97 protein-coding genes, 3 pseudogenes and 1 riboswitch (2 of these 101 running past the window's edge) are annotated in these 114172 nt (G+C 73.6%); of the genes and pseudogenes, 54 read left to right on the forward strand and 46 right to left on the reverse strand.

Annotation, left to right across the window (positions count from 1 at the left end; all coding sequences use genetic code 11):
* Nucleotides 1-314, forward strand: partial view of an endonuclease/exonuclease/phosphatase family protein gene (locus IG74_RS0109745; RefSeq protein WP_030672921.1) — the 3' end only. It extends 592 nt beyond the left edge of the window; only the last 314 of its 906 coding nucleotides appear in the window; its start codon lies off the left edge, out of view; it ends in the stop codon at nt 312-314.
* Nucleotides 315-375: 61 nt separating this feature from the next.
* Here IG74_RS0109745 and IG74_RS0109750 read toward each other — a convergent pair whose 3' ends face one another.
* The 4 genes from IG74_RS0109750 to IG74_RS0109765 form a co-directional block, all read right to left on the reverse strand.
* Nucleotides 376-1338: an electron transfer flavoprotein subunit alpha/FixB family protein gene (locus IG74_RS0109750; protein WP_030672924.1), complete on the reverse strand. Its 963-nt coding sequence runs from the start codon at nt 1336-1338 to the stop codon at nt 376-378.
* A 56-nt stretch (nt 1339-1394) separates the two neighbouring features.
* Entirely contained in the window at nt 1395-2183 is a 789-nt protein-coding gene (locus tag IG74_RS0109755) for an electron transfer flavoprotein subunit beta/FixA family protein (RefSeq protein ID WP_030672927.1), read from the reverse strand.
* 231 nt (nt 2184-2414) lie between these two features.
* The gene (locus tag IG74_RS0109760; protein ID WP_030672930.1) at nt 2415-2921 is read right to left on the reverse strand and encodes a flavin reductase family protein; all 507 of its coding nucleotides are present in this window, start codon (nt 2919-2921) and stop codon (nt 2415-2417) included.
* A gap of 228 nt (nt 2922-3149) precedes the next feature.
* The gene (locus IG74_RS0109765; RefSeq protein ID WP_030672933.1) at nt 3150-3485 is read right to left on the reverse strand and encodes a thioredoxin family protein; all 336 of its coding nucleotides are present in this window, start codon (nt 3483-3485) and stop codon (nt 3150-3152) included.
* Between the two features lie 259 nt (nt 3486-3744).
* On the opposite strand from IG74_RS0109765, the gene IG74_RS0109770 reads away from it, so the two are divergent.
* Nucleotides 3745-4473, forward strand: coding sequence for a lysophospholipid acyltransferase family protein (locus IG74_RS0109770; protein ID WP_030672936.1), 729 nt, complete (start codon nt 3745-3747; stop codon nt 4471-4473).
* A gap of 51 nt (nt 4474-4524) precedes the next feature.
* Here IG74_RS0109770 and IG74_RS0109775 read toward each other — a convergent pair whose 3' ends face one another.
* Nucleotides 4525-7815, reverse strand: coding sequence for a BTAD domain-containing putative transcriptional regulator (locus IG74_RS0109775; RefSeq protein ID WP_030672939.1), 3291 nt, complete (start codon nt 7813-7815; stop codon nt 4525-4527).
* Between the two features lie 155 nt (nt 7816-7970).
* Between IG74_RS0109775 and IG74_RS0109780 the strand changes: the two genes are divergently transcribed.
* Nucleotides 7971-9590 (forward strand): MFS transporter, encoded by a 1620-nt coding sequence (locus tag IG74_RS0109780; protein ID WP_078868687.1) that lies wholly within the window; start codon nt 7971-7973, stop codon nt 9588-9590.
* Between the two features lie 20 nt (nt 9591-9610).
* Here IG74_RS0109780 and IG74_RS0109785 read toward each other — a convergent pair whose 3' ends face one another.
* The 6 genes from IG74_RS0109785 to IG74_RS0109810 all read right to left on the reverse strand — a co-directional run bounded on the left by IG74_RS0109785 (nt 9611) and on the right by IG74_RS0109810 (nt 16831).
* Complete coding sequence (locus IG74_RS0109785; protein ID WP_030672944.1) at nt 9611-10300, reverse strand: B3/4 domain-containing protein; 690 nt, start codon at nt 10298-10300, stop codon at nt 9611-9613.
* A gap of 143 nt (nt 10301-10443) precedes the next feature.
* Nucleotides 10444-12687, reverse strand: coding sequence for a glycosyl hydrolase family 95 catalytic domain-containing protein (locus IG74_RS0109790; protein ID WP_030672946.1), 2244 nt, complete (start codon nt 12685-12687; stop codon nt 10444-10446).
* 180 nt (nt 12688-12867) lie between these two features.
* On the reverse strand, nt 12868-13476 hold the full coding sequence (locus IG74_RS0109795; protein WP_030672949.1) for a transglutaminase domain-containing protein: 609 nt from the start codon (nt 13474-13476) through the stop codon (nt 12868-12870).
* A gap of 117 nt (nt 13477-13593) precedes the next feature.
* The gene (locus tag IG74_RS0109800; RefSeq protein WP_030672952.1) at nt 13594-14664 is read right to left on the reverse strand and encodes a threonine aldolase family protein; all 1071 of its coding nucleotides are present in this window, start codon (nt 14662-14664) and stop codon (nt 13594-13596) included.
* Nucleotides 14661-15401 carry an SDR family NAD(P)-dependent oxidoreductase gene (locus tag IG74_RS0109805; RefSeq protein WP_030672955.1) on the reverse strand — a complete coding sequence of 247 codons (741 nt, stop codon included), beginning with the start codon at nt 15399-15401 and terminating at the stop codon, nt 14661-14663. The genes IG74_RS0109800 and IG74_RS0109805 overlap by 4 nt, the downstream gene beginning before the upstream one ends.
* Before the next feature lie 26 nt (nt 15402-15427).
* Nucleotides 15428-16831, reverse strand: coding sequence for a DUF6421 family protein (locus tag IG74_RS0109810; RefSeq protein ID WP_030672958.1), 1404 nt, complete (start codon nt 16829-16831; stop codon nt 15428-15430).
* A 635-nt stretch (nt 16832-17466) separates the two neighbouring features.
* Here IG74_RS0109810 and IG74_RS0109815 point away from each other — a divergent pair.
* Together IG74_RS0109815 and IG74_RS0109820 are read left to right on the forward strand one after the other, a co-directional pair.
* Nucleotides 17467-18213 carry a lysophospholipid acyltransferase family protein gene (locus IG74_RS0109815; RefSeq protein ID WP_030672963.1) on the forward strand — a complete coding sequence of 249 codons (747 nt, stop codon included), beginning with the start codon at nt 17467-17469 and terminating at the stop codon, nt 18211-18213.
* A gap of 278 nt (nt 18214-18491) precedes the next feature.
* Nucleotides 18492-19175: a glycerophosphodiester phosphodiesterase gene (locus IG74_RS0109820; protein WP_030672966.1), complete on the forward strand. Its 684-nt coding sequence runs from the start codon at nt 18492-18494 to the stop codon at nt 19173-19175.
* Nucleotides 19176-19255: 80 nt separating this feature from the next.
* Here IG74_RS0109820 and IG74_RS0109825 read toward each other — a convergent pair whose 3' ends face one another.
* On the reverse strand, nt 19256-19810 hold the full coding sequence (locus IG74_RS0109825; RefSeq protein WP_030672969.1) for a GNAT family N-acetyltransferase: 555 nt from the start codon (nt 19808-19810) through the stop codon (nt 19256-19258).
* 104 nt (nt 19811-19914) lie between these two features.
* Here IG74_RS0109825 and IG74_RS0109830 point away from each other — a divergent pair, with 104 nt between their 5' ends.
* Nucleotides 19915-20301, forward strand: coding sequence for a VOC family protein (locus IG74_RS0109830; RefSeq protein WP_030672972.1), 387 nt, complete (start codon nt 19915-19917; stop codon nt 20299-20301).
* A gap of 17 nt (nt 20302-20318) precedes the next feature.
* Here the strand turns inward: IG74_RS0109830 and IG74_RS0109835 are convergent, their stop codons facing one another.
* Together IG74_RS0109835 and IG74_RS0109840 are read right to left on the reverse strand one after the other, a co-directional pair.
* On the reverse strand, nt 20319-20849 hold the full coding sequence (locus IG74_RS0109835; protein WP_030672975.1) for a MarR family winged helix-turn-helix transcriptional regulator: 531 nt from the start codon (nt 20847-20849) through the stop codon (nt 20319-20321).
* A gap of 36 nt (nt 20850-20885) precedes the next feature.
* A complete protein-coding gene (locus tag IG74_RS0109840) occupies nt 20886-22583 on the reverse strand; it encodes an FUSC family protein (RefSeq protein ID WP_078868688.1) in 1698 nt (565 codons plus the stop codon).
* Nucleotides 22584-22853: 270 nt separating this feature from the next.
* Between IG74_RS0109840 and IG74_RS0109845 the strand changes: the two genes are divergently transcribed.
* The 4 genes from IG74_RS0109845 to IG74_RS0109860 all read left to right on the forward strand — a co-directional run bounded on the left by IG74_RS0109845 (nt 22854) and on the right by IG74_RS0109860 (nt 25969).
* On the forward strand, nt 22854-23399 hold the full coding sequence (locus IG74_RS0109845) for a DUF5134 domain-containing protein (protein ID WP_030672981.1): 546 nt from the start codon (nt 22854-22856) through the stop codon (nt 23397-23399).
* 115 nt (nt 23400-23514) lie between these two features.
* The gene (locus tag IG74_RS0109850; RefSeq protein WP_030672984.1) at nt 23515-24447 is read left to right on the forward strand and encodes a M56 family metallopeptidase; all 933 of its coding nucleotides are present in this window, start codon (nt 23515-23517) and stop codon (nt 24445-24447) included.
* A 33-nt stretch (nt 24448-24480) separates the two neighbouring features.
* On the forward strand, nt 24481-25185 hold the full coding sequence (locus IG74_RS0109855) for a phosphatase PAP2 family protein (RefSeq protein WP_051854736.1): 705 nt from the start codon (nt 24481-24483) through the stop codon (nt 25183-25185).
* A gap of 58 nt (nt 25186-25243) precedes the next feature.
* On the forward strand, nt 25244-25969 hold the full coding sequence (locus tag IG74_RS0109860; RefSeq protein ID WP_030672990.1) for an HAD family hydrolase: 726 nt from the start codon (nt 25244-25246) through the stop codon (nt 25967-25969).
* A gap of 17 nt (nt 25970-25986) precedes the next feature.
* Here IG74_RS0109860 and IG74_RS0109865 read toward each other — a convergent pair whose 3' ends face one another.
* Nucleotides 25987-26232, reverse strand: coding sequence for a DUF2630 family protein (locus IG74_RS0109865; protein WP_030672994.1), 246 nt, complete (start codon nt 26230-26232; stop codon nt 25987-25989).
* A 302-nt stretch (nt 26233-26534) separates the two neighbouring features.
* On the opposite strand from IG74_RS0109865, the gene IG74_RS0109870 reads away from it, so the two are divergent.
* On the forward strand, nt 26535-27152 hold the full coding sequence (locus IG74_RS0109870; protein WP_030672998.1) for a TetR/AcrR family transcriptional regulator: 618 nt from the start codon (nt 26535-26537) through the stop codon (nt 27150-27152).
* A 20-nt stretch (nt 27153-27172) separates the two neighbouring features.
* On the opposite strand, the gene IG74_RS0109875 is transcribed toward IG74_RS0109870, so the two are convergent.
* A complete protein-coding gene (locus tag IG74_RS0109875) occupies nt 27173-28681 on the reverse strand; it encodes an LVIVD repeat-containing protein (RefSeq protein WP_030673001.1) in 1509 nt (502 codons plus the stop codon).
* Nucleotides 28682-28856: 175 nt separating this feature from the next.
* On the opposite strand from IG74_RS0109875, the gene IG74_RS0109880 reads away from it, so the two are divergent.
* Nucleotides 28857-29552: a DUF305 domain-containing protein gene (locus tag IG74_RS0109880; RefSeq protein ID WP_030673004.1), complete on the forward strand. Its 696-nt coding sequence runs from the start codon at nt 28857-28859 to the stop codon at nt 29550-29552.
* A 95-nt stretch (nt 29553-29647) separates the two neighbouring features.
* On the opposite strand, the gene IG74_RS0109885 is transcribed toward IG74_RS0109880, so the two are convergent.
* Nucleotides 29648-30286 carry a DUF6214 family protein gene (locus tag IG74_RS0109885; protein WP_324607495.1) on the reverse strand — a complete coding sequence of 213 codons (639 nt, stop codon included), beginning with the start codon at nt 30284-30286 and terminating at the stop codon, nt 29648-29650.
* Between the two features lie 241 nt (nt 30287-30527).
* On the opposite strand from IG74_RS0109885, the gene IG74_RS0109890 reads away from it, so the two are divergent.
* The gene (locus IG74_RS0109890) at nt 30528-31970 is read left to right on the forward strand and encodes an FAD-dependent oxidoreductase (protein ID WP_051854737.1); all 1443 of its coding nucleotides are present in this window, start codon (nt 30528-30530) and stop codon (nt 31968-31970) included.
* A gap of 45 nt (nt 31971-32015) precedes the next feature.
* Here the strand turns inward: IG74_RS0109890 and IG74_RS0109895 are convergent, their stop codons facing one another.
* Nucleotides 32016-32372: an ArsR/SmtB family transcription factor gene (locus tag IG74_RS0109895; protein WP_030673013.1), complete on the reverse strand. Its 357-nt coding sequence runs from the start codon at nt 32370-32372 to the stop codon at nt 32016-32018.
* Nucleotides 32373-32578: 206 nt separating this feature from the next.
* On the opposite strand from IG74_RS0109895, the gene IG74_RS0109900 reads away from it, so the two are divergent.
* Nucleotides 32579-33664, forward strand: a complete 1086-nt coding sequence (locus IG74_RS0109900) for an NADH:flavin oxidoreductase/NADH oxidase (protein ID WP_030673016.1) — start codon at nt 32579-32581, stop codon at nt 33662-33664.
* An 81-nt stretch (nt 33665-33745) separates the two neighbouring features.
* On the opposite strand, the gene IG74_RS0109905 is transcribed toward IG74_RS0109900, so the two are convergent.
* Both IG74_RS0109905 and IG74_RS0109910 read right to left on the reverse strand, forming a co-directional pair.
* Nucleotides 33746-34441: a L,D-transpeptidase family protein gene (locus IG74_RS0109905; RefSeq protein ID WP_030673019.1), complete on the reverse strand. Its 696-nt coding sequence runs from the start codon at nt 34439-34441 to the stop codon at nt 33746-33748.
* Nucleotides 34442-34470: 29 nt separating this feature from the next.
* On the reverse strand, nt 34471-37686 hold the full coding sequence (locus tag IG74_RS0109910; protein ID WP_078868690.1) for an amidohydrolase family protein: 3216 nt from the start codon (nt 37684-37686) through the stop codon (nt 34471-34473).
* Nucleotides 37687-37867: 181 nt separating this feature from the next.
* Between IG74_RS0109910 and IG74_RS0109915 the strand changes: the two genes are divergently transcribed.
* The 4 genes from IG74_RS0109915 (at nt 37868) to IG74_RS0109930 (ending at nt 43077) form a co-directional block, all read left to right on the forward strand.
* Nucleotides 37868-38722, forward strand: coding sequence for an aminoglycoside phosphotransferase family protein (locus IG74_RS0109915; protein WP_030673025.1), 855 nt, complete (start codon nt 37868-37870; stop codon nt 38720-38722).
* A 230-nt stretch (nt 38723-38952) separates the two neighbouring features.
* Nucleotides 38953-39150 (forward strand): hypothetical protein, encoded by a 198-nt coding sequence (locus IG74_RS0109920; protein ID WP_030673028.1) that lies wholly within the window; start codon nt 38953-38955, stop codon nt 39148-39150.
* 161 nt (nt 39151-39311) lie between these two features.
* On the forward strand, nt 39312-42146 hold the full coding sequence (locus IG74_RS0109925) for a helix-turn-helix transcriptional regulator (RefSeq protein WP_051854738.1): 2835 nt from the start codon (nt 39312-39314) through the stop codon (nt 42144-42146).
* A gap of 136 nt (nt 42147-42282) precedes the next feature.
* Nucleotides 42283-43077: an AfsR/SARP family transcriptional regulator gene (locus IG74_RS0109930; protein ID WP_051854739.1), complete on the forward strand. Its 795-nt coding sequence runs from the start codon at nt 42283-42285 to the stop codon at nt 43075-43077.
* A 295-nt stretch (nt 43078-43372) separates the two neighbouring features.
* Here the strand turns inward: IG74_RS0109930 and IG74_RS0109935 are convergent, their stop codons facing one another.
* From IG74_RS0109935 to IG74_RS0109965, 7 genes are all read right to left on the reverse strand, one after another.
* A complete protein-coding gene (locus IG74_RS0109935) occupies nt 43373-44725 on the reverse strand; it encodes a hypothetical protein (RefSeq protein ID WP_158857561.1) in 1353 nt (450 codons plus the stop codon).
* Nucleotides 44712-45806, reverse strand: a complete 1095-nt coding sequence (locus IG74_RS0109940) for a caspase family protein (protein WP_030673039.1) — start codon at nt 45804-45806, stop codon at nt 44712-44714. The genes IG74_RS0109935 and IG74_RS0109940 overlap by 14 nt, the downstream gene beginning before the upstream one ends.
* Before the next feature lie 45 nt (nt 45807-45851).
* Nucleotides 45852-47354 (reverse strand): hypothetical protein, encoded by a 1503-nt coding sequence (locus IG74_RS0109945; RefSeq protein ID WP_030673042.1) that lies wholly within the window; start codon nt 47352-47354, stop codon nt 45852-45854.
* Nucleotides 47355-47509: 155 nt separating this feature from the next.
* Entirely contained in the window at nt 47510-48538 is a 1029-nt protein-coding gene (locus IG74_RS0109950; RefSeq protein ID WP_158857563.1) for a hypothetical protein, read from the reverse strand.
* A gap of 75 nt (nt 48539-48613) precedes the next feature.
* Nucleotides 48614-49441 (reverse strand): transporter substrate-binding domain-containing protein, encoded by an 828-nt coding sequence (locus tag IG74_RS0109955; protein ID WP_030673049.1) that lies wholly within the window; start codon nt 49439-49441, stop codon nt 48614-48616.
* A gap of 62 nt (nt 49442-49503) precedes the next feature.
* Nucleotides 49504-51108, reverse strand: coding sequence for a M81 family metallopeptidase (locus IG74_RS0109960; RefSeq protein ID WP_030673053.1), 1605 nt, complete (start codon nt 51106-51108; stop codon nt 49504-49506).
* A gap of 2 nt (nt 51109-51110) precedes the next feature.
* Nucleotides 51111-52322 (reverse strand): ROK family transcriptional regulator, encoded by a 1212-nt coding sequence (locus tag IG74_RS0109965; protein WP_030673056.1) that lies wholly within the window; start codon nt 52320-52322, stop codon nt 51111-51113.
* A 226-nt stretch (nt 52323-52548) separates the two neighbouring features.
* Here IG74_RS0109965 and IG74_RS0109970 point away from each other — a divergent pair, with 226 nt between their 5' ends.
* The 10 genes and pseudogenes from IG74_RS0109970 to IG74_RS0110015 all read left to right on the forward strand — a co-directional run bounded on the left by IG74_RS0109970 (nt 52549) and on the right by IG74_RS0110015 (nt 63774).
* Complete coding sequence (locus IG74_RS0109970; RefSeq protein ID WP_037824965.1) at nt 52549-54402, forward strand: peptide ABC transporter substrate-binding protein; 1854 nt, start codon at nt 52549-52551, stop codon at nt 54400-54402.
* Complete coding sequence (locus IG74_RS0109975; RefSeq protein ID WP_030673061.1) at nt 54399-55349, forward strand: ABC transporter permease; 951 nt, start codon at nt 54399-54401, stop codon at nt 55347-55349. The genes IG74_RS0109970 and IG74_RS0109975 overlap by 4 nt, the downstream gene beginning before the upstream one ends.
* Nucleotides 55346-56263: an ABC transporter permease gene (locus IG74_RS0109980; RefSeq protein WP_030673064.1), complete on the forward strand. Its 918-nt coding sequence runs from the start codon at nt 55346-55348 to the stop codon at nt 56261-56263. The genes IG74_RS0109975 and IG74_RS0109980 overlap by 4 nt, the downstream gene beginning before the upstream one ends.
* A gap of 12 nt (nt 56264-56275) precedes the next feature.
* The gene (locus IG74_RS0109985) at nt 56276-58360 is read left to right on the forward strand and encodes an ABC transporter ATP-binding protein (protein ID WP_030673067.1); all 2085 of its coding nucleotides are present in this window, start codon (nt 56276-56278) and stop codon (nt 58358-58360) included.
* On the forward strand, nt 58357-59322 hold the full coding sequence (mmuM, locus tag IG74_RS0109990) for a homocysteine S-methyltransferase (protein WP_030673070.1): 966 nt from the start codon (nt 58357-58359) through the stop codon (nt 59320-59322). The genes IG74_RS0109985 and mmuM overlap by 4 nt, the downstream gene beginning before the upstream one ends.
* 137 nt (nt 59323-59459) lie before the next feature.
* Entirely contained in the window at nt 59460-60545 is a 1086-nt protein-coding gene (locus IG74_RS0109995) for a WD40/YVTN/BNR-like repeat-containing protein (protein ID WP_030673073.1), read from the forward strand.
* Nucleotides 60546-60587: 42 nt separating this feature from the next.
* Nucleotides 60588-61079: a methyltransferase family protein gene (locus tag IG74_RS0110000; protein WP_030673076.1), complete on the forward strand. Its 492-nt coding sequence runs from the start codon at nt 60588-60590 to the stop codon at nt 61077-61079.
* 95 nt (nt 61080-61174) lie between these two features.
* Nucleotides 61175-61365: pseudogene (locus IG74_RS53345) on the forward strand (uracil-DNA glycosylase); the annotation flags it as partial.
* Entirely contained in the window at nt 61316-61744 is a 429-nt protein-coding gene (locus tag IG74_RS52725; RefSeq protein WP_051854740.1) for a hypothetical protein, read from the forward strand. The pseudogene IG74_RS53345 and the gene IG74_RS52725, both read left to right, overlap by 50 nt.
* Before the next feature lie 1091 nt (nt 61745-62835).
* Nucleotides 62836-63774: an AfsR/SARP family transcriptional regulator gene (locus IG74_RS0110015; protein WP_051854741.1), complete on the forward strand. Its 939-nt coding sequence runs from the start codon at nt 62836-62838 to the stop codon at nt 63772-63774.
* Between the two features lie 24 nt (nt 63775-63798).
* Here IG74_RS0110015 and IG74_RS0110020 read toward each other — a convergent pair whose 3' ends face one another.
* A complete protein-coding gene (locus IG74_RS0110020; RefSeq protein WP_030673081.1) occupies nt 63799-64680 on the reverse strand; it encodes an NmrA/HSCARG family protein in 882 nt (293 codons plus the stop codon).
* Nucleotides 64681-64706: 26 nt separating this feature from the next.
* Nucleotides 64707-65303: a PadR family transcriptional regulator gene (locus IG74_RS0110025; RefSeq protein WP_051854742.1), complete on the reverse strand. Its 597-nt coding sequence runs from the start codon at nt 65301-65303 to the stop codon at nt 64707-64709.
* A gap of 177 nt (nt 65304-65480) precedes the next feature.
* On the opposite strand from IG74_RS0110025, the gene IG74_RS0110030 reads away from it, so the two are divergent.
* Together IG74_RS0110030 and IG74_RS0110035 are read left to right on the forward strand one after the other, a co-directional pair.
* Nucleotides 65481-65807, forward strand: a complete 327-nt coding sequence (locus IG74_RS0110030; protein ID WP_078868691.1) for a TcmI family type II polyketide cyclase — start codon at nt 65481-65483, stop codon at nt 65805-65807.
* Between the two features lies 1 nt (nt 65808).
* On the forward strand, nt 65809-66228 hold the full coding sequence (locus IG74_RS0110035; protein WP_051854743.1) for a VOC family protein: 420 nt from the start codon (nt 65809-65811) through the stop codon (nt 66226-66228).
* A gap of 107 nt (nt 66229-66335) precedes the next feature.
* Here the strand turns inward: IG74_RS0110035 and IG74_RS0110040 are convergent, their stop codons facing one another.
* Nucleotides 66336-68096: an MFS transporter gene (locus tag IG74_RS0110040; RefSeq protein WP_051854744.1), complete on the reverse strand. Its 1761-nt coding sequence runs from the start codon at nt 68094-68096 to the stop codon at nt 66336-66338.
* 180 nt (nt 68097-68276) lie between these two features.
* On the opposite strand from IG74_RS0110040, the gene IG74_RS0110045 reads away from it, so the two are divergent.
* From IG74_RS0110045 to IG74_RS53360, 7 genes and pseudogenes are all read left to right on the forward strand, one after another.
* Complete coding sequence (locus IG74_RS0110045; protein WP_030673093.1) at nt 68277-68735, forward strand: anthrone oxygenase family protein; 459 nt, start codon at nt 68277-68279, stop codon at nt 68733-68735.
* Nucleotides 68736-68947: 212 nt separating this feature from the next.
* Nucleotides 68948-69397: a cupin domain-containing protein gene (locus IG74_RS0110050; protein ID WP_051854745.1), complete on the forward strand. Its 450-nt coding sequence runs from the start codon at nt 68948-68950 to the stop codon at nt 69395-69397.
* A complete protein-coding gene (locus IG74_RS0110055; RefSeq protein WP_030673097.1) occupies nt 69394-70671 on the forward strand; it encodes a beta-ketoacyl-[acyl-carrier-protein] synthase family protein in 1278 nt (425 codons plus the stop codon). Before IG74_RS0110050 ends, IG74_RS0110055 begins: the two co-directional genes overlap by 4 nt.
* On the forward strand, nt 70668-72011 hold the full coding sequence (locus IG74_RS0110060) for a ketosynthase chain-length factor (RefSeq protein ID WP_063761226.1): 1344 nt from the start codon (nt 70668-70670) through the stop codon (nt 72009-72011). The genes IG74_RS0110055 and IG74_RS0110060 overlap by 4 nt, the downstream gene beginning before the upstream one ends.
* Nucleotides 72008-72274 carry an acyl carrier protein gene (locus IG74_RS0110065; RefSeq protein ID WP_030673101.1) on the forward strand — a complete coding sequence of 89 codons (267 nt, stop codon included), beginning with the start codon at nt 72008-72010 and terminating at the stop codon, nt 72272-72274. Before IG74_RS0110060 ends, IG74_RS0110065 begins: the two co-directional genes overlap by 4 nt.
* 3 nt (nt 72275-72277) lie before the next feature.
* Nucleotides 72278-72736, forward strand: a pseudogene (locus tag IG74_RS53355) (SRPBCC family protein); the annotation flags it as partial.
* Between the two features lie 102 nt (nt 72737-72838).
* Nucleotides 72839-73819: pseudogene (locus IG74_RS53360) on the forward strand (methyltransferase); the annotation flags it as partial.
* Nucleotides 73820-73977: 158 nt separating this feature from the next.
* On the opposite strand, the gene IG74_RS0110080 reads toward IG74_RS53360, so the two are convergent.
* Nucleotides 73978-75051, reverse strand: coding sequence for a methyltransferase (locus tag IG74_RS0110080; RefSeq protein ID WP_051854746.1), 1074 nt, complete (start codon nt 75049-75051; stop codon nt 73978-73980).
* Between the two features lie 51 nt (nt 75052-75102).
* Nucleotides 75103-76788 carry an FAD-dependent monooxygenase gene (locus tag IG74_RS0110085; RefSeq protein ID WP_051854747.1) on the reverse strand — a complete coding sequence of 562 codons (1686 nt, stop codon included), beginning with the start codon at nt 76786-76788 and terminating at the stop codon, nt 75103-75105.
* 400 nt (nt 76789-77188) lie between these two features.
* Here IG74_RS0110085 and IG74_RS0110090 point away from each other — a divergent pair, with 400 nt between their 5' ends.
* The 9 genes from IG74_RS0110090 (at nt 77189) to IG74_RS0110135 (ending at nt 86949) form a co-directional block, all read left to right on the forward strand.
* Nucleotides 77189-78208, forward strand: a complete 1020-nt coding sequence (locus IG74_RS0110090) for a methyltransferase (protein WP_030673110.1) — start codon at nt 77189-77191, stop codon at nt 78206-78208.
* Nucleotides 78209-78211: 3 nt separating this feature from the next.
* The gene (locus IG74_RS0110095; RefSeq protein WP_051854748.1) at nt 78212-79249 is read left to right on the forward strand and encodes a hypothetical protein; all 1038 of its coding nucleotides are present in this window, start codon (nt 78212-78214) and stop codon (nt 79247-79249) included.
* The gene (locus IG74_RS0110100; protein WP_051854749.1) at nt 79246-81114 is read left to right on the forward strand and encodes an HAD-IIIC family phosphatase; all 1869 of its coding nucleotides are present in this window, start codon (nt 79246-79248) and stop codon (nt 81112-81114) included. Before IG74_RS0110095 ends, IG74_RS0110100 begins: the two co-directional genes overlap by 4 nt.
* Nucleotides 81104-81385, forward strand: a complete 282-nt coding sequence (locus IG74_RS0110105) for a hypothetical protein (protein ID WP_030673119.1) — start codon at nt 81104-81106, stop codon at nt 81383-81385. Before IG74_RS0110100 ends, IG74_RS0110105 begins: the two co-directional genes overlap by 11 nt.
* Nucleotides 81382-83028 (forward strand): SDR family NAD(P)-dependent oxidoreductase, encoded by a 1647-nt coding sequence (locus tag IG74_RS47845; protein ID WP_030673122.1) that lies wholly within the window; start codon nt 81382-81384, stop codon nt 83026-83028. The genes IG74_RS0110105 and IG74_RS47845 overlap by 4 nt, the downstream gene beginning before the upstream one ends.
* 247 nt (nt 83029-83275) lie before the next feature.
* Nucleotides 83276-83737, forward strand: a complete 462-nt coding sequence (locus IG74_RS0110115; protein ID WP_051854750.1) for a hypothetical protein — start codon at nt 83276-83278, stop codon at nt 83735-83737.
* Nucleotides 83738-84133: 396 nt separating this feature from the next.
* Entirely contained in the window at nt 84134-84811 is a 678-nt protein-coding gene (locus tag IG74_RS0110125) for a uracil-DNA glycosylase (protein WP_030673131.1), read from the forward strand.
* Nucleotides 84808-85782, forward strand: a complete 975-nt coding sequence (locus IG74_RS0110130) for an N-acetylglucosamine kinase (protein WP_234334287.1) — start codon at nt 84808-84810, stop codon at nt 85780-85782. Before IG74_RS0110125 ends, IG74_RS0110130 begins: the two co-directional genes overlap by 4 nt.
* Nucleotides 85783-86019: 237 nt before the next feature.
* Nucleotides 86020-86949 (forward strand): sirohydrochlorin chelatase, encoded by a 930-nt coding sequence (locus IG74_RS0110135; RefSeq protein WP_078868694.1) that lies wholly within the window; start codon nt 86020-86022, stop codon nt 86947-86949.
* Between the two features lie 99 nt (nt 86950-87048).
* On the opposite strand, the gene IG74_RS0110140 is transcribed toward IG74_RS0110135, so the two are convergent.
* Nucleotides 87049-88128: a lactonase family protein gene (locus IG74_RS0110140; protein ID WP_030673140.1), complete on the reverse strand. Its 1080-nt coding sequence runs from the start codon at nt 88126-88128 to the stop codon at nt 87049-87051.
* A gap of 300 nt (nt 88129-88428) precedes the next feature.
* Here IG74_RS0110140 and IG74_RS0110145 point away from each other — a divergent pair, with 300 nt between their 5' ends.
* Both IG74_RS0110145 and IG74_RS0110150 read left to right on the forward strand, forming a co-directional pair.
* The gene (locus IG74_RS0110145) at nt 88429-89112 is read left to right on the forward strand and encodes an HAD family acid phosphatase (RefSeq protein WP_030673143.1); all 684 of its coding nucleotides are present in this window, start codon (nt 88429-88431) and stop codon (nt 89110-89112) included.
* A gap of 70 nt (nt 89113-89182) precedes the next feature.
* Nucleotides 89183-90490: a phytase gene (locus IG74_RS0110150; protein ID WP_107058915.1), complete on the forward strand. Its 1308-nt coding sequence runs from the start codon at nt 89183-89185 to the stop codon at nt 90488-90490.
* Between the two features lie 43 nt (nt 90491-90533).
* Here the strand turns inward: IG74_RS0110150 and IG74_RS0110155 are convergent, their stop codons facing one another.
* On the reverse strand, nt 90534-92042 hold the full coding sequence (locus IG74_RS0110155; RefSeq protein ID WP_030673150.1) for an FUSC family protein: 1509 nt from the start codon (nt 92040-92042) through the stop codon (nt 90534-90536).
* Between the two features lie 212 nt (nt 92043-92254).
* Nucleotides 92255-94210 carry an APC family permease gene (locus IG74_RS0110160; RefSeq protein ID WP_051854751.1) on the reverse strand — a complete coding sequence of 652 codons (1956 nt, stop codon included), beginning with the start codon at nt 94208-94210 and terminating at the stop codon, nt 92255-92257.
* Nucleotides 94211-94388: 178 nt separating this feature from the next.
* Between IG74_RS0110160 and IG74_RS0110165 the strand changes: the two genes are divergently transcribed.
* Both IG74_RS0110165 and IG74_RS0110170 read left to right on the forward strand, forming a co-directional pair.
* The gene (locus IG74_RS0110165; protein WP_030673159.1) at nt 94389-94880 is read left to right on the forward strand and encodes an Lrp/AsnC family transcriptional regulator; all 492 of its coding nucleotides are present in this window, start codon (nt 94389-94391) and stop codon (nt 94878-94880) included.
* A gap of 45 nt (nt 94881-94925) precedes the next feature.
* Entirely contained in the window at nt 94926-95609 is a 684-nt protein-coding gene (locus IG74_RS0110170) for an HAD family hydrolase (RefSeq protein ID WP_030673163.1), read from the forward strand.
* A gap of 76 nt (nt 95610-95685) precedes the next feature.
* Here IG74_RS0110170 and IG74_RS0110175 read toward each other — a convergent pair whose 3' ends face one another.
* The 11 genes from IG74_RS0110175 to IG74_RS0110225 form a co-directional block, all read right to left on the reverse strand.
* The gene (locus tag IG74_RS0110175; protein ID WP_078868695.1) at nt 95686-96534 is read right to left on the reverse strand and encodes an enoyl-CoA hydratase; all 849 of its coding nucleotides are present in this window, start codon (nt 96532-96534) and stop codon (nt 95686-95688) included.
* Nucleotides 96527-97453, reverse strand: coding sequence for a 3-hydroxyisobutyrate dehydrogenase (mmsB, locus tag IG74_RS0110180; protein WP_030673169.1), 927 nt, complete (start codon nt 97451-97453; stop codon nt 96527-96529). The genes IG74_RS0110175 and mmsB overlap by 8 nt, the downstream gene beginning before the upstream one ends.
* Nucleotides 97450-98517 carry an enoyl-CoA hydratase/isomerase family protein gene (locus IG74_RS0110185; RefSeq protein ID WP_030673173.1) on the reverse strand — a complete coding sequence of 356 codons (1068 nt, stop codon included), beginning with the start codon at nt 98515-98517 and terminating at the stop codon, nt 97450-97452. The genes mmsB and IG74_RS0110185 overlap by 4 nt, the downstream gene beginning before the upstream one ends.
* The gene (locus IG74_RS0110190) at nt 98514-99689 is read right to left on the reverse strand and encodes an acyl-CoA dehydrogenase family protein (RefSeq protein WP_030673176.1); all 1176 of its coding nucleotides are present in this window, start codon (nt 99687-99689) and stop codon (nt 98514-98516) included. Before IG74_RS0110190 ends, IG74_RS0110185 begins: the two co-directional genes overlap by 4 nt.
* 8 nt (nt 99690-99697) lie before the next feature.
* Entirely contained in the window at nt 99698-101197 is a 1500-nt protein-coding gene (locus IG74_RS0110195; RefSeq protein ID WP_030673179.1) for a CoA-acylating methylmalonate-semialdehyde dehydrogenase, read from the reverse strand.
* Between the two features lie 171 nt (nt 101198-101368).
* A riboswitch (cobalamin riboswitch) is annotated at nt 101369-101557 on the reverse strand.
* 125 nt (nt 101558-101682) lie between these two features.
* The gene (gene alaS, locus IG74_RS0110200; protein WP_030673182.1) at nt 101683-104343 is read right to left on the reverse strand and encodes an alanine--tRNA ligase; all 2661 of its coding nucleotides are present in this window, start codon (nt 104341-104343) and stop codon (nt 101683-101685) included.
* Nucleotides 104344-104363: 20 nt separating this feature from the next.
* Nucleotides 104364-104948, reverse strand: coding sequence for a GNAT family N-acetyltransferase (locus IG74_RS0110205; RefSeq protein ID WP_030673185.1), 585 nt, complete (start codon nt 104946-104948; stop codon nt 104364-104366).
* Nucleotides 104948-106012 carry a tRNA (adenosine(37)-N6)-threonylcarbamoyltransferase complex transferase subunit TsaD gene (gene tsaD / locus IG74_RS0110210; protein ID WP_030673188.1) on the reverse strand — a complete coding sequence of 355 codons (1065 nt, stop codon included), beginning with the start codon at nt 106010-106012 and terminating at the stop codon, nt 104948-104950. Before tsaD ends, IG74_RS0110205 begins: the two co-directional genes overlap by 1 nt.
* 137 nt (nt 106013-106149) lie before the next feature.
* Nucleotides 106150-106719 (reverse strand): TetR/AcrR family transcriptional regulator, encoded by a 570-nt coding sequence (locus IG74_RS0110215; RefSeq protein WP_030673190.1) that lies wholly within the window; start codon nt 106717-106719, stop codon nt 106150-106152.
* Between the two features lie 30 nt (nt 106720-106749).
* Complete coding sequence (locus IG74_RS0110220; protein WP_051854752.1) at nt 106750-108138, reverse strand: amidase; 1389 nt, start codon at nt 108136-108138, stop codon at nt 106750-106752.
* Nucleotides 108125-108325, reverse strand: a complete 201-nt coding sequence (locus IG74_RS0110225) for a hypothetical protein (protein ID WP_030673196.1) — start codon at nt 108323-108325, stop codon at nt 108125-108127. The genes IG74_RS0110220 and IG74_RS0110225 overlap by 14 nt, the downstream gene beginning before the upstream one ends.
* 211 nt (nt 108326-108536) lie before the next feature.
* Here IG74_RS0110225 and IG74_RS0110230 point away from each other — a divergent pair, with 211 nt between their 5' ends.
* The 4 genes from IG74_RS0110230 to IG74_RS0110245 form a co-directional block, all read left to right on the forward strand.
* Nucleotides 108537-109433 carry an MBL fold metallo-hydrolase gene (locus IG74_RS0110230; RefSeq protein ID WP_030673200.1) on the forward strand — a complete coding sequence of 299 codons (897 nt, stop codon included), beginning with the start codon at nt 108537-108539 and terminating at the stop codon, nt 109431-109433.
* Between the two features lie 111 nt (nt 109434-109544).
* The gene (locus IG74_RS0110235; protein ID WP_030673205.1) at nt 109545-110606 is read left to right on the forward strand and encodes a chitinase; all 1062 of its coding nucleotides are present in this window, start codon (nt 109545-109547) and stop codon (nt 110604-110606) included.
* A 135-nt stretch (nt 110607-110741) separates the two neighbouring features.
* The gene (locus IG74_RS0110240; RefSeq protein WP_030673210.1) at nt 110742-113264 is read left to right on the forward strand and encodes a polysaccharide lyase family 8 super-sandwich domain-containing protein; all 2523 of its coding nucleotides are present in this window, start codon (nt 110742-110744) and stop codon (nt 113262-113264) included.
* Nucleotides 113265-113361: 97 nt separating this feature from the next.
* Nucleotides 113362-114172: the 5' portion of an MFS transporter gene (locus IG74_RS0110245; RefSeq protein WP_234334288.1), read on the forward strand. Its footprint extends 398 nt past the window's final position; only the first 811 of its 1209 coding nucleotides appear in the window; it begins with the start codon at nt 113362-113364; the stop codon falls past the right edge of the window.

Consider the following 114172-nt stretch of genomic DNA (forward strand, 5'->3'; position numbering starts at 1 on the left):
ACCGCCTGTCCGCCCTGGACCGCACCCTGCCGAAGGTCGTCACCGGCGACTTCAACGTCGCGGCCCACAAGAACCCGGTCTACGACACGCTGCTCAAGGCGGGGCTCGTCGACACCTGGGACGCGGCCGCCGAGCGCGGCAAGCAGTACGCGACGTTCCACGGCTACAAGCCGCTCGTGCCGGACGGCGACCGCATCGACTGGATCCTGGCGACGCCGGCCGCGCGCGTGCACGCGGCGGCCGTCAACACCTTCTCCCTGGCCGGGCAGTTCCCGAGCGACCACCTGCCGGTGCAGGCGAGCCTGACGCTGTGACGCGCGAGGCCCCCGGCCCCGCGCACGGCGGGAACCGGGGGCCTCGTGCCCGGCGATGAGCTCAGCCCTTGCGGGACTTGACCTCGTCGGTGAGCTGCGGGACGACCTCGAAGAGGTCGCCGACCACGCCGTAGTCGACGAGGTCGAAGATCGGGGCCTCGGCGTCCTTGTTGATGGCCACGATGGTCTTCGACGTCTGCATGCCCGCGCGGTGCTGGATCGCGCCGGAGATGCCGGAGGCGATGTACAGCTGCGGCGACACGGACTTGCCGGTCTGGCCGACCTGGTTGGAGTGCGGGTACCAGCCGGCGTCGACGGCGGCGCGGGAGGCGCCGACGGCGGCACCGAGCGAGTCGGCGAGCGCCTCGATGATCCCGAAGTTCTCGGCGCCGTTGACGCCGCGGCCACCGGAGACCACGATCGCGGCCTCGGTCAGCTCGGGGCGGCCCGTGGACTCGCGCGGGGTGCGCGCGGTGACCTTGGTGCCGGTGGCCTGGGCGGAGAACGACACGGACAGGGCCTCGACGGCGCCCGCGGCCGGGGCGGCCTCGACCGGAGCCGAGTTCGGCTTGACGGTGATGACCGGGGTGCCCTTGGAGATGCGGGACTTGGTGGTGAACGCGGCCGCGAACACGGACTGCGTGGCCACCGGGCCCTCGTCGCCGGACTCCAGGTCGATGGCGTCGGTGATGATGCCGGACTCGATGCGGACCGCGAGGCGGGCCGCGATCTCCTTGCCCTCGGCGGACGACGGCACGAGCACGGCGGCCGGGGACACGGCGTCGTACGCGGCCTGCAGCGCGTCCACCTTCGGCACGACGAGGTAGTCGGCGAACTCGGGGGCGTCGGCGGTGAGGACCTTGACCGCGCCGTGCTCGGCGAGCGTGGCCGCGGTGGCCTCGGCGCCCGGGCCGAGCGCGACGGCGACAGGCACGCCGACGCGGCGGGCGAGGGTCAGCAGCTCCAGGGTGGGCTTGCGGACGGCACCGTCGACGTGGTCGACGTAAACGAGAACTTCAGCCATGGGACTTCTATCTCCTGCGATGACGAAGAAGGTGGGGTGTGAGGGGTGACTGAAGCTCAGATGAACTTCTGGCCGGCGAGGAACTCGGCGAGCTGCTTGCCGCCCTCGCCCTCGTCCTTGACGATCGTGCCCGCGGTGCGCGCGGGACGCTCGGCGGCGGAGTCGACCTTGGTCCAGGCGCCCTCGAGACCGACCTCATCGGCGTCGATGTCCAGGTCGTCCAGGTCCAGGGACTCCACCGGCTTCTTCTTGGCCGCCATGATGCCCTTGAACGAGGGGTAACGGGCCTCGCCCGACTGGTCCGTCACGGACACGACGGCCGGCAGGGACGCCTCCAGCTGCTCGGACGCGGTGTCGCCGTCACGGCGGCCCTTCACCACGCCGTCCGCGACGGAGACCTCGGAGAGCAGCGTGACCTGCGGGACGCCCAGGCGCTCGGAGAGGATCGCGGGCAGCACGCCCATGGTGCCGTCCGTCGAGGCCATACCGGCGATGACCAGGTCGTAGCCCGTCTTCTCGATGGCCTTGGCGAGGACCAGCGAGGTGCCCATCACGTCCGTGCCGTGCAGGTCGTCGTCCTCGACGTGGACGGCCTTGTCGGCGCCCATCGACAGGGCCTTGCGGAGCGCGTCCTTGGCGTCCTCGGGACCGACGGTGAGGACCGTGATCTCCGCCTCGTCGTCCGCCGCCTCCTTGATCTGCAAGGCCTGCTCGACCGCGTACTCGTCGAGTTCCGAGAGGAGGCCGTCCACGTCGTCACGGTCGACGGTCAGGTCCTCGGCGAAGTGCCGATCGCCGGTGGCGTCGGGCACGTACTTCACACAGACAACGATCCTCAAGCTCACGCCGGCTCTCCTACTGCATCGTTATTACTGGGCTGCTGCCTTGGCTGCGGCTACTGCCTTCTTGCAGGCAGCATAGGCGCCTGAAGCGGCGGATCCCGATCGGGGCGGCCCCCGCTCCAACCGGAATATTACTCATGAGTACACCCAGTGCTTTCCCGCTAAGCAAGCGCTTTGAACTGTGACCTTCGCAACGCTCCGTAATCGCGCGCACCACGCGACATCCGGGAACTCTCAGTCGCGCAGCGCGTTGAAGCGCCCCTGGTGGTACAGGAGCGGGCGGCCCGCCCCCGCGGGGTCGCCGACGACCGCCTCCGCGAGGACCACCCGGTGGTCGCCCGCGGGCACCCGCGCCACGACGCGGCACACCAGCCACGCGAGCACGCCGTCGAGCACGGGCACGCCGTGCGGCCCCTCGAACCAGCGCGTGGCCGGGCCGAACCGGTCGGCGCCGCTGCGCGCGAACGTCGCGGCCAGCTCTTCCTGGTGCTCGCCGAGGATGTGGACGCCGACGTGCTCGGCCCGGGATATCGCGGGCCAGCTGGAGGCGCCGGTGCCGATGCCGAACGAGATCATGGGCGGCTCGGCGGAGACCGAGGTGAGGGAGGTGGCGGTGAAGCCGACGGGACCCGAGCCCCGCGCGGTGATCACGGCGACCGCGGCCGCGTGCCGCCGGAAGACGGAGCGCAGCAGGTCGGGAGTGGCGAGCTGAGGGGTGTCGAGGTCGGGCGAAGCCGTCATGGAGTTGTCCTTCTGCAGGAGGTACGAGCGGGTCCGTGGCTGCTCAGCAGGACCAACAGCGCGCACTGGCATGACGGGCGAGGTCCACGTGGACGCGCTCGTAGAGAAGGAGCTCCGGTGGCATGGCAGCAGGCTGTCGATAGGTGGCCGGTGCAGTCAAGCCCCTGCGGGCGCGGTAAAGATCACTCACGAGCACGTGCCGTCCTTCCGGGGCCGTGGCCTGCCGCCTCATACGGCCGTCCCGAGGGCGGCGATGACGTCGGCCTTGCGCGGCTGTCCCACCGCGCGCCGCACCACGCGCCCGGCGCGGTCGAGGACGAGCACCGTGGGCGTCTTGTGCACCCGCAGTTCCCGGACGAGGTCCAGGGCTCCCTCGGCGTCGATCTCCACGTGCGCGACGCCGGGAACCATGGCGGCGACGTCGGCGAGGACCCTGCGGGTCGCCCGGCAGGGCTGGCAGAAGGCGCTGGAGAACTGCACGAGCGTGGCCCGCTCGCCGAGCGGTCCGCCCAGGTCCCCCGCACCGAGCGTCCGTTCGTCCCCGCGTCCGCGCGCCGCTGTCACCCGCGTCTCCCACCCTTCTCCGTCGCCCGCCCGGGCGCTGTCGGGCCCCCGGCCGGGGGCGCACATACCTCATTCCCCTCAGCACGCGCGCGTGCCCAAAGATTCCGACGTGACGAGAATCTCCCGCACTACGGGCACTAGCGCTGGCCGTCCGCTCGTTCTTGGGGCACGATCTGCGGAGCCGTATACCTACGGATCCGTAACTTGGTTACCTGCCAAAGGCCCTCTCCTCTGGCAGAGATGAAGGGCCTCCCCACCCATGGCAGAACTCGTGTACCGACCGATCGTCGGCGTCGCACAGACCTTCTTCAAGGCACTTGACCTGAAGATCGACTGCAAGGGTTCCGAGAACATTCCGCGCTCGGGTGGCGCGGTCCTCGTCAGCAACCACATCAGCTATCTCGACTTCATCTTCAACGGCCTGGCGGCACTGCCGCAGAAGCGCCTGGTGCGTTTCATGGCGAAGGAGTCGGTGTTCCGCCACAAGATCTCGGGTCCGCTGATGCGCGGCATGAAGCACATTCCCGTGGATCGCAAGCAGGGCGACCAGGCATACGCCCACGCCCTGGAATCGCTGCGCTCCGGTGAAATCATCGGCGTCTTCCCGGAGGCGACGATCTCGCAGTCGTTCACTCTGAAGTCCTTCAAGACGGGCGCCGCGCGCCTGGCCCAGGAGGCGGGCGTCCCGCTGGTGCCGATGGCGGTGTGGGGCACGCAGCGGATCTGGACGAAGGGCCACCCGCGCAACTTCAAGCGCCAGCACCTCCCGGTGACGATCCGGGTCGGCGAGCGCGTGGAGGCGCCGAAGGACCAGTACGCGGGCGCGATCACGCGGCGCCTGCGCGAGCGCTGCCACGAGCTCCTCGAAGCCGCGCAGCGCGCCTACCCCGGCCGTCCCAAGGGCCCGGACGACACCTGGTGGCTCCCCGCCCACCTGGGCGGCACGGCCCCGACCCCGGCGGAGGTCCGCGCGGCCGAGGCGCACTGACGCCGCGCGCCCGACCCGGGCCGTCCGGCGCCGGTTCGGGGGCGCCGGGCGTCAGCTCGCGCCGCCCGCCACCAGTTCGAGGTCGTCCGGCGCGAGGGCGAGCCCGCGTCCGTACGCGGTGCGGAACGAGCGCTGGTCAAGGCGGGCCCTGACCACGGCGGTGATCCGGTCGACGTCGCCGCGTTCGCCCGGCGGCAGCGGCATGCCCACCGACTCCCGGGCGGCGTGGGCCGCGCCGAGGAGCAGGGCCGCGCGGTCCTGCTCCCCCGCCGCGGCGTGCGCGCCCGCGAGTCCCTCCAGGGCCAGCGCGAGCGCGCGGACGTCCCCGGTGTGCCGCGCGGCCGCCCGGCCCTCCCGGTGCAGCCGCAGCGCCTGCGCCGCGTCGCCCCGCTGCTCCGCGATGAAGCCGAGCTCGGCGAGGACCAGGGCGCGCCCCGGTTCGAAGGCCATCCTGGTGAGCCACTGGAGGACGGGGCGCAGCCCGGCTTCGGCGGCGTCGAGCTGTCCCGCGCGGCGGCTGCTCAGGCCGAGGCCCGTCGCGGAGCGGATCTCGCCCGGCTTGTAGCCGTGCGCGGCGGAGAGCCGCCCGGCCCGTCGGAAGTACTCCTGGGCGGCGGTGTGATCGCCCGCGAGCATCGCCGTGTTGCCGAGGCCGTGCAGGGCGGCCACGGCCTCCGGGCACAGGCCGAGGTCCTCCGCCATGCGCAGGCCCTCCCGATAGCGCCGGGCCGCCTCCTCGTGGTCCCCGGCCATCTCCGCCAGGGCGGCCAGCGGTTCCACGGTCTGCAGTTGCCCCCAGCGGTCGCCCAGGCGCGTGAACAGGGCGGCGCTCTCCCGCCCTTCGCGTTCGAGCGTCGCGAGGTCGCCGCGGACCTGCGCCTGGTTGGCCCGTACGCTCAGCGCGGCGGCGGTGCCCCACAGGTCGCCCCGCGCCCGGAACTCCGCCAGGGAGCGGTCGATGAGCTCCTCGCTCGCGCTCTGGTCACCGATCCAGAACAGCGCGAACCCGAGGAGCCAGCAGGCGCGGGCGGCGCCGTCCCCGCGCTCCGCGATCGCGCCGGCCGACGGGCGCCGCTCCGCCGTGTCGACGTCCTCGCCGAGGAGCACCGCGAAGGCCGCCCGCCACGTCGTCGCCTCGGCGTACGCGGCCGACGCCGTGGCACCGGCGTCCTCGGCGGCCGCCGTGAGGGCGGCGTCGAGGGACCGGCGGGCCTCGCGGAGCCGGCCCCGCAGGAACCAGTACCAGGACAGCGCGTTGACCAGCCGCAGCGCGTGCGGGGCCGCGCCGTGGCGGACCGCGTCGTCGAGCGCGCGGCGGAGGTTCGCGGTCTCGGCGTCCAGGACGCCGAGACCGCGTCGCTGGTCACCGCCGCGCAACCGGTCCGCGGCGGACTCGGCGAGAGCGGTGTAGTAGGCGCGGTGGCCCGCGCGGACGCGTGCGGTCTCGTCGGCCTCGCGCAGCCGTCCGACGCTGTAGTCCGCCACCGACTCCAGCAGGCGGTAGCGCGGCCCGGCGGCGCCGTCGGCCCGGACGACGAGCGAGCGGTCCACCAGGCGTGCCAGCAGGTCGAGTACGTCGTCCCTGTCCACGCCGTCCCCGCCGCAGACGGCCTCGGCGGCCGCCAAGGTGCAGCCGTCGGCGTGCACGGCGAGCCTGCGCAGCACGGTCCGCTCGGGCCCGGTGAGCAGGTCCCAGCTCCAGTCGATCATGGCGCGCAGCGTCTGCTGCCGGGGCGGCGCTCCCCGGTATCCGGTGGTGAGCAGCCGGAACCGGTCGTCGAGGCGGTCCACGAGGTCGCGTACGCCGAGGGCCCGCAGCCGGGTGGCCGCGAGTTCGAGCGCCAGCGGAATCCCGTCGAGGCGGCGGCAGATGACCGCGACGTCCCCGGCGTTGCCGTCGTCGAGGGCGAAGCCGGGCGCCGCGGCGGCGGCGCGGGCGACGAACAGCCGGGCCGCGCTGGCCCGCGCCACGGCCTCGGTCCGCACCTCTTCCGTCGGCTCCGGTACGTCCAGGGGCGGGACGGCGAAGACGCTCTCGCCCGCGTTGCCGAGGGCCTCCTGGCTGGTGGCGAGGACGCGCAGACCCGGGGAGCGCTTGAGGAGCAGCGTGACGAGCTCGGCGACCGGTTCGACGACGTGCTCGCAGTTGTCGAGGACCAGCAACAGCCGCTTGTCCGCGAGTGCTTCGGCGAGCCGGTCCGCCGAGGCGCCCGGGGCCGCGGCGCCCGGCACGCGCTCGTCGCCGAGCGGGCCTTCCTGCCGGATGCCGAGGACCGTCATGACGGCTTCGGCGGCGGTGGACACGTCGTCCGGCGCGGCGGCGCGGCCCGCAGGCGCGGGCACCACCGACGCACGGTTCAAGGCAGCGAGTTCCACCAGCCAGGTGCCGTCGGGGAAGTCGGTCACGAGGCGGGCCGCCGCCGCGAGCGCGAGCCGGGTCTTGCCCACGCCGCCCGCGCCCGTCAGGGTCACGTGCCGGGCCGTGCCGAACAGGGCCGTGACGTCGGCCACCGCCCCGTCGCGGCCGACCAGTTCGGTCACGGAGGCGGGCAGGTTCGTGACGGTGCGGGCCGTGGTGCCCGGCGGACCCGCGAGGGCGGGGTCGCGGCGCAGGACGGCCTCCTGGAGGGCGGCGAGTTCGGGGCCGGGGTCGAGGCCGAGCTCCTCGGCCAGGTGCGCCCGCAGGCGGCGGTAGGAGTCCAGGGCGTCGCCGGTCCTGCCCGTGGCGTACAGGGCGCGCATCTGGACCGCGCGCAGCCGTTCGCGCAGCGGGTGCTGCTCGACGAGCTGGCTCACCTCGCCCAGGACCTCTTCGTGCTCGCCCAGTTCGAGCCGGGCCTCGGCCCTGGCCTCCAGGGCGGCGAGGCGGGCCTCCTCCAGGCGCGTGCCGAGGGGCCGGGCGCCGTCCGTGTCCGCGAAGCCGTCGAAGGCCCGACCCCGCCACAGCGCGAGGGCGTCGGTCAGCAGGGCGGCCCGGGCGCGCGGGTCGGGGGTGCTGCGGGCACGGGCGGTGAGCGCGTCGAACCGGTCGGCGTCGAGGCTCTCGGCGTCCACGCGCAGCACATAGCCGCTCGCGCCCAGGGTCAGCCGGTCCCGGCCGCCCGGCTCGGCGGCTGCCAGGGCCCGGCGCACCTGCCAGACCTTGGTCTGCAGCGCGGCCGCGGGGTTCCCCGGCAGTTCGGCGGCGCCCCACAGGGCGTCGATCAGCCGGTCGGCGGAGACGGGGCGGCCGCCGTGCGCGAGCAACTCCGCCAGCAGGGCGCGGGACTTCGCTCCGGGGACGGCGACCGGGACGCCCTCCGCCGTCCACACGGCCAGTGGCCCCAGCACCCCGAATCGCATGGCGTCACGGTAACCCAGCGCCGGGAGCGGCCCGTGAGTGAGTGGTGAGCGGACCGGGAGTGCCCTGCCGCAGGGTGAGTCCGTCCCCCCGCCCGGCGGCGCGCCCCCTCGGCGCGGTCCGGGCGCGATCGCCCTCGGCACCCACGGAGAGTTCCATGACGACGCACGCCCAGGCCGAACACGCGCGGGCCGGTGCGGCCCGCAGAGCCGGTCCACGTGAGTGGCTCGGGCTTGTCGTGCTCACCCTGCCCACCGTCCTGCTGGCCCTCGACGCGACGGTCCTGAACCTTGCGGTGCCCCACCTCGGGGCGGACCTCGAACCCAGCAGCACCCAGATGCTGTGGATCGTCGACATCTACGGCTTCATGATCGCCGGGTTCCTGGTGACCATGGGGACGCTGGGCGACCGGATCGGCCGCCGCAGGCTCCTGGTCGCGGGCGCCGTCGGCTTCGGGGCGGCTTCGGTCTTCGCCGCCCTGGCCACCAGCCCCGAGGCGCTGATCGCCGCCCGCGCCCTGCTCGGCGTGACGGGGGCGACGCTGATGCCCTCGACGCTCGCCCTGATCACCAACATGTTCCAGGACCCGCGGCAGCGCGGGCTCGCCATCAGCGCCTGGGTGACCTGCTTCTCCGCCGGCATCGCGGTGGGCCCCGTGCTCGGTGGCGTACTCCTGGAGTGGTTCTGGTGGGGCTCGGTGTTCCTGCTCGCCGTGCCCGTGATGGTGCTGCTCGTGGTGGCCGCGCCGCTGCTGCTCCCGGAGTTCCGGGACGAGGACGCGGGCCGCGTCGACCTGGCGAGCGTGGCGCTGTCCCTGGCGACGGCCCTGCCGGTGATCTACGGCGTCAAGCGTCTCGCCGAGCATGGCCTCGACGGCGTCTCCGCCGGTGCCGTGGTGGTCGGCGCGGCCTTCGGGGTGGCGTTCACGCTGCGCCAGCGCAAGCTGGCCGATCCGCTGCTGGATCTGCGGCTGTTCCGGAACCGGGCGTTCAGTGCCGCGCTGCTGGTGCTGCTGCTCGGCCTGGGGGTCATGGGCGGCCTCTATCTGTTCATCACCCAGTACCTCCAGCTGGTGGAGGGCCTTTCGCCGATCGAGGCGGGGCTGTGGCTGCTGCCCGCCGCGGTGGCGCTGATCGCGGCGTCGTCGGTGACTCCGGCGCTCACCCGCCGGGTGCGTCCCGGCTACGTCGTGGGGGGCGCGCTGCTCCTGTCGGTGGTCGGCTACGCGCTGATCACCCAGGCGGACAGCAGCGGCGGGCTGCCGCTGCTGCTGACGGGCTTCGTCCTCGTCTACACCGGTGTCAGCCCGATGATGGTCCTCGGCACGGACCTGGTCGTCGGCTCGGCACCGCCGGAGAAGGCCGGGTCGGCCGCCGCGCTGTCCGAGACGGGCATGGAGTTCGGCATCGCCCTCGGCATCGCGGGCCTGGGCAGCGTCGTGACCGCCGTCTACCAGGACGAGGTCGCCGGTGCGCTGCCGTCCGGCCTCTCCGCGTCGGCGGCCCGCACCGCGGGCGACAGCCTGGCGGGCGCGGAGGCCGTCTCCCAGGACCTGTCGGGCCCTCTGGCCGCGCGGCTCGTCGAACCGGCCCGGGAGGCGTTCACCCACGGCCTGAACCTCGCCGCCGGGATCGCGGGCGTCATCGTGGCCGTCCTCGCCGTCACCGCCATGGTGTTGCTGCGGCACGTCCCGACGGCCGCGGCGGAGCCCACCGGGCCCGAAGCGGAACCCCCCGCCCCAGACGGCCCGGTGGCGGACGCCGCCCAAGGCGCCTGACCGGCGGCCGTCGGAGCTGCCTAGCCCACCGGCTCGTGGACGTCGATCCGCGAGCCGGGGCTGAACTTCTCCAGGAGCTCGACGAGTTCCGCGGCCGCCGCGCCAAGGCCCGCGTTCGGGCCCATGCCTTCGAGCAGGAAGACCGCGTTGACGGTCTGCTCGGTGAGGCGGGTGCGCGGGCCCTGCCGCCAGTTCCAGCGGCGGCAGGTCACGCCCTCGTCGTCGCACCAGACGACTTCGCCCGCGTCGGGGCGCTCGACGGCCGGCTCGCCCCCGGCCATGGTGACGAAGTCCTCGTCCCCGGTGGCGCGGACGAGCCGCATGCCGCCCTTGATGTGGTCCAGGTCCTCGCCGCCGACGGGGATCAGATGGGCCACGCTGATCGCGTTGTAGACGTCGACCAGCGCGTTGATCCGGGGCAGCCCCGCGTCGGTCAGGGCCCGCTTGGCCAGGGCCTCGGCGGAGTTGCGGGTGCGCGAGGGCTTGGCGCCGAAGGCCGTGTAGGCGGCGCGCCAGTCCACCATGTGCGGGTCCTCGTGCGGGGCGCGGCCGTCGAGGCGCGCGGCGAGGCGCCGTGCGGCGTCGTCCAGGAGGGCCGACGTGCCGTCGGAGCTGGGGCCGTTCACGAGGTCGTACGCCTCGATGGCGATGTGGGTGAAGCCGGGCGCGAGCGTGCGCACCTCGTCGGACACGGTGAGCGTGAGCGTCATGATCTGCCTTGGGTCGCGAACATCATCAGCGGAAGTACAGCATAAAGCACTGACCAGTACATCGCACTGAACTTTGATGCGCGACAATTCTCCAGCAGGTCTACGACTGCCCTCCTCTACGGCAGGTCGACGGCAGCCCCCGCCTACGGCAGCCCCCAGGCCGGTTCGGTCGCGTTGCCCGGCACGTCACGCGGCACGGGGTCCGGGCGGGCGCCCTTCGGGGTGACCAGTGCCGTCTGCCCGCGCCGCAGCGGGACGCTGATCACGTCGCTCCCCCGGTACGGCAGGGCCCGTCCCCGCTCGTCGCGTACGTCGATGTCCCCTGCGATGCCGTGCCGCAGCCGCAGCGGCTCCCCGGCCTCGCTGCGCACCCTGATCCACTCCGTACGTCCGGCGCGCCGCGAGGCGTCGACGAGGAACGCGCCCTGCGTACGGACCTGTTGGAGGCTCGCGTCCCGCCAGGTGCCGGACACCGCGGGGAAAACCTTCACGACGCCGCCGTGGCTCTGCGTCAGCATGTCGAGCAGGGACCGGCCCGCCGCGACGGGGCTCTCCAGGGCGAAGTTGGAGCCCTCGCGGTACATGGTGTTGGGCGTGAGGGCGCAGTTGTCGGTGACGTTGCCGTCGACGAAGAACCGCAGGTGCCGCAGGGCCCGTTCCGACTCGCCGAACAGCGTCTCCATGGAGGCGGCCGCCGCGTAGCTGTAGCCGTGCCAGCGGTCCTGCCGACTGGCCCAGTGATCGAAGCTGCGCCGGTCGAGGCCTTCCTGGAGGGGGTGGAGCCACAGCAGGTGGGAGAAGTGGCGGTGCGATTCGGCGAGCGGGACCCCGGCGCCGATCATGACGCCGTTCCGGTCCCGGTGGTACGGGACGAGGCGGTCACGGATGTCCCGCCACCGCTGCTCGTCCGGGTCCCGCAGGCGCAGCCGCCGCACGGAGTCGAGCAGGGTGGTGACACCCCACCGCAGCAGTGACAGGTCGTAGGTGCAGTCGGCCGCGTTGGCGTACTCGGGCGAGCGGGTCTCGGGCAGGTGCAGTTTGCCGTCGGAGCCCTCGGTGAGGTGGCGCGCGTAGTAGCGGACCGCCTTGGCCAGGACCGGGCGGATGACGTGCCGCAGGACGTCGTCGTCCATGTGGTGGCGGTAGCTGACCCACACGTTGTGCAGGGCCCAGACGAGGTTGCCCGTGTGGTCGTTGGGGCTCACGCCGGGCACGCCGACGTAGCGCGGCCCTGAGCGCAGCCGCCAGTCGCCGGGGTGGCACAGCGCGTAGGTCTCGCCGTCGCGCAGCTCCGGACGGACGTTGGTCTCCAGGTTCGCGTGGTCGCGGGCGAACGTCGGCGTGACGGCGTCGAGTTCGCGGTGGTTGGACGCGTCGGCGAGCGGATACGTCACCTGGACGTTGGTGTTCCACCAGATGCTCGTCCAGTTGTTGCCCGTCTCCGGGAACCACGGGCCGAAGACCGGTGTGACGGGCCCGTCGGCGCGGGTGGCGCACGCCAGCTTGTACAGCTGGATCCAGTAGAAGCGCTGCAGCTTCTTGTCGGGCACGGACACGAAGCTGCGCCGGTGGAAGGCGTGCCACCAGCGGCGGTGGCGGGCCACGGCCGCGTCGGCGGAGCCGTCGAGCGCCTTCTCGACCGTACGGAGCGCCCGCTCCCGGCCGGTGGAGTCGGGGTGCCCGTACGCGATGGTGGCCGCGAGGAGGCGCCGGGTGCCGGAGCGCCGCTCGCGCCAGGCCGTGGTGTAGCCGCCGCCCGCGTGCAGCGGCTGCTCGACGTGGCCGGGGCCGGTGGCGGGGTCGGGGTTGGCGGTGTAGTCGGGCGGGACCCGGACGGTGCGGGTGGTGCGCGAGGGCAGTGCGGTGAAGCCCCACGCCGCGGCCTCCTCGCCCGCGCTCGGCTCCGTCGAGACCAGCAGGACGTCCTCGTGGCTGAGGATCAGGGCGGAGAAGGCGACGCTGCCGCGGGTGGTGGTGACGGTGCCGGCGAGCTCGGCGTCGTCCAGGTCGAGGCGCCAGTCGACGCCGGTGACCGTCCCGGCGAAGGTGAGCGTCAGGAAGCCGACGCCGAGCCGGGAGTAGCCGATCGCGGCCTCCCACTGGCCGCGCTGGTCCTGGACGTGCGAGTGGTTGACCATGAAGCGCAGGACGTTGCCCTCGCCGGGCGCGGCGTACACGTGCGCGGCGAGGAGGCCGTTGCCGAGGAACGGCCCCTCCTGCCAGCCGCGCGGGAGCCTCTTCCACACCATGGCGGCGTCCCGCAGGAGCGCGCCGTGCGCGTCCGCGCGGGACGCCGCCGCGGGTGCGGCCCAGGCGACGGGCGAGCCCGCCGCGACGAGTGCTCCGGAGGCGCCTGCGACGAAGGCGCGCCGTGAGATGGGGGTCATGGCGTGGGCCTCTCCAACAGCGGTGCGGACGAGGTGGGTTGGCGTACGCAGCATCGGGGCCGCACTCTGCCGCGTCAAGCGATCCGACAGGAATAGATCGGATGACTCACTGTCCGTCGCGCTGGAAAGGCTCCCTCAAGAGGTGCCAGTGTCATGCATCGGGCCACCACATCCGATGTTTCACTCCTGGGTACGAGGGAGTTCCTCCGGCAGCTTCGCCCAGAGGTAGGTGCGGTCCGGGGCCGCCCGCATGATCTCCAGCGTCACCGGGTTCGGCTCGGCGTACAGCGTCGGGTAGTCGACCTCTCCGGCGGCCGCGTCCACCGGGAAGGCGAGCCGCTCGCCGTCGAGGGAGAACTGCGCGTCCACACCGGGCTTGTTGCCGCGCGGGTCCTGGCGGTGCCAGGCCCCGTCGAGACGTACGGCGACGAGGCCGTGGAGCGCGAAGGCGCTGCCGTCGTCGTGAAGGAGCCGCTGGTAGCACAGGGCCGTGGGGATGTCCTCGGCGCGCAGCAGCGCGGCGAGCGCGTGCGCCTTGGCGTGGCAGATGCCGGTGCGCCGCTCCAGGACGTCGGAGGCGCGCCACGTCACGCGCAGGTCGTCGGCGTCGGCGGAGTGCGGGATGGCGTCGCGGACGAATTCGTAGGCCTTGCGAGCGTATACGTATGAGTCGGCACTCGCCTCGGCCAGGCGTGCGGCGGTCTGCCGGACCAGCGGGTGCGTGTGGTCGATGGCTTCGTCCGCCGCGAGGTAGGCGGAAAGATCTGGGTTCTCCTGGATCAGCTCCATGAGCCGCGAGCATAGGAAAGCGGCCGATCTTGAGTCAATGACTTTTCGATCGGCCGCATACCTATGCAACTTCAGGGATGGCTGTGCCGGGCGCTGACGCTCCGGGGACGGGCGCGGCTAGCGCGCCATCTCCTCCTTCAACGCCGCCACGAAGGAGTCGACGTCGTCCTCCGTGGTGTCGAAGGAGCACATCCAGCGGACGTCGCCCGCGGCCTCGTCCCAGAAGTAGAAGCGGAACCGCTTCTGGAGGCGCTCGCTGACGTCGTGCGGCAGCCGCGCGAAGACGGCGTTGGCCTGCACGGGGTAGAGGATCTCCACGCCGTGCACCGCGCGGACGCCCTCGGCGAGGCGCTGGGCCATCTCGTTGGCGTGCCGGGCGTTGCGCAGCCACAGGTCCTTGGCGAGCAGCGCCTCGAACTGCACCGAGACGAAGCGCATCTTGGAGGCGAGCTGCATGGACAGCTTGCGCAGGTGCTTCATGTTGCGCACCGCGTCGCGGTTGAGGACGACGACGGCCTCGCCGAACAGCGCGCCGTTCTTCGTGCCGCCCAGCGAGAGGATGTCGACGCCGACGGCGTTCGTGAACGTCCGCATCGGCACGTCGAGCGCGGCGGCCGCGTTGGCCAGGCGGGCGCCGTCGAGGTGCACCAGCATGCCGAGGCCGTGGGCGTGGTCGACGATCGCGCGTATCTCGTCCACCGTGTACAGGGTGCCCAGCTCGGTGTTCTGCGCGAGCGAGACCACCTGCGGCATCGCGCGGTGCTCGTCGTCCCAGCCGAACGCCTGCCGGTCGATCAGCTCGGGGGTGAGCTTGCCGTCCGGCGTCGGCACGGTGAGCAGCTTCAGACCGCCCATGCGCTCGGGGGCGCCGCCCTCGTCCACGTTGATGTGCGCGCTCTCCGCGCAGATCACCGCGCCCCAGCGGTCGGTGACCGCCTGCAGGGCGACGACGTTGGCACCGGTGCCGTTGAAGACCGGGAACGCCTCGGCGCCCGCGCCGAAGTGGCCGCGGATGACCTGCTGGAGGTGGTCGGTGTACTCGTCCTCGCCGTAGGCGACCTGGTGGCCGCCGTTGGCGAGGGCCAGCGCGGCCATGACCTCCGGGTGCGCACCCGCGTAGTTGTCGCTCGCGAAGCCGCGGACGCCGGGGTCGTGATGCCGCCTGGCGTCGGTCTTCGGAGGGTTCACGGCTTCTCGGTCAGCCACAGACGTTTCCCGTTCACATCCGATGCGGGTCGCTCCCAGACGCCGGCGATGGCCTCGGCCAGCTCCTTGACGTCGGTGAAGCCCGCGAACTTCGCGTTGGGGCGCTCCGCGCGCATCGCGTCGTGCACCAGCGCCTTCACGATCAGGATGGCAGCCGCGGCGTGCGGGCCGTCCTCGCCCCCCTCCTTGCGGAAGGCGTCGGCGAGCGCGAGCGTCCAGGCCTCGGCGGCGGACTTCGCGGCCGCGTACGCCGCGTTGCCCGCGGTCGGCTTGCCCGCGCCCGCGGCGCTGATCAGCAGGTAGCGGCCGTTGCCGCCGCGCTGGAGGCCGCCCTGGAAGGCGAGCGACGTGTGCTGCACCGTGCGGATCAGGAGGTCTTCGAGGACGTCCCAGTCGCCGAGGTCGGTCTCGGCGAACGAGGAGCTGCCGCGCCAGCCGCCGACGAGGTGCACCAGGCCGTCGATCCGGCCGTACTCCTTCTCCGTGCGGTCGGCCCAGGCCCGTGCGGCGCCCAGGTCGAGCAGGTCCACCGTGTCACCGGTGACCGTGGCGCCGCCGTGCGCGTAGCGCGCCGCGTCCACGGCCTCCGCGAGGCGCGAGGCGTCGGCGTCGGACGCGACCACGGTCGCCCCGGCCTCCGCGAGGCGCAGCAGGGTGGCCCGCCCTGCGGGGCCTGCGGCCCCCGCCACCGCGATCACGGCTCCGTCGAGTGCGGACATGGCCCTCGCCTCCTTGTTGCGGCCGCTCACGCGGCCACCGTCTCGGCGCCGGACTCAGCGGTGATCCCCTTGGTGGAGGCGATCACGTGCTTGAGCTTCTTGGAGAGCGCCTCATAGAACATGCTGAGCGGAAATTCGTCGGGAAGCACGTCGTCGACCAGTTTGCGCGGCGGGAGCGACGTGTCCAGGGCCTCCGGGCCCTTGGCCCAGCGCGAGCCGGGGTGCGGGGCCAGATAGGCGGAAACCAGCTGGTAGCCGGCCAGCCAGTGCACGAGCTTGGGCCGGTCGATGCCGTCGCGGTAGAGCTTCTCGATCTCCGCGCAGAGCTGGTTGGTGATCTCCGGGGCGCGCTGCCAGTCGATCTTCAGCTTGTTGTCGGTCCAGCGGATGACGTCGTGCTTGTGCAGGTACGCGAAGAGCAGCTGGCCGCCGACGCCGTCGTAGTTGCGCACGCGGTCACCGGTGACCGGGAAGCGGAACATCCGGTCGAAGAGCACCGCGTACTGCACGTCGCGGGCCTGGGGCACGCCCTCGGCCTCCAGCTTCACGGCCTCCTTGAAGGCGGTGAGGTCACACCGCAGTTCCTCGAGGCCGTACATCCAGAAGGGCTGGCGCTGCTTGATCATGAAGGGGTCGAAGGGCAGGTCGCCGTGGCTGTGGGTGCGGTCGTGGACCATGTCCCACAGGACGAACGCCTCCTGGCAGCGGGCCTGGTCGGCGACCATGGCCCGGATGTCGTCCGGCAGCTCGATGCCCAGGATGTCCACGGCGGCCTCGGTGACCCGGCGGAAGCGGGCGGCCTCGCGGTCGCAGAAGATGCCGCCCCAGGTGAAGCGCTCGGGGGCCTCGCGCACGGCGATCGTCTCGGGGAAGAGCACCGCCGAGTTCGTGTCGTACCCGGCCGTGAAGTCCTCGAAGGTGATGCCGCAGAACAGCGGGTTGTCGTAGCGCGTGCGCTCCAACTCGGCGAGCCACTCGGGCCACACCATGCGCAGCACGACCGCTTCGAAGTTGCGGTCCGGGTTGCCGTTCTGCGTGTACATGGGGAAGACCACGAGGTGCTGCAGGCCGTCCTCGCGACGGGCCGCCGGGTGGAAGGCGAGCAGCGAGTCGAGGAAGTCCGGCACCCGGAAGCCGTCGTGGACCCACTTCCGCAGGTCGGCCACCAGCGCCGTGAGGTACCCGGCGTCGTGCGGAAGCAGCGGGGCGAGGTCCTCGACCGCGGCTATGAGGGCGTCGACCGCCTGCCCGGCGTCGGCCTGCGACGGCGCGCCCTCGCGCTCGAAGTCGATCGAGCCGTCCTTGGACTGCCAGGGCCTGATCCGCTCGACGACACCCTTGAGCACCGGCCAGGCCGGGTGGTCCACCACACGCCCGTCACGGGAAGCCCCGGGGCTGTCCGCCACCGTCTGCACAAGAATTTCCGTCATGTCCCATCCTCCACGGGAGAACCTCGCGTATGAGCAGCGTATGTGTGCGAGCTTCTCCGTTTCAAGAGGGGATCCGGGAAATTATCCTGCCAGCCCTCCGCTGCACCGCTGTTTTTCCTGTCGATCGACGCCGGGGTGGGCGCCTCCTCCACTGTTTCCCGCTCCGGGCGGTCGGACACCTCCCGCCCCGGGCGGCCCGCGCGTCACGCGGAGGGACGGCCGGCCCGCGCAAGACCGCGGCATTGCCCCGAAGGCAAAATCCACGAGTACGGCCACACGCCAAAGCCGCACACGCCGGAAAACGCGCCGGGGGCGGGAGCGGAAAAGCGGAGAAAGGGAGGGAAGAGCACCGAGAAACACCCTTCCCCAGGGGAATGAATGAACACCGCCCGCATCCTGCCGAGGACCACCCCCACCGACATCACCCCAGATCAGCGGGCCGACGGCACCCTCGTATACAGGCGCTACGCATCCCAACCTTTCACCCCTCCAATTGTTCAGCGCACCATGACTCGCACGCTTTTCAGCCGCATGACCGGCCTCTCTCCCGCTGGCTCGATTCGCCTTCTCCCTCCCGTCACGAAAGGCCGCTAGCGTGCCCGGGCGCGGGGGCAGTCGAGGAGGGGATCAGCAGAATGTTCTATGCCTTGTTCAGGTGCGTCGTCCTGATACCGCTGCTGCGGTGGCTGTTCCGGCCGCGCATCGAGGGGCTCGGCAACGTCCCGGCCCACGGCGCCGCGATCGTGGCGGGGAACCACCAGTCGTTCTGCGACCAGTTCCTGCTGGGCGTGACGCTGCGGCGGCGCATCAACTTCCTTGCCAAGAAGGAGTACTTCACGGGCAAGGGCCTGCGGGGCCGCGTCGCCGCCGCGTTCTTCCGGGGCATCGGCGCGATCCCCGTGGACCGGTCCGGCAACGGCGCCGGGCAGGCCGCCGTCGAGGCCGGGCTCGGCGTGCTCGACCGGGGCGGCCTCCTCGGCATCTTCCCCGAGGGCACGCGCTCGCACGACGGGCGCCTGTACAAGGGCAAGGTGGGCGTGGCCGCGATGGCGCTCCGCTCCGGCGCGCCCGTGATCCCGTGCGCCATGATCGGCACGTTCGAGGCCCAGCCCGCGGGCCGCCGGGTGCCGAGCATCGTGCCGATCACCCTGCGCTTCGGCAGGCCGATCGACTTCTCCAAGTACGCGGGCATGGAGGACCAGCGCGCCGCGCTGCGGGCCGCCACGGACGAGATCATGTACGCGATCCTGGAGCTCTCGGGCCAGGAGTACGTCGACACGTACGCCATGGAGGCCAAGGCGGCGGCCCAGGCCCAGGAGCTGGCCCGGCGCACCCGCAGGCGGGCGGGTCAACCCCCGGCCGACGCGCCCACCCACGGGTGAGACCGCTCGCGGTCCCGGTGCCCGCGGCGGTAGGACGGGCCGGGTCAGCCGTCCCCGCCGCAGGGAGCGCCGAACCGTTGAGCACCCGCGCCGTTCTTGTCGCCGCCGTCATCACCGGACTCATCCTGGGCATCGTGGGCACCAGACCGGATGATTCCGCTCCGCCCCGCAGGGACGATCCCGTCGTGGAAGCGGGCGATTAGGCTGCGGCCGAGCCGCGCGGTCCCCTGCCTCCGCACCGCGCGGAGCCGAGCCGCCGTCGACGGAAGCGAGTGACCTTGAACTTCCTCACCATCGGACATCGCGGTGTCATGGGCGTCGAGCCCGAGAACACCTTGCGGTCGTTCGTCGCCGCGCAAGCCGCTGGCCTGGACGTCATCGAACTGGACCTGCACCTCAGCAAGGACGGCGCCCTCGTCGTCATGCACGACGCCGACGTGCGCCGCACCACCGACGGCTCCGGGCCCATCGCCGAGAAGACCCTCGCCGAGCTGCGCGAGCTCGACGCGGGCCTGGGCGAGCGCGTCCCCGTCTTCGAGGAGGTCCTCGACGCCGTCCGGGCGCCGCTACAGGCCGAGATCAAGGACGTGGCGGCCGCGCGCGCCCTCGCCGACGTCATGCACGCGCGGGACCTGGTCGGGCGGGTGGAGGTGCTGTCCTTCCACGACGAGGCGATCGCCGAGATCGCCCGGCTCGTCCCCGGCGTGCGCACCGCGCTCGTCGCCAGCCGCTACGGCGTGGACGTGGTCCAGCGCGCCACCGCGGTCGGCGCCACCACGCTGGTCCTGAACATCCGCCGGCTGACCCTGGAGATCGTCGAGCGCGCGCGCAAGGCCGACCTCAGGATCATCGGCTGGGTCGTGAACACCCAGGACGATCTGCGCCTGGTGCGCGCGCTCCAGCTCGACGGCGCGACGACGGACTACCCGGACATCAAACGGACGGGGCGCTTCACCGCCTGAAGCGCCCCGCGGGGACCCGTTCCGGCCGGTCCGTGTCGCCCGTGTGCGCCGCAGCCGTGCCCGCCGCAGCGGTCTCCAGCTCAGCCGATCTGCTTCACCAGGAGCTCGAACTGCAGGTCGTCGCGCTGCGGAATGCCGAAGCGCTCGTCGCCGTATGGGAAGGGGCTCATCTTTCCCGTACGGCGGTAGCCACGCCGCTCGTACCAGGCGATGAGCTCGTCCCGTACGGAGATCACGGTCATGTGCATCTCGCGGGCGCCCCACGCGGTCCGCGCGGTCCGCTCCGCCTCCGCCATGATGACCTTGCCGAGGCCCGCGCCCTGGAGTGCCGGGCTGACGGCGAACATCCCGAAGTAGACGTGGTCCCCCCGGTGTTCGAGCTGGCAGCAGGCGACGATGCGGCCCTCGCGCTCCACGGCGAGCAGCTTGCTGTCGGGCGAGGTGATGACCTCGGCGACGCCCTCGGGATCCGTGCGCCGGCCGTCGAGGATGTCCGCCTCCGTGGTCCACCCGGCACGGCTGTCGTCGCCGCGGTACGCCGACTCGATCAGCCCGACCAGCGCTTCCACGTCGGCTTCGGTGGCGTCGCGGAAGGTGAGGTCGTCGTGCGTGCTCGGGTGCGGGGCGGTGGCCATGTGAGCGTGTCTCCGATCTGCTGGTGCTGCGGTGCCGTCGCGTGCGGAACTCCTGCGCCCTCGCACGCACCGCCGAGCGTAACCCGGGACTAAGGTGCGGCCGCATGGTGCACGTACTCAGCAGCAGAATCCTCCTGCGCCCCACCGACCCGGAGCGCTCACGGACCTTCTACGGCACGGACCTGGGGCTCGCGGTCCACCGCGAGTTCGGCACGGGGCCCGAACGCGGCACGGTGTACTTCCTCGGCGGCGGCTTCCTCGAGGTTTCCGGCCGCTCCGCGCAACCGCCGTCGCCCACGCTGCAACTGTGGCTCCAGGTCGCGGACGCGGAAGCCGCGCACGAGGACCTCGCCGCGCGCGGCGTGGAGATCCTCCGGCCCCCGGTCAAAGAGCCCTGGGGCCTGGTCGAGATGTGGATCGCCGACCCCGACGGGGTGCGCATCGCGGTGGTGGAGGTGCCGGAGGACCATCCCCTGCGCTACCGCCCTTGAGGCGTGTCCCGGAGCCGTCAGCCGCGCGGGACGCCGAGCCGCCCCTCCAGCTGGCTGAGCAGCTCGCCCAGGAGCGTCCCGAGGCGCTCCTGGCCGTCGCCCGCGAGGCCCGCGAGCACCGTCGTCTCGTACGCCAGCTGGTCGGGCAGTACGGCGTCGACGAGGTCGCGGCCCGCGTCGGTGAGGCGGACGTGCGCGACGCGGCGGTCCCGCGTGTCGGGGCGGCGGTCGATCAGGGCGCGCTCCTGGAGCTGCTTGAGGCGCTTGGTGACCGCCGCGCCCGACGAGAAGGTCTCGCGGGCCAGCTCGCCGGGGGTCAGCTCGTGGCCGGTGCGGCGCAGGGCGCCGAGCAGGTCGAACTCCGGGCGGGTCAGGCCCGCCCGGCGCAGCGGGGCGTCCTCCGCCTGCTGGAGGAGGGCCGCGCAGCGGTTGATGCGGCCGATGATCTCCATCGGCGCGGTGTCGACGCCCGGATGCACCTGCCGCCACTGGCGGACCACCGTGGCCATCGTGTCGCCCGCACCCGCCCGGCCGTACCCACTCGTCATCCCCGTGCCCCACTCCTCGTGCTCATGCCGCCGGTGTCACGGCCGCGCGCCCTCGGCGGCCCGCGGCCCACCACGTACCGTAGCCGCGAGCGTACGGTGCCCGGCCCGCTCGGCGTCGGCCACCCGGCGGGCGGGGAGCTCGCGCTGCCACCACTCGCCCACGGCCGTGTCGTGGGCGGCGCGCAGGGCGACGAGGCTCGCGGTCAGCCGGCGCCGGGCCCGGGGCAGCTCGGGGGCGGGTCCCGTCAGGGCGCGTTCGGCGTGGTCGCGGGCGCGGTCCGCGGCGGCGATGGCGTGCTCGATGTGGTCGGCGGCCCGCCGGTTGGTGACGGCCACGGCGGCGACCAGGCCGAGCACCGCGCCGAGCAGGGTGTCCACGACGCGGTCGGCGATCAGCCCACCGGGGTCCTGGAAGCGCCCGAACTCGGTGACGAGCAGCGCCATCGGCGTCACGCACACACAGCCGAGCCAGTAGTTGCGGGAGATCAGCGCCTCCGCGCCGAAGGCGCACAGCAGCCCGCACACGATCAGCGCGGCGTGGCCGTGGTGCGCGAGCGGCACGAGCGCGGCGAAGGCGGCCACGCCCACGACGTTGCCGACGACGCGCTGCACGCCGCGGCTCCAGGTCAGGGTGACGTTGGCCTGGTACAGGGACGCGGCGGTGACCAGCGCCCAGTAGGGGCGGCCCACGCCGAGCGCGAGCGCCGCGTACCCGGCGAGGGCGCAGCCGACGGCGGTGCGCAGCGCGACCGGCAGGAGCGGCGATCCGGGCGCGAGCCGCCGCCACAGCGGCACCGCGGCCCCGGCCGCGTCGGCCCGCTCCAGCGGAGGGTGCGCGGGCGCGGCGCCGACGCCCGGGACGGTCCCGGTGCCGCGCAGCGCCCCGGCCAGGGCCCGCAGCCGCACGGGGTCACCGGGGGCGGGCGCGGCGAGGGCCTCCTCCGCGGTCGCCGCGAGCCGGTGCAGCGCGGTCCGGGTCGGGTCGGTGCGGGTGGCGTGCAGGGACTGCCAGGCGGCGTGGACGGCTTCAGCAGCGGCGGCACGGGCCCGCACGGCCGCGGGTCCGGACGCGTCGGCCGCCACGGCGTCGGCGTGGGCGGCGGCCGCGCGCAGTGCCCGGGCGGTGGCGCGCCGCTCGGGGCCGTGCGGGCGCAGCACCGCGGGCGCCATGCCGACGAGCCAGGCCACGGCCCCGGCGCCGAGCGTCAGGGCGAGATGGCCGGGCACCTGGCCGATGCGCTGCGGCGCGAACAGGCACGCGGAGCTGACGAAGGTGAAGATCAGGTGGCCGGGCGGGCCGATGCGGGTGGCGTCGCAGAGCGCCTTCTGGGCGGCGGCGAGCAGCGCGCCCACCCCCACGAGCACCACCGCGCCGGGCGCGAGCGCGGCCGTGGTCAGGGCCGCCGCCACGCTCGCGGCCATCCCCGCGACGACCCAGGCGAGGGCGCGGGCCCGTGCGGCGTACGGCAGTTGGTGGGCGTACAGGGCGCAGAGCGACCCGGCCATCGTGTACATCACGAGGTCCAGGCGGCCGAGGGCGAGCAGCGTCAGATGGGGGATCGCCATGGCGACGAGGACGCTCGTCGCGGGCTTGAACCAGATGTCCGACGGCTTGCCGAGGCGCAGCACACCGGCGAGCGGCAGCCGGCGGACGTGCGCGCGCAGCGAGGGACGGGCCGGAGGCGGGGCGGGGGACGAGGTGCGGGCCGGGGCCGGAGGCGGGGTGCTGCTCATGACGAGAAGGTTAGCAAGTGTTTTACCTGAAAAATAAATGGCCCGGATTCGAGCCCGCAGCCACCCTTGAGACCGAACCCGGCGACCGAACCCGCGGCCGACCCGGCGGCCGACCCTCCGATCGGCCCTCCGACGGGCCCTCCAACCAACCCCGAGCCCCTTCCGCTCCCCCGTCGCGCTCCCGCCGTACACCCGTGCGCTCCCGTACGCCGCCCTCGCGCCGGGCATCGACTCGTCATCGGCGTCGTCCGTCGATCGAGGAGGTGCCCGGTGCACGGACCCGGTTCGGCGAGCTGGCTGCTCGTGGCGCTCTGCGCGGCGAGCGGTGCCTACTGCCTGCTGCGGATGCGCAGCCGTGTCGAGGAGCAGCGCCGCGCGGCCGGCGGCGAGGCGCTGATGGGCTTCGGCATGGCGCTGATGGCCGTCCCCGCGGCCGCACTGTCCCCACCCCGGGGCGCGTGGCTCGCGTACGCGACGGTGTTCACCGCCATCGGCCTGCGCGCGGCGTGGACGACGCGGCGCTCCGGCCATCACGTCCACCACCTGGTGGGCGCCGCCGCGATGGTCTACATGTCGGCGGCGATGCTCTCGGCCCCCGGCGGCGGCCACGGCGACACGGGCGTCCCGGTGCTGACCGGCGCCCTGCTGCTGTACTTCACCACGCACGTGCTCGCCTCGGGCGCGCGGCTCGCGCCGGTGGGGGCGGTGGTCACCCCGGAGGCCGGTGTCATCCGCTGGGCGGACCGGCCGGAGCTGGCCCTGGTGTGCCGCCTGGCGATGAGCATGGGCATGATCGCCATGCTCCTCACTCTGTGAGCGCGACCCTCACCCCATGAGCGCGGCCCCGAACCCGCGGCCCCCGTCGTGGCGTACGTCACTTCACGGCGAAGGTCCATACCCTCATGAGGCGTGCCCCTCATAGGGTTGACCCATGATGGTCCCCGTCGCGCTGTTGCTCCTTGCCGCGCTGACCGCCGTCGTCGCTCCCCGGATGCTCGCGCGAGCGGACTGGCCGGAGCGCGAACCGGTGGTCGCGCTGTGGGCCTGGCAGTGCGTGGTGGCGGGCGTGCTGCTCTGCTGCGCCCTGTCGATGACGTTCAGCGCGGCCGCCGCCTGGCAGGCCGTGCGCGGTCAGCTGTTCGCGCCCGCGCCGCACGGCGTGGTCGAGGCGTACGCACTCGGGCCGACGCCCTGGGCCACGGTGACGGCGGTGGCGCTCGCCTGCGGGGGCGTCTGGACGGCCGTGATGCTCACGCGCGAGATCGCCCGCGCCCGGACCCGGCGGGCCAAGCGGCGCGCCGAACTGGTCGTGCGCGCACCGCTGTTGCCCGGCGAGGAGCCCGGCGCCGACCGGCTCGTCGTCCTGGAGGGCGAGCGCCCGGACGCCTGGTGGCTGCCCGGCACCGCGCCCCAACTGGTCATCACCACGGCCGCGTTGCGCCGCCTGAAGGGCCGTCAGCTCGACGCGGTGCTCGCCCACGAGCAGGGCCACGCCGAGGCCCGGCACGACTGGCTGCTGCACTGCTCCGGCGCGCTCGCCGCGGGCTTCCCGCAGGTGCCGGTGTTCGCCGCGTTCCGCGACGAGATGCACCGGCTCGTGGAACTGGCCGCCGACGACGTGGCCTCGCGCCGCTTCGGGCGCCTGACCATCGCCCTCGCCCTCGTCGAACTCAACGAGGACCGGGGCGTGTTCGGGCCCTGCCCGACCCCGCAGGCCCATGTGCCTGCCCGGGTGCACCGACTGCTCGCCGCCCGTCCCCGGCTCACCGCGGGGCGCCGTCTGCGGCTGACCGCGGCGGCCGCGCTCGTGCCGGTCGTACCGCTCCTGGTGGCGTTCGTCCCGGCACTGCGCGCGCTCGGTTAGGTGTCGCCGCCGGGCATCGGTCAGGATCGACCCATGGATTCCGCGCCTCCCCCGACGCCTCCCACGCCGTCCCGCGCCGCCCGTGCGGCGGTGCTGCTCGCGCTCCCCTCGCTGCTGCTGCTCGTCCTGGTGTCCGCCGAATGGCAGCCGCTGCTCAGCCTGGACGACGACATCGCGCGGACCACGCACCGCTGGGCGGTGGCCCACCGGGACCTCACCCAGGCCGCCCGCGTCCTCACGGACTGGGTGTGGGACCCGTGGACGATGCGCGCCCTGTGCACGGCCGTCGTGCTGTGGCTCGTCGCGCAGCGGGCGTGGTGGCTCGCGCTGTGGCTCGCGGCGACCTGCCTGGTGGGCACGCTGCTGCAGCAGGGCATAAAGGCGGCGGTCGGCCGGGAGCGCCCGGTCTGGCCCGACCCGGTGGACTCCGCGCGCTACGCGGCCTTCCCGTCCGGACACGCGCTGACCGCGGCCGTGGTGTGCGGGCTTCTCCTGTGGCTGCTCCGCCGGTACGGCGTGCGGGCTGCCGTGTGGCGCACCGCCCTGGCCGTGGCCGTGGTGTCCGTCGTCGGCGTCGGCCTCACCCGGGTGTGGCTGGGCGTCCACTGGGCCTCGGACGTGGTGGCGGGCTGGCTGTTCGGCGCCTTGATCGTCACCGCGGCGATCGCGCTGTACGACCGCTACGCGCCCGCCGCACGACCGCCGGTGCCGGACGGGCGGGCCCACAGCGCTCCGTGACCGCGGGGGCGGCGGGTGATGCTTGACCCCGCGCCGGGCGGTCCCGGAGGATCGCGGCATGGCGGTCAAGGGCGTGCTGTTCGACTTCTCCGGGACGCTGTTCCGCGTCGAGTCCACGGCGTCCTGGCTACGGGCCGCGCTCGTCGCGCGCGGGATCGCCCTGCCGCCGGACGAGGAGGCGCGGCTCGCGCTGGCCCTCGACCGCGCGGGCGCGCTGCCGGGCGGCTCGCCGACCCCGGACGCGCCCGGGCACCTCGCCGGCCTGGTCGCGCGCCGCGACGAGAGCGCGGAGCTGCACCGCGCCGCGTACACCGGCCTCGCCAGGACCGTGCCGCTGCCCGATCCGGGCCTGTACGACGCGCTCTACGACCGGCACATGACCCCGGAGGCCTGGCGGCCCTACCCCGACGCGCTCGACGTCCTGCGCGAGCTGCGGGAGCGCGGGGTGCGCGTCGGCGTCGTGAGCAACATCGGCTGGGACCCGCGGCCCGTCTTCCGCACGCACGGCCTCGACCCGTACGTGGACGCGTACGTGCTGTCGTACGAGCACGGCGTCCAGAAGCCCGACGCCCGCCTCTTCGCGCACGGCTGCGACGCGCTCGGCGTGGACCCCGCGGACACCCTGATGGTCGGCGACGACCGGCGCGCGGACGGCGGCGCGGCCGCCCTCGGCTGCGCCGTGCACTTCGTGCCCCATCTGCCGGTGTCCCGGCGCCCCGACGCGCTGCGCCCGGTCCTGGCCCTGGCTCTGACGGGCGAGGGAGGCACCCCGGGCCCGGCGTGAGCGGGCGGCGCGGGCGCTCAGGACTCGTACTGCTCGACCTGCGCGGCGGGGCGCACCCGGACCGCGTCCGGGTCGCCGCCGAACTCCTCCTTGGCCCGCCGTCTGCGCAGCAGGTCCCAGCACTGGTCGAGCTCCCGCTCCAGGTCGCCCAGGCGGGCCCGCTCCGTGGCCTCGTCGATCGCCCCGGACGCGAGCGATTCCCGGAGGGTCTTCTCGGCGTCGACCATCTCCGTGATCCGCGCCAGAATCTGCTGTTGGTCCATGTTCAAGCGCCTCCTCGACCCCCCGGCCCCACTGTAAGGAGACAGAGCCGGATCGGCGAGGAGAGAAAGGAAGAACAGGGCGTACGGGGTGAATGGGGACAGCAAGGGGGATGAGGGAGAAATGCGGAGGAAGAAGACGGCCGCGCCGACCGGGCCCGCGATGACCGGACTCCGGGCACGCCTAAGGGCAGGCAACACTCCCCCGCGGTGTTGCCTGCCCCAGGCAGCCCCGGCCCATGTCGGCCCGGGCCGGGACGCCCTGAGTATATTGGCTGTGAGCCAGTCAACGCAGGAGTTACAGGATGTCCCCGCGTAGCCCATCGGTCAATGAAGAGTTGCGACGGCGTTCCCGCGAGCGGCTTCTGCAGGCCACGGTGGACCTGGTGGGCGAGCACGGCTACGAGGCGACGACGCTCGCGGACATCGCCGATCGCGCCGGCTCCGCGCGCGGCCTCGTGTCGTACTACTTCCCGGGAAAGCGCCAGCTCCTGCAGTCGGCCGTGCACCGGCTGATGCACCTGACGCTCCAGGAGGGCCTGGAGCGGGAGCCGCGCACCGAGGACGGGGACGAGCTCCTGGCCCGTGCCATCGACGCGATCCTCGGCCTGGCCCGGGACCGCCCGGTCCTGATGCGCACGCACATGGCGGGCATCCTCCAGGCCGACGGGTTCGTGCAGTGCCCCGAGCAGCAGCGCCTCGCGTTCCTGCTGCGCGACGCCATGGTCCGGCACGGCTCGCCGGACGTGGAGACGGACTACCCGATGCTGCGCGCCCTGCTCATGGGCGCGGTGTTCGCGCTGCTCATCCCGGGGGCGCCGATGCCCTTCGAGCGGCTGCGCGCGGAGCTCTTCCAGCGCTACGGACTCGACTGGAAGCTCGGCGTCCCGCCGGGCGACGAACCGCCCGACGGGACGTTCTAGACCTCACCGGAGCGGACGGGTCAGTGCCCGCGGAAGTACTCCGGCTGCGTCTGCACGTTGAGCTCGCGCAGCCGCACGCGCTTGGCCGGGTCCGTGCGCTTGTCGTTGAGCTTCAGCACGTCGAAGCCCTTGACCATGTCGTTCGAGTAGATGTGGCCGTTGTAATAGTACGCCGACCACGAGCCGCCGCCGACGAGCTGGTCCGCGGAGAGCGGGCCGCGCTCGAAGTAGGCGATCTCCTTGGGCTTGGCCGAATTCGTGAAGTCCCATACGGAGACGCCGCCCTGGTACCAGGCCTGGACCATGAGGTCCTTGCCCTTGACCGGGATCAGCGAGCCGTTGTGGGCCACGCAGTTCTCGGTGTCCGCCTGGTGGCGCGGGATCTTGAAGTAGCTCTTGAAGACCAGCTTGCGCTTGTCGCCCCAGCCCTTGATCTCGTAGATGCCGTCGGCGCCGCGGTTCGGGCCGATCTCGGCGTTGCAGGTGGCGCCGCCGCCACCGCCGAGCTCGTCGGTGAACACGACCTTGTCGGCGTCCTGGTTGAAGGTCGCCGAGTGCCAGAACGCGAAGTTCACGTTGTCCTGGACGCGGTCGATGACCTTGGGGCGTTCGGGGTCCTTGATGGAGAACAGGATCCCGTCACCCATGCAGGCGCCCGCGGCGAGGTCCTCCGAGGGCAGCACGGTGATGTCGTGGCAGCCGGTGGTCTTGGAGACGCCCGGGTTGGTGGGCGAGCCCGGGTTGCCGCCGCCGTCCGGGCCCTCGCCGGGGAACAGGACGGGGAAGCCGACGACCGCCGCCTTCTGCGGTGCCTTGCGCGGCACCTTGATCACGGAGATGCCGTCGTGCGGCGGCTGGCAGTCGGGGAACGCCGCGCTCGGCGAGTACGAGGAGACGTAGACGTAGACGTTGCGGCGCTCGGGCACCAGCGTGTGGGTGTGCGAGCCGCAGGCGGTCTCGACGGCGGCGACGTAGCGCGGGTTGCGCTTGTCGCTGATGTCGAAGACCTTCATGCCCTCCCAGGAGGACTTCTCCGTGGCGGGCTGCGTGGTGCTGGCGCAGGAGCTGTCGCTGCGCGAGGAGTCGGTCGACAGGAAGAGCAGGTCGCCGGAGACCGAGACGTCGTTCTGCGATCCCGGGCAGAGCACCTGCGCGACGGTCTCGGGCTTCTTCGGGTTGCTGATGTCGAAGATGCGGAAGCCGTCGTAGTTCCCGGCGAAGGCGTACTTGCCCTGGAAGGCGAGGTCCGAGTTGGTGCCGGGCAGCGCGTCCTTGGGTATGTTGCCGAGGTGCTCGATGTTGTCGGAGTGGACTATCTCGTCGGGCGCGGGGATCTTTCCGTCCCGGATGGCCCGCCGGGTGTCGGCGGCATCGGACTTCGACACCTTCTTCGGCGCCTTGGGGGTGTCACCGGGGTCCGGAGTCGCCGCCGCGGGGACCGCGGTGAGCAGCGCGGCGAGGAGTCCTGCGGCCGCCGTGGCGACTCCCAGGCGTCTACGCCGGGTTCGGGGTTCGTTCAGCAGAGTCACTGCTTCCTCCCTTGTGGCCGTTCGGGGGTGAACGGTGCACGGACACCCGCAGTATCGTGCTCCTCATGTACAAATCAACAGATGGAAACACGGTCGTAATGAACGCTTCCGATCACTGATGCTCATCGGCGTGCTAGGACGGACCCAACTGCCCCGTGCGTCCCAGGAGGTTGCCGTGCCCCACCGCCGTACGCCCGCCGCCCGTACGACCGTTGCCCGCGCCTCCGCCGTGACCGCGCTCGTCGCGGCCGCCGCCCTCGTCCTGAGCGCCTGCGACTCCGGCTCCGACGCGGACGCGAAGGCCAAGTCCGGTTCCTCACCCGGGCCTTCGGTGATCGCTCCGGGCAAGCCCGGGGAGACGGCCGCCACGCTCTCGGCCGAGGAGGCGGCGAAGCAGAGAACCGACGACGACAGCCCGAACTCGGCGGACTTCGACTACGTCGAGAAGATGATCCCGCACCACGCCCAGGCCCTGGAGATGACCCGTCTGGTGCCGAAGCGGGCGAAGTCGACGAAGGTGAAGCGGCTCGCCGACCGCATCACGGCCGCCCAGAAGCCGGAGATCGGCGCCATGGAGCGGTGGTTGAAGAGCCAGGGCAAGAAGGCGGCGAAGCGCGGGCACAACGCGCACCACGACCACGCGGGGATGCCGGGGATGGCCACGCCCGCACAGCTCAAGCAGTTGCGCGCGGCCGAGGGCGAGGCGTTCGACGAGCTGTTCCTGAAGCTGATGATCACGCATCACTCGGGGGCCGTCACCATGGCCACGGACGCGCTGTCGGAGGGCAACAACCTCCTGGTCGAGGAGATGGCCAACGACGTCGTGGCGCAGCAGACGGCCGAGATCAACCGGATGCGCGGGATGGGCTGAGGCCCGCCCGGCCCACTCGGCGCGCCCAGCCCTCTGCGCGCCCGGCCCACTCGGCGCGCCCGGGTCACTCGGCCCGCGCGGCCCGGCCGCCCTGCCTAGCGGCGGCGGTGACGCGGTGACAGATGGCCCGCGTCCCGCGCGCCCGCGATCAGGCGCAGGGACTTGCGGCGGCTGTGCCCCGTCGCGCACATCACCGCGAGCACCGGGTCCCGGCCCTCGTCGCGCGCCGTGCGGTACGCCTCGACGGCGGCCTGGCGCACGGTATCGCCCCGCTGCTCGGCGGGCCCGGCGCGGCGCGCGGCAGCCGCCGCCTCGTCCGCGAGCGCGCCGCGGCAGGAGGCTTCGGCCGGGCCGTACTGCTGGGCGACGCCCCGGCAGACGTCCGCCAGCGGGCCCTCGATGCGACCGGCGAGAGCGACCAGATCGGGCAGCGGCAGCGGCGGCTCCGCCCGCAGGTCCTCGATCGCGACGCGGCCCTCGCAGACGGCGGCGAGCACGTCGACGTGGGCGCCGTCGAGGTCGAGGCGGACGTGGAGCAGGGACGAGGGCTCACCGCCCGGCCTGCGGGCGTCGAGGCGGCCGTCGGTGCTGGTGATCAGCTGGAGCGTGTCGGCCGAAGGGTCCGCCGCCCACCGCGGCGCCTCGTCGTACGCCAGGGGGTCCAGGGGCTCCTGCGGGGCCGGAGGCCACTCCTCCAGCGGGTCCGCGCCGGGCCACCCGGGCCTCTCGGCCACCCGTGGGTAATGATCACTCTCGTCGAAAAATGAGCTTTCCAGCACAGCCGCACGGTAGCCCTACAGTCACACTCCGCCAGGGCGGCACGCACGCGGCGAACGGCAGGGCACCCTGTCAGCGGCACACGCGGACGCGTCCGGCGGCCGCCCGGCGGCGGCCGGGGGCGGCCTCCCGGCGGCGCGACCTCCCCCCTCAGCCTCCCCCTCGCCCTCCCCCTCCCCCTTTGCCCGCACCAGTGCGATGCTGAAGTCAGCCAGGCACCAGGGCGCCCCGGAGACACCTCGCGGAAGGAGTTCCGCCGTGCACGTCGCCGTCGTGGGATCGGGTCCGAGTGGGGTCTACACCGCGCAGAGCCTGGTCCAGCAGGACCGCGTGCCCGGTGTGCGGGTCGACGTGCTCGACCGGCTGCCGTGCCCGTACGGCCTGGTGCGCTACGGCGTGGCACCCGACCACGAGAAGATCAAGTCCCTGCAGAGGACCCTGCGCACGGTCCTGGAGCACGAGCGCGTGCGGTTCGTCGGCGGCGTGGAGATCGGCCCCGGCGCGGTGCCCCCGGCCCGGCTGCTCGACTGCTACCACGCGGTGGTGTACTGCGTGGGCGCCGCCACCGACCGCAGGCTCGGGGTGCCCGGCGAGGACCTGCCGGGAAGCCACTCGGCGACGGAGTTCGTGTCCTGGTACAGCGCCCACCCGGACGTGGCGGTGAACGGCTCGGGACCGCAGGACCGCTTCGTGCGGGACGTGTCGTCGGCCGTCGTCATCGGCGTCGGGAACGTCGCGGTGGACGTGGCACGGATGCTGGCGCGCGGCGCCGCGGAGCTGCTGCCCACCGACATGCCGCACGAGGCGCTCGACGTCCTCGCCGGGAGCCGGGTGCGCGAGGTCCACATGGTGGGCCGGCGCGGGCCGTCGCAGGCGCGCTTCACCACCAAGGAGCTGCGGGAGCTCGGCTCCCTTCCGGACACCGAAGTGCTCGTGGACCCCGACGAGTTGGCCCTCGATCCCGCCTACACCGACCCCGCGGGCCTGCCCGCGGCGAGCCGTCGCAACGTGGAGGTCCTGCGCGGCTGGGCCGAGCGGCCCGCGCGCGGTCTGCCGCGCCGGATCCGGCTGCGGTTCTTCCTGCGGCCGGTGGAGCTGACCGAGGCGGCGGGCCGGGTGGGCGGCGTGCGGTTCGAGCGGACGCTGCCGGACGGGCGCGGCGGTGTGACCGGCTCCGGCGCGTACGAGGAGATCGGGGCGCAGCTCGTCCTGCGGTCGGTCGGCTACCGCGGGGTGCCGATCGAGGGGCTGCCGTTCGACGCGTCCAGCGGCACGGTGCCGCACACGGCGGGGCGGGTGCTGCGCGACGGTGCCGTGGCGCGCGGCGAGTACGTCGCGGGCTGGATCAAGCGCGGGCCGACGGGAGTGATCGGCACGAACCGGCCGTGCGCCAAGGAGACGGCGCTCTCCCTGCTCGACGACGCGCCCGCCCTCGCGCGCCGGGCGGTCGCGGACGAGCCGCTCGCCGCGCTGCGGGCGGCGGGTACCGAGCCCGTGGAGTGGTCCGGATGGCTCGCGATCGAGCGGGCCGAGGCCGAGCAGGGGCGGCTGCTCGGGCGCGGCGGGCCGGTGAAGATCCCGGACTGGACCGGTCTGCGATCCGCTGCGAGCGGCGGGGCGGGCAGGGAGCCGCGGCCCTGATCGGCCTGCGGCCTCGTCCTCAAACGCCGGACGGGCTTCATCGCCTCAGCTCTCGTCCGCCAAGCGGTCCGCCTGGAGTGCCGCCGCGGCCAGGACGCTGTCGAGCAGGCCGGGGAACAGGGCGTCCAGGTCGGCGCGGCGCAGGGCGTTGAGCTTGGCGGTGCCGCGGTAGTTCTGCTGGATCACGCCCGCCTCGCGCAGCACGCGGAAGTGGTGCGTGGTGGTGGACTTGGTGACCGGCAGCTCGAAGTGCGAGCACGTGAGCCCGGCGTCGTCCCGGGCCAGTTCGCGGACGACGAGCAGGCGCAGCGGGTCGGAGAGGGCGTGCAGCACGCCTTCGAGGCGGATCTCGTCACGCGCCGGGTGCGCGAGCACACGCGAGCTCGGGGCTGCGATCGTCATGGCGGCTCCACTGGGGCGGGGCGTACGCGGCTGCGCGGCGCCGATGTGTGTACACGGTGCGTACGGGGCGTTTCCATTGTACGAGGGGCATCGTAGTTTGACATTCACCGTACTACGGTGCCTATCGTACGAACGGCAGGGGCGTCCGGAGCGGCCTGTGGCGCCCCCTGTCCCGTTCCACTCGCCGCCCCCGAAGGGAGCACGCCGTGAGCGCGCTGTTCGAGCCCTACACCCTGCGGAACCTGACCATCCCCAACCGCGTCTGGATGGCGCCGATGTGCCAGTACTCCGCCGAGGCCAGCGGCCCGAACGCGGGGGTCGCCACGGACTGGCACCTGGCCCACTACGCGGCGCGCGCCACCGGCGGCACCGGTCTGCTCCTCACCGAGGCCACCGCCGTCAGCGCCGAGGGCCGCATCAGCCCCTGGGACCTCGGCATCTGGAACGACACGCAGGTCGCGGCACTGCGCCGGATCACCGACTTCGTCAAGGGCCAGCACGCGGTGCCCGGCATCCAGCTCGCGCACGCGGGCCGCAAGGCGTCGACGGACGCCACTTGGCGCGGCGGCGCGCCCCTCGCCCCGGACGCGGGCGGCTGGCAGCCGGTCGCCCCGAGCGCGGTGGCCTTCGACGAGCGCCACCCCGTCCCGACCGAGCTGACGGAGGCCGACATCCGGAAGATCGTCGGCGAGTTCGCGGACGCGGCGCGGCGCGCCCTGGACGCGGGCTTCGACGTCGCCGAGATCCACGGCGCCCACGGCTATCTGATCGGCGAGTTCCTGTCCCCGCACAGCAACCGGCGCACCGACTCCTACGGCGGCGACTTCGCGGGCCGCACCCGCTTCGCCCTGGAGGTCGTCGACGCCGTGCGCGCGGTGTGGCCCGACGACAAGCCGCTGTTCTTCCGCGTCTCGGCCACGGACTGGCTGGAGGACGGCGCGCCGGGCTGGACCGCCGACGACACCGTCCGGCTCGCGCCGCTGCTCAAGGAGCACGGCGTGGACCTCCTCGACGTCTCCACCGGCGGCAACGCCGCGGGCGTGCGCATCCCCAGCGGGCCCAACTACCAGGTCCCCTTCGCCGCCCGGGTGAAGACGGAGACGGAGCTGCCCGTCGCGGCCGTGGGTCTGATCACCGAGGCCGCGCAGGCCGAGAAGATCCTCGCCAACGGCGAGGCCGACGCGATCCTGCTCGGCAGGGAGCTGCTGCGCAACCCGTCGTTCGCCCGGCAGGCCGCCCGTGAGCTGGGCGCCGACGTACACGTTCCGAACCAGTACCTGCGCTCCGTCTGAGCCCCTACCGCGGCGGGGCCACACGCGCGAGCGCCGCCGGGAGGATGCCCTCCCGGCGGCGCTCGGCGGCTCCCGGACCGATCAGGTGCCCGGCTTGCGGCCGTAGACGAACACGTCGTCGCCCTTGCGCAGCATGTTCCAGTACTTCACGGCGTCCTTCTTCGTCATGTTGACGCAGCCGTGCGAGCCCGGCGGGGACCAGACGCTGATGCCCACCGAGTGGAAGGCCTGGCCGCCGTCGAAGAACTGGCTGTACGGCATGGGCACGTGGTACAGGCTCGACACGTGGTCGATGTCCCGCCAGTAGACCTTCTTCAGGCCGGTGCGGGTCTCGTGGCCGTTGCGGCCGGTGCGCACGGGGACCGGCCCGTACTTGAGCTGCTTGCCGTCCTGGATCCAGCTGAGCTGGAGCGTCAGGTCGACGCAGGCGATGCGGCCCTTGTTGGTCGGGCACTTGCCCGCCTTGTTCGGGTTGTTGCCCACCGCCTTCTGCTTGTTCATCAGGTCCATCACGCCCCAGGTGACGGCGCCCGCGTACCCCGCGTTCGGGGTGATCTTGTGCTTGGTCTGGAAGGCCTTGATGGCCTTGCAGTCGGCGGCCGACTGCTTGCCGTCCACCGGACGGCCGAGGAACTTCTCGACCTGCTTCTGGTACGGCCCGGTCTGCGTCGAGCACGACGCGGCCTGTGCGGTGCCGGTCCCCATCGCGATCGCGAGCGGGGCCACCATTCCGGCGATCCCCAGTGCGACGGCCCCTCGTCTGCCTATCTCCCCCACAGCTGCGCGCTCCTTTTTCGTACTAATGGCTAATTCCCCCTGGTAGACAGCGCGCGGCCCAGGTTCGTTGTAGGGGGAATTGACACAGGTCTGTAACAGCGGCGGGCCGCCGACGCGAAGGCCCCCACCAGCTCCTGGGTCTCGTACGGCGTGCCGCCGCGCAGCACCCCGACCGTGCGCACCAGCGTGGCGAAGTCGGTGAACGGATCGCCGTCGACGATCGTCAGATCGGCGATCCGGCCCCGCTCGACGGTGCCGAGGTCCTTGTCGACGCCGAAGAGCCGGGCGGGCAGGACCGTCGCGGTGCGCAGCGCCTCGACCGGGGAGAGCCCGCCCCGGTGCAGGGCGCGCAGGCCCATGTGCAGGGCCAGGCCGACGGGCACGAGGGGCTGGTCCGTGCCGAGCGCCACGAGTCCGCCCGCGGCGAGGATCCGCCGGTAGACGTCGGTCTCCGTGCGCAGCGTGGCGAGCTGGGCGGCGGTCGGCGGCGTCGCGGCCGACTTGCGGACGCTCTCCACGTCCCACGGCGGCATCACGGCCGTGACCCGGGGGTCGTCGGCGAGCGAGGGATCGGCGCCGATCAGGGGCACGGACGTGAACGGCGTCGCGATGAGCGCGAAGCCCGCGCCGCGCGCGGTGTAGATCTCGGTGACGTCGTCGTAGGCGCGGCCCGACGCGGTGGTGGCGTGCCCGAACTCGGCCCGCTGGGTGGCCTGCAGATGGCTCGTCAGGTCCTGCCCGGTCTGGATGCCCGGCGACAGGAAGTGGCTGCCGCTGCGCACGCCGAGCCGCTCGTGGGCGAAGCGCGCCGCCTCCTCCATGATCCAGCCCGGCGCCCGTACGTACGTCTTGACGAAGTCCCAGTCGAGTTGCTCGGCCCGCTCCAGGGAGCGTCTGAGCCCCGCCCGGGTGCGGTGGGCGCGGCCCATGCTGTAGGCGACGCGGCTGCCGTCGAGGAGCTCTCCCGTGGTCAGCAGGCGCGGTCCGGCGAGCTGCCCGGTGGCCACCGCCTCGCGGATGCGGGCCTGTTCGTGGGCGAAGCCGCCCAGCGACACGGCGGTGGTGATGCCGTAGGTGAGCTGACCCACCGTCTGCCGTCCGCCGTACGTGCTCTGCCAGGGGTGGGTGTGCGTGTCCCACAGGCCCGGGAGCACGGTGCGGTCGGAGGCGTCGATCCTGCGCCCTGCCGTGCGGGCGGCCCGGTGCGGCGCGACCTCGGCGACGCGGCCCCGGCGCACGACGACGTCGACGTCCTCGCGCACGGTGGTCCCGGTGCCGTCCCACAGCCGTCCGGCGTGCACCACGGTGTCGGCGGGGGCAGGGCGGCGCTGGTCGAGCGGGACCCGGACGGTGCGGGCGCGGCCGCCGTCGACGCCGATCAGGCGCAGGCGGGTGCCCGACAGGTAGAGCAGGGTCGCGGAGTCGCCCGACCAGGTGGGGTGGTCGGCGGGTTCGGTGGTGAGGGTGCGGAGCCCGCCGCGCGGGGTGCCGTCGGCCGTCACGGGCAGCAGGCACAGGGCGGACTCGACGATCACGGCGAGCCAGCGCCCGTCCGGCGACCAGACGGGCCCGGAGTCGTAGCGGTCGGCGATGGAGGTGTGCGGCGCGACGGTGTGGAGCCGGGCGGTGCCGCTGGTGGTGTCGACGACGCGGACGAGGTTGTAGCCCTCGCGGAAGCGCAGGCTGAGGCGGTTGCGGTCGCAGAACGCGAGGTGGCGGCCGTCGGGCGACCAGCTGGGGCGGCCGGGAAGGCCGCCGCCGCCCAGCGGCTCCGCGAGCGCCCGCTCGGTGCCGGTGTCCAGGTCGCGGACGACGAGCCGCCCGGTCAGGTCGAGGCAGGCGAGCCGCTTGCCGTCGGGCGAGAGCGCCGGGTGCACCCGGCCGCCGGTGGCCAGGGTGGTCTCGGCGCCGCTGGCCAGGTCGTGCCGGTACACGCCGAGCAGTCCGTCGCGGTCGTCGGCGTACACCAGGGAGCGGCCGTCGCGGGCCCACGACGGGCCGAGCAGATAGCGGGTGGGCTCCGCCTTGCGCAGGCGGCGCGGCGCCTTGCCGCCCGAGGTGCCCGCGAGCCACAGCGAGTTCAGGGCCGCGAACGCGACGTGCCGGCCGTCCGGCGAGAGGGCGGGCAGGTGGATGCCCCGCACCGGGCGCACCCGGCCCTCGCCGAGGTCGTACTCCTTGACCCGGTAGCGGGGCCGGTCCACGGGCAGGACGCCCTCGAAGGGGATCGGCCGCGGTGTGCCGGGGGCGTCGGGGCGGACGAGGACGAAACGGCCGTCGACGGTGAGGAGCAGCTCGCCGTCCTTCGTCCAGCGGGGCGGCACGGGCGAGATGTCGCCGGGGACGCCGACGGGTTCGCCGTCGACGACGAGCGCGCAGGAGGCGTTCGGGGCCGGCGTGGTCCGCAGATAGGCGAGGCGGCGGCCGTCCGGGGCCGGGGCCGGGGTCATCACCTGGGCGTTCGCGGTCTCGGTGTGTTCGACGACGACGGGGCCCGTGCCCCGGGCGGGTACGGCGGCGACCGTGCGCGCTTCGAGGGTGACGCCCGTGGGGCCGGTGACGCCCTTGGCCCGGACGAAGAGGATGCGTGCGCCGTCCGGGGTCCACGCGGGGTCGAAGTCCTCCCAGCGGCCGTCCTGCAAGGGGCCTTCCTGCCCCGGGACGCCCGTGACCCGGTGCACCTCGCCGGTGCGCAGGTCGAGGACGTGGACGCGGTAGGCGCTGCCCGCCACCGGGTCGCCGCCCCGCTCGGAGGCGAAGGCGATCCTGGTGCCGTCGGGCGACCAGGCCGGGCCCCGGTCGTCCCACGGCCCTTCGGTCCGCCGGCGCAGGTCGGTGCCGTCGGCGCGCACGGTCCAGAGGTGGAAGCCACCGTCTCGGTAGGCGCAGAACGCGATGTGCTCGCCGTCCGGCGCGTACACCGGCCGGTTGGGTTCGAGGCCGGGCGGGGTGAGCGGCACGGCCTCGCCGCCGGTGCGCGGGGCGGACCACAGGACGTGCTGCACCTCGGCGATCAGCCGGTCACCCGCGGGTGAGAGCGTCGCCGAGCCGTTGGTGGCGCGGGTGAAGGAAAGGGACACGCCGGTGTCGGGGCGGGCCACGGCGGGCGCGGGGGCCGCGACACCCGCCGCACTCGTGGCCGCGACGCCCGCCGCGCCCGCGGCGACGAGCAGTTGACGGCGTGTCAGGGAGACCGGAAGGAGAGGGGAGGAAGACAACGAGTCAGTGTGACTGTCACGGTCCATGACACAGCACACTCGCGCACCGCGGGGACGCGGGCAACACCGCCTTCACGCGCCGTCACCCTCGTATCGGGGCACAGGAGTCACCCGGAGGGCGCACGCCTCGGGGTCCGGACTCCACGGTCGGCAAGCGCGCGGCGGTATTCGGTTCGCGCGGCGCGCCGCCCCTGCCATGATCGGCGGCATGCACCCCGGCGCCACCCCTCGTCAGCCCACCGCCGCCGACGTCCGCGGCCTCGTGCGCGAGGCGCTGCCGCACGCGCACGACCTGCCCGTCGCGCCCGTGGACGAAGGGGGCGAGCACTCCACCTGGTGGGTCGGCGACCGGTACGTGCTGCGGATCGCCCCGGACGAGGACGCGTCGGTCCGACAGCGGCGCGAGCTGGCCCTGCGGGACGCGCTGCGCCCCCTGTTGTCCGTGGACGTGCCCGCGAGCGCCGCGTCCGGCTCGTGGGCGCCGGGGCGCGCGTACACCGTCGACGTACGGCTGCCCGGCGTATCGGCGGAGCGCCGCGCGGTCGGCCCGGAGGGCGAGCGGGACCTGGCGCGGCTGCTCGGGGTGCTGCGCGCGGCCGCCGCTCCCCCGCTGCCCGCGTCGGCGCCGCGGGCCCTCGGCGCGCTCGGGGCGGCGGCCGGACGCGCCCTGGCCCGGCTCGCCGCCGACGGCGAGGTCCCCCGCGGCCTCGCGGTCGACGCCACGGCCGGCCCCGCGCCCGCCGCCTCCGTGGTCCTGCACAACGACCTCAAGGGCGAGCACCTGCTGGTGAGCTCAGCCGGCCGAGTGAGCGGCGTGCTCGACTGGGCGGACGCCGTCGTGGGCGACCCCGCCGAGGACATCGCCGGACTCGCCCTGTCGGTGGGGGCCGCGGCGGCCGCGCGGGTGGCGGCCGGGGCAGGACACGCGGCCGCCGTGGCCGAGCGCGGACTGCTCCTGGCCCGCTGCGACACCGCGATCCGGCTCGCCGACCGCCTGTACGGGGACGACGACAGCCCGGTGCCCCTGCTGCGGGCCCAGCTGGCGCGCGCCTGGGAGCGGTGAGCCCGGCCCGGCGCCCCCCCCGCCGCACACCACGCCCGCACGGCACGCCCGTACCGGACGCAACTCCCCTGCCGGCCTAGGGACTTCCCTAGGTGCCGCACCGAAGCGGGCGCCGCGCGGGGGCTCCTATCCTGGTCGCCCTTGCCATGCGTCACGGCTGTGCGCGCGTCACGTCCTTCCCCGTCGTCACGCGTCACGGCTCGCGCCCCGCAGCGGCCCCGGGAGGCGTTGTGCGCTACGTCATCGAGGTGTACCGGTCGCACGACGGGGTGTGCGGGAACGTCGTGTGCGAGAACCCCGAGAACTCCGAGCACACCGAGAGCCCGCCGCGGCCGTTCCACGGCTGGCTGGAACTGCTCTCGCTGCTCGAACCGCCGCTGCCCGAGGCCTTCGCCCTGGGGGACGTGACGCCCGACGACACGCCGTAGCCCACCGCCACGCCTGGCACACCGCATGGCCGCGGATCCGGGCATTTGGCTTGTGCACAAGGTGTGTTGGACACCATCGTGGGGTCCATGGCCATGCGTTCGGCACGGGTCGCCCACTCCCACAGGCCCCCCGTGGCCGCTGCCGGTGCCCGGGGGCGGCGATGACACCAGGGGACGCCGCGCACGAGCTCCGCCACCCCGCCGTACCCGACGACGCCTTCTGCGGGCGCGCGCCCGAACTGGCCGCACTGCGCGCCGACTTCGCGGCGGTCGTCGCGGGCACACCGCGCCTCGTGCTGCTCGAAGGCCCCGGCGGCATCGGCAAGACGGCTCTCGTGCGCCGGTTCCTCGACACGGTGGACGACGGCACGTGCGTGCTGCACGCGAGCGGCGAGGAGAACGAGAGCGCGCTGCCGTGCGGCGTCCTCGCCCAGCTCGTCGGGCAGAGCCCGCTGCCGGTGCCGGACACCCTGGCGGAACTCCTGGTGCGCACCCCGCAGTCGCTGCACGCCAACCTGCCGCCGCTGTCCGCCGGGTTCGGGCTCATCGACCTGCTCAGCGAGGTGCAGAGCAAGGGGCCCGTCGTCCTCGTCGTCGACGACGCGCACTGGGCCGACCCCGAATCGCTGAACGCGCTGACGTTCGCGCTGCGCCGGCTGCGGCACGACCGGGTCCTGGCCGTCGTCGCGCTGCGCGACCCGCACGTGCCCGAACTGCCCGAGGGGCTGCGCAGACTGCTCACCGACGCGCGCACGCGACGGCTCGCCCTCGACGGGCTCAGCCCGGACGAACTGGCCGCGCTCAGCGACCGGTTGGGCGTGGCCCGGCTTCCGCACTCGGCGTCCCTGCGGCTGCACACCCACACCCACGGCAACCCGCTGCACGCCCGCGCGCTCCTCGACCAGGTGCCGTCCGCCGTGCTGCTCGACGTCACGACACCGCTGCCCGCGCCGCGTTCGTACGCCATGCTGGTGCTCGCCAACCTCGCCGGGTGCGGGGCACAGGCCCAGCGGCTCGTGCAGGCGGTCAGCGTGCTCGGGCTCTCCTGCCGATTACAGGTCGCCGCGCGCCTCGCCAAGGTCGCGCAGCCACTGCCCGCCCTGGAGCGGGCCGTCCGGGCGGGGCTCCTGCGCGAGTCGCACGGCGGGGCCTCCGCGCCGGAGATCTCCTTCCCGCACCCGCTGGTGCACGCGGCCGTCTACCAGGACATCGGGCCCGCCCAGCGCGCGGCCCTGCACACCCGGGCCGCCGCCCTGGTCGCCGACGAGTACTCGAAGCTGCGCCACCGCGTGCTCGCCGCCACCGGGCCCGACGAGCAGCTCGCCGCCGCGCTCGCCGCCTGTGCGCGCCGCGAGGCGGCCACCGGCCAGTGGGCCGTCGCGGGCACCCATCTGCGGCACGCGTCGCGGGTGGCGACCGGCCCCCGGGAGCGGGACCGGCTCGCCGTCGAGGCCGTCGAGGCGCTGCTGCTCGACGGCCGCGTACAGGAGGCCGCCGAGCTGGCCGCGGGCCTGCCCGAGTCGTCGGAACCGGCGCTGCGCGGCTACGTCCGCGGCTATGTGGCCCGCGTCCAAGGGCGCACCCAGGCGGCGTGGACGCTGCTCGTCGACGCCTGGGAGCAGTGCGACCAGGAGCGCGAGCCCGCGCTCGCGGCGCGCGCCGCCGAGCAGTTGAGCTACGCCGCCGTGATGTGCGGGCAGGCCGCGGAGGCGGCGCAGTGGGCCGAGCGCGCCCAGCGGCTCTCCACCGCGCAGGGGCCGAGCCGGATGCTGCGCTTCAACCACCTCATCGCGCTCGGCCTCAGCGGCCGCGCCAAGGAGGGCATCGCGCTCGCCGCGGACCTGCCGGACCCGATGATCGTGCCGCTCAAGAGCATCGACCTGCTGCTGGCGCGGGGCGAGCTGCGGCTGTGGTCGGACGATCTGCACGGGGCCCGGCAGGACCTGCGCGGCGCCGTCGCCAACTGCCGGGCGACGACGGTCCCGTTGCGGCTGCTCTCCACCTCGGCGCTCGCCCAGACCCTGCACCGGCTCGGCGAGTGGGACGAGGCGCTGATCCACGCCGAGTCCGCGGCCTCCATCGCCGACGACGCCGACCAGTGGTGGCTGAAGCCGGTCACGCACGGCGTGGCCGCGCAGATCCTCGCCGCCCGCGGCGCCTTCGACCGGGCGGCGGAGCACCTGCGCACGGCGGGCGAGGGCCCCGGCGGCGCGGAGACCCCGGTGGCGTACGCGTACGGGGTGTGCGCCCAGGGGCACTGCGCGGACGCGCGCGGCGAACCCGAGGCCGTCGTGGCGGCGCTGCGCCCGCTGCTCGGCTTCGCCGAGCAGGACGGGGTCAACGAACCCGGCGTCGTGGACTGGCAGCCGCTGCTCGTCGACGCCCTCCTCCAGCTCGGGGAGCTCGACGAGGCGGAGGCGGTGCTCGGCCCCTACGAGGAGCTCGCGCGAGCGCGCGGACGGCACTCGGCGCTCGCCGCGGCCGCGCGGATCCGCGGCAATCTGCTGGCCGCCCGCCGCGAACCCCAGCGCGCCCAGGCCGCGTACGCCCGGGCGCAGGACCACGCCGCGCAGGCCCCGCTGCCCTTCGTGCGGGCCCGGGTGGCGCTCGACCACGGCGCGTTCCTGCGCCGCATCGGCCGCCGATCCCTGGCCATCGCCCAGCTGCAGGCGGCGCACACGGCCATGACCGGGCTCGGTGCGCTGCCCTACCAGGCCCGGTGTGTACGCGAACTCAGCGCCTGCGGCCGGGCGGCCCCGCCGCTGCCGGCCGACGAGCGGGCCCGCGACGGCGTCGGCGACGGCCTCGACGGGGCGCTCACCCCGCAGGAGCTCGCGGTGGCGCGGCTCGCCGCACAGGGCCTCACCAACCGTCAGATCGCCACGGCCCTCGCCCTGAGCGTCAAGACCATCGAGTACCACCTGGGGCACACCTACGCCAAGCTCGGCATCACCTCGCGCATCGGCCTGGTCCAGCGCCTCGGCACGGCGGGCTGACGGGCGCGGGGCGCTCCGGCCCGGGCGAGGGCACACCGGGGTAAACCCCGGCACGCTCCCGGAGGCGCGCGGCCGCCCGGGCCCGTACGTTCGTGCCGGACGGCAGGGCGTCGGCGGGACCCCTGGAGGTGGCTCGATGGCTTCGTTCACGTGCGCGGCGGCCGGTGCCGAACGGCCCGCGCTGCGACTGCGCCTGCTCGGCGGATTCCTCCTCACCCGTGAGGGCACGGCGAGCGGTGAGAACCGCGGGAACGAAGGGGACCGCGCGTGCTGTTGCGGCTGGGGCGGCGAGCCGGTGGAGGTGCCCGCCAGCGGGCAGCAGGTCCTCGCCCGGCTCGCGCTGTGCGGCACGGCCACGCGCTCGACGCTCGCGGGCACGCTGTGGCCGGACGCCACCGAGGCGCGGGCCCGCGCCAGTCTGCGGACCGCCATGTGGCGCCTGAACGGGGCGGGTTCGGCCCTGTCGGACGCGCGCGGCGGCGCCCTCGCGCTCAGCCGCAAGGTGCGCGTCGACATCCAGGACTTCACGGCGGCCGCGCGCCAGGTCCTCGCGGGGGCACCGGTGCGGCTGCGCTCGGCGTACGAAGTGCTGCTGTGCGGCGGCGAGTTGCTGCCCGGCTGGCAACAGGACTGGGTGTCCTTCGAGCGGGAGCGGCTGCACCAGCTGCGGCTGCACGCCCTGGAGGCGCTGTCGGCGCGGCTCGTGGCGACGCGCGCCTACGGTCCCGCCCTGGAGGCGGCCCTGGAGAGCACCCGCATCGACCCGCTGCGGGAGAGCGCCCATCGCGCGGTGGTCTCCGTGCACCTCGCGGAGCACAACCTGACCGAGGCGGTGCGGCAGTACGAGACGTTCCGCGGGCTGCTGCGCGGGGAACTCGGCGTCGAGCCGTCCGGGATGTTCGCGGAGATGCTGCGGCACGCGACGGTGTGAACCGGTGGTGTGACGCGGCGGTGACGCCCGCACGTCACGATGGACCTGCCTCGTCCAGGATGCGGGGAGAAGGGGGAACTCCCCTGGTTGAGCGAAGTGCCGGCCGACCGGCCACCACCATGGTGCGCTCACGCCCTGGACGGGGCTTTCCCGCGCCCGGGACCCGCCGGGGGCCTTCCCACGCCCGGGAGACCCGCCGGGGCCGGGCGCGCCGGACCCGTGGAGGGGCTGAACCACCCCCCGCGTGGCTCAGCCCCCGCTCCCCCGGAACCCGCCGCGCCGGCGGGCACGTCCCTCACCCGGCCCCGGTCCCGCGCAGCCCCTCGATCGCCCGCTCCACCGGCCGGTGCGGCAGACCCGTCCTGCGGCACAGCTCGTCCCGCGACACGTCGTGCAGGACGTCCGCCACGGCCCGGCCCTCCAGGTCCGCGATCTCCTGGACGTAGGCCTGGACGCGGCTGACCGCGTCGGACGCCAGCGGGCGGGCGCCGCCCACGCCGCGCGGCGCGAGTCCGCCGCGGGCCGTCAGGCCGCCCGGCCAGCGCTCCTGCTCCAGCCAGGTCGTCCACACGCCGCGCCCCACCAGGCGCTCGGCGACGCCCTCCGCCGCGGAGCCGTCCTCGATCACCCCGGGGTCGGTCGCGTCCGCCTCGATCAGCAGTCGGCAGGAGGCCGCCAGCATGGGCGGCGACGCGACCCGCGCGGGCGGCCCGTCGATCAGGGTGCGCAGCGCGGCGACGTCCGGGTGGCCGGGCAGGTGCGGGGTGAGCCGTCGCACGACCTCGTCGAGGCGCCGCAGGTCGGGCCGGTGGTCGAGCAGCATCGCGTGCGCGCCGATGACACCGAGGAACGGATCCACGCTCCGCGAGTCCAGCATCGGGAACAGCTGCTGGTCCGAGATGAGGTCGAGGCCCTGGCGAAGGCCGGAGAGCGCCGCCTCGCGGGCGAGGCTCAGCTCCTCGTCGGCGGGGCTCCAGCCGGTGCCGAGCCGCGCCATCTCCACGGAGGCGTGCTGGGGCTGGGCGCCGCGCGGGCCGTTGCTGACGAACACGAGGGTGGTCCAGCCCTCCGACACCCACAGCGCCTGGGCGAGGGGCAGGCCCTCGCCCGACGGCTTGCGCAGCCGGAGCCGGTAGCCACCGGGCGCCAGCGGGCCGCTCCACGCCGACCAGCCCTGCTGCTCGTCGACGCGCCAGCCGACCTCGCCGCCGTCCACGGCAGCGCCGCTCTCCGCGGTGATCTGCAGGGCGTACGGGTCGAGCCGCAAGGCGCGGCGCAGATTGCGCAGCAGCACCATCAGGCTGGGCGCGCCCGCCTGGTGCGTGGACTCCCGGCTCCAGCGCAGCGCGGCACTCCGGTGCTCGTCGTGGGTGGTGGCGGTCCGCCGGACGGGCACCGGGGCCGGGACCCGGGGCAGCGGCAGGCGCTCCGTGAACGCCTCGTCGCCGACCTCGACGAACTGGGTGGCGACGGCGCCCGCGAAGCGCTGCTCGATGCGGTAGATGCCGGGCGGCACGGTCGTCTCGATGGTGCCCATGCCGTAGGCGACCTCGCTCAGCGTCTCGTCGGTGACGGTGACCAGGACCGACGGGGTGTCGGGGATGACGACGAACGGCACCTCGGGGCGCGCCTTGTCAGAACTGGACACCGTGGCCACCTCCGGTGACGACCTCGAAGAATCCGCCGTCCCTGAAGTCCGGCGCCGCCGGGCTCTCCGGCACGACCTTGTACAGACCCGGTACGAGCGGCTCGACGTGTTCGGCCCCGACGGCTCCGGCGGTTCCGGCAGCCCCGGCGGCTCCGTCGACGTACAGCCGCCGCGGCTCGGTGACGTCGCGGCCGCGCAGCTCCACCCAGCCGCGGAAGCCCGCGGGGAAGCGCAGCGTCACCGGATAGGAGCCGACGCCCTGGAGGCCTTCCGCGAAGACGATGGGCGTGCTGGTCTCCCGCAGGAACCGGGCCTCCTGCGGGACGAGCGCCTCGGCGGTGCGGTCCATCACGTGGCGGCGCACGTAGTCGGTGAGGCTGTCGGACGTGACCTTGCCCTCGGAGGTGACGGTGCCGCCGCCCGCCCCGCGCAGGCCCTCGATCAGCGCGCTGGTGAAGTGCCCGCGGGCCCGGTTCGGATCGGGCGCCTGCTGCTCGTAGGCCGGATCGCCGAGCGACGTCGCGTAGCCGACGAGGCACTCGACCTTGTCGGGCGCCTCGGTGGTGTCCGTGAACGGCGGTCCGAAGGCCGCGACGCCGCCGAAGCGGGTGCGGCAGCAGTCGGCGAGGAAGACGATCTCGTGGAACGGCGACGCCGACTCGTACCAGGACAGGTAGGGGCGCACCGCGATGTGGTTGCCGAGCAGGTCGATCGCGGCGTTGGCCATGAGCAGCGCGGCGTCGCCGCCGAACGGGGCGATGCCGTGGCCCGCGAGGAACACGTACAGGCGCGTGTCGGCCCAGTTGCCGCCCTCGTCGACGGCCTTGCGGACCGCGCGGTGGGCCAGGTACAGGGCCCGGTTGACGCTCTCGCGGGTCGGCACCGCGGTCATCACGTCGGCCTCGCGCTCGTCGCGCTCGGTGGCTGTGACCAGGGCGACGTTGCGCTCCGGTACGTTGCCTCCGGTCGGGTCGACCAGCCAGTCGCGGAACCGGCCCGCGTCGCCGCGGGCGCCGCGCAGATCGCTGATCGCCGGATAGCGGTTGATGCCGACGACCACGGCGTAGTGCAGGTCGTTCATCGAGTTTTCCCCCTGGTGGAGCTGTTCCCCCCGGCCGCGCGGCCGTCAGTCGGCGAGCATCCGGGCCAGGCTGGCCAGGACCTCCGGGTCGTCGTCGAATCCGGCGTGGCTGCGGGCGCCGGAGGTGAGCCCCGGGCCGCCGTCCACCGGCGACCACACGGTGCGGCCGGCGTCCGCGCGCAGGAAGGCCCGCAGGTCCCGCACGTCCGCGCCGTCGGTGTCGCCCTCGGCCGTGAACCAGCGCTGCATGCCCGCGAGGGGCGACACCGCGGTCTCCCCCTCCGGCCCGCGCTCCAGGACGCCGGAGACGAAGTACAGCAGGGAGCGCGGGTACAGGAAGGGCACCAGTTGGTCGGCGCGTTCGGCCGCGTCGGTCATGGTGAACATCCGCAGCCTGTCGAAGAGTTCGGCCTGGCGGCGCACCACCCCCGCCAGGTGGCCGACGGTGCAGGCGGGCGCGAGGAGGACGACGTCGTGGACGCGGAAGTCCGCGGGCAGCGGGTCGTCGGCGTCGGCGCGCCTGCGGGCCAGGTCCGTGAGGAGGTTGCCGATGAAGACGGCGCCCGCGCTGTGCCCGACCAGGGTCACCCGGGGCCTGCTCCCGGAGGCCAGCAACCGGCTGAAGCGGTCGAGGAAGTAGCGTCCGGCGCGGGGTTCGGCGGCGTCCGCGAAGGTGTCCGCGGTCTGCCGCTTCATCGCGTCCCAGACGGCCGCGCCGACGTTGGCGAGGTAGAACTCGCGGAGTATCTCCTCGACGACGGTCGGGTACAGGCCGTGGTCGGTGCGGTGCCGGAAACGGGCGACGACGGCGGAGACCACGCGCACCGTCTTGCGCACCAGGAGCGCGGAGGTGACCACGGCCCGGCGGTTCTCCGCGTCGGCGGTCTCCGCGGCGAGCTCGGCCACCGTGTCCGGTGACATGAGAGTGGCGACCGCCGCGCGCCCCCCGTCGATGTCGCGCGCGGCGGTCGTCGCGGGAGCCGAGCGCAGGACCGAGCCCACGATCTCCCGGTTGCGCTCGGCGAGTTCGGTGTCCGCCGCGAGGTCGGCGGTGATGCGCACCCGCTCGGCCTCGCTCAGCGCGGGGACCTCGGCGGGCGGTGTGAGCCGCGCGTACGGCTCCTGGCCCGTGCGCAGCAGGGCGAGTTCGCGGGCCACGGCGCGCGTCGACGGCACGGTGAAGCTGCCGAGCGCGCGCTGGCCCGGCTGCTGGAAGACGATGCCGGAGGCGAAGCGCACGACCCGGTTCAGGAGGGTCTGGAAGACGCCCTCGCTGAGGATCTGCGGCAGGTTGCCGCGCAGCGTCTCCAGGAGGCCGCTGCTCCACACGAAGAACACCGGCTCGGCGCCCGCGGCCTCGTACACCGGGGCGAGCCGCTCGGCCGTCACGAAGCCGAGCACGTCGTCGACGAGCCCGCCGTGGAAGTGCAGGACGACGCTCGGCCGGTCCTTCAGGCGCGCGACGAGCGCGTCGATGTCGTCGGTGGTGGTCGAGGCGAGCCGCCCGCTCGTCCCGCTGTGGACACAGTTCCTGCGGGATGGGTGCATCGCGCGAACCTCCGGACCGCCCGGAGCTCACCGCAGCCGTCTGCGGCGCCCCTCAGCTCCTGGCGGCTGCCACCGTAGGCCGCCGACGGGCGGCCCGGCATCGGGGACGGGCCCAGGGATTACCCCGGGGTGCGGCGGCCACGGGTGCGCCGCTGTCAGAACTCGGCCCGGGCGAAGGGCTTCTCGCCGTTCTGTGCCTGCTGAGCGCGCTCGGCGAGCATGCGGGTCAGGGTGTTGAGGTCGGCGGGCTCCAGGGAGGAGTCGCCGGTGCGGTACGTGATCCAGGTGACGACCGTGCCGACGCGGGCGCCCGCCACCGCCTCCGAAGCGTTCACGATCTTCTTCCGGTACGCGATGCTCTCGTCTCCCACCGGATCGATCGACATGGGGTCGTAGAGGTCCGTGTTGCGGTTCTGGCTCTCGCGGACGGCCTTGAACCGCGCGGCGGCGTGCTCCGCCGTGTCGTAGGTCTCCACTGCGAAATAGGCTCCGTCGGACGGCTCCATCTCGTGGCGTACCGTGCCGCCGAACAGCGCCCCCGTGCAGGCCTGACCGCAGTCGTCGTAGATGGCGCCCTTGTTGACGTCCGGCGGGTCCGTGATGACCCAGCCTCCGGGCAGGGCCCCGGAGTCCGGCAGGATCGCGTTGACGTCCGACTCGTTCTTCAGCGCGGTGACCCGTCGGCCGTCGGAGCCCTGCGAGCCACCCCCGTCGTCGTCCGTGAGGCCGTTCAGGACGCTGCGGAAGCCGAGCACAAGCAGCACGGCCAGGACGACGCCGATGCTGGTGAGGGCGATGAGCACGCCCCGGGTGCGGGGCAGTTCGACGGGGCCGATGACGATGGTGCTGTGGTCGGCGTTGCCGCCGATGTTGATCTGCTGGTGGACGGTCGGCGGGGCGGCGGGCGGCGGGGGCGCCGCAGGTTCGAGGGCGGCCCGGAGCCGGCGGGCGAACTCCGGGTCCTCCTCAAGGAGTGCGGTCAGCCGGGCGTGGACGTCGTCGGCCGCGCCGTCGGGGACCGGTTCGGCGTCGAGCCGGCGCAGCGCGCCGCGCCCCTCCTCGGACCGTTCGAGGCCGCCCCTGACCAGTTGTCTCACTTCGTCGACCACCGCGGTTCCCGCACCGGAGGCGACCCCCGTCGTCATGGCGGTGACGGCCATGCTCGCCAGCTCTGCTAAGGACATGCGCACAGTTTGGCGCGTGCATGTCGACTTTGTCAGGGGTTCGGGGCCGCACCGGCCCCCGCCGTCCCGCGTCCGCTACTCCAGCCACTCCGCCTCGTACGCCGCGTACGTCCCGTCGTGGGTGGCGAGGTGCACGAACTGGTCGACGTACTCCTTGAACTCCTCGTCCCCGCGCGGCAGCGCGTAGGCCTTCTCGGCGAAGGTGAAGGGCTTGTCCGGGTGGACCGAGCACAGTTCGGGGTGGAGCCGCGCCTGGTAGCGGGTCTCGCTCGCGTCCGTCATCATCACGTCCGCGCGGCCGTCGACGATCTCCTGGAAGATCGTGGTGTTGTCCGGGTGGAGGGTGAGCGCGGCCCGCTTGATGTGGGCGCGGGCGAACTGCTCGTTCGTGCCGCCGGGGTTGACGATCACCCGGGTGCCGGGCTTGTCGATCCGGTCGAGGGTGTCGTACTTGCCCTTGTCCGCGCAGCGCGTGATCGGGGTCTTGCCGTCCTCGCGGGTCGGCTCGCTGAAGTACGCCTTGCGGGCGCGCGGCAGGGTGATGGAGACGCCGCCGACGGCGATGTCACAGCGGCGGTCGGCCACGTCGTCGACGATCTCCTTCCAGCTGGTGGCGACGTACTTGGGCTTCGCGTCGAGGGACTTGGCCAGGTCACGGGCCATGTCGATGTCGATGCCGCGATAGCCGCCGTAGGCCTCGCGGTGCGTGAAGGGGCGGTAGTCGCCGGTCGTGCACACGCGCAGCACGCCCCGCTTCGGCACGGAGTCCAGGAGGCTGCCCTTGTCCCGGCCCTTGTCCCGGTCCGGGCCGTGCCCCGTGCCGTGGCCGCCGGGCGCGGCGGGCGCGGCCGCTGTCACGGCGAGCAGACAGACCAGGGCGGACAGGGTGGCGGCACGCTTCATGGCGGACGGTTCCTCTCGTACGGGCGACGCTGACCGGGGCGTTTGCGGACGGGCTCAGGCTCTCAGGGGGCGAGCGGCGGGAGGTGGACCGCCGTCAGGTCGGGGCCCGCGCCCTCCTCGTACGCGTCCTCGTCGAAGGGGTAGAGGGGGCGCTCCACGCGGTGGTGGCCGAGCCGTTCGAGGTCCTGGTCGACGCCGCCGGGCGTGAGCGCGAGCAGCCAGTCGGCGGCCATGTCGTACAGCTCCGGCTCCAGATAGCCGATCTTCACGACGACCACGTCGTACGTCCTCGGGTCGATGTTGAGGCCGCCGTCGGCGGGACCCGTGAAGTCGGCGAGGGTGTGGAACGGCTTGCGGTGCGCGACGAGGATCAGCGTGAGCCCGCCGACGCGGACGGCCGCCGTGTCGACGCCCCGGTCGTACGCGCCGCCCTCGGCGCGGTCCTTCTGGTCGGTGGCGCGCTGCAACGCCTCGACGGTGCCGGTGAGTTCGTACGGTCCGCCGTGGCCCGTGTCGACCTTGCCGCCCACGGACAGCGTCACCTCGGCGCCGACGCCCGCCGCGAAGCACCGGGCGACGGCGACGGGGTCGGTGATGCCGGGGTGCAGGGCGGTGACGCGCCCTGAGCGGATCGCGTCGTTGGCCAGCAGCCGGGCCAGCATGTACGCGAGGTCGCCCGCGCCGCCCGCGGTGGGGTTGTCGCCGGAGTCGCTGATGAGGAAGGGCCGCTTGTCGGAGGCCACCGCCTTCTCTATGCACTCGTCGGCGCCGCCGGTCGGCCCGACGAAGACGAAGTCGCGGCGCGCCTCCCAGTAGCGGCGGGCGAGCCGCTCGGCCTCGGCGGCGGCGAGACCGGGGTCGTCGCCGGTGACGACGACGGCGGCGCGGCAGCGCGGCTCGTCGGCCCAGGCGTAGCCGACCCACAGGGCCGCGTCGAGGATGCCGGGCAGCTTCTCGATGCCGGCGAGCGAGGCGTACAGGGACTTGGCGGGCTCCAGGCGCGTGCTGGTCTTCTCGCCGGGCAGGAGCACCGGCACCTGCACCCAGGCGCGGTGCGGCCGCCTGCCCTCGCGCAGACAGCGCACCAGGTTGCGGGCGGCGCGCTCGCGGGTCTCCCAGGCGTCCTCGTGCGGGGCGAGGCGGTGCGCGGTGAGCAGGTCGACGGGTGCGGCGAAGCGGCGCGAGACGTTGCCGTGCAGATCCATGGCCGCGGAGATCATGGGGCGGCCGCCGCGGTCCGCAGCGCCGTCAGGGGTGCCCACGAAGTCCAGGGCCGCGCGCACCGCCTCGGTCAGGTCTGCCTCGGCGTCGGTGAGGCCGACGACGCTCATGGCACCGTGGATGTCGTACACGAGCCCGTCGAGCGGGCCCGCGCGCCGGATGCGGGTGACGAGTTCGTCCTTGAGGGTCAGATACGACTCGGCCTCCACGGTGCCGCCGGGCAGCGACGTGGCGTGCAGGAGCGGCACCCACTCGACCGGTCCGCCGAGGCAGGTGAGGTCGCTGTCCTCGCGGGTCCAGGCGTAGCGGTCGAGGAGCTCTTGGCCGCGGGTCTGCCGGAAGTCGTCGGTGGTGGAGCGGTGCGGGCAGAACGTGGAGGACTCGATGCCGATGCCGCCGATGCCGATGCGCAGCGGGCGGCCGGTGACGGGCTCGGTGCTGGTCATGTTCAGGCGCTCTCTTCCTGGCGGGGGGCGGGCTGCTCGCGCGGGGTGGGGAGCGGCTCCCGGGACGGCGCGGCCAGCTCCTCGCGCAGGGCGGTGAGGCCCGCGCCGAGCAGGCCCGCGTCGGGTCCCGTGACGGTGGTGGTGATCTCCAGGTCCGCGGTGGCGAGCGGCAGGCAGCGTTCGTACAGGACCCCGCGCACGGCGGCGACCAGGGGCTCGGCGGTGGCGAGCACCCCACCGAGCGCCACCGCCTGCGGGTTGAAGAAGTTCACGACGACGGACAGGACCGTGCCGATGTGCCGGCCCGCGGTGCGCACCAGGGTCGTGGCCCGGGGGTCGCCGTCGGCGACGAGCCGGAGCAGTTCGCTCGTGGAGCCCACTTCGACGCCCTGCGCGGCGAGTTCGCGGATCAGCGCGGCGCCGCTGGCGACGGTCTCCAGGCAGCCGATGTTGCCGCAGCTGCACGGGCGCTCGCCCGCCGCCTCGATGCGGACGTGGCTGATGTCCCCGGCCGCGCCGTTGGCGCCGTCGTGCGGGCGGCCCGCCGCGATGACGCCGCTGCCGATGCCGCGGCCCGCCTTGACCACGACGAGGTGGTCGAGTTCGGGCCGGGCGGCGCGATGCTCGCCGACGGCCATCATCGTGGCGTCGTTCTCGACGGTCACGGGCATGCCGAGGCGTTCGGCGAGCACGTCGCGCAGCGGGTAGCGGTGCCAGCCGGGCATCCGCGAGGGGCTGAGCACACAGCCGTCGCCGGGTCTGACGGGGCCGGGGAAGGCGACGCCGAGGGCGCGCACCGTGCGGCCCGCCGCGCGCTCCCGGGCGGCGAGCCCGGCCACGCGGTCGCACAGCCACTCGACGACGGGCTCGGGCCCCGCCGTGATGTCGTGCGGCAGGTCCACCGGGTCGAGGACGCCGCCGCCGAGGTCGACGGCGCCGAGCCGGGCGTGGTGGCTGCCGAGGTCGGCGGCGAGCGCGACCCCGCCCTGGGTGCGCACCCGCAGGAGCCGGGGGCGGCGCCCGCCGCGGGAGGCCCCCTCGCCGGACTCGGTGAGCACCCCCGCGGCCACCAGCTCCTGCACGCGCAGCGAGACCGTGGACGGCGCGAGGCCCAGCTCCCGGACGAGATCGGCCCGCGACGTGGCCGCGCCCGACGACACCAGATGCACGATGTGCTGCGCCGATCCGGGCTCGCCGTGTGCGCCGCTTGCCATATCGCCCCCGTACGTTCGACGAGTTGTTTCGCATGCCGACTGAACACTAGGTCGCGACAAAGGAAGTTGACCAGACCTTCGAAGAAATGGCCGCCCCCTTCCGGCTTTTCGCAGTCTTTGCCGAACGAAGCTCTTGACTTGCTTTTCTCCTCAGGCCTAGCGTGCGGCCCTCCCACCGCTCAAACGTGCGGATCCGGTCCCGGCAGCTCCTGGAGGCCTCCGAACCATGCGTGCACTGAAGGCGGCCGCGGCCGTGGGCCTCGCGCTCGCGGCCCTCACCGGCTGCACCCGCGAAGGCGGCCGCGTCGACATGGGCCCGACCGGCGGCGTCCCGGTCGAGGGCGGCACCGCGACCATGGCCCTGCCGCCCGCCGCGACGCCCAACTGGATCTTCCCGATCGGCGCGCCCGGCTACGGCGCCTCGTACAACTACGGCATCCAGAGCCTGCTCTTCATGCCGGTGTACGACGCCGTGCAGGACCGGCGGAAGGGCGAGCTGACCACGCACGGCCCGAGCACCCTGGGCTTGGAGCCGACGTACAGCGACGGCAACAGGACCGTCACCGTGCCGCTGCGCAAGGGCGTGAAGTGGTCCGACGGCAAGCCGGTCACGGCCCGCGACCTGGAGTTCTGGTTCAACCTCGTCAAGGCCAACAAGGCCTCCTGGGGCAACTACTCGGTCGGCACGATGCCCGACAACGTCAAGCGCTTCGAGACGCTCGACGACCACACCGTGCGGCTGCGCCTGAGCCGCGCGTACAACCCGGACTGGTTCACCGCCAACCAGCTCACCCTGATGCGGGCGCTGCCCCAGCACGCCTGGGGCGCGACCTCCGACGGGGGCGAAGTCGGTGACTTCGACCGTACGAAGAAGGGCGCCGAGGCGGTCTTCGCCCGGCTGACCCGGCACGCGAAGCGCCTCGGCTCGTACGGCAGCGACCCGCTGTGGAAGACCGTCAACGGGCCCTGGAAGCTGGCGGGGTGGCGCGACAACGGCCAGGTCACCATCGTGCCGAACGAGAGGTTCACCGGCCCCCGGTCCCAGCGCCCGCACCTGGACAAGGTCGTCTTCAAGCCCTTCACCACCGCCGACTCCGAGTACAACGTGCTGCGCTCCGGAGGCGTCGACTACGGCTACATCCCGCCGTCGGTGATGGCGCAGAAGGAGAAGTTCGAGGAGAAGGGCTACCGCGTCGACCCCTGGGAGGGCTGGGCGGCCACGTACATCGTCTACAACTTCAACTCCACACACGCGGGCCCGCCGCTGCGCCAGCTCTACGTGCGGCAGGCCATGCAGCACCTCGTCGACCAGAAGGCGATGAGCGAGGTCATCTGGCAGGGCAGCGCCACGCCGACGCTCGGCCCGGTGCCCGTCACACCGAAGAGCCAGTACCTGTCGCCCGCCATGGAACGCGACCAGTACCCGTTCTCCGTGGCCCGGGCCAAGGCGCTGCTCGCAGCCCACGGCTGGCGGAACGACGGCGGCACCGCCCGCTGCGAACGCCCCGGCACGGGCCCCGACGAGTGCGGCGCGGGCATCGCGAAGGACACGCCCCTGAAGCTGACGCTGCTGTCCCAGTCCGGCTCCACGGAGACCACGAACATGATGCAGGAGCTCAAGTCGTCCCTGTCCAAGGCGGGCATCGAGCTGACGGTGCGCCAGCAGCCGCTCAACTCGGTCCTCGGCAACTCCGTGCCGTGCACGGCGAAGGACCCCGGCTGCGACTGGGACATGTCGTTCTTCGGCACGGCGGGCAGCTGGTACTACCCGCTCAACCCCAGCGGCGAGCAGCTGTTCTCCACCGGCGCCTCCGCCAACTTCGGCAACTACAGCGACGAACGGGCCGACCGGATCATCCGCGCCGTGCAGTACGCGCCGGACATGAAGGCCGTGCACGCCTACGGCGAGTACCTCGCGGAGCAGCTGCCGGTCATGTGGATGCCCAACCCCGCCTACCAGGTGTCGGTGATCCGCAACGACCTGCGGGGCGTCGAGCAGAACCCGACCGTCACGTTCGCGCCCCAGGACTGGTACTACGTCAAGAAGGCCCCGCGGGGCGAGAAGGGCGGGGCCAAGTGACCGCGTTCCTGCTCAAGCGCTTCCTCCAGGCGCTCGTCGTGCTGTTCCTGGTGTCGATCATCGTGTTCGTGCTGCTTCACCAGCTGCCCGGCGGCCCCGCACGCGCCATCCTCGGCCCCAAGGGCACGCCTCAGCAGATCCAGGACTTCAACCACCAGCAGGGCTACGACCGTTCGCTGCCCACGCAGTACGGCATGTACCTCAAGCGCCTGCTCACCGGCGACCTGGGCGACTCCTACAAGCTCAACTCGCCCGTCTTCGAGCTGCTCAAGCAGCGGCTGCCCAAGACGCTGCTCCTGACGGTCCTCTCGACCGCCCTCGCCGTCGTCATCGCCGTCCCGCTGGGCCTGCTCCAGGCGGTGCGGCGCGGCAAGGCGGCCGACTACGCGCTCACAGGCCTCGCGTTCCTGCTGTACGCCACGCCGGTGTTCTTCCTCGGCCTCGTCATGATCATCGTGTTCGCGCAGGTCCTGCCCGTCCTCCCGGCGGAGGCACCGCAGGGCGAGTCGGTCGGCGAGCTGCTCGGGGACTTCACGGGCCTGGTGCTCCCGGTGGTGACGATGGCGTTCGGCATCGTGGCGATGTTCAGCCGCTACATGCGCTCGGCCGTCCTCGACAACCTCACCGAGGACTACGTCCGCACGGCCATGGCCAAGGGGCAGTCGAGCCGCCGCGTGCTCGTCCGGCACGTGCTGCGCAACGCCCTGATCCCGCTGGCCACCCTCCTCGGCCTGTATCTGCCGACGCTGTTCAGCGGGGCCCTCGTCGTCGAGTCGATGTTCAACTACCCGGGCATGGGGCTGCTGTTCTGGAACGCCGCCCAGGGCTCGGACTTCCCCGTGCTGCTCGGCGTGACGCTCGTCGTCGGCATCGCCACCGTCGTCGGCTCCCTGCTCACCGACGTCCTGTACGCCGTCCTCGACCCCCGGATTCGGAGCGTGGCATGACCACCACGACGGCCCCTGTCCCGGCTCCCGGGACCGCTCCGGGCCACGAGGAGGCCGCGCTCGCGACACCCTCGCTCGCCCGCCGCACCCTGCGCGTCTTCACCGGCAACAAGCTCGCCCTCACCGGCGTGGTCGTCCTGGTGCTGCTGCTCGCCTTCAGCTACCTCGGCCCGCTCCTGTACGACACCGAGCAGGTCCACACCGACCTGTCGCAGGCCAACCTCTCCCCCGGCACCGACGGGCACCTGCTCGGCACCACCGACCTCGGCTACGACATGGTGGGCCGCCTCATGGTCGCCGGGCGCACCTCGCTGGAGATCGGCCTCGCGGCGGGGCTCCTCGCGACGCTCTTCGGGACCGTGTACGGCGCGGTCTCCGGCTACTTCGGCGGCTGGGTGGACGCCGCGATGATGCGGATCACCGACGCGGCGCTCGCCGTCCCCGCGATGTTCCTGCTCGTCGTGGTCGCCGCGATCATCACGCCCAGCAAGGGCGTGCTCGTCCTCATCATCGCGGCCGTCGCCTGGCTGTCCCCGGCCCGCCTCGTGCGCGGCGAGGCGCTGTCGCTGCGCGACCGGGAGTACGTCCAGGCCATGCGGATGATGGGCGGCGGTGGCGCGCGGGCGGTCTTCAAGCACATCGTGCCGAACGCGATCGGCACCGTCATCGTCAACTGCACGTTCCAGATCGCCGACGCCATCCTCTACGTCAGCTATCTGGCGTTCCTCGGCCTGAGCATCCCGCCGCCGTCGGCCGACTGGGGCTCGATGCTGTCCGCCGGGATCACGTACACGCAGAACGGCTACTGGTGGCTGATCTTCCCGCCGGGCATCGCGATCGTGCTGGTCGTCGCCGCGTTCAACTTCATCGGTGACGGGCTGCGGGACGCCTTCGAAGTACGGCTGCGGAAGTAGGGACTCCACGACATGCCTCACGATCTGCCCCACGACACGTCCGCGCCGCGGTCCCCGGACGGGCCGCTGCTGCGCATCGAGGACCTGCGCGTCGACATCGACGCGCGCGACCGCACCGTGCACGCCCTCGACGGCGTCTCGCTCGACGTCGCGCCCGGCGAAGCCCTGGGCCTCGTCGGCGAGTCGGGCTGCGGCAAGACCATGACCGCCCTGAGCGTCCTCGGGCTGCTGCCGCCGGGCGGCCGGATCACCGGCGGCCGCGTCCTGTTCGCGGGCCGCGACCTGGCGGCGGCGCCCGCGCCCGTGCTCCAGGACGTCCGCGGCAACACCATCGGGATGATCTTCCAGGACCCGCTGACCTCGCTCAACCCCACGATGACGATCGGCGCGCAGGTCGCCGAGCCGCTGCTCCTGCACCGCCCGGGCATCGGCCGCAAGGAGGCGTGGACGCGCGCCGAGGAGATGCTGCGCCTCGTCGGCATGCCCCAGCCGTCCGAGCGCATGAAGGCCTACCCCCACCAGCTGTCCGGCGGCATGCGCCAGCGCGTGGCGATCGCCATGGCCCTGGTGTGCGAGCCGAAGCTGCTGATCGCCGACGAGCCGACGACGGCGCTCGACGTGACGACGCAGGCCCAGATCCTGGAGCTGGTGGACGATCTGCGCCGGACGCTCGGGATGGCGATGATCCTCGTCACCCACGACCTGGGCGTCATCGCGAGCCGCGTGGACCGCGTCGCGGTGATGTACGCGGGCGAGGTCGCCGAACAGTCCGACGTGCGCGGCCTGTTCGCCCGCCCCCGGCACCGCTACACCGAGGCGCTGTTCGCGGCCCTGCCCGAGCGGGCCGCCGGCCGCGGCACGGAACTGCACACCATCCCCGGCCTGCCGCCGAGCCTGACGACCCGCCCCACGGGCTGCCGGTTCGCCCCGCGCTGCGCCTTCGCGACGGACGAGTGCCACGCGCGCGCACCGGAGCAGGCGGACGACGAACTCCAGGGCCCGGAGCACCGGTTCGCCTGCTTCCACCCCGTGCCGCACGACGCCGACGCACCCGCGGCGGAGCTGGTCACGCCGCCCCCGGCCGTGGCCGCGGAGCCGGGCAAAGCGCTGCTCGAACTCGACGCTCTCACCAAGGAGTTCCCGCTCCCCGGCGGCCCGTTCGCCCGGCGCCGGGGCACGGTCAGCGCCGTCGGCGGCGTGTCCCTGACCGTCCGCAAGGGCGAGACGTACGGCGTGGTCGGCGAGTCCGGGTGCGGCAAGACCACGCTCGGGCGGATCGTCGCGGGCCTGGAGGAGCCGACGGCGGGCGCGGTCCGCTTCGCGGGGCGGGACCTCGCCGCCCTGTCCCGCGCGGAGCGGCGCGCGCACCGGCGCCGCGTCCAGTTGATGTTCCAGGACTCGACGGCCGCGATGGACCCGCGCATGCGCGTCGGCGAGATCCTGCGCGAGCCGCTCGTCATCCAGCGCGTCGGCGGCCGCGCCGACCAGGAGGAGCGGGTGGGCGAGCTCCTCGACGCGGTCGGCCTGCCGCGCGGTGCCGTGCACCGCTACCCGCACGAGTTCTCCGGCGGCCAGCGCCAGCGCCTCGGCCTGGCCCGCGCGCTCACGCTCTCCCCCGACCTGGTCGTCGCCGACGAGCCGGTATCGGCCCTCGACGTCTCCGTGCAGGCGCAGATCCTCAACCTGATGCGGGACCTCCAGCGCGAGCGCGGACTGACGTACCTGTTCATCTCCCACGACCTGGCGGTGATCCGGCACCTCGCCGACACCGTCGGCGTCATGTACCTGGGCAAGCTGGTGGAGTCGGGCCCCGCGGAGCGCGTGTACGCGCACCCGCTGCACCCCTACACCCGCGGCCTGCTCGACACCGTGAACGTCCCCGACCCGAGCGCCGTCACCGCCGCCCGCTCCCCGCTCACCGGCGAGACCCCGTCGGCCGCGAAGCCCCCGTCCGGCTGCCGCTTCCGCACCCGCTGCCCGATCGCCCAGGACGTGTGCGCGACCGTGGAGCCGCCGGTCACCACACCGAACGGCGCGGACCATCAGGTCGCCTGTCACTTCCCTCTTACCGCTCCTCGGCTAGCGTCGGCGGTATGAACCAGGCAGCGAGTACGGGGGCGGGCACGGGAGGCGGCGGTGCGGCGGGCCTGGCGGCGGCCCTCGCGCGCGGCCCGCTGGTGCTCGACGGGGGACTGTCCAACCAGCTGGCCGCCGCCGGGCACGACCTGTCCGACGACCTGTGGTCGGCGCGGCTGCTCGCCGAGCGCCCGGACGCGGTGCGGGCGGCGCACCGCGCGTACTACGAGGCGGGCGCCGACGTCGTCATCACGGCGAGCTACCAGGCCACCTTCGAGGGCTTCGCACGGTACGGCGTCGACGCCGTCAGCACGGCCGAGCTGCTCCGCCTGAGCGTGACGCTGGCCCGCGAGGCCGCCGCCCGCACCGGCGCGCGCCGCCCGCTGTGGGTCGCCGCGTCGGCGGGGCCGTACGGGGCGATGCTGGCCGACGGCTCGGAGTACCGCGGCGGCTACGGCCTGAGCGTGGCCGCCCTTGAGCGCTTCCACCGGCCCCGTCTGGAAGTCCTCTCCGACGCCGCGCCGGACGTCCTGGCCCTGGAGACGGTTCCGGACACCGACGAGGCCCGCGCGCTGCTCCGCGCGGTCCGCGGCCTCGGCGTGCCCGCCTGGCTCTCGTACAGCGTCTCCGGCACCCGCACGCGCGCGGGCCAGCCCCTGGCCGAGGCCTTCGCCCTGGCGGCGGACGCCGACGAGATCCTGGCCGTGGGCGTCAACTGCTGCGACCCGCGCGACGCGGACGCCGCCGTGTCCCTGGCCGCGCGTGTCACCGGGAAGCCGGTGGTGGTCTACCCCAACTCCGGCGAGACCTGGGACGCGGGGACACGCTCCTGGCGGGGCCCGTCCCGCTTCACCGCCGCGCAGGTTTCGACGTGGCGCGCGGCGGGGGCGCGGCTGATCGGCGGCTGCTGCCGGGTGGGCCCGGAGGCGATCGCGGCGGTGGCGGAGCAGCTGCGCGGGCCGGTCGGCGACTCCGGCGCCTGAGCATGGCCGCGGGGGGGCGGCGCAGGACCGGCAAACCCGTCCTGACCAGCGCCGACACGCCGTCCGGGGGAGATTGTCAGTGCCCGGGTGCAGACTGAGCCGTACCTGAGACAACGACGTCCGGAAAGGTGCGAGGCATGGCTGACGTCCTGCTCACCATCGGCACCCGCAAAGGCCTCTTCATCGCCCGCCGCTCCGACGGCGCGTGGCGGTTCGACGACGCGCCGTACTTCAACGCCCAGGCGATCTACTCGATCGCGATCGACACCCGCGCCCCCGCGCCCCGCCTCCTGGTCGGCGGCGACAGCGCGCACTGGGGCCCGTCGGTGTTCCACTCCGACGACCTGGGCCGCACCTGGACCGAGCCGTCACAGCCCGCGGTGAAGTTCCCCAAGGACACCGGCGCATCGCTGGAGCGGGTCTGGCAGCTGCACCCCGCCGCGGCGGAGCCGGACGTGGTGTACGCGGGCACGGAGCCCGCCGCCCTCTACCGCTCGGAGGACCGCGGCGAGAGCTTCTCCCTCGTCCGCCCGCTGTGGGAGCACCCGTCGCGCTCGCAGTGGCAGCCGGGAGGCGGCGGCGAGGGCCTGCACACGATCCTGACGGACCCCCGTGACAAGGACGCGGTGACGGTCGCGGTGTCGGCGGCGGGCGTGTTCCGCACCCGGGACGGCGGCGCGAGCTGGTCCCCGTCGAACGCGGGCGTCTCCGCGGTGTTCCTGCCCGAGCCGAACCCGGAGTTCGGCCAGTGCGTGCACAAGGTGACCAAGGACGCGGCCGACCCCGACCGGCTCTACCTCCAGAACCACTGGGGGGTGTACCGCAGCGACGACGCGGGCGCCCACTGGACCGACATCGGCGAGGGCCTGCCGTCGGACTTCGGCTTCGCGGCGGTCGCGCATCCGCACCGCGCCGACACCGCGTACGTCTTCCCGATCAACGCGGACGCGGACCGGGTCCCCGCGGGCCACCGCTGTCGCGTCTACCGCACCCGGGACGCGGGCAAGAGCTGGGAGCCGCTCGGCGAGGGCCTCCCCCAGGGCGACCACTACGGCACGGTGCTGCGGGACGCCATGTGCACCGACGGCGCGGACCCGGCGGGCCTGTACTTCGGCAACCGCAACGGCGAGGTGTACGCGTCGGCGGACGACGGCGACACCTGGCAGGAGCTCGTCACGCACCTGCCGGACGTGCTGTGCGTCCGCGCCGCCGTGGTCGCGTGACCGGGGGCTTCCCGCACCCGGTTCCGCGCCCATACTGGCGTCATGCGCAAGTCGGCGGCGGCGACGGGCAGTTCGGTGTTCATGGCGCTCGCCCCCGGCACGGTGGCCGGGCTGGTGCCGTGGTGGCTCACGCGGTGGCAGTCCGGGCACTGGTGGCTGCCGGTGCGGGTGCTCGGCGGGGTCGCGCTCGCGGCCGGGGCGGTGGTGCTCGTCCACACCTTCGTGCGGTTCGTGACCGAGGGCCTCGGCACCCCGGCACCGGTGGCACCGACCGAGCACCTGGTCGTCGGCGGCCTGTACCGGCACGTGCGCAATCCGATGTACGTCGCCGTGGTGACCGCCATCGCCGGGCAGGGCCTGCTGCTGGCCCGGCCGGTCCTGCTGGTCTACGCCGTGGTCGCGGGCGCGGTCATGGCCGCCTTCGCCAGGTGGTACGAGGAGCCGGCCCTGCTGCGCGCCCACGGCGCGGAGTACGAGCGGTACCGCCGCGCCGTCCCCGGCTGGCTGCCGCGACCGCGGCCCTGGCGCGGCTGAGGTCCCGGCCGGGCGCGACGCCCCGGCCCCCGGCGAGGGGCGGGGGCCCTCGGGCGGCCAAGGCCCTGGAGCCGGTGGCCGAACAGATCGCCTCCATGGGTGACTTCCTGCGCGCGGAGATCGGCGCCGGACGCACCTATCTCCCCTCGAGAGTGAATGTGCTGCGCGCCTTCCGCAGCCGTTCGACGAGGTACGCGTCCTGATCGTCGGCCAGGATCCCTACCCCGCCCCCGGACATGGTGGCGGTCTGGCTGTTCGGCGGCTCCCGTGTCGACGAGTTCCGCCGCCTCGAACTGGACTGCGTTGCCTGGGACGAGGGCACCGACGACACCAGCGGAGAGCTCTTCACCATCTGTCTGCTGCACATTCCGCAGAACAAGACGTCCCGGCCGTTCAACAAGCCGGTCGACCCCGTCGTCGGCCAGCTCATCGACGCAGGGAAACTCATCCGGCCACCTCAGCCTGACCTGGCCGATCGCGAAACCGGCGAGAAGCGGCAGCACCTGTTCTGCCACCGGGGACACAAGGGCTACCTCAACCACAACATTCTCCCGGCTCTCTGCCGAAAGTTCGGGGTCCCGCAGACAGATTCCCGCGGCGCCCTGACCCGTCACCGGGCCCGCGCCACTATTGCCACCAACTCCTCCACGCCCGCGCGCCGTTAACCCTCAACGACCTGCGGCAATGGCTCGGCCACAAACATCCGGCCAGCACCCGCTACTACGCGGCGATCCTGCAGCGCACGCTCACCGCGGCCTACAAGAAGGCCGAGCATCTCGCGGACACACCAACCCCAGGCGTCCCCACGCCACGCGAACTCGGGACCACCGACGGCTTCGCCCCCTGACCCAACTCATGAGCACCGTTCCTGCGCAGAAGCCGGACCAGCACAACAAGCAAGCTATCGATCGAAAACCGCCTGGCTATCAGGAGTGAAGGTCCACTGCTGCAGAGCCCGCCGCAGCTCGGACTCAGTCAGCCACCCGTGCCAAACCACCTCATCCGGATCAGGGGCGACGGCGCATCATTCATCTCCGATTCGGGAGACTCCCACGTACGGCAGTCGAACCGGATCACTTCGCTCATCCCCGGATATGGACCGGTGGGCCGACGCCCGCAAGGGCAGGAGGATCACTGCTGCACCCGGGCCGTGGATGGTATGGACGAAGCACGCGGCATCGGTCCGGACCAGGAGTGGCGGAGGAAGCGGGCCGGGCGACGCCGTCCAGAACGTGACCCGTTCTGGACTCCGGGGCAGCCTCGTTCATGCCACACCTCGACGTGATTCCCCGTCACACGGCGCTCAGGACACACGAAGAGATCGCAGCGATGACGCCCACGAACCTCCGGGCGCGCCTCAGGCACCCCGGCGCACCACGCGCCACCTTCGCATCCGCAGGCAGTCGATCAATAGCAACAGAAATGACGAGCACTGAAACGGAAACCTCTCCACAGGAGCCTGACAGTCGGTTTTCAGTGATCAGAGCAGGTGGTTTGGCGGCCACTCTGCCCATTACTCACAAGCGGAATCCGACGTGCAAGATCACCCAGAAAGTGCCATTCCATTGAGACCGGACCATCCTTGCGCGATAGGGTCACATATGCTCCCATGGGATACGGCGCAATTCCCATCATCTGCGCTGCAAATTACGCCACTTGGCCCGTTCGCGCCGTTTCGACGACGGGGATCGAACACGTAGGAACTCCCGTGACGCAGCCGCACTGGTGGTAGTGGTTTGCATACTCGAAGGGGGAAATGATGCAGTTCTCCATCCTGGGCACCCTCGAGGTGGAGCACGACGGGCGCCCCGTCAGCATCTCGGCACCTAAAGTACGGCACATGTTGGCACTCCTTCTGCTGAGGGCCAATCAGATGGTGAGTGTGGACGCCGCGGCGGAGGAGCTGTGGGGGCAGCACCCGCCGAGGACCTCCCTGACCACGGTCCAGACCTATGTCTACACGCTGCGCAAGCTGTTCAACGCGCACACGGAGACAACGGGCACGGAAATACTGGCCACCCGGTCCCGCGGCTACATTCTGCGGATCGCCGATGAGCAGTTGGACGCACTGGAATTCACCGCACGCACCAAGAAGGCCCGCGGCCTTCTGGACTCCGGCCGACCGGCCGAGGCGGCGGCGCTATTGCGCAGCGCCCTTGACATGTGGCGCGGCCCGACTCTCGCGGACATCTCGGTGGGCCCCCTCTTGGGAGCCAACATCGTTCATTTACAGGAGGAGCGGGAACGAGCGCTCGAATTGCGCATCGAAGCAGATATGCAAGCCGGTCGGTATCGCGAAGTCATACCCGACCTTCGAGCGATGATTTCCGCCTCACCATGGAACGAATGGTTCCACGGAAGACTCATGACAGCGCTCGCGCAGTGCGGCCGACGCGTCGAGGCGCTGGAGACCTATCAAACGGCCCGGCGGATGCTCAAGGAGTTCGCTCTGGAGCCGACCCCCGAACTGGAGCTCATCCAACGCCGCATCCTCATCGGCGAACTGGACCGGGGCGCGGAGGACCTGCTCCGGCAGCCGCAGCGGGAGGAGACGACCGCCCTGCCCGTGCCGACGCCGGCCCCCGGGATGTCGCACGCCGGTGAGTACCGGCTGGACAGAACCGGACCGGACCGGACCGACAGGAGACGGACGCAGCTCGACCACTCGGAACTGAGCTGGAGCCGGCAGAGCTGACGCGGTAGTCGGGACAGCATGCGCTCACTCCCGAGCATCGAGTTCGCTCCAGTCCTGGGCCCCGGCCCAAGCGGCGAAGTCGTGCCAGCCCACCTCCGGATACCTGGTGTGCAGGGCTGGCACGTCCACCGAGAATCCCACCCGCGCGAACCAGCGGAACATCGTCTCCAGTTGCTCGCCGCCGTAGGCACGCAACTGCTCGAGCTCCATCTCGGCATAGCTGACCGGCCGACCGGCGGCCCCGGCCAGCACGGCCGCGAGCTGCGGCCCCGTGAGCCGGTCGGACGCGATCTCCACCCGCTGACCGCTGAACTCCTCCGGCCGCTCGACCACCTGCGCCACGAAGCCGCCGATGTCGCGTACGTCCACGTACTGCAACGGACGGTCGCTGGGCAGCGCCATGGCCAACTGCCCGTACCGCAGCGCGGCGATCACATGGGGCGCCCGGACCACGTCCATGAACACCACCGGCGCGACGATCGTCCAGCGCGACGGCACCTGCCGCACGGCCTTCTCGATCGGGATCTTGCTGTCGAACCAGTCGATGCCGGTGTGCTGGTCGGCCGCGGCGGCCGACCCGTGGACGACCTGACGGACACCCGCGGCCACGACGGCCTCCAGCGCACCGAGCGCCTGCCGGGTCTCCGCGGCCGGTCCCTGCTCCAGCGGCGTGCTCATGAGGTACACGCTGTCGGCGCCCTCGGCGGCTGCCCCCACCGAAGCCGGGTCGTCGAAGTCCCCGGCCACCAGCACGGCCCCCGCTCTCGCCAGTTCACGAGCCGCCGGACCGTCGGGAGCGCGGGTCAGGGCACGCACCCGATAGCCCCGGGCGAGCAGGGCTCGCGCGACGGCACCGCCTTGCAGCCCGGTGGCACCGGTGACGAGGATCGTGCGTAACTCAGTCATGACGGGGCTGCCTTCCCTCGATGCGGTTACGTCGGCGGGGCGGAGCCGGACTCGCCCACGGGCGGAGCGTCCTGCGGCGCCGGTTCGCTCAGCGCCTTGTCGAGACCGTCGAGCAGCTCCTGGTGCCACTGCAGTTCGGCGCGCAGACGCAGTTCGGTGTGGCGGAAGCTCATCCGCTCCAGCCCCCCCAGGTGGATGTCGGCCACCTGCCACAGGTGCATCCAGCTCCTGAGCTGCGACTCCAGCTCGGTGCAGCGGTCCTCGACCAGGACGCGCAGATGCTCCGGGGGCAGGTCGTCGGTGTTCTGCAGGGCGAGGTCGACGGGGTCCGGGGGCAGCCGCACCGTGCGCAGTGCCTCGTCGCGGTGGGCGTCGTACTCCCGGCGGCCCGCGTCCGTGATCTCGTACACCGTGCGGGCCGGGCGCTGGCCGGAGCGCTCGGTGCGCACCGCGCGCACGACGCCTTCCACCTCCATGCGGTGCAAGGCCCCGTACAGCGAGCCGGGCTTGACGCTCGTCCACAGCTCGGTGCGGTCGAGTTGGGCCTGGCGGCGGATCTGGTGGCCGTGCATCGGGCCGGAGGAGACCAGCGTGCCCAGAACGAACAATCGAGTGCTGTTCACAGGGAAGTCTTACACGAGTGCACGCGTGCGAGCAATCCTGTCCCGGCCCTCTCCGCACCGCCCTCACGGGGCGTCGTACGGGCGTTGAGGGCGCGCTGCGCGGCTCTTCAGAGGCCCTGGACCGACGGCTGCCACCGTGTGTCGCTCAGGCGGCAGCCGACTGAAGGAGAACGCCCCATGCAGATCCACCAGGCGCTGATGCTGCGCAGAATCGACCCTCGGGACACCGCCGAAGTCGCCGCGCTCTTCGACCGGCACGACCGGACGAGCGGCCTCCCCGAGCGGCTGGGGATACGCCGACGCGAGCTGTTCGAGTTCCAGGGCGTGTACCTGCATCTGATCGCGGCGGACAGCGACTTCGTCCCCAGGCTCTACGCGGCCCGCGAGGACCCGGCGTTCACGGAGATCGACGCGCCGCTGTCCCGCTTGCTCAAGCCGTACGACCCGGCTCGCCCGGCCTTCGAGGACTCCCACCTGCGGCCCTTCTACACCTGGAGCGGTTGAGATGACGGACCAGCATCACGCCCGGCCCGCGGGGGCAGACGACGGCCCCTCCTACGACGGCGTACTGACTCCCTGGATCGGGGTGACCGACCTGGCGAAGTCCGTCGCCTGGTACGAGGACATGCTCGGCCTGAAGGTCGAGTACACGCTGGACGAGGTCGGCTGGTGCGAGCTGGGCACCGGCGTCGCCAGGGTGGCGCTCGGTCTCTACCGGATGGACGAGGTGAACGCCGCCGGAGGCGCCACCCTCACCTTCGGCGTGCTGGACCTGGACCGGGAACGGGCCCGCCTCGAGGAGCGCGGAGTCCGCTTCGAGGGGCCCACCAAGGTCATCCCCGGCACGCTCCGCATGGCGTCCTTCCGGGACCCGGACGGCAATCCGCTGATGTTCTGCCAAGTCCTCGGCACCCCGCGGCACTGAGCCGGGGCACGGCTCCGGAACCGGGCCCGCCGAGGGATGAGGGCCACGGTTCCGGACCGGGTCCGCCCACCGGCCGTGCGGCGGGCAGGGCCCCGACTGGTGGTTGCTCACCATCCTTTGCCGGAGTCCGAGCCGGGCTCGGCGCCTTGCGCGTGGCTCGCGTCCCAGTCACCGCCGCCACCGTCGCCGCCGCTCCAGTCGCCCGCGCCGCCTTCCCAGTCGTCCGTGCCGGTCGGCTGCCGTGCCGGCAGGGCGAACACCAGGAGCAGCGCGAGGGCCACCGCCCCGGCGGAGTAGTAGGCGGCTTCCTGGGCCGCGCCGTTGAAGTTCTCCCGCAGGGCCGTGTCCGCCGCGCGGTCGAAGGCCCGGCCGATCGCCCGGTCGTCGTTGCCCTTGGGGCAGCCGGCGGGTGTGTGGCTCGGGTCGTCGGCCTTCGCGGTCTCGGCGAAGCAGCGGACGAAGGTCCGGGCGGAGTCCTCGGCGGCCGTCCGGGACATCCCCGCCGCCACCAGGTCCTGCTCGAGGCGCGGCACCGCCTCCCGTGCCGCCCGCGAGGCGTTGTCCCCGAGGTGCCCGAAGAAGACAAGGCCGATCACCGCGATGCCGAGGGCGGTGCCCACCCGCTGGGCGGTGTTGAGCAGGCCGCCGGAGGCACCCGCGTGCTTCCAGTGGACCGACGACATCACGATGTCCACGTTGGGCGCGACGACCAGGCCCGTTCCCATGCCGACCACGAAGAGCGGGACGGCGAGTTCGGGACCGTCCAGGTCGGCGCCGCGCGCACGCAGCGTCAACAGGGTCCCGACGGCGCCGATCACGGCCAGGCCGGTACCGAGCAGCAGCAGCCATTTGCCCAGGCGGCGGAAGAGCCGGTCGGACAGCATCCCGCAGGCCACGGTGCCCACGGCGGGCGGCAGCAGGACCAGGCCGGTGTCCAGGGCGCTCAGCCCCACGCCGGTCTGGAGGTAGATCGAGGTCAGGAACCACAGGCTGATGAAGCCGGCGAAGTAGAGCAGCCCGATGCCGATGCCGGTGCTGAACTCCACGTTCTTGAACAGCCGCACGTCGAACAGCGGCTCCCGGTCGGCGCGCAGCCGTCGCAGCGCCCACAGGACGAACAGGCTGAGCACGAACGGCGCGGCCACCAGGCAGGCGATCGACCAGGCGGGCCAGCCGACGGAGCTGCTCTCGATCAGCGGGACCAGGATCAGCACCAGGGAGCCGGCCATCAGCAGGCCGCCCGCGTAGTCGATGGCCGCGTCCGACCCTCGTGCCGGCCGCAGCCAGCGGGCGGCCAGGACCAGCGTGAGCACGCCGATCGGCACGTTCACCAGGAAGACCGGCCGCCATGCCAGGCCCGCCACGTCCCACTCCACCAGCGCTCCGCCGAGCAGCGGCCCCACGGCCACGGCGACCCCGCTGACAGCGCCGTACAGGCCGTAGGCGCGGCCGCGCTCGGCGGGCGGGAAGGCGGCCTGGATGATCGCGAGGGTCTGCGGATTCATCAGGCCCGCCATCACGCCCATCACCACCTGCCACAGGATCAGCTGGGCCGGTCCGGTGGCGGTGCCCGACAGGAGCGAGGCGAGGGAGAAACCCGTCACCGCGATCAGGAACATCCGCTTGTAGCCGTAGCGGTCGCCCAGGCGACCGCCCGGAATGAGCAGCAGGCCGTACGCCAGCGCGTAGCCGCTGATGACCCACTCGATCTCGTTGTTGGCCGCATCCAGGTCGCGCTGGATGCTCGGAGCGGCCACGTTCACGATCGTGTTGTTCACCAAGATCATGAACACGCCGGCGAGCAGCGCGGCCAGGACCAGGGTGCGGGCGCGGGCCGTCGTCTCCTCGCCCGCCTTCTGATGGGACATGTCAGTTCCTCCTCGTCCCATATACTCATACACGAGTAATCTTGGAAGGGTAATAGCAACGGCGGAAAGACCCGGCCGCCGCAGGTCTCGAAGAAGCCTTGACGGGCGCCGGACCACGGGTTGAGCGCCGGGTTGCAGGCTGCGGAGCAGCAGGTCACCCGCCGACGCCAAGGAGTGCCCGTGTGGACCGACAGCCTCACCGTCCTGACGCTCCTCGCCACCGGAGTCGCGGCCGGGATCATGTCGGAGGTCGTTCTCGCCGGCATCCCGGTCTTCGCCTCCATGTCACCCGAGCGGTACGTGTGGACCCATCAGCGCCTGGACCGGCGTTACGAGCCGACGATGCCGCTGCTGGTCCTGGGCTCCCTGGTGACCAGCGCCGTCCTCGCCGGCATCGGCGACAGCGCCGCGCAGCGCTGGCTGCACGGCCTTGCCGCCGCGGGACTGCTGGGCACCGCTCTCGTCTCCCAGCTGGTGGCCGTGCCCCTGCTGCGCCGACAGGTGCGCGACGTGGACAGTGCGGCGCTGCCCGCCGCCTGGCGCGACCCCCGTCCGCGGTGGAAGCGCTGGCACCAACTGCGTACCGCGCTCGCCCTGTTCGCTCTGGCGGCCACCGCACTCGCCGCCGTCCAGCGGTGACACCACCCCTCCCTCGCGGCACCGCGTCCCGCGACGGTGGTCCCGGTCTCCAGCTCCGCTGCGAGATCCGTGCACCGCGGCTTGAAGCCCGCTTGAAGGGCAGCTGGCAACGTGACGTGCTCGCGCACGTTTCGGGTCACGGCCCGGTCCTGGACCAGGGCGGGCCAGCACGCGCCGCCGACCGCCGAGCTCCCGTGGAGGAACGACACGTCATGCCATTTCCCAGTCCCACCAAGGTCGCGACGCGCGACGTGCCCCCGAGCCGCCGCCAGGGCGCCGAGGTGCGCATACTCCTCACCCCAGGGCGGGCACCGGGAGCCGAGGGCTTCTCCGGCACCATGCTGCTCGCGCCCGGCGAGTGCCTTTCCGAGCACTACCACCCGTACTCCGACGAGTTCCTGTACGCGGTCAGCGGCCGGATCCGGGTCCGGGTCGACGGCGAACCCATCGGTCTGGAGCCCGGTGATGCGCTGCTCATCCGCCGCGGCCAGCGGCACCGGATGGACAACGCGGGTGACGAGGAGGCGTTCCTGGTCTTCCACATCTGCCCGCTGGCCCCCAGCCCGGAACTGGGGCACGTGGACACCGAGCCGGTGCCCGAACCGGCGGCGCCCCCGCCGTCGGTCGCGGCCCCCGGGAGCACGGCGGAGGTGCCCCGGTGAACGGGCGGCGGGCCGTGATCACCGGCATCGGGGTGGTCGCCCCGGGCGAGCCCGGCACCAAGGCCTTCTGGGACCTGCTGACCTCCGGCCGCACCGCCACCCGCACCATCACCTTCTTCGACCCCGAGCCGTTCCGGTCACGCATGGCGGCCGAGTGCGACTTCGACCCGGCGCGCGCGGGACTGAGCCCGCAGGAGGTCCGCCGCATGGACCGCACGGTCCAACTGGCGGTGGTCAGCGCCCGCGAGGCGCTCGCCGACAGCGGCCTGGACACGGACGCCGGTGACCCCGCCCGTACGGCGGTCAGCATGGGCAGCGCCTGCGGCTGCACGATGGGGCTCGAGCGCGAGTACCTGGTGGTCAGCGACGGCGGCCGGCTCTGGGAGGTCGACCCCGCCTACGCGGTGCCACACCTGTACGGCTACCACGTGCCGAGCACGCTGGCGAGCGAAGTGGCCTGGGCGGCGCGGGCCGAGGGGCCCAGCGCCCTGGTCTCCACCGGCTGCACCTCGGGCCTCGACGCCGTCGGTCACGGGAGCCGCCTCATCGAGGAGGGCAGCGCCGACGTCGTCGTGGCCGGTGCGTCGGACGCGCCGATCTCCCCCATCTCCGTGGCCTGCTTCGACGCTATCCGCGCCACGTCACCGCGCAACCACGACCCCGGCGGGGCCTCCCGCCCCTTCGACCGGGACCGACAGGGGTTCGTGCTCGGCGAGGGCGCGGCCGTGCTGGTCCTGGAGGAGGCCGACCACGCCCGCAGGCGCCGCGCCCACGTCTACGCGGAGCTGGCCGGCTACGCGAGCCGCGCCAACGCCACCCACATGACCGGGCTCCAGCCGCACGGCTGGGAGATGGCCGAGGCCATCACCGCCGCCTTGGCGCACGCCCGGCTCGATCCGACGGACGTGGACTACGTCAACGCGCACGGCTCGGGCACCAAGCAGAACGACGTCCACGAGACCAACGCTTTCAAACGCGCCCTCGGGCACCACGCGCACGACGTCCCGGTCAGCTCCCTGAAGTCGATGCTCGGCCACTCCCTGGGAGCCATCGGCGCGCTGGAACTCGCCGCGTGCGCGCTCGCCGTGCGGCACGGGGTCGTCCCGCCGACCGCCAACCTCCACACCCCCGACCCGGCCTGCGACCTGGACTACGTACCCCTGGAGGCCCGTTCGCGGCGGGTCGACGCGGCGCTGAGCGTGGGCAGCGGATTCGGCGGCTTCCAGACGGCGGTGCTGCTGACCGCCCTCGGCGCGCCCGGAGGCCGACGATGACGACGACCACCACGGCATCCGGCACCGGCGAGCGCACGGCCGCGGCGGCCGAGCCCGTCTTCACCGGGATGAGCGTCATCGCACCGAACGGCATCGGCGTGGACGCGTACTGGCGGGCCGTTCTGTCCGGGACCAGCGGCATCGGCCCGATCAGCCGGTTCGACCCGTCCCGCTACCCGGTGCGGCTCGCGGGCCAGGTGGCCGACTTCCCTCTCGGGACCGTGCCCAGCCGGCTCGTACCGGAGACCGACCGGATGACGCACTTCGCGCTGGCCGCCGCCCAGTGGGCGCTCCAGGACGCCCGGCTGGACCCCGCGGACCTCGGGGAGTACGGCGGCGCCGTGGTCACGGCGAACTCCTCCGGCGGCTTCGAGTTCGGCCAGCACCAGCTGGAGAACCTGTGGACGCGGGGCGGCCGGGCCGTCAGCGCCTACCACTCCATCGCCTGGTTCTACGCGGCGAGCACCGGCCAGATCTCCATCCGGCACAAGCTGCGCGGGCACTGCGGTGTCCTGGCGACCGAGCAGGCGGGCGGCATCGACGCCGCGGCGCAGGCCCGCCGCGTCCTGCGGGACGGCGGTGCGATGGTCCTCACCGGGGGCACCGACGCCTCCCTGTCGCCCTGGGGCTTCGTCACCCAGCTCGCGACCGGGCTGCTCAGCACCGAGCCGGACCCGGCCCGCGCCTACCTCCCCTTCGCCCGGCAGGCGCGCGGCTACGTCCCCGGAGAAGGCGGCGCCGTCCTCGTCATGGAGCCGGCCGAGGCCGCTCGCCGACGCGGCGCGCCCCAGGTGTACGGGCGCCTCGGCGGCTACGCCGCCACGACCGACCCGCCCCCGGGCTCGCCCCGCCCGCCCGCACTGCGCCGGGCCGTCACGGGCGCGCTCGCCGACGCCGGGCTCGCACCGGGCGACATCGACGTGGTGTTCGCCGACGCGACGGGGGTGCCCGAGCACGACGCCCGGGAGGCCCGCGCCCTGGCAGAGGTGTTCGGCCCCTACGGGGTGCCGGTCACCGCCCCCAAGAGCATGACCGGGCGCCTGTACGCCGGAGCCGCGCTGGACATCGCCACCGCGCTGCTCGCCCTGCACCGGAACGTGATCCCCCCGACCACCGGCGTGTCCGAGCCGGACCCCGCGTACCGGCTCGACCTGGTCACCGGCGGGCCGCGCGAGCGCCCGCTGCGCAACGCGCTGGTACTGGCACGGGGGTACGGCGGGTTCAACGCCGCGCTGGTCCTGCGCGCGGCCGACGAGCCCGGACACCGAGCACCGGAAATCCACCGGGACACAGCGAACACGACCGACACAACCCACCAGAGGAAAGGCGGCGGCTCATGAGCAGCGCCCACGGCATCACCCTGGAGGACCTGCGCCAGGTCCTGGAGAGCGCCTCCGGAGTGGCGGACGGCGTCGACTGGAAGGACCCGGGCACCGCGGACACCCCCTTCGGCGACATGGGCTACGACTCGCTCGCGCAGCTCCAGATGACCATCCAGCTGGAGGACAAGTACGCGGTGAGCATTCCCGAGGACGCCGCCGCCGAACTGCGCACTCCCGCGGCGCTGATCGACTACGTCAACGCCCAGCTCACGGCGGGCTGAGCCATGGCGGCGCAGACGGACAACAGTGTGATCGTGCACGCCCCGATGGACCTGGTGTGGGACATGACGAACGACGTCGCGTCCTGGCCGCAGCTGTTCGACGAGTACGCGGCGGCCGAGGTGCTGTCGCGGGACGGGGCCACCGTGCGGTTCCGGCTCACCATGCGCCCCGACGAGCAGGGGCGCGTCTGGAGCTGGGTCTCCGAGCGCACCCCCGATCCGCTCACCCGCACCGTACGGGCGCGGCGCGTCGAGACCGGGCCCTTCTCGTACATGAACCTGCGCTGGGACTACCGCCCCGCGGAGGGCGGCGGGGTGGTGATGCGCTGGCGGCAGGACTTCGCCATGAAGCCGGACGCCCATGTGAACGACGCCGAGATGGTCGACCACCTCAACGTCACCTCGCGCCGTGAGATGCGCCGCATCGCGGCCCTTGTCGAGCAGGCTGCGGCGGAGTCCCGGGGTGACACCCGGCCCCGTACGGTCGCTCGTCGTGCGGGTGAGCCCGTCGCGGCGCCCGTCGTGTCCGCCGGTCCCGACGATCTGCACGGGCAGCGGCTCCTGTGGCTGGCCGGGGGCGCGCGGCTGGCCCGGGTGGTGTGGGCGCTGAGCGAGGTGGGCGTGGCCGATCTGCTGGCCGAAGGGCCGCTTCCGGTGGGTGAGTTGGCGGCCCTCAGCGGGACGGCTCCCGGCCCGCTGGGGCGCCTCCTGCGCGCCGCCGCGGCCGTGGGCGTCTTCGCCGAGGGCCCCGCCGACACGTTCGCCCTGACGCCGCTGGCCCAGGGGCTGCGTTCCGACACCCCCGACAGCGTCCGCGCGCTGGTGCGGCACAGCGGCAGCGAGACGGTGGCGGCTCCCTACCGGGAGATCCTGCACAGTCTGCGCACCGGCGAGCCCGCCTCCGTCGAGGCGTTCGGCATGCCCCTGTGGGACCACCTGCGCGCCGATCCGGTGGCGGGCGCCCTCTTCGACGAGACGATGACCGCGCTCAGCGCGCGGCTGGTGCCGATGCACCTGGACGCCATCCGGCCGGAGCGGTTCGCCCGGATCACCGACATCGGCGGCGGCCGCGGCGGGTTCCTCGCCGACTGTCTCGCTCGGGCGTCCGAGGCCCGCGGCACGCTCTTCGACCTGCCGCACGTGGTGGACCGCGCCCCGGCGCTGCTGGCCGAGCGCGGGGTGGGCGAGCGCGTCGACATCGTGGCCGGGGACTTCTTCACCGCCCCGGTGCCGAGCGCGGACGCCTACCTGCTGCGCGGCATCCTGCACAACTGGTCCGACGACGAGGCCGAGAAGTTACTCCGCCGCGTCCGCGAGTCCGTCACCGCGGGCTCCGGCTCGCGGCTGTTCGTCCTGGAGCAGGTGATGGGGCCGCCCAACGCGTGGGACCACGCCCGGTTCCTCGACGTCGACATGCTGGTGGTCTTCGGGGGGCGCGAGCGCACCTTGGAGCAGTGGCGGGCTCTGTTCGAGGCGGGCGGCTTCTCCCTGGTGTCCACGCCGCCCACGGGGCGGTGGACCGTGCTGGAGTGCCGCCCGTGCTGAGACGGCCGGGCACGATGCCGCGGGGTCGTCGGCCGGGTGGTGGCGGCTCGGTCCGGGCAGGGCCGGACCGCTGACCCGTACGACCATCCGGGCGCCCCTCGCGGCAGCACACTGCCGGCCACGGTGACTCGTGGCCGGCGGTGTGCTGTCCCGGCGGCTCAGCCAGGGGCCCTGGCGGTGATCAGCTGCAACGGGGAAGGTATCCGGGTGACGCCTTCGTAGCGCAGTCCCGCGGCTTCGAAGAGAGCGGCGAACTCCCGTTCCGTGCGCTCGCGTCCGGTGCCGAGCAGCATCATCTGGACGTCGAGCAGGCTGCTGAAGGTGGAGTCCCGCCGGGGCCCGTCGGCGAGCAGGTGCTCCACGACGACGATCCGGGCCCCGGGCGGCGCGGCGGACGCGCAGTGCGAGAGGACCTGGACGCACTCCTCGTCGTTCCAGATGTGCATGACCTGCCGCATGAGGTAGAGGTCGGCGGCTACCGGGAGTTCCTTGCGGATGTCGGCCGGCACCAGGGAGCACCGGGCGGCGAGCGGGCCTTGGGTGAGCGCGGGTTCCGCCTGCCCGAGCACCTGCTCGGCGTCGATGAGCACCCCCGAGACCTTGGGGTGGCGTTCGAGGAGCAGCCGCAGCAGGCTGCCGCTGCCGCCGGCCACGTCGGCGACCGTGCCCGTCCCCGTCAGGTCGAGCGCGTCCAGCACCGGCCCGCTGGTCCAGCGGGCGGACTCCACCATGGCCCGGTTGAAGACGGCACCGGCCTGCGGGTCGTCCTCGGCGAAGTAGCGGTAGACGTCCTTGCCGAAAGCGGTGCGGAACGCCGGTTCGCCGGTACGGACCGTGTCCGCGAGCCGGTGCCAGACGGTCCACGTCCAGTCCGACCCGGCCAGGCCCACGAGATGGGCCACGCTGCCGGGCGCGTCGGACGCCAGACAGCGGGAGAAGGGCGTGTGGGCGTACTCGTCGTCGCCCGTCCTGCGGAAGACGCCGTGCGCGGACAGGGCCCGCAGCAGCCGCCGCAGCGCCGCCGGCTCGGCACCGGCCGCCTCGGCGAGGTCGGCCAGGCGTACGGCCCCTTCGCCGACCAGGTCGGCGAGGCGGAGGTCCACAGCGGCCTGGACGAGCGCGCTCGACCAGAGCGACTGGGTCAGCCTCCGTACGTCGGCGGCGGCGCTGAAGGGGGTGGTCGAATCCGTCTGGGCCAGCGGTGCGGGGCCGATGTCGAATGCGTCGGTCATGGAGGGTGCTCCTCAGAAGTCGGGGCGAAGGCGGGGGGCCGGGCGGGTGGCTCAGGCCGTGGCGGCGTCGAGCAGTCGGCCGAGCAGCCTTCGCAGGTGTGCGGCGTGGTCCCGTACCCGGTCGGGGCCGGTGGCGTCGGCGTCCGTGCCGCGCCAGGCGACGAAGCCGTCCGGGCGGAGCAGCAGCGGCCCCGGCGCGACCAGCCGCGCGGCGGACCCGGCGGCCCGTTCCTCGGCGGTCAGGTCCACCTCCCCGTCCGGCCCCACCCGGTACGACCGCAGCGGCACCGGCCCCTTCTCGGCGAGGTCCAGGGCGGCCCGGTGCCACGCGTCGCGCTCGGTGTCGCCGACGAGCAGGACGTACGCCTCGTCGCACAGGTCCAGCGTCGACAGCTCCGCGCCCCCGCGGCGCAGCCGGACGTGCGGCACCCGGAACCCGGGCGTCGCCGTCCGCGTCATCCGCGTCGGCAGCGGGCCGTCCGCGTCGTGCTTGTCGCGGTCCACGGCCGTGGAGGCGTACCCGTAGCCGAGGATCACGGTCGGGAAGTCGCGGAAGCCGGGGTCGCGGTGGGCCGTGGAGCGGTTGCGTTCGCGGAGCAGCGCCTGGTCGGCCGTGGCGAACGCGACCGGCCGGCGCTCGGCCTCGTAGCTGTCCAGGAGTCCGTCACCCGCCCAGCCGCGCAGGACGGCGGCGAGCTTCCAGGAGAGGTTGTGGGCGTCCTGGATGCCGGTGTTGGCGCCGAAGCTGCCGTGCGGCGGATGGGTGTGGGCGGCGTCGCCCGCGAGGAAGACGCCGCCGTCCCGGAACCGGTCGGCGACGAGGTGTTCCGACGTCCACGGGAAGGCGCCCTCGATGGTGACGTCGTGGTCCTCACGGCCGATGGCGGCCTTCACCATCCGCAGGTGGTCGTCCGTGCCGAAGTCGGCGGGCCGGATCGCGCTCTCCGCCGGGTAGCCCGTCCACACCATCCAGCGGTCGCGGCCGTTGAGACAGACCACCACGCCCTGGAAGTCACGGCCGTGGACGAAGGTGAGGATGAACCTGCGGTCCCCGACGACGTGGCGCAGATCGGCCCGGAAGACGACGCTCACCATCCGCTGGAGCAGTCCGTGGCCCGAGCGTTCGATGCCCAGCCGCTCCCGCAGCGGGCTGCGGGGCCCGTCGGCCGCGACCAGGTAGCGGGCCCTGACGCGGTAGGAGCGGTTGGCGGAGTGGTCGGTGACGGTCGCGTGGACGTGCCCGTCGCGCTGCTCGACGCCGGTCAGTTCGTGGTGGAACCGGATGTCCGAGCCCAGGCGCTCCGCGCCGCGTCGCAGGACCGGCTCCAGCAGGTCCTGCCCGCACCACACGGGCAGCGCGGGGCTGAGGTCGAGTGAGTACCGCTCCCCCATCTCGACGACCTGGGCCTCCTCCAGCCGGTCCAGTGAGGGGGCGCGGAGGATGACGCGCGGGATCAGGTCGCCGCCGGGAGGCTGTTTCGCCGCCACCTCGGGCGGGACCAGCACCATGCCCTCCTTGCGGATGTCCTTGTCCACCCCGGCCATCCGGAACAGCTCCATGCTGCGGGCGTGCACTCCGGTGGACCGGGTGAGCGGCGAGGTGGTGGCCCGACGTTCCACCAACGCGCAAGGGACGCCAAGGCGCCCCAGGAAGAGCGCGGTGGCGAGTCCCACCGGGCCGCCCCCCACGATCAGGACCGGGACAGATTCCTCTTCCTCGACCACTTCCACGACCACGGGACGTCCTTTCGGCTCGGCGCCAAGGCGCGGCGGACACATGAGGTTGCGCCCCCACGCTGTCAGCGGGTCGTCCAGGCGGCTTCAAGGCTGGGGCAGCCCAGGGGGAACGGCCGTGTCGACGGCTCTTCAGGGGCTTCAGCGGGCCCTCGGCGGTCTCTCGGGAGTGCTCGACGGCGCTTCGGGGGTGCTTCGGGTCCGGGGCGCCTCGGGGGCCCGACGAAGGGCGTGGGTGTGCCTCGGGGGTCATGGGGCTGCCGCCCCCGGCGCCAACGGGCCCGCCCGTCGGCCCGCTTGAAGCGTCCTTGACGGCCACTCCAGAGGCACCCGCGATGCTCCCTCACAGCCGCCCGCAGTGCCCCGAGGGCGCGGCGGCACCGCACCGAGGTGAGGAGACCCGATGGCACACACCAGTCCGCCGCCGCTCACGATGATGGCCGACCTGATCACACCCTGGGCGCTGCGCGTCGCGGCCACTCTGCGGCTGGCGGACCTGACGGCCCACAAGCCGCTGGGAGCCCGGGAGCTGGCCGAGCGGTGCGGCGCCGACGCCGAAGCGCTGGAGCGGCTGCTGCGCTATCTGGCCGTGCGGGGCGTCTTCGAGGAGACCGCCGACGGGTACATGGTCACGGAGCTCGGTGAGCCGCTGCGCGAGGACGTACCGGGAAGCCGACGGCTGTGGTGGGACCTGGGCGGGGCGGGCGGCCGCATGGACCTCGCCTTCGGCTCCATGCTGCACACCGTCCGCACCGGCCGCCCCGCCTACGCCGAGGTGCACGGCAAGCCCTTCTGGCAAGACCTCGCCGACGACCCGGAACTGGCCCGCTCCTTCGACGCGCTGATGAGCTGGCACGACGCGTGGTTCGAGGACATCGCCCAGGGCTACGACTGGTCCGCGGCCGAACGAGTCACGGATGTGGGCGGTGGCGCGGGCGCCCTGCTGGCCCGGTTGATGTCGGACCTGCCGAAGCTGCACGGCACTCTGGTCGAACTGCCCGCCACCCTTGAGGCGGCCGAGGAGCTGCTCTCCGCCGCGGGGGTGCGCGACCGGTGCCACCTGGTGCGCGGGGACTTCTTCGACGCGCTGCCCACCGGCTCCGACGTCTACGTCCTGTCGAACGTGCTGCACGACTGGAACGACGCGGACGCACTGCGCGTCCTGCGCCGGTGCGCCGAAGCCGCCGCGGCCACCGGACCCGACAGCCGGGTGCTGATCGCGGACCGCCTGACCGACCAGGACGGGGACCCCCGCCTCGTGACCATGCTCGACCTGCGGATGCTCGTCACCGTCGGCGGCCGGGAGCGCACCCTCACCCAGCTGACCCGGCTGGCCGAGGCCGCGGGACTGCGCGTCGTCTCCGTGTGCCGGCGCCCCGGGACCGGAATGGCGCTGCTGGAGTGCGCCGCGGGGGGTGAGTAGCCGTTGGCCGCCGTCGAACACGAGGCCAGGGCCAACGATCGGCCTCGCGCCACCGCGCCGCCGCCCGCGCTCGCCCCGTGGTCGGAGGCCCTGACCTGTTACAGCGCGGCCCTCGCCGCGTGGCTCGCCGTGCGGGAGCGCCACTGGTGGCGGCCCTTGCTGGCGGGCGGCCCGGTGTTGGGGGTGTCCGCCGCGGACGACCTGTTCCTCTTCCAGCACCACGCGCGCCCGCTGCTGCCCGATCTGGGGCTCGTCGTCCGCTGGTCCGACCGGTGGCGGATGGCCCTGGACGCCCAGCGGGAGCAACTGGCCCGGCACGGCGCCGTCGTCGTCTGCGGTGACGCCCGCCGTCTTCCCTGGCAGCGCGCCCACGGTCAGCGGCACGGACCGCACTGGTTCACCCTGCTCCACTCGCCCGACGGGATCGTGGTGGAGGACGCCTTGGGCATGACCACCGAGAGCGGCCAGCAGCGTCCGCACCGCGTACCGGTGGACGCCGTACGCCTCGAGGAGTGGTCGCGCGCGCTTCCCGGCGCCGGTGACCCGGTGCACTGGTTGCGGGAGCGCAGCATCGCCGGTACGTCCTGGGTGGGGCGCGGGGCGCGGTACCGGTGGCTGGAGGTGGGCACGCCGCCACCGACGGACGTCCCGCTCCGGCCGCTGACCGGAGCGGCGGCCGTGCACGCGCTCGCCGAGCGGGTACGCGCCGACGGCGCCCGCGCGCTGCACCGCCAGGCGGACGACCTGTGGCAGGCGCTGCGCCAGCGCGAACTGCTGCTCGCGGCGGCCCGTCAGGACGGGGAACTGCTGGACGAAGCCGCCCGCACCCACTGGGAGCGGGCCACCGGCCTCTGGCGCAGGCTGCCCCGCATCATGCTCCGCTCCCGGCTGCGCGCGGACGCGGCCCCCGGCTCCGGCTCCCCGTCTGGCCCGGCCCGGCCCACGGGGGCCGACTCCGTGCTGCTGGACGCCCTGGCCGCGCTGGCCGGGCACGAGGGCCGCCACTTGGTCCACGACGCCGTCCATGGAAGGTTCCGATGACGTCCTACGCCTCGAACGCCTCCGACCTCGCGGTCACCGCGCCCGGCCCGGCGGCCGGGTACGACGCCTGGTACCGGGCGTCGGTCCGGCTCACCCGGCAGCCGCCGCCGGTCGAACCGGTACTCCGGGAGCTGGAGGTCGCCGTGCTCGCCACGTTCACCACCGACCTCCTCAACGAGTTGCTGCCCGTGGCGGGGCTGCCGCACCGGATGCTCCTGCGGCCGCGGCGCCTGCCCTTCGGGCAGATCGAACAGCTCCTGGCCGGCGGCGAGAACGCGCCGCTGCGCGCCCGCGGGGGCGCACCCGGCTACGTGGTCCTCGCCGGAACCGCACACGATCTGCTCCCGGCGGACGCGGTGCCGGGCGATGCCGCCGCCGTCGAGAAGTGGGCCGAAGCCGCGGTCGCGCGCTGGACGGGTCTGTGGGACGCGGCCACCGCGCTGGGCAGTCAGGTGATCCAGCTCGGCTTCGTCGCGCCGGCGCCGGATCCGCTCGCCCACGCGCTGTCCGCCGCGCCCGCCGTCGCGGGATCGCTCACCGCCCTGGTGCGGCGCGTCAACGACGACCTCGCCGAACGGGCGACGGGCCGGGTGCGGTTCGTGGCGACCGAACGGCTGGTCCACGCCATGGGCACGGCGCGCTGGAGCGACCCGCGCCACTGGTACCGGCTCCGGCAGCCCGTCTCGCTCGAAGCGCTGCCGGTGCTGGCCGCCGCCGTGGCCGACGCGGTCGCCGTGGACACGGCGCTGACACCCCGCTGCGTCGTCGTGGACCTGGACGGCACCCTGTGGCACGGCGTCCTCGGCCAGGACGGGATCGACGGGGTGGCGGTCGGCGGCGGGCGCGGCCCGGTGGGCGAGGCCCACGCCGACTTCCAGCGCTTTCTGCGCGGGCTGCGAGCGGGCGGCATCGCCCTGGCCGTGTGCAGCAAGAACGACCCGGACCTCGCGCACCGGGCCCTTGCCCAGGTGCCGGGCATGGTGTTGGGCCCCGGGGACTTCGCCGCCGTCAGCGCGAGTTGGGAGCCCAAGTCCCGGCAGCTCGCCCGGTTGGCGGGCACGCTCCGACTCGGCCTCGACAGCATGGTGTTCGTCGACGACAACCCCGCTGAGCGGGCCGAGGTGGCCGCCGCGCTGCCGGAGGTCCGGGTCGTGCCCCTGCCCGGCGCGCCCGCCGAGTTCGCCGCCGCGGTCGCCGCCACCCCGGGTCTGGTCGCGGGCGCGGGCAGCGCGGACGCGCTGCGCGGCCAGTCGTACGCGGCGCTCGCGCGCGCCGCCGAACTGGCCGGGCGCGCCCCGGACCTCGGCACCTATCTGCGCGGCTTGCGGATGCGCTCCCGGCTGGCGCCGATCGACGCCACGACCCTCCCCCGCGCCGCCGAGTTGGTCGCCAGGACCAACCAGTTCAACCTCACCACCCGGCGTCGCACGCAAGCCGAACTGACCGCCCTCGTGGAACGTCCGGGTACCTACGCCGCCTGCCTCGCCCTCACCGACCGGTTCGCCGATCACGGGGTGGTGGGAGTCGTCATCGCCGTGCTGGGGGAGGACGGCGACGGCGGGCGGCGAGCCGAGATCGACACCCTGCTGCTGAGCTGCCGGGTGATCGGCCGCACCGCTGAGCAGGACCTGGTGGCCGCGGCCGGACGCTGGGCTGCGGCCCGCGGGGCCGTCCGCCTGGTCGGACGGTACCGGCCCACGAACCGCAACGCGCTGGTCGAGAGCCTCTACGCGGACCTGGACTTCACGCCGCTCGGCAGCGACGAGCAGGGAAGCCGCGCCTTCCAGTACGACCTGCGGGCGGGCGCCCCCGCCCGCAGCCCCTACATCGAGGACGTCACGAAGGAGGAGACCGATGCCCGATGAGGGCCCCGGACCGGACCGGTACGGCGATCTGGTGCTGTCCGTCTTCGCTCATGTCACAGGAACGGACGCGCCGTTGGGCCTGGAGACCCGGCCGGACGACACCGACGAGTGGACTTCCCTGACCCAGGTCAGGCTCGTCCACGCCCTCGAACAACGTCTGGGGTGCGAGGTGGACGAGAGGTTCCTGACCGTCGGGGAACCCTTGCGGGCCCTGGCCGATGAGGCACGCGCGGCCACCGCGGACCCCGTTCGCGACGGGGTTCGCCCATGACCGAACTGCGCCTGGACACGGCCGATCTGCTGGCCTTCGCCGAGGCCGTCGGTGACCACAATCCGCTGCACGTCGACCCGGCCTTCGCCCGTCGTTCGGTCTTCGGCCGCCCGGTGGCGCACGGGGCCCTGGCGGTGTCCGCCGTCCTCGGGCTCACGGCCCTGCCCGAGGAGTTGTCGCCGCTCACCGAACTCGTCGTCCATTTCGACCAGCCCGTCCTGTGCGGCATCTCCTACACGGTGGTCCGGCGCGACACCGGCGCCGAGCTGCGGCTCGGCCCGGCCCGCGTCCTCTCGGCGCGCTGGCGCCACGGCACCACCGCACCACCGTCGGCAGCCGCCGGAACGCCGGACACGGCCGGTGCAGCCCCTGCCACACCGTCGTCGACAGCCGCTCGAACACCAGAGGCGACCGGAACCGCGCCGCAAGAGGCGATCGGAACCGACCCAGCGGCACCGCCTCCGCAGCCGGGGGCCGTCCGGGGAGCCGGGACCGCGACGGACGAAGCGCGTCCGCTGACCGTCCGGGAACTGGCCGCCCTGCCGGAGGAGTCCGGCACCTGGGAGCCCGATCCCCGCAAGCTGGCGCGGCTGCTGCACCGGCTCACCGGCACCGTCCCGCCCGCTTCCACGGTCATGCCGCTGGCCTGGGCCAGCTGGTTCACCGGGATGCGCACGCCCGGGCGGGATGCCCTCCTGGTCGGTATCCGCCTCCACCCCGCGTGTGCGGGCCGGCCGGAGGGCACATGGCGTTACCGGGTGGACGCTCCCGGCCTGCACCCGCGCAGCGGCCTGGTCACCTGCACCGCGTCGCTCTGCTACGGCGGGCAGTCGCCCCCTTCCGTTCTGACGGTGACGAGCCTGCTGCGGCATCGGATAGCCGACCCCGAACCCGCCCAGACCGCCGCGGCCCTCCCGCCCTCCCGGGCGTTGTCGGGACGCGCCGTCGCCGTCGTCGGCGCGAGCCGGGGGCTCGGCGCGGCCCTTGCCTACTGTCTGGCCGGCCAGGGTGCCCGCGTCCTGGCCGTCTCCTCGACCCCCGCCCCGCACCTGCGGGCGCACGCCCGCGCGGCGGGCCTGGACGTCCGGCCGGTGGTCTGCGACGCCCGCGACGCCGACGGGCTGCGGGCCGCCCTCGCCGACGGGGGCGCGGTGGACGGACTGATCCTGGCCGCGGCCCCGCGGGTGAACGGGTTTCCCGTCGCTCCTGCCGCCGTGTCGCCGTGCGTCGATCACATCGCCGATGCGGCCCGCATGGCCATCGCTCCCGTCGCGGCGCTCCGGGGGACGCTGCGGCCAGGTGCCTTCGTCGTCTTCATCTCGTCGACCGCCGCCGTCGACTCCAGCCCTCAGTGGCCGCACTACGCCACCGGCAAGGCCGCGGTCGAGGGCTTCGCCCGACACCTGTCCCAGCATGAGGCGCACTTGCGGGTGCTGGTCGCCCGGCCACCGCGCATGTGGACGGAGATGGCCAACAGCCCGACGGGCAGCGCGGGCGCCGCCTCGCCGGTGGACGTGGCGGCGGGCATCGTCGCCCGCCTGCTGTCGTCCCCCCACCCACGACGACCGCCCGGCTGCGGGCCCGAGGTCCTCGGCCCGGCGGACCTGAGGCCACAGAGGGACGGGCGAAACGTCACGTCCTGAGGTGCAGGCGACCCCGGAACCGAACGGGGCAGGCACCGCCGGCGGCCCATCACGGAGGCACCACATGGAAGCAGGCGCGGACATACATCCGCTCGACGGGGCGAGGGCCTTGCCTTGCGCCACGCTCGCTCACGGCCGGGGCCCCGAGGGGAGGAACACCCGATACGGAACGGAACCGGAGCAGTCACACCCACGCGATGCGGCCCAAGCCGCGGATGATCCCGCGCGTGGGCCCTCGAACGCGCCCTTGAGCAGCTCCGACGACAAGGCGGTGTCGCTACTGCGGGCGTGGAAACTCGGCGATTGGGCCTCCCGCCTCAAGGAACACGGCGTCGTCGGCGCCTGGGGCGAACCGTGCGCGGAGCTGCCCCGGGGCACCAAGGCGCGCCGCCTGTCGACCACTGAGGGACGCAACCGCTTCCCCTCCTGGCGCGACAGCGGGTACGGCGAGACCTTGGTGCCCGGCACGGAGCACACCCGGCCCGACCTGTCCCGGCCCCGGCGGGGCAGGGGGGCAGCGGCGCTCGCCGCGCACGCGGGAGAGAACGCCGGGATGGCACCTGTGGTGGCCCTCGTGCTCGACCACCTCGGAGTCACCCGGGACGACACCGCCCTGGCCTCCGCCCCTGCCCCGGACTCGGAAGCGTCTCCCGGGCCGCCGACTCCGCGGGCCAGTCAGCCCTTCCGGCCCCCTGCCTCCCCTGTTTGAGGAACGGCCCCCGCGTCAGATCGCTCCCCACGCCCCAGGGGTCTGCGACTTGGGCATCCACAGCAGAGGCTGGCTGTCGCGACAGCAGCCGGCCGCTGCGTCTGGTGGGGCATCAGCGGGGTCCGATCCTCATCCGTGAGTTCGGCCTCGATGGCCTGCGCGAGCCAACCGGCGACTTCGTGATGGCCGCCATCGAGCGCACCGGCTACCGCCCCGGCACGGACATCGGCCTGGTCATGGACCCGGCGTCGTCGGACCTGACGACCGGCTGCGTGATCTGCTCGAGCGGCTCGACGACTGTGACGAGGAGGAAGACTAGCGCTGAGCCGCGCCCTCGTGAGGAGGTGGGCTGCTTCGTGCGCGGACTGTCGGCGTGGGCCACTAGAGTGACTTGGTGTGGCACCACGACCGTTGAGTGAACTTGTTGAGGCCGGCTGGGCGAAGGCTCTGGAGCCGGTGGCGGACCGCGTTGCGGCTATGGGGGACTTCCTGCGCGCCGAGGTGGCGGCGGGGCGGACGTATCTCCCGGCAGGGGGAAATGTCCTGCGGGCATTTCAGCAGCCCTTTGACGACGTACGCGTCCTGATCGTCGGCCAGGATCCCTACCCCACCCCCGGACACGCGGTGGGCCTGTCGTTCTCGGTGGCTCCCGAAGTCAGACCGCTGCCCGGCAGCCTGATCAACATCTATCGGGAGCTGAACGCCGATCTGGGGCTGCCCCAGCCGTCCAACGGCGACCTGACGCCGTGGACCCAGCAGGGCGTGCTGTTGCTCAACAGGGCGCTCACGACGGCCCCGCGCAAGCCCGCCGCGCACCGCGGCAAGGGCTGGGAGGAAGTCACCGAGCAGGCCATCAAGGCCCTGGCGGCACGCGGGCGCCCGCTGGTGTCGATCCTGTGGGGCCGGGACGCGCGCAATCTGCGGCCGCTGCTCGGCCAGTTGCCGTCGGTGGAGTCCTCGCACCCGTCGCCGATGTCGGCGGACCGCGGCTTCTTCGGCTCGCGCCCGTTCAGCAGGGCCAACGACCTGCTGGTGCGGCAGGGCGCACAGCCGGTGGACTGGCGGCTGCCGTGACGGCCGTCCTCGGCGTGGACTCGGGCGGCTCCGGCCTGCGCGCGGCGCTCGGTGTCGCGGACGGGCCGCGCCGCCCGGCGCCGAGGAGCTCCAAGGAGCCGGTACGGACGGGGCCGCGCGGGATCGACGCCGCGCACTTCCTCGAACAACTGGAGCCGATGGCGCGGGAGTTGCTCGCCGACGCGGGAGAGGGGACGCGCCTGACGGCCGTCGCGGTGGGCGCGGCCGGGATGGCGTCGCTCGGCGATGACCTGCGCGACCGGCTGCCGTCCGCGTTCGCGGAGCTGTTCGGGGTGCGCCGGGTGGCGCTCGCGGCGGACGCCGTGACCGCGTACGCGGGCGCGCTCGGGCAGCGGCCCGGCGCGGTCGTCGCCGCGGGCACCGGCCTGATCGCGACGGGAACGGACCTGACGGCGTGGCGGCGCGCCGACGGCTGGGGGCATCTGCTCGGCGACTGCGGCGGCGGCGCCTGGATCGGGCGGGCGGGCCTCGAAGCGGCGCTCCGGTCCTTCGACGGGCGGCGCGGCGGTTCGGCCGCGCTGCGGGCGCGGGCCGAGGCCAGGTTCGGCGCGCCCCTGTCCGGCCTTCCCGGCCTGCTGTATCCGCGCCCCGACCGGCCCGCGGTGCTCGCCTCGTTCGCCCCCGACGTGGGCCGGTGCGCGGCGGAGGGGGACCCGGTGGCCGTCGAGGTCCTGCGGGAGGCGGCCGGGCACATCGCCGACGCGGCAGCCGCCGTCTGCCCGGCCTCCGGGGAGTGCGAAGTCGCCCTCACGGGTGGCCTGCTGAAGCTCGGTGACACCCTCCTGGCCCCGCTGGAGGCGGAACTGACGGAGCGTCTTCCGCACGCCACTCGCGTCCCCGCGGCGGGCGACCCGCTCGACGGCGCCGTCCGCATCGCCATCGGCCTCGCCCGTGACGCCCTCGAGCTGCCGCACGATCCCCAGCTGTTGCACGTGACGACGCGTGCGTGACGGGGAGCGCACAGCGACGGATTCAGGGGCGCGCGCACGACGGTGACCAGGCGTCGCGCGCACGCGGGGCGGGCCTCGGCCGGGGCCCGGCGACCGTGTCCGCGCGACGCTGCGTGAGGCAACCGGAAGGGTGACGTCCGTGCAACCCGACAAACCGGCACGACAAAGCGGACTAATGCCTCTGACCTGCACCCTCCCCGAACAGGGAAGCCCCACAAGCCAGTAGCATGCGGCGCCATGAGCTCCCCCACTGGGCCCGCATCCGGCCTGCCTGTACGAATGCCGCGCCCCCGCCAGCCGGGCCGGCACCGACGCCCGGAGCCCGTCGCGGCTCCCGAGGGCGCGCCCGCGCTCGTCCTCGCCGTCCCCGGCGTCCCCAGCACCACCGCGCGCAGCCTCGCCGACGAGGTCGCCAGCATCGCGCGCTCCGAGCTGCCCGGCCTTGACGTGCGCGTCGGCTACGTCGACGGGGAGGACACCGACTCCGCCGAGTTCCCCACGCTCCGGGCCGTGCTCGCGCACACCGCCGCCCAGCGTGTCGCCCGCTACGAGCAGGCGCTCGCCGCGGGCGTCGAGGCCAAGGAGCCCGAGGGCCCCGACGCCGTCGTCGTGCCGCTGCTCGCGGGCCCCGACGGCGCGCTGCTGCACCGGGTCCAGCAGGCCCTGGTGGACAGCCGCGCCGCCGTCGAGCTCACCGACGTGCTCGGCCCGCACCCGCTGCTCGCCGAGGCGCTGCACGTGCGCCTGTCCGAGGCCGGTCTGGCCCGCGCCGACCGCGCCCGCCTGTTCACGGTGGCCACCGCGGCGGACGGCATCGTCCTCGCCGCGGTCGGCGGCGAGGAGGCCGTGCAGGCCGCCGGGATCACCGGCATGCTGCTCGCGGCGCGCCTCGCGGTGCCGGTGATGGCGGCGGCCCTGGATGTGGAGGGCTCCGTCGCGGCGACCGCCCAGCAGCTGCGCGGCTCGGGCTCGGCCCAGCTCGCCCTCGCCCCGTACCTGATCGGCCCCGAGGTCGACGCGAGCCTGCTCGACGCGGCGGCGCGGGACGCGGGCTGCGCCGTCGCCGAGCCGCTCGGCGCCTACCCGGCGATCGGCAAGCTGGCCCTGTCGAAGTACACGACGGCCCTCGGCATCGCCCCGCAGCCGTCGGGCGCGCCGGTGCGCTGATCACCGGTCTTCCGTTACGCCGATGGGCCCGCCCCCTGGACAGGGGGCGGGCCCATCGGCGTATGCGCGAGGGCCACGACCGGGGCCCGGCGGCCGGCCTCAGCCGAAGACCACGCAGGAGGCCGCGGGGACGGCCACGGCACCGGCGCGCCGCGGCAGCCCGGTGTCCGGGTCGACGGCGAACCAGGTGACGTCGCCGGAGCGCTCGTTGGCCGCGTACAGGAAGCGTCCGGAGGGGTCCAGGGCCAGGTCGCGCGGCCAGTGCCCGGCGCACGGCACGGTGGCCGTGAGGCGCGCGGTGTCGCCCTGCGGGTCGAGGGCGAAGACGGACAGGACGTCCTCGCCCCGCGTGGCCGTCCACAGGAAGCGGCCGTCGGGCGCGACGACGACGGCGGAGGGGTAGGCGTCGCCGTCCGGTGCCCCGGCGAGGACGGGCGTCTCGCCCAGCGGCTTCAGGGTGCCGTCGGCGGCGTCCCAGGCGCAGACGGTGAGCGTGGGCGCGAGCTCGTTGAGGACGTACGCGCGCTCGCCGCTCGGGTGGAAGGCCAGGTGGCGCGGGCCCGAGCCGGGCCGGAGCGCGACCTCGCGGTGCAGGGAGAGCAGCCCGTCGCCGCCGAGGGCGCACACGCGCACGGAGTCGGTGCCGAGGTCGACGCTCACCAGCCAGCGGCCGCTCGGGTCGGCGAGGACCTGGTGGGCGTGCGGGGCCTGCTGGCGCTGCGGGTGCGGCCCCGAGCCCTCGTGGCGCAGGACGCCCGCCGGGGCGGGGGCGAGGCTGCCGTCGGCGTTGACGGGTACGGCGGTGAGGCTGCCGGAGCCGTAGTTGGCGGCGATGAGGTGGCCGTCGTGCAGCGTGAGGTGCGTGGGCGCGTCGCCCTGTACGGACACGGGCCGGGCGAGCAGCTCCGGCCGGTCCGCGGATCCGCCGGTTCCGCTGGTGCCACCGGTGCCGCCTGAGACGCGGAAGGCGGCGAGGGCGCCGTCGGAGGTCTCGCTCACCGCGTACAGGGTGTCCGCGCCGGGCGCGAGCGCGAGGTACGAGGGGTCGGCGACGGCGTCCGTGGCCGCGAGCACGGTCAGCGCCCCGCTGTCGGGGTCGAACGCCGCGCTGACGACTCCGGGCCCGCCCGCCGCCGTGAAGGACCCGACGTACGCCCGCCGTACCTGCCTGTCGCCCACTGCTCGCCCCTCTCTCCGCGCCGGTGCCGCACCTCGTGCCCACCGGCCGCGCCCCAAGCCGACACGCGCCGAACGGCGCGCGTGGGGCCGACGGTAGCAGCTGGTCTGGACCAATAGGAGGCGGATCGCACCCCGCCGCCAGGAATCCTCTACCAGCCGGTAACCAAAAGGCCGCCTGCCCTCCACCCCTCACCGTGACCATGACACACGCGGCCACGGCGCCGCGTCGACAACAGAGCAGTCGACAACAGAGCAACAGAGCAACAGCGGCCAGAGAACAACAGCAGAGGGGAATCCGGAATGGGACGGCAGGGCGTGCGTCAGCGGATCGGTACGGCAGCGGTGATCGTGGCGGTGGGCCTGGGGGCGACGGCGACGTCCGTCTCCTCGGCGCACGCGGCGCCGAGCGCTCCCGTCGGCAGCTCTCCCGTCGGCAGCTCTCCCGCCGGTGCTTCCGTCAGCGGCGCGGTGTCGGCCCGGGCGGCCGACGTCGACTACGCCACCTGGCAGCGCGACGTGCGCGCCGTCGTCGACCGGGCCCTGCCGTACGTGAAGCAGCGCACCGCGGACGCGGCCGGGCAGAAGCTCGCGGTCGTCTTCGACATCGACAACACCACCCTGGAGACGGACTTCCACCCCTGGTGGCAGCTGCCCACCCCGGCCGTGAAGCCCTCCCTCGAACTCGCCGACTACGCCGCCTCGCGCGGTGTCTCCGTGTTCTTCGTGACCGCGCGGCCCGGCATCATCAAGAGCGTCACCGAGGCGAACCTCAAGACGCGGGGCTACCCCGTCAACGGCCTCTACGTGCGCGCGCTGCCCGACCTCTTCGACGAGGTCAGCGCCTACAAGACGCGCAGCCGCGCGGACATCGAGGCCAAGGGCTACACGATCATCGCGAACGTCGGCAACCGCGCGTCCGACCTCGTGGGCGGCCACGCGGAGCGGACCTTCAAGCTCCCCGACTACGACGGGCAGCTGTCCTGACGCCCGCACCGCGCCCCGCCCAGCCGTCCCCGACGCCGTCCCCGACCCGAAGGAACCCGAGGAACCGCTCGTGGAGATCTCCAGCAGAACCCGCGCCGCGTCCGCAGGCCTGGCCCTCGCCCTCGCCGTCCTCACCGCGCTGACCGCGGCGCCCACCGCGGGAGCCGACGCCGCGCTGCCCGGGATCGCGCCGCGCGCCGAGACGCCCGCGCTGTACGACGACGAGGCGGGCGGCAACGCCGACGCCGACGACCCGGCCATCTGGCGCAACCCGGCCGCCCCGGAGCGCAGCCTCGTCATCGCCACCGCGAAGGAGGGCGGTCTACGGGTCTACGACCTGGACGCCCGCGAGGTGCAGTCGGTCCCCGCGCCCGCCGCGCCGGGCCCCGGCGACGCGCCGGGCCGCTTCAACAACGTCGACCTGGTGCACGGGCTCGGCCTCTCATCGGGCCGCGCCGACGTCGCGGTGACCAGCGACCGCGGCAGCGACCGGCTGCGGATCTACCGCGTCGACCGCGACCGCCCCGGCGGCCCGCTCACGGACGTCACCGACCCGGCGGCGCCCCGCGTGTTCTCCGCGTCCCAGCACGAGGTCAACGAACAGCGCACGGCCTACGGCCTCGCCACCTGGACTGACCGTGCGACGGGCCGCTCGTACGCCGTGGTCAGCCGGCGCGAGCGCACCGCGCTCGCGCTGCTCGAACTGGCCGCGGCGCCGGGCGGCAAGGTGGGCTACCGCAAGGTCCGCACTCTCGACCTGCCCGCCTCCTTCCGGCTCCCGGACGGCTCTTCCTGGTCCCCGTGCGCGGAGCCGGGCGAAGGGCCGCAGGTCGAGGGCATGGTGGTCGACCCCGCGAGCGGCACGCTCTTCGCGGGCCAGGAGGACGTCGGCATCTGGCGGCTGCGCGCCGATCTGACCGGCACGCCCCGGCTCCAGGAGAAGGTGCGCGAGTACGGCGTGCCCGGCACGTACGACGAGCAGACCGAGGAGTGCGTACCGGGGGCGGATCCCGGCTACGGCGGCACGCGCCTCTCGGCGGACGTAGAAGGCCTCGCCCTGCTCACCGAGCGGGACGGCGACGGCTATCTGCTGGCCTCCAGCCAGGGCGACGACACCTTCGCGGCCTTCGACCGCGAGGCGTCCGACGGCCACGAGTACGAGGGCGGCTTCCGGGTGACCGCCGCGCCCGGTGGTGGTCCCGACGGCTCCGAGGAGTGCGACGGGGCGGCCGTGCTCAACGCGCCCCTTGGCCGCAAGTACCCGCACGGTCTGCTGGTCGTCCAGGACGGCCACGCCACCCCCGAGGACGGCGAGCGCGGCGCCACCGGCTTCAAGTTCGTCGACCTCGGTGACGTCCTGGACGTGCTCGACTCCTGACCCGCGCGTTCGCTCCCGCGGACGCGGGGGCGAGCGGGCCCGGTCAGCCGCTGCTCAGCCGTGCCCGGCCGGGGGCCTGCAGCGGTTCGGCGAGCTGCGCCAGGGCCTGCTCCAGGCCGTGCACGTGGGCGAGCGCGCCTTCGACGACCCCGGAGTGGGCCGGGGCCGCGGCGTCGGGCCTGCGCCCGGTCGCGGCCTCGGGCGCGGTCAGCGCCTCCACGGCGGCCTCCACGCGCCAGCACGCGGCGGTGAGGCGGTCGTCGTGCGAGGCCTCCGCGTCGGCGGCGACCGACGCGAGGCCGCGGACCTCGCGCGCGCAGTCGTCCAGGAGGGCCAGGACCCGTCGCGCCCTTTCCTTGCGGGCGAGCAGCGGGTTGAGCGGGTGCAGCAGCGGGGCGAGCGAGAGCCGCACCCGGCCGAGCAGCGCCTCGAGCTCCGCGACGTGCGGGGCCGGGTCGGCGTCCGCCGTGCCGCGCAGCCGGGCGGCGGCCTCGGCGGTGCAGGCGTGGACGCAGCGCAGCGCCCGCTGGATCCAGCCGTCGGTGACGGCGTGGGTGGTGACGGGCAGCACCAGCAGGACCGCGAGCGCGGCGCCGAGCGCCCCGACGGCGGTCTCGCCGACCCGCAGGGCCAGGAGCGCCGGGTCGAGCACGCCGAGGAGCCCGTAGAGCATGCTCGCCATCACGGTGACCGCGAGCATCATCCACGTGTACGAGACGGCGGCGGTGTAGAAGATCCCGAAGACGCAGACGGCGACGATCACGGCGGCGGCGACCGGCTCCGTGTGCAGCGGCACGGCCAGGACGAAGCCGAGCGCGATGCCGATCGCGGTGCCCAGGAACCGGCGGAAGCCGCGTACCAGCGTCTCGCCGCGCGAGGTGGTGTTCACGAACACCCACCAGGTGGCGCCGACCGCCCAGTACCAGCGCTCCTGCGACAGCATCTGTCCCAGGGCGAGCGCGAAGGCCGCGCCCGCGGTGGCCTGGATCGCCTGCCGGGTCGTCGTGCGGGCGAGCCCGGTGGCCGCGAGGGGCGCCGGCGCCGCCGCGGGCGGAAGGCCGCGTTCGTAGCACCAGACGCCGAAGCGGACGGCGGCGGCCGCGCACACGGACAGCAGGATGGCCGCGAACAGCTCGGGCAGCTGGCCGGTCCGCGCGTGCAGGAACTGCGCCGCGAAGAACATCATGAACGCGAACACACCGAGCGAGTGCCCGCGAGGGCCCCACCGGCGGGCGTACACGCCGAGGCCCGTGACGGCGAGGAACGCCGCGTCCCGCACCAGCGGGTAGTCGTGCAGCACGGCCGCGAGAGCGAGCACGGGGAGGCCGACGACGGGCAGCAGCGCCGTGGTCCCGGCCTGGCCGCGCACGGTCGGGTCCAGGACGGTGAAGAGCGCGAGCAGCGCGGCGAGACCACCGATGATGGCCGCGACGAGTGAGTGCCCGACGAGGCCGCACAGGGCGACGGCCGCTCCGATGCCGAGCACGGCCCGGCTCGCGCTGCGCAGCCGCAGCAGTCCCGGATCCGGCGCGGTGAACGCTCTCTTCAGCACCTGCGTGTTCGCTCCTTCCCGCACCCGCGCGCCGCCGCGCGAATACGCCCGCATGAAAAAGGCGCCGCGGGATCCGCAGCGCCATCGACAGCTACATCACATCATCAACAGACCCGATGGCTCAACCTGGACTTGATCCACTGAGCCATTGGCATACTCTGACGTCCTCATATTCCGCTACGAACGGACCATCGGGCCAGCGTGTCCGCAGGTCAGCGGCGCTTTCCCGGCACCGGCACGGCGTACGGCAGCACCGTGACGGCCACCGACGGCAGCCCCTCCAGGGCGTGGGCCAGGCGTTCGCCGCCGCCGCGGTGCAGCAGCCTGCCGAGGGTGGTGCGGTAGGCGCGGTGCGGGATGAGCAGGGTCAGCGCCGTGTCGCCGTCGGCCGTCGTCGCGGCCGCGTGGTCGATGAGGGCCCGCTCCAGGCGGCGGTCCTGGCAGTCGACGAGTTCGAGCGGCACGTCCGTCGCCCGGCTCTGTGCCCAGCGCGCCGCGAGCCGTCGCGCGCGCGGGCCGTCGACGGCGACGTGCACGGCCCGCACCTCGTCGGGGCGGATCTCGTGCGCGTACCGCAGCGCCTGGAAGACGGCCGGGTCGAAGGCGTCCACCAGGATCTGCACCACGTGCCGCCGCCAGCGCGGCCGGTCGCCCTCCTCGGCGGGCGGCAGCGCCTCCAGGGCCTCGGCCTCGGCGCGGTACTCGCGGTTGATGCGGATGAGCACCCACACCCCGAGCGGGAAGACCACGACGACCAGCCAGGCGCCCTCGGTGAACTTGGTGACGGCGAAGATCAGCACGACGGCCGCCGAGACCACGGCGGCGGTCGCGTTGACGGCGATCTTCCAGACCCGGCCGGGCTCCCGTCGCTTGAGGTGATAGGCGGTGAGGCCGGATCCGGCCATGGTGAAGGCGGTGAACACGCCGATCGCGTAGAGCGCGACCAGCTTGTCCACGTTGGCGTTGGTCACGAGCAGCAGGGCCAGGGAGACCGCCGCCAGGCAGATGATGCCGTTGGAGAAGACGAGGCGGTGGCCGCGCCGGGTGAGCTGCCGGGGCAGGAAGCGGTCTTCGGCGACGAAGCTCGCCAGATACGGGAAGCCGGTGAACGGCGTGTTCGCCCCGGTGTAGAGGATCAGGGCGGTGGCCAGCTGCACGAAGACGAGTCCCGCGGTCCCGGCCCAACCGCCGCCGAAGACTAGGTGCGCCTCCTGCGCGATCACCGTGGGGGTGCCGTCGGTGTACGGCAGCGCGTGGGTGAGGTGCGCGAGCCAGGAGATCCCGAGCACGAGGACGCCGAGCGCACAGCTCATCGCGACCAGGGTGCGGCGGGCGTTGACGCCCTGGGGCTCGCGGAACACGGAGATGCCGTTCGAGATCGCCTCGAGGCCGGTGAGCGAGGAGCCGCCGTTGGCGAACGCCCGCAACACCATGAACAGCGAGGCCCCGTACAGCCAGCCGTCGCCCGCCTCGCCCAGCGGCACCGCGCCCGCCGCGCGCACGTCGGCGTGCGGCAGCTCGCCGAGCGCCCAGCGGACGAGGCCGACCACGAGCATCAGACCGACCGCCGCCATGAACAGGTACGCGGGCACGGCGAAGACCCGCCCGGCTTCCCTGAGCCCGCGGAGGTTGCCGTACGCGAGCAGCAGGATCACGCCGACGCTGAACGGCACCTGGAGGTGGTCGAGGCCGGTCCAGCCGTTGCCGACCAGGTGCGCGAGCGAGATGAGCGCGTTGGTGCCCGCCGACACCTGCACGGCGACCGTGACGACGTAGTCGACGAGCAGCGCGACGGCCGCGATCTGCGCGACGTCGGGCCCGAAGTTCTCCCGGGCCACGACGTACGAACCGCCCGCCCGGGTGTAGATCATCACGACGTCGCGGTAGCACAGCGTCAGCAGGACGAGGATCAGCAGGATCGCCCCGGTCACCGGCATCAGCAAGGTGAACGCGGCGACGCCGACGACGGGAACGAGGACGCGCAGTATCTCCTCGCTGCCGTACGCCGACGAGCTCACGCAGTCCGAGGCGAGCACCCCGAGCGCGGTGCGGTTGTCGAGCTTCTCCTTCCGGATGCGCGAGGTGACCAGAGGCGGACCGAGCAGCAGCCGCTTCAGGCGGTACGGGACGGGTTCCGGGACGCCCACGGGGCGGTCGGTCGTGGCCATGGCTCCATGACACCGGTGCCCGGCGCGGAAGCCGAGGGGCCACCCCGGCCGACGGCCGATCGGCGTACCGGGCCGCGTACGGCGTCCAAGGGCACCCGGGTGCGCGGTGCTGCCGTGCCACTGGGCCATTGGTACAGTCTGCCGCGATCAATCCGCGTACCGGGGAGGCCAAGGGCCCATGGCCGTCGACGAGCTGGACACCCGCATCCTGCGGCTGCTCCTGGAGCAGCCGCGTACCAGCGTGCGGGAGTACGCGCGCGTGCTCGGCATCGCGCGCGGGACGCTCCAGGCGCGCCTCGACCGCATGGAGCGCGACGGGGTGATCACGGGTACGGGGCCCTCCCTGTCCCCCGCCGCCCTGGGCCACCCGGTCCTCGCCTTCGTACACATCGAGGTCACGCAGGGGCACCTGGACGAGGTCGGGGACGCCCTGGCCGCCGTGCCGGAGATCATCGAGGCCTTCTCGATCACCGGCGGCGGCGATCTGCTGACCCGGGTGGCCGCCCGCGACAACGGGCACCTGGAGGACGTCATCCAGCGGCTGATCCAGCTGCCGGGCGTGGTGCGCACCCGTACGGAGATGGCGCTGCGCGAGCGCGTGCCGCACCGGATCCTGCCGCTCGTGGAGTCGGTGGGCAGGGCCGCCGCCAAGGAGCCCAGGAAGGGGTGACGGAGGCCACTGAGGCGCGATCGCTCCCTTGGCATGCTGGAGGGCATGAGCGCCTTGAACGACACCTCGGTCATCTTCGATCTCGACGGCACGCTCGTGGACAGCGAGCCCAACTACTTCGAGGCGGGCCGGCAACTGCTCGCCGAGCAGGGCGTCACGGACTTCACCTGGCAGGACCACGAGAGGTACGTGGGCATCTCCACGCAGGAGACCCTGGCCCGCTGGAAGGAGCTCTACGGCCTGAGCGCGCCGCTGCCCGACCTGCTCGCGGAGAAGAACCGGCGCTATCTGGAGCTGGCCCGCGTGTCCACGCGGGTCTATCCGCAGATGGCGGCGTTCGTGGAGCTGCTGCACGAGGCGGGGGTGCCGATGGCCGTGGCTTCGGGCTCCTCGCGCGCCGCGATCGAGGCGATCCTGGAGGGCACGGGCCTCGACGCACGCCTGAAGACGTACGTGTCCGCGGACGAGGTCGCCCGCGGCAAGCCCGCTCCGGACGTCTTCCTGGCCGCCGCGGAGTTGCTCGGGGCCGAGCCCGCGCGCTGTGTGGTCCTGGAGGACGCGGTGCCGGGGGCGCTGGCCGCCAAGGCCGCGGGCATGCGGTGCGTCGCGATTCCCTATGTCCCCGCGCAGGCGGACGATCCGGCGTTCGCCACGGCGGACTTCCTGGTGCGGGGCGGGCAGACGGATTTCTCGGCCCGGGCGGTGGTGGACTGGCTCGGGGAGGGCTAGGACTCCCCCGAACCCGCGCCCTTCCTCCTGGGCAGGGGGAAGGGCGCGGGGCCTTGTCCACGGGATGCGGCCGCGCCTAGTGGTGCCGGAACTCCGGCGGGCGCTTCTCGACGAAGGCGCTCATCCCCTCCTTCTGGTCCGCGACGGCGAACACCGCGTGGAACAGCCTGCGTTCGAAGCGCACGCCTTCCGTGAGGGTGGTCTCGAAGGCGCGGTTCACCGCCTCCTTGGCCATCATCGCGACGGGGAGCGACATGCCCGCCACGGTCTCGGCGACCGCCAGGGCCTCGGCGAGCAGGTCCTCGGCGGGCACGACCCGGGAGACGAGCCCGGCGCGTTCGGCCTCGGTGGCGTCCATGGTGCGGCCGGTCAGACACAGCTCCATGGCCTTGGCCTTGCCGACGGCGCGGGTCAGGCGCTGGGAGCCGCCGATGCCGGGGATCACGCCGAGCTTGATCTCGGGCTGGCCGAAGACCGCGGTGTCGGCGGCGAGCAGGACGTCGCAGAGCATGGCGAGTTCGCAGCCGCCGCCGAGGGCGTAGCCGGACACGGCGGCGACGGTCGGGGTGCGCAGCTGGGCAAGCCGGTCCCACGCCGTGAACCAGTCGCTGAGGTACATGTCCATGTAGCCGCGCGGCCGCATCTCCTTGATGTCGGCGCCCGCGGCGAAGGCCCTCGCGGACCCGGTCAGGACGATGCAGCCGACGTCCGGTGACCGGTCGAGCTCCTCCGCCGCCGCGACGACCTCTCGCATGAGCTGGAGGTTGAGGGCGTTGAGCGCCTTGGGCCGGTTGAGGGTGAGCAGGGCCGTGCGCGGGCCCGCCGCGCGGTCGACGAGGATGGTCTCGTAGGCCTCGGTGGTGGTCTCGCAGGCCTCGGTGGTGGTCTCGCAGGCCTCGGTGGTGGTCTCGCCGGGCTCACTCATGTGTCTGTCCTTCCGGATTCCTGAGGGTCTCGACGATCCCGGAGAAGTCCTGCTCGGCTCCGGGTCCTCGGGCGAAGCTCCGGTACATCTCCGCCGCGCGCAGGCCGAGTTCGGCACGCACCTCGCCCGCGCGGATCGCGGCTTCGGCGAGCCCCAGGTCCTTGGCCATCAGGGGCGCGGCGAAGCCGGGGCGGTAGTCGCGGTTGGCGGGCGAGCCGGGGACCGGGCCCGGTACGGGGCAGTTGGTGGTGAGCGCCCAGCACTGCCCGGACGCCGTGGACGCCACGTCGTACAGGGCCTGGTGGGACAGGCCGAGGCTCTCGCCGAGGACGAAGGCCTCGCTCACGGCGATCATCGAGATGCCGAGGATCATGTTGTTGCAGATCTTCGCGGCCTGTCCGGCACCCGCCGCCCCGCAGTGCACGGCCTTCTTGCCCATCACGGACAGCAGCGGCTCGGCGCGGGCGACGTCCGCGGCGGAGCCGCCGACCATGAAGGTGAGCGTGCCCGCCTCCGCTCCCATGACGCCGCCGGAGACCGGGGCGTCGACGGCGGCGTGCCCCGCGGCGGCGGCTGCCGCGTGCGCGGCGCGGGCGTCGGCGACGTCGATCGTGGAGCAGTCCACGAAGAGCGTGCCGGTCCTGGCCGCGCCGAGCAGGCCCTCGTCCTCGTACAGGGCGAGGACGTGCCGTCCCGCGGGGAGCATGGTGAGGACGACGTCCGCCTCCGCCGCGGCGGCCGCCGCCGAGGGGGCGGCCTCGACGCCCGCGGCGACGGCGGCGTCGAGCGCGGCCGGCACCAGGTCGTGGCCCACGACGCGGTGTCCGGCCCTGACGAGGTTGGCGGCCATCGGGCCGCCCATGTGGCCGAGGCCCACGAAGGCGACGACGGCATCGCGGTTCGGTGCGGCGGAGTTCACCACGGTTCCTCCTGCGACGGGCCGCCGGTGCCGAGCGCGAGGTCGCGCGCGCCGAGCGGCAGGAAGTAGCGGTCCACGTCGGCGCCGGTGACGTCGGCGAGCGCGGCCGGGGACCAGCGCGGGGCGCGGTCCTTGTCGATGACCTGGGCGCGGATGCCCTCGACGAGGTCGGCGGAGCCGAGGGCCGCGCACGACACGCGGTACTCCTGCTCCAGGACCCGTTCGAGGGGGCCGAGCCGCCGGGCGTCGCGCAGGGCCCTGAGGGTGACCTTCAGGGCGGTGGGCGACTTGCCGAGCAGGGTCTCGGCGGCCTCCTTGGCGGCCGGGGAGCCGTGCGCCTGGAGCCGGTCGACGATCTCCTCGACCGTCGCGGCCGGGTAGCAGGCGTCGATCCACTCCCGCTGCCCCGCGAGCGTCCCTGGCGGGGCTTCGGCGACGTACCGGGCGAGGACGTCGCGCACCGGCTGTGTCGCGAGGTCCGCGACGAGCCGCGGCAGGTCGGCGGAGGGGACGAAGTGGTCGGCGAGGCCGCACAGGAGCGCGTCCCGCGCGCCCACCGGCTCGCCCGTGAGGGCCAGATGGGTGCCGAGTTCGCCGGGCGCGAGGCCGAGCAGATAGGTGCCGCCGACGTCGGGGACGAAGCCGATGCCGGTCTCGGGCATGGCGATCCGGGAGCGCTCGGTGACGACGCGGACGCTGCCGTGGGCGGAGACGCCGACGCCGCCGCCCATGACGATGCCGTCCATCACGGCGACGTACGGCTTGGGGTAGCGGGCGATGGCTGCGTTCAGACGGTACTCGTCGCGCCAGAAGTCCGCCGACGCGCCGCCGCCGGTGCGCGCGTCCTCGTGGATCTGCCGGATGTCGCCGCCCGCGCACAGGCCGCGGTCGCCCGCGCCGGTGAGGACGACGGTCTCGACGGCCGGGTCCGCCGCCCAGGCGGTCAGGGCCTCGTCGACGGCGCGGACCATGGCGTGGGTCAGGGCGTTCAGGGCGCGCGGCCGGTTGAGGGTGATGTGCCCCGCGCGCCCCTCGGTGCGGATCAGGACGGGGTCGTCGGTCATCGCAGCGCCCCCGTGAGGCCGCGGGCCACGATCAGACGCATGATCTCGTTGGTTCCTTCCAGGATGCGGTGCACGCGCAGGTCGCGGACCAGCTTCTCGATGCCGTACTCCGTCAGATAGCCGTAGCCGCCGTGGAGTTGGAGGGCGCGGTCGGCGACGGAGTGGCCGGTGTCGGTGGCGAACCGCTTGGCCATGGCGCACAGCTGCGGCGCCTGCGGGTCGCCCTGGTCGAGGGCCTGCGCGGCCTGCCGGACCAGGGCGCGGGCCGCCGCGAGCTCGGTCGCCATGTCGGCGAGCTCGAAGCGCAGCGCCTGCGCGTCGAGCAGCGGTGCCCCGAACGCCTCCCGGTCCGCGAGGTGGACGAGGCTGCGGTCGAGGGCGCTGCGGGCGCCGCCGAGGGAGCAGGCGGCGATGCCGATGCGGCCGCCGTTCAGGGCGTTCATGGCGATGCGGAAGCCGTCGCCCTCGGCGCCGAGCAGCCGGTCGGCGGGGACGCGCACGCCGTCGAGGACGACCTGCCGGGTGGGCTGCGCGTTCCAGCCCATCTTCTTCTCGTTCGCGCCGAAGGACAGGCCGGGGTCGTCGCGTTCGACGACGAACGCGGACACGCCGTCGGGTCCGCTGCCGCCGGTGCGGGCCATCACCACGTACACGTGGGAGGCGCCCGCGCCGGAGATGAACTGCTTGACGCCGGTGAGGACGTACGCGTCGCCGTCGCGCTCGGCGCGGGTGCTCAGGGCGGCGGCGTCCGAGCCCGCGCCCGGCTCGGTGAGGCAGTAGCTGCCGAGCCGGTCCATGGTGGTCAGCGGCTCCAGCCAGCGGGCGCGCTGGGCCCGGTCGCCGTAGTGGTCGATCATCCAGGCGACCATGTTGTGGATGGACAGATATCCGGCGACGGAGGGGCAGCCGGAGGCGAGCGCCTCGAAGACGAGGACGCCGTCGGACCGGGTGAGGCCCGAGCCGCCTTCGGCCTCGTCGACGTAGACGCCGCCGAGCCCGAGGTCCGCGGCCTTGCGCAGCACGTCGACCGGGAAGTGCTTCTCCTGGTCCCAGGTGACGGCGTGCGGGGCGAGGTGTTCCTCGGCGAAGTCGAGGGTGGTCTCCACGAGGGCGAGCTGGTCCTCGGTGAGCAGGGTGGTCGGCGCGGCGGCCGTGCTGGACGCGGTCTTCATCGGGCCGCTCACGCCATCGTCGGGATCGTGAAGCTCGCGCCTTCCTTCGCCCCGGAGGGCCAGCGCGAGGTGACGGTCTTGGTGCGGGTGTAGAAGCGGATGGCGTCCGGGCCGTGCTGGTTGAGGTCGCCGAATCCGGAGCGCTTCCAGCCGCCGAAGGTGTGGTAGGCGACGGGGACCGGGATGGGCACGTTGACGCCGACCATGCCGGTGTCGACGCGCCGGGTGAAGTCGCGGGCCGTGTCGCCGTCGCGGGTGAAGAGCGCGACGCCGTTGCCGTAGGGGTGCTCGGTGGGCAGCCGCAGCGCCTCCTCGTAGTCGGCGGCCCGGACGACGGACAGGACGGGGCCGAAGATCTCCTCCTGGTAGATCCGCATGTCCGGGGTGACGCGGTCGAAGAGGGAGGCGCCCGCGAAGAAGCCGCCCTCGTGTCCTGCCAGGGTGAAGTCGCGGCCGTCGACGACGAGTTCGGCGCCCTCCTCGACGCCGAGGTCGACGTAAGAGCGGACGCGGTCGACGGCGTCGCGGCCCACCAGCGGCCCGAAGTCGGCCTCGGGGTCGTCGGAGCGGCCGATGCGCAGGGCCCCGACGCGCTCCTTGAGGCGGGCGACGAGGGCGTCGGCGGTGGCCTCGCCGACCGGGACGGCCACCGAGATCGCCATGCAGCGCTCGCCCGCGGAGCCGTAGCCCGCGCCGATCAGCGCGTCGACGGCCTGGTCGAGGTCCGCGTCCGGCATCACGATCATGTGGTTCTTGGCGCCGCCGAAGCACTGGGCGCGCTTGCCGTGCGCGGCGGCGGTGGCGTACACGTGCGCGGCGATCGGCGTGGAGCCGACGAAGCCGAGCGCCTTGACGCGCGGGTCCTCCAGGAGCGTGTCGACGGCCTCCTTGCCGCCGTTGAGGACGTTCAGGACGCCGGGCGGCAGGCCCGCTTCGAGGAACAGCTCGGCGAGGCGCAGGGGGACGGAAGGGGCGTGCTCGGAGGGCTTGAGGACGAAGGCGTTGCCGCAGGCGAGCGCGGGGGCGGCCTTCCAGAGCGGGATCATCGCGGGGAAGTTGAAGGGCGTGATCCCGGCGACGACGCCGAGGGGGCGGCGCAGCGAGTGCACGTCGATGCCGGTCCCTGCGTTGTCGGTGAACTCGCCCTTGAGCAGGTGCGGGATACCCGCGGCGAACTCCACGACCTCCAGGCCGCGCTGGAGGTCGCCGTGCGCGTCGGCGACGGTCTTGCCGTGCTCGGACGACAACAGCCGGGCGAGCGAATCGCGTTCGCCCTCGACGAGCTGGAGGAACCGCAGCAGGACGCGGGCGCGGCGCTGCGGGTTCCACTCGCCCCACGCGTGCTGTGCCGCGGCGGCGTCGGCGATCGCCGCCTCGGTGTCCGCGCGGTGCGCGAGGGGGACGCGCGCCTGGACGTCGCCGGTGTTGGGGTCGTACACGTCGGCGTGCTCTCCCGATGTTCCCGGGGTGTGCTCGCCGCCGATGAGATGGGTCAGTTCACGGACCATGGGGGCCTGCTTCTTTCGTCAGGTGTGGTCCGGGGATGGCAGGGCCGGGCCGCGTACCGCCGAGGGCACGCCGAACGGCCTTCAGGCAGCGGGGGTCACCGCTCGCAGGTCCGGAATTCCAGGGTCGTGGGTGCGCACCGGGGCCATGCGTGTCTGCTCCATCCTCGTGGACAACACGGAACACCCCGCGGCCGGTATCCTGACTCCCGGATCAGCGCGCGCTCCCTCGCCTTCCCGACGGACTTCTCCGTCAGTGGCGTTCGGGCCTGCACGAGAGCGCACTCCCCGGTCACAGTGGCGGGACCGTGCCGGATTCACACCGGCTTCCCTGCACCGCGGGCCTTGGTCACGACGATATACTTGGACGTCCTAGTAAGTCCACAGAGGCCAACCCCTACCGCACCCCTGGTTCCACGTGACGGGCCCGGCACGGCCCGGGGGCGGCCGCCGTGACCTGGCACGACAGCCGCCCCCCCTGCCGTGGTCTAGGCGCCGAGTTTCTCGCGTACGACACCAGGGAGCCCGGCCACCGCGTCCGCGAGCGCGGTCCGGTCCCTTCCGCCGCCTTGCGCCACCTCGTCCGAGCCGCCGCCGCGGCCGCCGAGGAGCCGCTTGACCAGGGCGGACGCGGACAGGCCCGCAGCCAGCGCCGCCTTGTTCACGGCCACGGCGAGGACCGGCTTGTCCCCGGACAGGGTCACGGCGGCCACGCCCGGCCGCTCGGCGCGCAGCCGTCCGCGCACTTCGAGGGCCAGGGCCCGCGCGGCGCCCGCGGCGCCGTCCGTCGTCGCGGTCGCCACGTACGCGCCCGCCACCTCGACGGCCTGCCCGGCGAGTTCGGCGGCGCGGGCGGCACGGGCCGACTGCCGCAGGCGCTCGTTCTCCCGGTCAGCGGCCTTGAGCCGGTCGAGCAACGCGGCGACGCGGTCGGGGAGTTCGGCGCGCGGCGCCTGCACCTGCTCGGCGATCCGGGCGACCAGGTCGCGCTCGCGCGCGAGATAGCCGAAGCCCTCGATGCCGACCGCGGCCTCCAGGCGGCGCATGCCCGCGCCCACCGACGACTCGGCGGTCAGCGCGACGACACCGACCTGCGAGGCGTGCTCGACGTGGGTGCCGCCGCACAGCTCGCGCGACCAGGCACCGCCGATCTCGACCACGCGGACCTGCTCGCCGTACGTCTCGTCGAAGAGGGCGAGCGCGCCGAGCTCCTTGGCCTCTGGCAGCGTCATCCAGCGCACGCCGACGGGCAGGTCGCGGCGGAGCGCACGGTTGGCGGCCTCCTCGACCTCGCTGCGGACGGTGGCGGAGAGGCCGCCGCGCCAGGGGAAGTCGAGCCGCAGATAGCCGGGGCGGTTGTAGGAGCCGGACTGCAGGGCGGTCGGGCCGAGGATCTCGCGCAGGGCGGCGTGCAGGACGTGGGTGCCCGAGTGGGCCTGGCGCGCGCCGAGCCGCCACTCGGGGTCGACGGCGGCGTGCACCCGGTCGTCGACGGCCAACTCGCCCGCGGTGACGCGGATCTGATGGGCCACGAGTCCCGGCAGCGGCCGCTGCACGTCGAGCACCTCGGCTTCGACGGAGGCCCCGGAGAGCCGTCCGGCGTCGCTGTCCTGGCCGCCGGACTCGGCGTAGAACGGGGTGCGGTCGAGGACGGCGGTGACGATGTCGCCGTCGCGGGCGGCCGGCACGGGACCGGCCGGGCCCACGAGCGCGAGGACGCGGGAGTCCGTCGTCAGGGTCTCCCAGGCGCGCCAGTCGGTCGGCCCGTGCTCGTCGAGGACGGTGCGCAGGGCCGAGGTGTCGAGGGCGGCACCGGACTTGCGGGCGCGGGCGTCGGCGCGGGCCCGCTCGCGCTGCTCGCGCATGAGCGCGGTGAAGCCCTCCCGGTCGACCTCGACGCCCTGCTCTGCGGCCATCTCCAGGGTGAGGTCGATGGGGAAGCCGTAGGTGTCGTGCAGCAGGAAGGCCTGGGCGCCGGGCAGTTGGCGGCCGCCGTCGGCCTTGACCCGGGTGACGGCGGTGTCCAGGACGGTGGTGCCCTGCTTGAGGGTGGCGCGGAAGGCGTCCTCCTCGCCCTGGGCCTGGTCGGCGATGCGCGCGTAGGCGGCGGCGACCTCGGGGTGGCTCGGCGCCATCCGGTCGCGGGCGACGGCGAGGAGATCCGCGAGGGCCGGGTCGCCGTGGCCGAGCTGGCGCATGGAGCGCACGGCGCGGCGCAGGATGCGGCGCAGGACGTAGCCGCGGCCCTCGTTGCCGGGCGCGGTGCCGTCGGCGAGCAGCATCAGGGCGGTGCGGACGTGGTCGGCGACGACGCGCAGACGTACGTCGGCCACCGGGTCGGCGCCGTAGCGGACACCCGCGAGCTCGGCGGCGCGGTCGAGCACGGGCCGGGTCTCGTCGATCTCGTAGAGGTTGTCCACGCCCTGGAGCAGGGTGGCCATGCGCTCCAGGCCCATGCCGGTGTCGATGTTGCGGCGCGGGAGTTCGCCGAGGATCGGGTAGCCGGTCTTGCCGGTGCCCTCGCCGCGCTCGTACTGCATGAAGACGAGGTTCCAGAACTCCATGTACCGGTCCTCGTCGACGGCCGGGCCGCCCGCGCGACCGAGGGCCGGGCCCCGGTCGTAGTACAGCTCCGAGCAGGGGCCGCAGGGGCCCGGCACGCCCATGGACCAGAAGTTGTCCTCGTCGCCGCGGGCCACGATCCGCTCGTCGGGCAGGTCCGCGATCCGCCGCCACAGGCCGCGCGACTCGTCGTCGGAGTGGTGCACGGTCACCCAGATCCTCGCCGGGTCGAGCCCGTACCCGCCGTCGGCGACGGAGCGGGTGCTCAGGTCCCAGGCGAAGGTGATGGCCTCTTCCTTGAAGTAGTCGCCGAAGGAGAAGTTGCCGTTCATCTGGAAGAACGAGCCGTGCCTCGTGGTCTTGCCGACCTCCTCGATGTCGAGGGTGCGCACGCACTTCTGCACGCTGGTGGCGCGCGGCCAGGGCGGTGCGGCCTCGCCGGTGAGGTACGGCTTGAACGGCACCATGCCCGCGTTGACGAACAGGAGCGTCGGGTCGGGCGTGGGCAGCGGGGCGCTGGGCACCACGGTGTGGCCGCGCTCGGCGAAGAAGTCGAGGAAGCGGGTGCGGATGTCGGCGGTGCGCAAGGCGTGCTCCGGGCGGGGGCTCAGGGTGACGGGGGTGACAGGGGCGGTGCGGCGGCGCGCGCCGGGTGGTCGGGGCCGAGGAAGACGGCGGTGCCGTACCCGTCGGGCGCGGGGTGGGTGACCTGGCGCCAGCCGAGCCGCTCGTAGAAGCGGACGGTGGCGTCGGCCCGCACGGACGTGAGGAGCCAGCAGCGGGCGTCGGGCGCGTCGCGCGTGACCGCTTCGAGGAGCGTACGGCCGAGTCCGCGGCCGTGCGCGGCGGGCGAGACGGCGAGTTCGTCGACCTCCACGGCGCCGCACAGCCACGCGGCGGTGCGCTCGGCGCCGAGCGCGGCGGTGACGCGCGGGTAGGAGCGGGTGCCGGGCAGCGGGGTGCTCGACGTCCAGGCGGTGGCGAAGCCGAGGACCTGCTCGCCGTCGAGGGCCACCGCGCCCGTGAAGCCGGGCCGGTCCGCGTCGGCCGCGAGGCGCGTGAGGTAGTCGTCGGCCTCGGCGGGCTCCGCGTGCCAGGGCGGCTCGGCGAACGCGGCGGCGTAGACCGCGCGGATGCCGTCGCGGTGGGCGAGCAGTCCGGGTCCTGTCAGGCGGTGCACGACGGCGGCCATCAGGCGGCCCTCGCGAAGGCGCCGACGGGGTGCAGCGCGGCGTACTCAAGGGGCGCCGACGGGTCGATGGACACGTCGAGGGGCGCGGGCTCGGCGCCCGCGCGCACCAGCAGGTCGCCCACGGCGGCGATCATCGCGCCGTTGTCGGTGCACAGGCCGAGCGGCGGGACGCGCAGGGTGATTCCCGCGGCCCGGCAGCGCTCCTCGGCGAGGGCCCGCACCCGGGAGTTGGCGGCGACGCCGCCGACGACCACGAGGGTGCCCACGCCGTGCGCGGCGCAGGCCGCGACCGCCTTGCGGGTGAGGACGTCGGCGACGGCCTCCTGGAGCGCGGCGGCCCCGTCGGCGACGGGGAGTTCGCCGCCCCGGTGGCTCTCGGCCCAGCGGGCCGCGGCGGTCTTGAGGCCGGAGAACGAGAAGGCGTACGGGTCGTCGCGCGGCCCCGTCAGCGGGCGCGGGAAGGCGACGGCGTCCGGTGAGCCCTCGCGGGCCGCGCGGTCGACGGCCGGGCCGCCCGGGTAGGGCAGGCCGAAGACGCGGGCCACCTTGTCGAAGCACTCCCCCGCCGCGTCGTCCAGGGTGTCGCCCAGGTGCGCGATCGGGTCGCGGGCGAGGTCGCGCACGAGCAGCAGCGAGGTGTGGCCGCCGGACACGATGAGGACCACGCACGGGTCGGGCAGCGGGCCGTGCTCCAGGGTGTCGGCGGCGACGTGCCCGGCCAGGTGGTGCACGCCGTACAGCGGCACGCCGAGCGCGTACGCGAGGCCCTTGGCCCCGGCGAGGCCGACCTGGAGGGCGCCGGAGAGACCGGGCCCGGTCGTCACGGCGACGGCGCCGATGTCACCGAGCCGCAGCCCCGCGTGGTCGAGGGCACGGCGGACCACCGGGTTCAGCGCGTGCACGTGGGCGCGGGCGGCGATCTCGGGGACGACGCCGCCGAAGCGGGCGTGCTCGTCCATGCTCGACGCGACGGCGTGCCCGAGCAGCCGCCCGTCCCGCACGAGACCTGCCCCGGTCTCGTCGCAAGAAGACTCGATCCCCAGAACGATCCGAGGGGGTGCCATGCGTGTACTCCCGCTTCCTCCGCGTGCCGACCGGCCCGGCTACTGCCCATCCATAGTAATTGCAATACATGTGCAATAAGGCTGCGGGATCACGCCTCGGATGCCTCGGATGCCGAGCGCCGACGGAGCGGCCGCCCTCAGCGGGCGTTCGCGCCGAGGACCTCCGCCACGAGCCCGCGCGCGTACTCCGGCGACAGGCCGTCCGGCCGGAACAGGATGCGGAAGAGCAGCGGCGCGACCACATGGTCCATGACGGCTTCGCGCTCCGGCAGCGGCCGCTCGCCCCGCTCGGCGGCGCGGGCCAGGAGCAGGTCGACGTGCTCGGCGGAGTAGTCGGAGCAGCGGCTCGCGTTGCCGCTCTCGGGGTCGCCGAGGAGCGCGTCGCGCAGATAGGCCCGGCCGGGCGCCGACGACATCTCCTCCAGGAAGTGCTCGGTCCACGCGGTCAGGTCGGCGCGGAAGCCGCCGTGGTCCGCCGGCTCCGCCTCGGGCCGCAGCCGCTCGACCGCGACGTCCGACAGGAGCTCCTGGAGGTCGCCCCAGCGGCGGTAGACGGTGGACGGCGTGACCCCGGCCCGCGCCGCGACCAGCGGGACGGTCAGGGCCGCGCGGCCCTGCTCCGCCTCCAGCTCGCGCACGGCGGCGTGCACGGACGCCTGCACCCGGGCGCTGCGCCCCCCGGGTCGGGCCATGGGCCTGGGACTCATGCCGTTCACCTTAACGCGAATTCCTAGCTTCTACGGGGTGGACGGCGCCGCTCCCCCGACCCTCACGGGCCCCGGCGCGAGGGCTCCTGTGTCCGCGCGCGTCCGTTCGTACGCCCGCCCGGCCCGCAGCAGCGTCCGCTCCTCGCGCGGCCGCCCGATGAGCTGCATACCGATGGGCAGGCCCGCGCCGTCCCGGCCGACGGGCACGGTCAGCGCGGGCAGCCCGGTGATGTTGGCGGGCGCGCACAGGCGGACGTAGGCGTCCGACACGCTCTCCAGCGTGCCGTCCGGCCACTCCACGGAGTGCTGCCCGGCGCGGGCGGCGGTCAGCGGCACGGTGGGGGCGGCGATGACGTCGACGTCGTCCTGGAGCCGCGCCCACTCCTGACGCATCAGGGTGCGGGCGCGCTGGGCCCGCAAGTAGTCGCCCGCGTGGAACAGCTCTCCCGCTTCGAGCAGGACCCGGACGTCGTCCCCGTAGAGTTCGGGCGTCGTGCGCAGGGTCCGTTCGTGGTTCGCGCTGGCCTCGGGGACCATCAGGCCCCACTGGACGGCCTGGACGTAGCGGGTCATCGGGATCCGTACGTCGACGAGTTCGGCGCCCAGGTCGCGGAGGCGCTCGACGGCGGCGCGCACGGCGGCCTCGACGTCGGCGGTGACGCGGTCGAAGTAGTAGTTCACGGGGACGCCGACCCGAAGGCCCGTCAGGTCCCCTTCCAAGTCCGGGAGTTCCGCTTGGCCGGTCAGGGCCGGGAGCACGAGTGCGGCGTCCTGGACCGTGCGCGTGATCGGCCCGACGTGGTCGAGGGACCAGGACAGGGAGGTCACTCCGCGCGTGGGGACCAGGCCGTAGGTGGGCTTCAGGCCGACCACGCCGTTGAGCGCGGCGGGGACCCTGATGGAGCCGCCGGTGTCGGTGCCGATCGAGAAGAGCGCGGTCCCGGCCGCGACGGCGACGGCCGAGCCGCCGCTCGACCCGCCCGCGACCCGGTCGGCGTCCCAGGCGTTGCGGGTCTGCGGCGTCGTCAGGCCGTAGGCGAACTCGTGGGTGTGGGCCTTGCCGATGAGCACGGCGCCCGCCGTCGCGAGCCGGGCGGCGACGGCGCTGTCGGCGTCCGCCACATGGCCGTCGCGCACGCGCGAACTGGCGCTCGTGGACTGCCCCTTGACGTCGATGAGGTCCTTAAGGGCGAGCGGGATGCCGTGCAGGGGGCCGCGCGCGTGCCCGGCGGCGCGTTCGCGCTCCGCCTGCTCGGCGGCGCGCCGTGCGGCCTCTGACCGCACGGCCACGTAGGCGTTGAGGCCCGGCTCCACTTCCGCGACGCGGTCCAGGACCGACGCGGTGAGCTCGACCGGGGACAGCTCGCGCGCGCCGATCGCGGCGGCCGCGGCGGCGACGGTCAGCTCATACGGCCGCATCGCGCACCTCCGCCCCGGCGGGCGTGGGCGCCACGCCGGTGAGGTCGAGCTCGCGCAGGGTCGCGACGACGGCGTGGATGTGCGCGGCGGTGGCGGCCACGGCGTCGAGCCGCTCGTCGGCCAGGGTCAGCCCGGCGCGCCGGGCCCAGCGGGCCGCGTCGCGGTGGTCGGGGTCGGCAGGGGTCATGGGGCGCTTCCTTCCAGATGAGACAGCAAAAGCTAAGGGTTTGCTTTAGATCACCTTAGGGGCTAGCCTCCGCTAACGCAAAGGCATTGCTTTAAGCCGCCGAGCGCCCGCAACACCCCTTCGAGCAGCCCCCGCCAGCGGCCCATCGAGCAGTCCATCGAGCAGCCCTCAAGCAGTCCTTCAAGCAGTCCTTCGATTCACGGAGCACCCCATGACCCACCACCCCGCCACCGCCGCCACCGCCACCCCCACCTGGACCATCGGAAACGTCGCCGTGCACCGCGTCGACGAGATCGACTTCCCACCGGAGACGGGCCCCTGGCTCCTGCCCGACGCCACCCCGGACATCGTCACCCGAACGCCGTGGCTCGCCCCGGACTTCGCCGACGCCGAGGGCGTGCTGCGCGCGACCAGCCACAGCTTCGCGTTCACCGTCGACGGCCGGCGGATCCTCGTCGACACGGGCATCGGCAACGGCAAGCAGCGCGAGCTGCCCGCCTGGAACGACCTGGACACCGACTACCTCGACCGGCTCACCGCCGCCGGATTCCCGCCCGACTCCGTCGACCTGGTGATCCTCACCCATCTGCACGCCGATCACGTCGGCTGGAACACCCGCATGGACGGCGGCGGTTGGGTGCCGACCTTCCCCAACGCCCGCTACCTCACCACCCGTACGGAGTGGGACCACTGGGCGGCGGCGGACATGGAGGAGTCCCGGCAGCAGATGTTCCGGGACTCCGTGCACCCCGTCCACGAGGCGGGCCTGCTCGACTTCGCGGACATCACGGAGGGCCCCGTCACGCTGGCGCCCGGCCTGCGCCTCGTCCCGGCCCCCGGCCACACCCCCGGCCAGGTCGCCGTCGAGCTGGGCGACGGCGACGCCACCGCGCTGATCACCGGGGACGCCGTTCACCACCCCGTGCAGCTGGCCCACCCGGAGATCTCCAGCTGCGTGGACATCGACCCCGCTCTGGCCCGCAGGACCCGCCGCGCCCTGCTCGGCTCGGCCGCGGACACCGGCGCGCTCCTGCTCGGCACCCACTTCGCCCCGCCGACGGGCGGCCGGGTGACCGCCGAGGGCGACGGCTGGCGGCTCGACGTCTGACGCACCAACAGTTTCATATTGGACCAGACCTATTGACGACAGGTCTATACCTACTTACCGTCTGCCGCATCACATCCCATCCGTAGCAAGGCCTCCCCGAGGGAGCACGCCATGATCGGTCGGACGGTACGTCTGTTGGGAGCGGCCCTGGCGCTGGCCTTCGCGGCGCAGTTGCCCGCCGCGGCGGCGCCGGACGCGCCGAGAGCAGCGCAGGACGAGACCTGCGCGGTCAAGTCCAGGCCCGCGGGCAAGGTGCTCCAGGGCTACTGGGAGAACTGGGACGGTGCGTCGAACGGGGTCCACCCGCCCTTCGGCTGGACCCCGATCACCGACTCCCGCATGGGCGCCCACGGCTACAACGTGATCAACGCCGCCTTCCCCGTGATCCGCTCCGACGGCACGGTGCTGTGGGAGGACGGCATGGACGCCACCGTGAAGGTGGCGACCCCGGCCGAGATGTGTCAGGCCAAGGCCAACGGCGCCACGATCCTCATGTCGATCGGCGGCGCGGCGGCGGGCATCGACCTGAGTTCGAGCGCGGTGGCCGACCGCTTCGTACAGACGATCGTGCCGATCCTGAAGAAGTACAACTTCGACGGGATCGACATCGACATCGAGACCGGACTCGTCGGCAGCGGCAACATCAACCAGCTGTCGCCGTCGCAGTCCAACCTCATCCGCATCATCGACGGCGTGCTCGCCCAGATGCCGCCCAACTTCGGTCTGACGATGGCCCCGGAGACGGCGTACGTCACCGGCGGCAGCGTGGTGTACGGCTCGATCTGGGGCGCTTACCTGCCGATCGTCAAGAAGTACGCGGACAACGGCCGCCTGTGGTGGCTGAACATGCAGTACTACAACGGCAGCATGTACGGCTGCTCGGGCGACTCCTACTCCGCGGGCACCGTCCAGGGCTTCACCAAGCAGACCGACTGCCTCAACAAGGGCCTCGTCATCCAGGGCACCACCATCAAGGTCCCCTACGACAAGCAGGTGCCGGGCCTGCCCGCGCAGCCGGGCGCGGGCGGCGGCCACATGTCGCCGAGCCTGGTCTCCCAGGCCTGGAACACCTACAACGGCGCCCTCAAGGGCCTGATGACCTGGTCGATCAACTGGGACGGCTCCCGGAACTGGACGTTCGGCGACAACGTCAAGCGCCTCCAGGGGCGTTGAGCCCGGCCGCATTGCGGCCCCCCTGTCGACGGGCCCGGCCGGATCGCTCCGCGCCGGGCCCGCCCCCTTGCCCGGGTCCCCTCCCTCTGCTTGACTCCGCCCGCCGACAGGCCATCCCCACTCGCGGAGGACCCCATGGACCTCACCCGCAGACGTCTGCTCTCCGCACTCGCGGCCGCCGGGCTGCTGAGCGTCGTCCCCGTGCGGCAGGCGGTCGCGGCCGACCGGGACCGCCTGGTCGCCAACGTGGTGGCCGTGTTCGCCGGGACCGCCGAGTCCAACGGCAGGCCCGAGACACAGGCCAAGCTCGACGCCGTCGAGCGCACCGCGCGGGCGAACCTCAAGGCACTCGACGACGCGGGACCGGACGAGCTGTTCGGCGGCCTCGTCCTCGGCCGCGACGAGGCCAACCTCAACACCGCCTTCCGCAAGCTGTACGAGATCGCGCTCGCCACCCGCGCACCCGGGCTACCCTCCCCCGACCTGTGCGGGAACACCGCCGTGCAGCGCCGCGTCGTCGACGGCCTGGTGTGGCTGCACGAGCGGTACTACGGCGACCAGGCCAAGGGCTACTACGGCAACTGGTTCCACTGGGAGATCGGGATCTCCCAGCACATCAGCAAGACGCTGACGCTCCTCGCCGACGCGGTCCGCGCGCACCGCCCCGAGCTGGTCCGCACGTACGTCGCCTCCATGGACGCGTACCTGCGCAACGGCGTCGGCGGGGACGTGAACCTGGACTCGCGGTTCCACACCGGGGCCAACCTCGCGGACATCACCACCAACCGCGTCCTCCAGGGCGTGCTGCTCGCCGACGACGCGCGGGTGCGCAAAGCGCTCACCGACCAGCTGACGGTGTTCGCGACCATCGACCCGTACGACCTCAAGCACGGGGTGACGGACGGGTACTACGCCGACGGATCGTTCATCCAGCACTCCTCCGTCGCCTACACGGGCTCGTACGGGAAGGGGCTCCTCACCCGGGTGGTGCAGACCCTCAAGTTCCTCGACGGGACGGGGTTCGCGCACGGCGAGGAGCTGGTGCCGGTCGTGCTGCGGTGGGTGCGCGACGGCTTCGCCCCGGTGATCTTCGAGGGCTGGATGATGGAGATCGTCAAGGGCCGGGCGGTCTCCCGCACCGACAGCGGGTACACCGACACGGGCGTGGTCGTCGAGGCCGTCGTCGACCTGACGTCGCTCGCGCGCGGCGACGACGCCCGCGCCCTGCGGAGCTATGTGAAGCACGTGCGCCAGACGTCCCGCGTCGCCCCCGATCCGAGCCGGTTCGTCTCCCCCGTCAGCGTCGTGCGGTACGCCGACATCGTGGGCGACGCGTCCGTCCCGGCCGCGGACCTCAACCCCGCGGCGCGGTGCGTCGCCTTCAACGCCATGGCCAAGACCGTGCACCGCAGACCCGGCTACGCGTTCGCGCTCGCCCGCAGCTCGGACCGGATCAGCAAGTACGAGTACATGAACGGGGAGAACCTGCTGCCCTGGTTCCAGGGCGACGGCACGCACTATCTGTATCTGTCGGGGCAGGACCAGACGGGCGCGTTCGGCGTCGACTACTTCACCACCGTCCCGCCGTACGGGCTCGCCGGGGTCACGGCACCGGTGGAGACGCGCCGCTCCGTGCCCGAGCTGTACGGGAAGCCCTACTACGACAACCCGTCCCACCCGCTGCGCTTCACCTCGTCGTCCGAGTCGCAGAACACGTACGTCTACTTCCCGCGCGGCACCGACCCGTTCTCCGGGGGCGCCGTCCTCGGCGCGTACGGGGCCGCCGGCATGGTCCAGTCGAGCGATGTCGCCCACCGCGACCGGGCGTTGCTGCCGGACGACTTCGTGACGTACCGCAACGCCTCCGCCTCCAAGTCCTGGTTCCTGTTCGACGAGGAGGTCGTCGTGCTCGCGGCCGGGGTGGGAGACGCCGCCGGGCGGGCGGTGACCACGACCGTCGACACGCGGATCTCCGCGCCGGGCGACCGCGTGACCCTCACCGGGGCGCTGCGCGACGGGCGGCCCTGGACCGGCACCGGGATCGGCCGCCTGGCCTGGCTGCGCTGGGCCGACACCGCGCGGGGCGGCGCGGTCGGCTACGCCTTCCTCGACACGCCTGCCGTGCGCGTCGCCCTGGACGACGTGACGCGCAGCCGCCGCGCCGTCAGGACGGCGAACCCGGACACGCACGTGACCCGCCGCGTGTTCGCCGTGGGGGTCGAGCAGGAGGCCGGTGCCGCTCCTGTACGGCTCGCGTACGCGCTGCTGCCGCACGCGACCGAGGCACGGCTGCGGTCGTACGAGGCGGTCGCGGTCCTCGCCAACTCCCCGCGCCTGCAAGCGGTCACGCACCACGGGCTCGGTCTGACGGCCCTCAACGCCTTCACGGACGGCCACCACGTCGCCGGGCGCCTGCGCGTGGACGGACCCGCGTCGGTCCTGCTGCGGCGGGGGCGCGGCGACGGGCGCACCGCCCTCGCCGTGTCCGACCCGACCATGGGCAGGGACACCGTCGGCGTCCTGCTGCGCGGCCGCCCGCTGCGCGTCGTCGAGGCGGACGACGGGGTGCGCGTGCGGGCCGTGCCGGGCGGCACCAGGATCGACGTCAGCACGCGCCACGCGTACGGCCGCAGCTTCACGGTCGCACTGCGCTCTTGAGAAATCCCCGGCGCGGCCGCACCGTCATGTGTACACCAGCAAATTCCGTGTGCACCCCATGAACTGTGCGCGCCGCGACCGTGGAGGACGAATGGCGATGGAGAAGACGACGAACCGGCGGGGCGTGGCCGTGGTCGCCGCGCTGATGCTGGGCGCGTTCGCCTTCAACACCACCGAGAACTTACCGATCGGCATCCTCAAGCTGATGGCGGACGATCTGGACCGGTCGCTCACCGCCGTCGGACTCCTCGTGTCCGGGTACGGCCTGACCGTGGCCCTGGTGTCGGTGCCGATCGCCCAGGTGACCCGCTCCGTGCCGCGCCGCCTGGTCCTGTGCGCCCTGCTCGCCGCGCTGCTCCTGGCGAGCGTCGTCTCCGCCCTGGTCCCGTCGTACTGGGTCCTGATGGGCGCACGGCTGGTGACGGCGGTGGCCCAGGCGCTGTTCTGGGCGGTGATGGGGCCGGTCGCGGTGGGGCTCTTCCCGCCGCACGTGCGAGGCCGCGTCATCGGGGCGCTGTCGGTGGGCGGTTCGGCCGCACTCGTCCTCGGCGTGCCCGGCGGCACCTGGCTGGGCCAGCACACCGGGTGGCAAGTGCCCTTCCTGGTGGTGGGCGCGCTCGTCGTCCCCTCCTTCGTCGTCATCGCCACCGTCCTGCCGACCTCGCGCCCGGAGGAGGGCCACGCCGCCCGGGGGGTCAGGCCCGACCGGCGCCGCTTCGTGGTGGTCCTGGGCGTCACGGCCCTCACGGTCACCGGCGTGTTCACCGGGTACACGTACGTATCCCAGTTCCTCGTGGACGAGAGCGGGTTCTCGGAGTCCTCCGTCAGCACGCTGCTTCTCGTCCTCGGCGTCACCGGCATCGTCGGCGTCACGGTGTACGGGCGGCTCCTGGACCGCTTTCCGCGCG

The sequence above is a fragment of the Streptomyces sp. NRRL B-1347 genome (genome assembly GCF_000720325.1).
GTDB lineage: Bacteria > Actinomycetota > Actinomycetes > Streptomycetales > Streptomycetaceae > Streptomyces.

What these genes read in the sequence shown, in the direction of transcription:
- IG74_RS0110035 (WP_051854743.1), top strand. Translation starts at nt 65,809, where the DNA reads ATGACGGACCAGCATCACGCCCGGCCCGCGGGGGCAGACGACGGCCCC.
- IG74_RS0109980 (WP_030673064.1), top strand. Translation starts at nt 55,346, where the DNA reads ATGACCACCACGACGGCCCCTGTCCCGGCTCCCGGGACCGCTCCGGGC.
- IG74_RS0109830 (WP_030672972.1), top strand. Translation starts at nt 19,915, where the DNA reads ATGGTGCACGTACTCAGCAGCAGAATCCTCCTGCGCCCCACCGACCCG.
- IG74_RS0110020 (WP_030673081.1), bottom strand. Translation starts at nt 64,680, where the DNA reads ATGACTGAGTTACGCACGATCCTCGTCACCGGTGCCACCGGGCTGCAA.
- IG74_RS0109805 (WP_030672955.1), bottom strand. Translation starts at nt 15,401, where the DNA reads ATGTCCGCACTCGACGGAGCCGTGATCGCGGTGGCGGGGGCCGCAGGC.
- IG74_RS0110165 (WP_030673159.1), top strand. Translation starts at nt 94,389, where the DNA reads ATGGCCGTCGACGAGCTGGACACCCGCATCCTGCGGCTGCTCCTGGAG.
- IG74_RS0109965 (WP_030673056.1), bottom strand. Translation starts at nt 52,322, where the DNA reads ATGGCAAGCGGCGCACACGGCGAGCCCGGATCGGCGCAGCACATCGTG.
- IG74_RS0109985 (WP_030673067.1), top strand. Translation starts at nt 56,276, where the DNA reads ATGCCTCACGATCTGCCCCACGACACGTCCGCGCCGCGGTCCCCGGAC.
- IG74_RS0109970 (WP_037824965.1), top strand. Translation starts at nt 52,549, where the DNA reads ATGCGTGCACTGAAGGCGGCCGCGGCCGTGGGCCTCGCGCTCGCGGCC.
- IG74_RS0109815 (WP_030672963.1), top strand. Translation starts at nt 17,467, where the DNA reads ATGTTCTATGCCTTGTTCAGGTGCGTCGTCCTGATACCGCTGCTGCGG.
- IG74_RS47845 (WP_030673122.1), top strand. Translation starts at nt 81,382, where the DNA reads ATGACCGAACTGCGCCTGGACACGGCCGATCTGCTGGCCTTCGCCGAG.
- IG74_RS0110060 (WP_063761226.1), top strand. Translation starts at nt 70,668, where the DNA reads ATGACGACGACCACCACGGCATCCGGCACCGGCGAGCGCACGGCCGCG.
- IG74_RS52725 (WP_051854740.1), top strand. Translation starts at nt 61,316, where the DNA reads ATGGTGGCGGTCTGGCTGTTCGGCGGCTCCCGTGTCGACGAGTTCCGC.
- IG74_RS0110195 (WP_030673179.1), bottom strand. Translation starts at nt 101,197, where the DNA reads ATGGTCCGTGAACTGACCCATCTCATCGGCGGCGAGCACACCCCGGGA.
- IG74_RS0110175 (WP_078868695.1), bottom strand. Translation starts at nt 96,534, where the DNA reads ATGAGTGAGCCCGGCGAGACCACCACCGAGGCCTGCGAGACCACCACC.
- IG74_RS0110015 (WP_051854741.1), top strand. Translation starts at nt 62,836, where the DNA reads ATGATGCAGTTCTCCATCCTGGGCACCCTCGAGGTGGAGCACGACGGG.
- IG74_RS0110240 (WP_030673210.1), top strand. Translation starts at nt 110,742, where the DNA reads ATGGACCTCACCCGCAGACGTCTGCTCTCCGCACTCGCGGCCGCCGGG.
- IG74_RS0109770 (WP_030672936.1), top strand. Translation starts at nt 3,745, where the DNA reads ATGGCAGAACTCGTGTACCGACCGATCGTCGGCGTCGCACAGACCTTC.
- IG74_RS0110080 (WP_051854746.1), bottom strand. Translation starts at nt 75,051, where the DNA reads ATGACCGACGCATTCGACATCGGCCCCGCACCGCTGGCCCAGACGGAT.
- IG74_RS0110170 (WP_030673163.1), top strand. Translation starts at nt 94,926, where the DNA reads ATGAGCGCCTTGAACGACACCTCGGTCATCTTCGATCTCGACGGCACG.
- IG74_RS0109930 (WP_051854739.1), top strand. Translation starts at nt 42,283, where the DNA reads ATGGCTTCGTTCACGTGCGCGGCGGCCGGTGCCGAACGGCCCGCGCTG.
- IG74_RS0110040 (WP_051854744.1), bottom strand. Translation starts at nt 68,096, where the DNA reads ATGTCCCATCAGAAGGCGGGCGAGGAGACGACGGCCCGCGCCCGCACC.
- IG74_RS0110220 (WP_051854752.1), bottom strand. Translation starts at nt 108,138, where the DNA reads ATGCGGCCGTATGAGCTGACCGTCGCCGCCGCGGCCGCCGCGATCGGC.
- IG74_RS0109790 (WP_030672946.1), bottom strand. Translation starts at nt 12,687, where the DNA reads ATGACCCCCATCTCACGGCGCGCCTTCGTCGCAGGCGCCTCCGGAGCA.
- IG74_RS0109780 (WP_078868687.1), top strand. Translation starts at nt 7,971, where the DNA reads ATGACGACGCACGCCCAGGCCGAACACGCGCGGGCCGGTGCGGCCCGC.
- IG74_RS0110235 (WP_030673205.1), top strand. Translation starts at nt 109,545, where the DNA reads ATGATCGGTCGGACGGTACGTCTGTTGGGAGCGGCCCTGGCGCTGGCC.
- IG74_RS0110185 (WP_030673173.1), bottom strand. Translation starts at nt 98,517, where the DNA reads ATGACCGACGACCCCGTCCTGATCCGCACCGAGGGGCGCGCGGGGCAC.
- IG74_RS0109995 (WP_030673073.1), top strand. Translation starts at nt 59,460, where the DNA reads ATGGCTGACGTCCTGCTCACCATCGGCACCCGCAAAGGCCTCTTCATC.
- IG74_RS0109955 (WP_030673049.1), bottom strand. Translation starts at nt 49,441, where the DNA reads ATGAAGCGTGCCGCCACCCTGTCCGCCCTGGTCTGTCTGCTCGCCGTG.
- IG74_RS0109890 (WP_051854737.1), top strand. Translation starts at nt 30,528, where the DNA reads ATGCTGAAGTCAGCCAGGCACCAGGGCGCCCCGGAGACACCTCGCGGA.
- IG74_RS0110215 (WP_030673190.1), bottom strand. Translation starts at nt 106,719, where the DNA reads ATGAGTCCCAGGCCCATGGCCCGACCCGGGGGGCGCAGCGCCCGGGTG.
- IG74_RS0110090 (WP_030673110.1), top strand. Translation starts at nt 77,189, where the DNA reads ATGGCACACACCAGTCCGCCGCCGCTCACGATGATGGCCGACCTGATC.
- IG74_RS0109960 (WP_030673053.1), bottom strand. Translation starts at nt 51,108, where the DNA reads ATGACCAGCACCGAGCCCGTCACCGGCCGCCCGCTGCGCATCGGCATC.
- IG74_RS0109910 (WP_078868690.1), bottom strand. Translation starts at nt 37,686, where the DNA reads ATGGACCGTGACAGTCACACTGACTCGTTGTCTTCCTCCCCTCTCCTT.
- IG74_RS0109795 (WP_030672949.1), bottom strand. Translation starts at nt 13,476, where the DNA reads ATGGAGCTGATCCAGGAGAACCCAGATCTTTCCGCCTACCTCGCGGCG.
- IG74_RS0109825 (WP_030672969.1), bottom strand. Translation starts at nt 19,810, where the DNA reads ATGGCCACCGCCCCGCACCCGAGCACGCACGACGACCTCACCTTCCGC.
- IG74_RS0109750 (WP_030672924.1), bottom strand. Translation starts at nt 1,338, where the DNA reads ATGGCTGAAGTTCTCGTTTACGTCGACCACGTCGACGGTGCCGTCCGC.
- IG74_RS0110145 (WP_030673143.1), top strand. Translation starts at nt 88,429, where the DNA reads ATGGGACGGCAGGGCGTGCGTCAGCGGATCGGTACGGCAGCGGTGATC.
- IG74_RS0110160 (WP_051854751.1), bottom strand. Translation starts at nt 94,210, where the DNA reads ATGGCCACGACCGACCGCCCCGTGGGCGTCCCGGAACCCGTCCCGTAC.
- IG74_RS0109945 (WP_030673042.1), bottom strand. Translation starts at nt 47,354, where the DNA reads ATGCACCCATCCCGCAGGAACTGTGTCCACAGCGGGACGAGCGGGCGG.
- IG74_RS0110190 (WP_030673176.1), bottom strand. Translation starts at nt 99,689, where the DNA reads ATGAAGACCGCGTCCAGCACGGCCGCCGCGCCGACCACCCTGCTCACC.
- IG74_RS0110225 (WP_030673196.1), bottom strand. Translation starts at nt 108,325, where the DNA reads ATGACCCCTGCCGACCCCGACCACCGCGACGCGGCCCGCTGGGCCCGG.
- IG74_RS0109785 (WP_030672944.1), bottom strand. Translation starts at nt 10,300, where the DNA reads ATGACGCTCACGCTCACCGTGTCCGACGAGGTGCGCACGCTCGCGCCC.
- IG74_RS0110050 (WP_051854745.1), top strand. Translation starts at nt 68,948, where the DNA reads ATGCCATTTCCCAGTCCCACCAAGGTCGCGACGCGCGACGTGCCCCCG.
- IG74_RS0109925 (WP_051854738.1), top strand. Translation starts at nt 39,312, where the DNA reads ATGACACCAGGGGACGCCGCGCACGAGCTCCGCCACCCCGCCGTACCC.
- IG74_RS0109950 (WP_158857563.1), bottom strand. Translation starts at nt 48,538, where the DNA reads ATGTCCTTAGCAGAGCTGGCGAGCATGGCCGTCACCGCCATGACGACG.
- IG74_RS0109835 (WP_030672975.1), bottom strand. Translation starts at nt 20,849, where the DNA reads ATGACGAGTGGGTACGGCCGGGCGGGTGCGGGCGACACGATGGCCACG.
- IG74_RS0109840 (WP_078868688.1), bottom strand. Translation starts at nt 22,583, where the DNA reads ATGAGCAGCACCCCGCCTCCGGCCCCGGCCCGCACCTCGTCCCCCGCC.
- mmuM (WP_030673070.1), top strand. Translation starts at nt 58,357, where the DNA reads ATGAACCAGGCAGCGAGTACGGGGGCGGGCACGGGAGGCGGCGGTGCG.
- tsaD (WP_030673188.1), bottom strand. Translation starts at nt 106,012, where the DNA reads ATGGCACCCCCTCGGATCGTTCTGGGGATCGAGTCTTCTTGCGACGAG.
- IG74_RS0109850 (WP_030672984.1), top strand. Translation starts at nt 23,515, where the DNA reads ATGATGGTCCCCGTCGCGCTGTTGCTCCTTGCCGCGCTGACCGCCGTC.
- IG74_RS0110105 (WP_030673119.1), top strand. Translation starts at nt 81,104, where the DNA reads ATGCCCGATGAGGGCCCCGGACCGGACCGGTACGGCGATCTGGTGCTG.
- IG74_RS0110030 (WP_078868691.1), top strand. Translation starts at nt 65,481, where the DNA reads ATGCAGATCCACCAGGCGCTGATGCTGCGCAGAATCGACCCTCGGGAC.
- IG74_RS0109940 (WP_030673039.1), bottom strand. Translation starts at nt 45,806, where the DNA reads ATGAACGACCTGCACTACGCCGTGGTCGTCGGCATCAACCGCTATCCG.
- IG74_RS0109860 (WP_030672990.1), top strand. Translation starts at nt 25,244, where the DNA reads ATGGCGGTCAAGGGCGTGCTGTTCGACTTCTCCGGGACGCTGTTCCGC.
- IG74_RS0110230 (WP_030673200.1), top strand. Translation starts at nt 108,537, where the DNA reads ATGACCCACCACCCCGCCACCGCCGCCACCGCCACCCCCACCTGGACC.
- IG74_RS0110065 (WP_030673101.1), top strand. Translation starts at nt 72,008, where the DNA reads ATGAGCAGCGCCCACGGCATCACCCTGGAGGACCTGCGCCAGGTCCTG.
- IG74_RS0110205 (WP_030673185.1), bottom strand. Translation starts at nt 104,948, where the DNA reads ATGGCCGCCGTCGTGCACCGCCTGACAGGACCCGGACTGCTCGCCCAC.
- IG74_RS0109760 (WP_030672930.1), bottom strand. Translation starts at nt 2,921, where the DNA reads ATGACGGCTTCGCCCGACCTCGACACCCCTCAGCTCGCCACTCCCGAC.
- IG74_RS0109870 (WP_030672998.1), top strand. Translation starts at nt 26,535, where the DNA reads ATGTCCCCGCGTAGCCCATCGGTCAATGAAGAGTTGCGACGGCGTTCC.
- IG74_RS0109810 (WP_030672958.1), bottom strand. Translation starts at nt 16,831, where the DNA reads ATGACGGAAATTCTTGTGCAGACGGTGGCGGACAGCCCCGGGGCTTCC.
- IG74_RS0109915 (WP_030673025.1), top strand. Translation starts at nt 37,868, where the DNA reads ATGCACCCCGGCGCCACCCCTCGTCAGCCCACCGCCGCCGACGTCCGC.
- IG74_RS0109865 (WP_030672994.1), bottom strand. Translation starts at nt 26,232, where the DNA reads ATGGACCAACAGCAGATTCTGGCGCGGATCACGGAGATGGTCGACGCC.
- IG74_RS0109775 (WP_030672939.1), bottom strand. Translation starts at nt 7,815, where the DNA reads ATGCGATTCGGGGTGCTGGGGCCACTGGCCGTGTGGACGGCGGAGGGC.
- IG74_RS0110100 (WP_051854749.1), top strand. Translation starts at nt 79,246, where the DNA reads ATGACGTCCTACGCCTCGAACGCCTCCGACCTCGCGGTCACCGCGCCC.
- IG74_RS0109895 (WP_030673013.1), bottom strand. Translation starts at nt 32,372, where the DNA reads ATGACGATCGCAGCCCCGAGCTCGCGTGTGCTCGCGCACCCGGCGCGT.
- IG74_RS0109855 (WP_051854736.1), top strand. Translation starts at nt 24,481, where the DNA reads ATGGATTCCGCGCCTCCCCCGACGCCTCCCACGCCGTCCCGCGCCGCC.
- IG74_RS0110135 (WP_078868694.1), top strand. Translation starts at nt 86,020, where the DNA reads ATGAGCTCCCCCACTGGGCCCGCATCCGGCCTGCCTGTACGAATGCCG.
- IG74_RS0110000 (WP_030673076.1), top strand. Translation starts at nt 60,588, where the DNA reads ATGCGCAAGTCGGCGGCGGCGACGGGCAGTTCGGTGTTCATGGCGCTC.